Origin of the sequence: Sphingomonas adhaesiva, from assembly GCF_036946305.1 — a bacterium.
GTDB classification, from domain to species: domain Bacteria; phylum Pseudomonadota; class Alphaproteobacteria; order Sphingomonadales; family Sphingomonadaceae; genus Sphingomonas; species Sphingomonas adhaesiva_B.
In genome coordinates, this window is record NZ_JAQIJJ010000009.1 from 57429 (window position 1) to 165222 (window position 107794).

Annotated in this window: 116 protein-coding genes, 3 tRNA genes and 5 pseudogenes (2 of these 124 only partly in view); 74 read left to right on the forward strand and 50 right to left on the reverse strand. The window is 68.7% G+C overall.

All coding sequences use genetic code 11. The features are described 5' to 3' along the window. The 7 genes from PGN14_RS14660 to PGN14_RS14690 all read right to left on the reverse strand — a co-directional run. Positions 1–87: the start of an OmpA family protein gene (locus PGN14_RS14660; protein WP_335300332.1), read on the reverse strand. Its footprint begins 657 nt before the window's first position; the window shows 87 of its 744 coding nt (coding positions 1–87); the start codon lies at positions 85–87; its stop codon lies off the left edge, out of view. 73 nt (positions 88–160) lie between these two features. Continuing rightward, entirely contained in the window at positions 161–4285 is a 4125-nt protein-coding gene (locus PGN14_RS14665; RefSeq protein ID WP_335300333.1) for a beta strand repeat-containing protein, read from the reverse strand. Between the two features lie 110 nt (positions 4286–4395). Then, on the reverse strand, positions 4396–5187 hold the full coding sequence (locus tag PGN14_RS14670; RefSeq protein ID WP_335300334.1) for a transglutaminase-like cysteine peptidase: 792 nt from the start codon (positions 5185–5187) through the stop codon (positions 4396–4398). A 250-nt stretch (positions 5188–5437) separates the two neighbouring features. After that, on the reverse strand, positions 5438–6832 hold the full coding sequence (gene lpdA, locus PGN14_RS14675; RefSeq protein WP_335300335.1) for a dihydrolipoyl dehydrogenase: 1395 nt from the start codon (positions 6830–6832) through the stop codon (positions 5438–5440). Then, positions 6825–7211 carry a hypothetical protein gene (locus tag PGN14_RS14680; RefSeq protein ID WP_335300336.1) on the reverse strand — a complete coding sequence of 129 codons (387 nt, stop codon included), beginning with the start codon at positions 7209–7211 and terminating at the stop codon, positions 6825–6827. The genes lpdA and PGN14_RS14680 overlap by 8 nt, the downstream gene beginning before the upstream one ends. A gap of 102 nt (positions 7212–7313) precedes the next feature. Continuing rightward, the gene (locus tag PGN14_RS14685) at positions 7314–7547 is read right to left on the reverse strand and encodes a hypothetical protein (protein ID WP_335300337.1); all 234 of its coding nucleotides are present in this window, start codon (positions 7545–7547) and stop codon (positions 7314–7316) included. Positions 7548–7560: 13 nt separating this feature from the next. Beyond that, positions 7561–8904: a pyruvate dehydrogenase complex dihydrolipoamide acetyltransferase gene (locus PGN14_RS14690; protein ID WP_335300338.1), complete on the reverse strand. Its 1344-nt coding sequence runs from the start codon at positions 8902–8904 to the stop codon at positions 7561–7563. 108 nt (positions 8905–9012) lie between these two features. Between PGN14_RS14690 and PGN14_RS14695 the strand changes: the two genes are divergently transcribed. Both PGN14_RS14695 and PGN14_RS14700 read left to right on the forward strand, forming a co-directional pair. Next, entirely contained in the window at positions 9013–9465 is a 453-nt protein-coding gene (locus PGN14_RS14695) for a universal stress protein (protein WP_335300339.1), read from the forward strand. A gap of 76 nt (positions 9466–9541) precedes the next feature. Continuing rightward, positions 9542–10834 (forward strand): M20/M25/M40 family metallo-hydrolase, encoded by a 1293-nt coding sequence (locus tag PGN14_RS14700; RefSeq protein ID WP_335300450.1) that lies wholly within the window; start codon positions 9542–9544, stop codon positions 10832–10834. 581 nt (positions 10835–11415) lie between these two features. On the opposite strand, the pseudogene PGN14_RS14705 reads toward PGN14_RS14700, so the two are convergent. From PGN14_RS14705 to PGN14_RS14720, 4 genes and pseudogenes are all read right to left on the reverse strand, one after another. After that, positions 11416–12081: pseudogene (locus PGN14_RS14705) on the reverse strand (RcnB family protein); the annotation flags it as partial. 56 nt (positions 12082–12137) lie between these two features. Next, positions 12138–12617: a GAF domain-containing protein gene (locus tag PGN14_RS14710; RefSeq protein WP_335300340.1), complete on the reverse strand. Its 480-nt coding sequence runs from the start codon at positions 12615–12617 to the stop codon at positions 12138–12140. Positions 12618–12776: 159 nt separating this feature from the next. After that, positions 12777–13175: an alternative ribosome rescue aminoacyl-tRNA hydrolase ArfB gene (gene arfB / locus PGN14_RS14715; protein WP_335300341.1), complete on the reverse strand. Its 399-nt coding sequence runs from the start codon at positions 13173–13175 to the stop codon at positions 12777–12779. Beyond that, the gene (locus PGN14_RS14720; RefSeq protein WP_335300342.1) at positions 13168–13821 is read right to left on the reverse strand and encodes an RluA family pseudouridine synthase; all 654 of its coding nucleotides are present in this window, start codon (positions 13819–13821) and stop codon (positions 13168–13170) included. Before PGN14_RS14720 ends, arfB begins: the two co-directional genes overlap by 8 nt. 46 nt (positions 13822–13867) lie before the next feature. On the opposite strand from PGN14_RS14720, the gene PGN14_RS14725 reads away from it, so the two are divergent. Then, positions 13868–14647: a M15 family metallopeptidase gene (locus tag PGN14_RS14725; RefSeq protein ID WP_335300343.1), complete on the forward strand. Its 780-nt coding sequence runs from the start codon at positions 13868–13870 to the stop codon at positions 14645–14647. 182 nt (positions 14648–14829) lie between these two features. Here the strand turns inward: PGN14_RS14725 and wrbA are convergent, their stop codons facing one another. After that, positions 14830–15432: an NAD(P)H:quinone oxidoreductase gene (gene wrbA / locus PGN14_RS14730; protein ID WP_335300344.1), complete on the reverse strand. Its 603-nt coding sequence runs from the start codon at positions 15430–15432 to the stop codon at positions 14830–14832. Positions 15433–15454: 22 nt separating this feature from the next. Next, positions 15455–16195, reverse strand: a complete 741-nt coding sequence (locus tag PGN14_RS14735; protein WP_335300345.1) for a pirin family protein — start codon at positions 16193–16195, stop codon at positions 15455–15457. Between the two features lie 99 nt (positions 16196–16294). On the opposite strand from PGN14_RS14735, the gene PGN14_RS14740 reads away from it, so the two are divergent. Together PGN14_RS14740 and PGN14_RS14745 are read left to right on the forward strand one after the other, a co-directional pair. After that, entirely contained in the window at positions 16295–17182 is an 888-nt protein-coding gene (locus tag PGN14_RS14740; RefSeq protein WP_335300346.1) for a LysR family transcriptional regulator, read from the forward strand. A 44-nt stretch (positions 17183–17226) separates the two neighbouring features. Further along, complete coding sequence (locus tag PGN14_RS14745) at positions 17227–18480, forward strand: Xaa-Pro dipeptidase (protein WP_335300347.1); 1254 nt, start codon at positions 17227–17229, stop codon at positions 18478–18480. A gap of 154 nt (positions 18481–18634) precedes the next feature. Here PGN14_RS14745 and PGN14_RS14750 read toward each other — a convergent pair whose 3' ends face one another. Continuing rightward, positions 18635–20086, reverse strand: a complete 1452-nt coding sequence (locus PGN14_RS14750; protein ID WP_335300348.1) for a hypothetical protein — start codon at positions 20084–20086, stop codon at positions 18635–18637. Positions 20087–20181: 95 nt separating this feature from the next. Here PGN14_RS14750 and PGN14_RS14755 point away from each other — a divergent pair. The 28 genes and pseudogenes from PGN14_RS14755 (at position 20182) to PGN14_RS14890 (ending at position 37864) form a co-directional block, all read left to right on the forward strand. Then, a pseudogene (locus PGN14_RS14755) lies at positions 20182–20526 on the forward strand (DUF3140 domain-containing protein). 195 nt (positions 20527–20721) lie between these two features. Further along, positions 20722–21093, forward strand: coding sequence for a 30S ribosomal protein S12 (rpsL, locus tag PGN14_RS14760; RefSeq protein WP_022691828.1), 372 nt, complete (start codon positions 20722–20724; stop codon positions 21091–21093). Positions 21094–21216: 123 nt separating this feature from the next. After that, positions 21217–21687, forward strand: coding sequence for a 30S ribosomal protein S7 (gene rpsG / locus PGN14_RS14765; protein WP_294300574.1), 471 nt, complete (start codon positions 21217–21219; stop codon positions 21685–21687). 103 nt (positions 21688–21790) lie between these two features. Next, a complete protein-coding gene (gene fusA, locus PGN14_RS14770) occupies positions 21791–23884 on the forward strand; it encodes an elongation factor G (protein WP_335300349.1) in 2094 nt (697 codons plus the stop codon). 178 nt (positions 23885–24062) lie between these two features. After that, complete coding sequence (gene tuf / locus PGN14_RS14775; RefSeq protein ID WP_335300350.1) at positions 24063–25259, forward strand: elongation factor Tu; 1197 nt, start codon at positions 24063–24065, stop codon at positions 25257–25259. A 271-nt stretch (positions 25260–25530) separates the two neighbouring features. Beyond that, a complete protein-coding gene (gene rpsJ / locus PGN14_RS14780; RefSeq protein ID WP_007406109.1) occupies positions 25531–25839 on the forward strand; it encodes a 30S ribosomal protein S10 in 309 nt (102 codons plus the stop codon). 291 nt (positions 25840–26130) lie between these two features. After that, a complete protein-coding gene (rplC, locus tag PGN14_RS14785) occupies positions 26131–26883 on the forward strand; it encodes a 50S ribosomal protein L3 (protein ID WP_335300351.1) in 753 nt (250 codons plus the stop codon). A gap of 3 nt (positions 26884–26886) precedes the next feature. After that, entirely contained in the window at positions 26887–27501 is a 615-nt protein-coding gene (gene rplD, locus PGN14_RS14790; protein WP_335300352.1) for a 50S ribosomal protein L4, read from the forward strand. Continuing rightward, a complete protein-coding gene (locus PGN14_RS14795) occupies positions 27494–27808 on the forward strand; it encodes a 50S ribosomal protein L23 (RefSeq protein WP_335300353.1) in 315 nt (104 codons plus the stop codon). The genes rplD and PGN14_RS14795 overlap by 8 nt, the downstream gene beginning before the upstream one ends. 1 nt (position 27809) lies before the next feature. Further along, positions 27810–28643, forward strand: a complete 834-nt coding sequence (gene rplB / locus PGN14_RS14800) for a 50S ribosomal protein L2 (RefSeq protein ID WP_335300354.1) — start codon at positions 27810–27812, stop codon at positions 28641–28643. Continuing rightward, a complete protein-coding gene (gene rpsS / locus PGN14_RS14805; protein WP_056530739.1) occupies positions 28643–28918 on the forward strand; it encodes a 30S ribosomal protein S19 in 276 nt (91 codons plus the stop codon). Before rplB ends, rpsS begins: the two co-directional genes overlap by 1 nt. Continuing rightward, positions 28918–29295, forward strand: coding sequence for a 50S ribosomal protein L22 (rplV, locus tag PGN14_RS14810; protein ID WP_335300355.1), 378 nt, complete (start codon positions 28918–28920; stop codon positions 29293–29295). The genes rpsS and rplV overlap by 1 nt, the downstream gene beginning before the upstream one ends. Further along, entirely contained in the window at positions 29295–30002 is a 708-nt protein-coding gene (rpsC, locus tag PGN14_RS14815; protein ID WP_335300356.1) for a 30S ribosomal protein S3, read from the forward strand. The genes rplV and rpsC overlap by 1 nt, the downstream gene beginning before the upstream one ends. A 12-nt stretch (positions 30003–30014) precedes the next feature. Next, positions 30015–30449, forward strand: coding sequence for a 50S ribosomal protein L16 (gene rplP / locus PGN14_RS14820; RefSeq protein ID WP_335300357.1), 435 nt, complete (start codon positions 30015–30017; stop codon positions 30447–30449). Between the two features lies 1 nt (position 30450). Next, a complete protein-coding gene (gene rpmC, locus PGN14_RS14825) occupies positions 30451–30654 on the forward strand; it encodes a 50S ribosomal protein L29 (protein ID WP_335300358.1) in 204 nt (67 codons plus the stop codon). Positions 30655–30667: 13 nt separating this feature from the next. Beyond that, positions 30668–30940: a 30S ribosomal protein S17 gene (gene rpsQ / locus PGN14_RS14830; protein ID WP_335300359.1), complete on the forward strand. Its 273-nt coding sequence runs from the start codon at positions 30668–30670 to the stop codon at positions 30938–30940. A gap of 234 nt (positions 30941–31174) precedes the next feature. Further along, entirely contained in the window at positions 31175–31543 is a 369-nt protein-coding gene (rplN, locus tag PGN14_RS14835; protein ID WP_022687056.1) for a 50S ribosomal protein L14, read from the forward strand. Further along, positions 31543–31860, forward strand: coding sequence for a 50S ribosomal protein L24 (gene rplX / locus PGN14_RS14840; RefSeq protein WP_335300360.1), 318 nt, complete (start codon positions 31543–31545; stop codon positions 31858–31860). The genes rplN and rplX overlap by 1 nt, the downstream gene beginning before the upstream one ends. Continuing rightward, on the forward strand, positions 31853–32437 hold the full coding sequence (gene rplE / locus PGN14_RS14845; RefSeq protein WP_335300361.1) for a 50S ribosomal protein L5: 585 nt from the start codon (positions 31853–31855) through the stop codon (positions 32435–32437). The genes rplX and rplE overlap by 8 nt, the downstream gene beginning before the upstream one ends. A gap of 35 nt (positions 32438–32472) precedes the next feature. After that, on the forward strand, positions 32473–32778 hold the full coding sequence (gene rpsN / locus PGN14_RS14850) for a 30S ribosomal protein S14 (RefSeq protein WP_335300362.1): 306 nt from the start codon (positions 32473–32475) through the stop codon (positions 32776–32778). 10 nt (positions 32779–32788) lie between these two features. Beyond that, a complete protein-coding gene (gene rpsH / locus PGN14_RS14855; protein WP_335300363.1) occupies positions 32789–33199 on the forward strand; it encodes a 30S ribosomal protein S8 in 411 nt (136 codons plus the stop codon). Then, positions 33199–33732, forward strand: coding sequence for a 50S ribosomal protein L6 (gene rplF / locus PGN14_RS14860; protein ID WP_335300364.1), 534 nt, complete (start codon positions 33199–33201; stop codon positions 33730–33732). Before rpsH ends, rplF begins: the two co-directional genes overlap by 1 nt. Then, entirely contained in the window at positions 33729–34079 is a 351-nt protein-coding gene (rplR, locus tag PGN14_RS14865) for a 50S ribosomal protein L18 (protein WP_335300365.1), read from the forward strand. The genes rplF and rplR overlap by 4 nt, the downstream gene beginning before the upstream one ends. 3 nt (positions 34080–34082) lie before the next feature. Then, positions 34083–34841: a 30S ribosomal protein S5 gene (gene rpsE, locus PGN14_RS14870; protein ID WP_335300366.1), complete on the forward strand. Its 759-nt coding sequence runs from the start codon at positions 34083–34085 to the stop codon at positions 34839–34841. A gap of 6 nt (positions 34842–34847) precedes the next feature. Then, positions 34848–35027 carry a 50S ribosomal protein L30 gene (gene rpmD, locus PGN14_RS14875; protein ID WP_335300367.1) on the forward strand — a complete coding sequence of 60 codons (180 nt, stop codon included), beginning with the start codon at positions 34848–34850 and terminating at the stop codon, positions 35025–35027. Positions 35028–35127: 100 nt separating this feature from the next. Then, complete coding sequence (gene rplO / locus PGN14_RS14880; protein WP_335300368.1) at positions 35128–35667, forward strand: 50S ribosomal protein L15; 540 nt, start codon at positions 35128–35130, stop codon at positions 35665–35667. A 149-nt stretch (positions 35668–35816) separates the two neighbouring features. Beyond that, entirely contained in the window at positions 35817–37163 is a 1347-nt protein-coding gene (secY, locus tag PGN14_RS14885; RefSeq protein ID WP_335300369.1) for a preprotein translocase subunit SecY, read from the forward strand. 53 nt (positions 37164–37216) lie between these two features. Beyond that, complete coding sequence (locus PGN14_RS14890; RefSeq protein WP_335300370.1) at positions 37217–37864, forward strand: adenylate kinase; 648 nt, start codon at positions 37217–37219, stop codon at positions 37862–37864. On the opposite strand, the gene PGN14_RS14895 is transcribed toward PGN14_RS14890, so the two are convergent. Continuing rightward, a complete protein-coding gene (locus tag PGN14_RS14895; protein ID WP_335300371.1) occupies positions 37827–38042 on the reverse strand; it encodes a hypothetical protein in 216 nt (71 codons plus the stop codon). The two genes, PGN14_RS14890 and PGN14_RS14895, sit on opposite strands and share 38 nt — an antisense overlap. Positions 38043–38323: 281 nt before the next feature. Here PGN14_RS14895 and PGN14_RS14900 point away from each other — a divergent pair, with 281 nt between their 5' ends. From PGN14_RS14900 to guaA, 6 genes are all read left to right on the forward strand, one after another. Next, on the forward strand, positions 38324–38557 hold the full coding sequence (locus PGN14_RS14900; RefSeq protein WP_335300372.1) for a hypothetical protein: 234 nt from the start codon (positions 38324–38326) through the stop codon (positions 38555–38557). 188 nt (positions 38558–38745) lie between these two features. Next, the gene (gene rpsM, locus PGN14_RS14905) at positions 38746–39114 is read left to right on the forward strand and encodes a 30S ribosomal protein S13 (RefSeq protein ID WP_335300373.1); all 369 of its coding nucleotides are present in this window, start codon (positions 38746–38748) and stop codon (positions 39112–39114) included. Between the two features lie 112 nt (positions 39115–39226). Then, positions 39227–39616, forward strand: coding sequence for a 30S ribosomal protein S11 (gene rpsK, locus PGN14_RS14910; RefSeq protein ID WP_066486290.1), 390 nt, complete (start codon positions 39227–39229; stop codon positions 39614–39616). Positions 39617–39710: 94 nt separating this feature from the next. Beyond that, positions 39711–40772, forward strand: a complete 1062-nt coding sequence (locus PGN14_RS14915) for a DNA-directed RNA polymerase subunit alpha (RefSeq protein WP_335300374.1) — start codon at positions 39711–39713, stop codon at positions 40770–40772. A 177-nt stretch (positions 40773–40949) separates the two neighbouring features. Next, positions 40950–41375 carry a 50S ribosomal protein L17 gene (gene rplQ / locus PGN14_RS14920; protein WP_335300375.1) on the forward strand — a complete coding sequence of 142 codons (426 nt, stop codon included), beginning with the start codon at positions 40950–40952 and terminating at the stop codon, positions 41373–41375. Between the two features lie 263 nt (positions 41376–41638). Continuing rightward, complete coding sequence (guaA, locus tag PGN14_RS14925; RefSeq protein ID WP_335300376.1) at positions 41639–43192, forward strand: glutamine-hydrolyzing GMP synthase; 1554 nt, start codon at positions 41639–41641, stop codon at positions 43190–43192. A 27-nt stretch (positions 43193–43219) separates the two neighbouring features. Here the strand turns inward: guaA and PGN14_RS14930 are convergent, their stop codons facing one another. After that, a complete protein-coding gene (locus PGN14_RS14930; protein ID WP_335300377.1) occupies positions 43220–43351 on the reverse strand; it encodes a hypothetical protein in 132 nt (43 codons plus the stop codon). 239 nt (positions 43352–43590) lie between these two features. On the opposite strand from PGN14_RS14930, the gene PGN14_RS14935 reads away from it, so the two are divergent. Beyond that, positions 43591–44766: a winged helix-turn-helix domain-containing protein gene (locus PGN14_RS14935; protein ID WP_335300378.1), complete on the forward strand. Its 1176-nt coding sequence runs from the start codon at positions 43591–43593 to the stop codon at positions 44764–44766. Positions 44767–44827: 61 nt separating this feature from the next. On the opposite strand, the gene PGN14_RS14940 is transcribed toward PGN14_RS14935, so the two are convergent. The 4 genes and pseudogenes from PGN14_RS14940 to recJ form a co-directional block, all read right to left on the reverse strand. Continuing rightward, positions 44828–46027 carry an amino acid permease gene (locus tag PGN14_RS14940; RefSeq protein WP_335300379.1) on the reverse strand — a complete coding sequence of 400 codons (1200 nt, stop codon included), beginning with the start codon at positions 46025–46027 and terminating at the stop codon, positions 44828–44830. A 23-nt stretch (positions 46028–46050) separates the two neighbouring features. After that, on the reverse strand, positions 46051–47010 hold the full coding sequence (locus tag PGN14_RS14945; RefSeq protein WP_335300380.1) for an IS481 family transposase: 960 nt from the start codon (positions 47008–47010) through the stop codon (positions 46051–46053). A 263-nt stretch (positions 47011–47273) separates the two neighbouring features. Further along, positions 47274–47348, reverse strand: a tRNA-Glu gene (locus PGN14_RS14950). A 130-nt stretch (positions 47349–47478) separates the two neighbouring features. Beyond that, positions 47479–49228, reverse strand: a pseudogene (gene recJ, locus PGN14_RS14955) (single-stranded-DNA-specific exonuclease RecJ). Between the two features lie 98 nt (positions 49229–49326). On the opposite strand from recJ, the gene PGN14_RS14960 reads away from it, so the two are divergent. The 4 genes and pseudogenes from PGN14_RS14960 (at position 49327) to PGN14_RS14975 (ending at position 52722) form a co-directional block, all read left to right on the forward strand. Then, positions 49327–49713, forward strand: a complete 387-nt coding sequence (locus PGN14_RS14960; RefSeq protein WP_335300381.1) for a MerC domain-containing protein — start codon at positions 49327–49329, stop codon at positions 49711–49713. A gap of 60 nt (positions 49714–49773) precedes the next feature. Continuing rightward, a complete protein-coding gene (locus tag PGN14_RS14965; protein WP_335300382.1) occupies positions 49774–50247 on the forward strand; it encodes a Fur family transcriptional regulator in 474 nt (157 codons plus the stop codon). 116 nt (positions 50248–50363) lie between these two features. Continuing rightward, positions 50364–52284 (forward strand): annotated as a pseudogene (gene dxs, locus PGN14_RS14970) (1-deoxy-D-xylulose-5-phosphate synthase). A 9-nt stretch (positions 52285–52293) separates the two neighbouring features. After that, positions 52294–52722: a hypothetical protein gene (locus tag PGN14_RS14975; protein WP_335300383.1), complete on the forward strand. Its 429-nt coding sequence runs from the start codon at positions 52294–52296 to the stop codon at positions 52720–52722. Between the two features lie 151 nt (positions 52723–52873). On the opposite strand, the gene PGN14_RS14980 is transcribed toward PGN14_RS14975, so the two are convergent. Beyond that, positions 52874–53536, reverse strand: a complete 663-nt coding sequence (locus PGN14_RS14980; RefSeq protein ID WP_335300384.1) for an RBBP9/YdeN family alpha/beta hydrolase — start codon at positions 53534–53536, stop codon at positions 52874–52876. A 219-nt stretch (positions 53537–53755) separates the two neighbouring features. Between PGN14_RS14980 and PGN14_RS14985 the strand changes: the two genes are divergently transcribed. The 5 genes from PGN14_RS14985 (at position 53756) to PGN14_RS15005 (ending at position 56774) form a co-directional block, all read left to right on the forward strand. Next, positions 53756–54490 (forward strand): TlyA family RNA methyltransferase, encoded by a 735-nt coding sequence (locus tag PGN14_RS14985; protein ID WP_335300385.1) that lies wholly within the window; start codon positions 53756–53758, stop codon positions 54488–54490. A gap of 122 nt (positions 54491–54612) precedes the next feature. Beyond that, the gene (locus PGN14_RS14990) at positions 54613–55134 is read left to right on the forward strand and encodes a TspO/MBR family protein (RefSeq protein WP_335300386.1); all 522 of its coding nucleotides are present in this window, start codon (positions 54613–54615) and stop codon (positions 55132–55134) included. A gap of 28 nt (positions 55135–55162) precedes the next feature. Further along, the gene (locus PGN14_RS14995; protein WP_335300387.1) at positions 55163–55435 is read left to right on the forward strand and encodes an accessory factor UbiK family protein; all 273 of its coding nucleotides are present in this window, start codon (positions 55163–55165) and stop codon (positions 55433–55435) included. 33 nt (positions 55436–55468) lie between these two features. Further along, a complete protein-coding gene (locus PGN14_RS15000; protein ID WP_335300388.1) occupies positions 55469–55975 on the forward strand; it encodes a YbjN domain-containing protein in 507 nt (168 codons plus the stop codon). Between the two features lie 7 nt (positions 55976–55982). Further along, positions 55983–56774 carry a pyrroline-5-carboxylate reductase family protein gene (locus tag PGN14_RS15005; RefSeq protein ID WP_443019526.1) on the forward strand — a complete coding sequence of 264 codons (792 nt, stop codon included), beginning with the start codon at positions 55983–55985 and terminating at the stop codon, positions 56772–56774. Between the two features lie 137 nt (positions 56775–56911). Here the strand turns inward: PGN14_RS15005 and PGN14_RS15010 are convergent, their stop codons facing one another. Further along, positions 56912–57406: a MarR family transcriptional regulator gene (locus tag PGN14_RS15010; protein ID WP_335300389.1), complete on the reverse strand. Its 495-nt coding sequence runs from the start codon at positions 57404–57406 to the stop codon at positions 56912–56914. A gap of 87 nt (positions 57407–57493) precedes the next feature. On the opposite strand from PGN14_RS15010, the gene PGN14_RS15015 reads away from it, so the two are divergent. The 4 genes from PGN14_RS15015 (at position 57494) to PGN14_RS15030 (ending at position 62058) form a co-directional block, all read left to right on the forward strand. Then, positions 57494–58573: a branched-chain amino acid aminotransferase gene (locus tag PGN14_RS15015; protein WP_335300390.1), complete on the forward strand. Its 1080-nt coding sequence runs from the start codon at positions 57494–57496 to the stop codon at positions 58571–58573. Between the two features lie 36 nt (positions 58574–58609). Beyond that, positions 58610–58684, forward strand: a tRNA-Gln gene (locus PGN14_RS15020). A gap of 357 nt (positions 58685–59041) precedes the next feature. Next, entirely contained in the window at positions 59042–61348 is a 2307-nt protein-coding gene (locus tag PGN14_RS15025) for a TonB-dependent receptor (protein ID WP_335300391.1), read from the forward strand. A gap of 50 nt (positions 61349–61398) precedes the next feature. Further along, positions 61399–62058: a TetR family transcriptional regulator gene (locus PGN14_RS15030; RefSeq protein WP_335300392.1), complete on the forward strand. Its 660-nt coding sequence runs from the start codon at positions 61399–61401 to the stop codon at positions 62056–62058. A gap of 44 nt (positions 62059–62102) precedes the next feature. On the opposite strand, the gene PGN14_RS15035 is transcribed toward PGN14_RS15030, so the two are convergent. After that, positions 62103–62777: a TetR/AcrR family transcriptional regulator gene (locus PGN14_RS15035; protein WP_335300393.1), complete on the reverse strand. Its 675-nt coding sequence runs from the start codon at positions 62775–62777 to the stop codon at positions 62103–62105. A gap of 49 nt (positions 62778–62826) precedes the next feature. On the opposite strand from PGN14_RS15035, the gene PGN14_RS15040 reads away from it, so the two are divergent. Beyond that, positions 62827–63660, forward strand: coding sequence for an SDR family oxidoreductase (locus tag PGN14_RS15040; protein ID WP_335300394.1), 834 nt, complete (start codon positions 62827–62829; stop codon positions 63658–63660). 44 nt (positions 63661–63704) lie between these two features. Here PGN14_RS15040 and PGN14_RS15045 read toward each other — a convergent pair whose 3' ends face one another. The 3 genes from PGN14_RS15045 to PGN14_RS15055 are packed head-to-tail and all read right to left on the reverse strand — an operon-like array spanning position 63705 to position 65323. After that, positions 63705–64478 (reverse strand): sulfite exporter TauE/SafE family protein, encoded by a 774-nt coding sequence (locus tag PGN14_RS15045; protein WP_335300395.1) that lies wholly within the window; start codon positions 64476–64478, stop codon positions 63705–63707. Positions 64479–64485: 7 nt separating this feature from the next. Beyond that, complete coding sequence (locus tag PGN14_RS15050) at positions 64486–65004, reverse strand: rhodanese family protein (RefSeq protein ID WP_335300396.1); 519 nt, start codon at positions 65002–65004, stop codon at positions 64486–64488. Between the two features lie 4 nt (positions 65005–65008). Further along, positions 65009–65323, reverse strand: a complete 315-nt coding sequence (locus tag PGN14_RS15055; protein WP_335300397.1) for an ArsR/SmtB family transcription factor — start codon at positions 65321–65323, stop codon at positions 65009–65011. Between the two features lie 71 nt (positions 65324–65394). On the opposite strand from PGN14_RS15055, the gene PGN14_RS15060 reads away from it, so the two are divergent. Both PGN14_RS15060 and yghU read left to right on the forward strand, forming a co-directional pair. Beyond that, positions 65395–66273: an MBL fold metallo-hydrolase gene (locus PGN14_RS15060; protein ID WP_335300398.1), complete on the forward strand. Its 879-nt coding sequence runs from the start codon at positions 65395–65397 to the stop codon at positions 66271–66273. A 107-nt stretch (positions 66274–66380) separates the two neighbouring features. Next, on the forward strand, positions 66381–67238 hold the full coding sequence (gene yghU, locus PGN14_RS15065) for a glutathione-dependent disulfide-bond oxidoreductase (protein ID WP_335300399.1): 858 nt from the start codon (positions 66381–66383) through the stop codon (positions 67236–67238). 53 nt (positions 67239–67291) lie between these two features. Here the strand turns inward: yghU and PGN14_RS15070 are convergent, their stop codons facing one another. The 5 genes from PGN14_RS15070 to PGN14_RS15090 all read right to left on the reverse strand — a co-directional run bounded on the left by PGN14_RS15070 (position 67292) and on the right by PGN14_RS15090 (position 71598). Next, complete coding sequence (locus tag PGN14_RS15070; RefSeq protein WP_335300400.1) at positions 67292–67477, reverse strand: hypothetical protein; 186 nt, start codon at positions 67475–67477, stop codon at positions 67292–67294. Between the two features lie 68 nt (positions 67478–67545). Beyond that, positions 67546–68940 (reverse strand): Na+/H+ antiporter NhaA, encoded by a 1395-nt coding sequence (gene nhaA, locus PGN14_RS15075; RefSeq protein WP_335300401.1) that lies wholly within the window; start codon positions 68938–68940, stop codon positions 67546–67548. 125 nt (positions 68941–69065) lie between these two features. Continuing rightward, positions 69066–69449: a reverse transcriptase-like protein gene (locus tag PGN14_RS15080; protein ID WP_335300402.1), complete on the reverse strand. Its 384-nt coding sequence runs from the start codon at positions 69447–69449 to the stop codon at positions 69066–69068. Continuing rightward, positions 69446–69988: a pseudouridine synthase gene (locus tag PGN14_RS15085; RefSeq protein WP_335300403.1), complete on the reverse strand. Its 543-nt coding sequence runs from the start codon at positions 69986–69988 to the stop codon at positions 69446–69448. Before PGN14_RS15085 ends, PGN14_RS15080 begins: the two co-directional genes overlap by 4 nt. After that, positions 69985–71598: an NAD(P)/FAD-dependent oxidoreductase gene (locus PGN14_RS15090; RefSeq protein WP_335300404.1), complete on the reverse strand. Its 1614-nt coding sequence runs from the start codon at positions 71596–71598 to the stop codon at positions 69985–69987. Before PGN14_RS15090 ends, PGN14_RS15085 begins: the two co-directional genes overlap by 4 nt. A gap of 153 nt (positions 71599–71751) precedes the next feature. Between PGN14_RS15090 and PGN14_RS15095 the strand changes: the two genes are divergently transcribed. Beyond that, a complete protein-coding gene (locus PGN14_RS15095; RefSeq protein WP_335300405.1) occupies positions 71752–72561 on the forward strand; it encodes a DUF2272 domain-containing protein in 810 nt (269 codons plus the stop codon). 20 nt (positions 72562–72581) lie between these two features. On the opposite strand, the gene PGN14_RS15100 is transcribed toward PGN14_RS15095, so the two are convergent. Both PGN14_RS15100 and PGN14_RS15105 read right to left on the reverse strand, forming a co-directional pair. Continuing rightward, entirely contained in the window at positions 72582–73781 is a 1200-nt protein-coding gene (locus PGN14_RS15100; RefSeq protein WP_335300452.1) for a multidrug effflux MFS transporter, read from the reverse strand. Between the two features lie 376 nt (positions 73782–74157). Beyond that, positions 74158–74841, reverse strand: coding sequence for an arylesterase (locus PGN14_RS15105; RefSeq protein ID WP_335300406.1), 684 nt, complete (start codon positions 74839–74841; stop codon positions 74158–74160). A gap of 52 nt (positions 74842–74893) precedes the next feature. Between PGN14_RS15105 and PGN14_RS15110 the strand changes: the two genes are divergently transcribed. The 4 genes from PGN14_RS15110 (at position 74894) to PGN14_RS15125 (ending at position 79256) form a co-directional block, all read left to right on the forward strand. After that, positions 74894–75565 (forward strand): ABC transporter ATP-binding protein, encoded by a 672-nt coding sequence (locus PGN14_RS15110; protein ID WP_335300407.1) that lies wholly within the window; start codon positions 74894–74896, stop codon positions 75563–75565. Positions 75566–75671: 106 nt separating this feature from the next. Next, positions 75672–78182: an ABC transporter permease gene (locus PGN14_RS15115; RefSeq protein ID WP_335300408.1), complete on the forward strand. Its 2511-nt coding sequence runs from the start codon at positions 75672–75674 to the stop codon at positions 78180–78182. A gap of 76 nt (positions 78183–78258) precedes the next feature. Beyond that, complete coding sequence (locus PGN14_RS15120) at positions 78259–78585, forward strand: DUF6481 family protein (protein WP_335300409.1); 327 nt, start codon at positions 78259–78261, stop codon at positions 78583–78585. After that, the gene (locus PGN14_RS15125; protein ID WP_335300410.1) at positions 78585–79256 is read left to right on the forward strand and encodes a spermidine synthase; all 672 of its coding nucleotides are present in this window, start codon (positions 78585–78587) and stop codon (positions 79254–79256) included. The genes PGN14_RS15120 and PGN14_RS15125 overlap by 1 nt, the downstream gene beginning before the upstream one ends. 31 nt (positions 79257–79287) lie before the next feature. On the opposite strand, the gene PGN14_RS15130 is transcribed toward PGN14_RS15125, so the two are convergent. Together PGN14_RS15130 and PGN14_RS15135 are read right to left on the reverse strand one after the other, a co-directional pair. Then, the gene (locus tag PGN14_RS15130) at positions 79288–79872 is read right to left on the reverse strand and encodes an isochorismatase family cysteine hydrolase (RefSeq protein WP_335300411.1); all 585 of its coding nucleotides are present in this window, start codon (positions 79870–79872) and stop codon (positions 79288–79290) included. Between the two features lie 81 nt (positions 79873–79953). After that, a tRNA-Ala gene (locus tag PGN14_RS15135) sits at positions 79954–80029 on the reverse strand. 250 nt (positions 80030–80279) lie between these two features. Here PGN14_RS15135 and PGN14_RS15140 point away from each other — a divergent pair. After that, positions 80280–81506, forward strand: a complete 1227-nt coding sequence (locus PGN14_RS15140) for a DUF2171 domain-containing protein (protein WP_335300412.1) — start codon at positions 80280–80282, stop codon at positions 81504–81506. A 251-nt stretch (positions 81507–81757) separates the two neighbouring features. On the opposite strand, the gene ypfJ is transcribed toward PGN14_RS15140, so the two are convergent. Beyond that, positions 81758–82675, reverse strand: coding sequence for a KPN_02809 family neutral zinc metallopeptidase (gene ypfJ, locus PGN14_RS15145; RefSeq protein WP_335300413.1), 918 nt, complete (start codon positions 82673–82675; stop codon positions 81758–81760). A gap of 121 nt (positions 82676–82796) precedes the next feature. On the opposite strand from ypfJ, the gene PGN14_RS15150 reads away from it, so the two are divergent. Both PGN14_RS15150 and PGN14_RS15155 read left to right on the forward strand, forming a co-directional pair. Beyond that, complete coding sequence (locus PGN14_RS15150; RefSeq protein WP_335300414.1) at positions 82797–83582, forward strand: 3-hydroxybutyrate dehydrogenase; 786 nt, start codon at positions 82797–82799, stop codon at positions 83580–83582. Continuing rightward, positions 83579–84235, forward strand: coding sequence for a DUF4893 domain-containing protein (locus PGN14_RS15155; protein WP_335300415.1), 657 nt, complete (start codon positions 83579–83581; stop codon positions 84233–84235). Before PGN14_RS15150 ends, PGN14_RS15155 begins: the two co-directional genes overlap by 4 nt. A 203-nt stretch (positions 84236–84438) precedes the next feature. Here PGN14_RS15155 and PGN14_RS15160 read toward each other — a convergent pair whose 3' ends face one another. Further along, positions 84439–85113, reverse strand: a complete 675-nt coding sequence (locus tag PGN14_RS15160) for a hypothetical protein (RefSeq protein ID WP_335300416.1) — start codon at positions 85111–85113, stop codon at positions 84439–84441. 76 nt (positions 85114–85189) lie between these two features. Between PGN14_RS15160 and PGN14_RS15165 the strand changes: the two genes are divergently transcribed. Further along, positions 85190–85876, forward strand: coding sequence for a DUF2490 domain-containing protein (locus tag PGN14_RS15165; protein ID WP_335300417.1), 687 nt, complete (start codon positions 85190–85192; stop codon positions 85874–85876). 1 nt (position 85877) lies between these two features. Here PGN14_RS15165 and PGN14_RS15170 read toward each other — a convergent pair whose 3' ends face one another. From PGN14_RS15170 to PGN14_RS15180, 3 genes are read right to left on the reverse strand one after another with little or no spacing between them, the layout of a single operon-like run. Next, positions 85878–86828 (reverse strand): aldo/keto reductase, encoded by a 951-nt coding sequence (locus PGN14_RS15170; protein WP_335300418.1) that lies wholly within the window; start codon positions 86826–86828, stop codon positions 85878–85880. Continuing rightward, the gene (locus PGN14_RS15175) at positions 86825–87019 is read right to left on the reverse strand and encodes a hypothetical protein (protein WP_335300419.1); all 195 of its coding nucleotides are present in this window, start codon (positions 87017–87019) and stop codon (positions 86825–86827) included. The genes PGN14_RS15170 and PGN14_RS15175 overlap by 4 nt, the downstream gene beginning before the upstream one ends. Before the next feature lie 5 nt (positions 87020–87024). After that, positions 87025–87321, reverse strand: a complete 297-nt coding sequence (locus PGN14_RS15180; protein ID WP_335300420.1) for a hypothetical protein — start codon at positions 87319–87321, stop codon at positions 87025–87027. Positions 87322–87462: 141 nt separating this feature from the next. On the opposite strand from PGN14_RS15180, the gene PGN14_RS15185 reads away from it, so the two are divergent. The 4 genes from PGN14_RS15185 to metH all read left to right on the forward strand — a co-directional run bounded on the left by PGN14_RS15185 (position 87463) and on the right by metH (position 93192). Beyond that, complete coding sequence (locus PGN14_RS15185) at positions 87463–88413, forward strand: ArsR/SmtB family transcription factor (RefSeq protein WP_335300421.1); 951 nt, start codon at positions 87463–87465, stop codon at positions 88411–88413. Then, positions 88410–89351 (forward strand): methylenetetrahydrofolate reductase [NAD(P)H], encoded by a 942-nt coding sequence (metF, locus tag PGN14_RS15190; protein WP_335300422.1) that lies wholly within the window; start codon positions 88410–88412, stop codon positions 89349–89351. Before PGN14_RS15185 ends, metF begins: the two co-directional genes overlap by 4 nt. Beyond that, the gene (locus tag PGN14_RS15195; RefSeq protein ID WP_335300423.1) at positions 89348–90394 is read left to right on the forward strand and encodes a homocysteine S-methyltransferase family protein; all 1047 of its coding nucleotides are present in this window, start codon (positions 89348–89350) and stop codon (positions 90392–90394) included. The genes metF and PGN14_RS15195 overlap by 4 nt, the downstream gene beginning before the upstream one ends. 125 nt (positions 90395–90519) lie before the next feature. Further along, positions 90520–93192, forward strand: a complete 2673-nt coding sequence (gene metH, locus PGN14_RS15200; RefSeq protein WP_335300453.1) for a methionine synthase — start codon at positions 90520–90522, stop codon at positions 93190–93192. A 347-nt stretch (positions 93193–93539) separates the two neighbouring features. Here metH and trmB read toward each other — a convergent pair whose 3' ends face one another. Beyond that, positions 93540–94220 (reverse strand): tRNA (guanine(46)-N(7))-methyltransferase TrmB, encoded by a 681-nt coding sequence (trmB, locus tag PGN14_RS15205; RefSeq protein ID WP_335300424.1) that lies wholly within the window; start codon positions 94218–94220, stop codon positions 93540–93542. A 58-nt stretch (positions 94221–94278) separates the two neighbouring features. Here trmB and PGN14_RS15210 point away from each other — a divergent pair, with 58 nt between their 5' ends. From PGN14_RS15210 to PGN14_RS15220, 3 genes and pseudogenes are all read left to right on the forward strand, one after another. Further along, entirely contained in the window at positions 94279–95064 is a 786-nt protein-coding gene (locus PGN14_RS15210) for a hypothetical protein (protein ID WP_335300425.1), read from the forward strand. Between the two features lie 99 nt (positions 95065–95163). Continuing rightward, positions 95164–95751: a phosphatase PAP2 family protein gene (locus tag PGN14_RS15215; RefSeq protein ID WP_335300426.1), complete on the forward strand. Its 588-nt coding sequence runs from the start codon at positions 95164–95166 to the stop codon at positions 95749–95751. Next, a pseudogene (locus PGN14_RS15220) lies at positions 95751–96822 on the forward strand (NAD(P)H-dependent flavin oxidoreductase). The gene PGN14_RS15215 and the pseudogene PGN14_RS15220 overlap by 1 nt, the downstream one beginning before the upstream one ends. A gap of 113 nt (positions 96823–96935) precedes the next feature. Here PGN14_RS15220 and metK read toward each other — a convergent pair. Further along, entirely contained in the window at positions 96936–98138 is a 1203-nt protein-coding gene (gene metK / locus PGN14_RS15225; protein ID WP_335300427.1) for a methionine adenosyltransferase, read from the reverse strand. 45 nt (positions 98139–98183) lie between these two features. Continuing rightward, complete coding sequence (lnt, locus tag PGN14_RS15230; protein ID WP_335300428.1) at positions 98184–99710, reverse strand: apolipoprotein N-acyltransferase; 1527 nt, start codon at positions 99708–99710, stop codon at positions 98184–98186. Positions 99711–99894: 184 nt separating this feature from the next. Between lnt and PGN14_RS15235 the strand changes: the two genes are divergently transcribed. Both PGN14_RS15235 and PGN14_RS15240 read left to right on the forward strand, forming a co-directional pair. Then, positions 99895–100329, forward strand: a complete 435-nt coding sequence (locus tag PGN14_RS15235; RefSeq protein WP_335300429.1) for a VOC family protein — start codon at positions 99895–99897, stop codon at positions 100327–100329. Beyond that, positions 100326–100628, forward strand: a complete 303-nt coding sequence (locus PGN14_RS15240) for a polyhydroxyalkanoic acid system family protein (RefSeq protein WP_335300430.1) — start codon at positions 100326–100328, stop codon at positions 100626–100628. Before PGN14_RS15235 ends, PGN14_RS15240 begins: the two co-directional genes overlap by 4 nt. A gap of 57 nt (positions 100629–100685) precedes the next feature. Here the strand turns inward: PGN14_RS15240 and PGN14_RS15245 are convergent, their stop codons facing one another. From PGN14_RS15245 to PGN14_RS15275, 7 genes are all read right to left on the reverse strand, one after another. Beyond that, positions 100686–102011 carry a PQQ-dependent sugar dehydrogenase gene (locus PGN14_RS15245; RefSeq protein ID WP_335300431.1) on the reverse strand — a complete coding sequence of 442 codons (1326 nt, stop codon included), beginning with the start codon at positions 102009–102011 and terminating at the stop codon, positions 100686–100688. A gap of 501 nt (positions 102012–102512) precedes the next feature. Next, entirely contained in the window at positions 102513–104735 is a 2223-nt protein-coding gene (gene katG / locus PGN14_RS15250; protein ID WP_335300432.1) for a catalase/peroxidase HPI, read from the reverse strand. Positions 104736–104996: 261 nt separating this feature from the next. After that, a complete protein-coding gene (locus PGN14_RS15255; RefSeq protein ID WP_335300433.1) occupies positions 104997–105908 on the reverse strand; it encodes a hemolysin family protein in 912 nt (303 codons plus the stop codon). A gap of 10 nt (positions 105909–105918) precedes the next feature. Further along, positions 105919–106428, reverse strand: coding sequence for an rRNA maturation RNase YbeY (gene ybeY, locus PGN14_RS15260; protein WP_335300434.1), 510 nt, complete (start codon positions 106426–106428; stop codon positions 105919–105921). Beyond that, entirely contained in the window at positions 106425–106835 is a 411-nt protein-coding gene (locus PGN14_RS15265) for a type II toxin-antitoxin system VapC family toxin (protein ID WP_335300435.1), read from the reverse strand. Before PGN14_RS15265 ends, ybeY begins: the two co-directional genes overlap by 4 nt. Beyond that, entirely contained in the window at positions 106832–107101 is a 270-nt protein-coding gene (locus PGN14_RS15270) for a hypothetical protein (protein ID WP_335300436.1), read from the reverse strand. Before PGN14_RS15270 ends, PGN14_RS15265 begins: the two co-directional genes overlap by 4 nt. 22 nt (positions 107102–107123) lie before the next feature. Then, positions 107124–107794, reverse strand: the 3' portion of a protein-coding gene (locus PGN14_RS15275; protein WP_335300437.1) for a PhoH family protein. Its footprint extends 328 nt past the window's final position; the window shows 671 of its 999 coding nt (coding positions 329–999); its start codon lies beyond the right edge, outside the window; its stop codon occupies positions 107124–107126.

The following is a 107794-nucleotide window of genomic DNA, read 5'->3' on the forward strand; positions in this document are numbered from 1 at the left end:
ATCCGCGATCGACGCGCCCTGTGCCAAAGCGGGTTGCGCCGCCATCGCCAGCAGCGTCGCCGCGGCGGCGACCAGTCCATCTCTCATTCGACCTACTCCCTGTTGTGCCGATCCGGAGCCGCCCCCGTCCCGAATCGGTACGCCCCCCGACATGCACGCGTCAGGCCGAATGCGCCACCATTGTCACCCCGTCATGCGCGGCGACGGCCGCGGCCTGCGCATGTGCGGCGGCCATCGCGTTCCACGCCGCGGACATCGCCTCCGCCGCGCCGGTGTCGTTCGCCGCGACATAGGCGGGCGCGGGCGCAGCGTGATCGCCGCCGGCCGCGGTCGCATCGGGCGCGGGCAGCGCGGCGAGCAGCGCGTCGATCCCCGGCGCGTGCGCGGGTGCCCCGCCATGCAGGACGTCGGCCAGCACCTGTGCCGCCGTGGCGGGGGCGCCGGCGGGCGCCTCGGCCGCGGGGGCGAGGGCGGCGGGCAGCGCGATCCCCTCCGCCAGCGCGACCGCGGGTGGCGCCGCCGCGGATGGCGGGGGCGTTGCCGCCGCAGTATCGGCATGCGCGGGCGCTTCGTGCGTCGCCTCGACCGTGGCCGGGACGTAGCTGCCCGCGACCCCGGCATGCTCGCCGCCGGAGGTCACCGCTTCCGCCGTGGCGGCAGGGTGCGTCGTCGCGGTGGCGGTGGTCGCGGGCGCCGCGGCGGGCTCGATCGTGGCGACCTGATGCACCAGCTCGGTCGTCGCGGCAGGGTGCGTCGCTGCGGTTGCCGCGCTGGTGTCGGTCGTCGGATGCGTCGCGTCGCTGGTCGGCGGCAGCGAGCGGGCATAGGCCGGCTCGCTCGCGGCGACGGCGGCGGTCAGCAGCGCCGCGGTCAGCGTGGTGGTGCCGGTCGTCGTCTCGGTCGCGCGCGACAGGTGCAGCGCGGCGCTGTCCTCCACCGCGACCGCCGGGGCGGCGGAGGCGGAGAAGCGCGCCGCCGCGCTCGGCGGCTGGATCGTGATCGTCAGCTGGGTCGAGGCGCGGTCGCCATCGCCATCGGTCACCGTATAGGTGAAGCGGTCGACCAGCGTGTTCGATCCCGACAGCCGCTGCACCGCGGCCAGATCGTTGTTGAGGACGTAGGTGTACGACCCGTCCGCCGCCAGCGTCAGCGTGCCATAGGTGCCGGTCAGCGGGGTGCCGACCCCGCCGGTGCCGACCTGATAGCCCAGCCCCACCGCGGTCACCTGTCCGCCATCGGCACCCAGCCGGTCGGCGACGCCGTCGGTGGCGTTGGCGTCGGTGCCGCCGATGCCGGTCAGCACGTTGCCGTCCGCGAAGGAGCGCGAGGCGGGGGTGTCGGTCGTGGTCTGGAACTCGACCCCGCGCAGCACGAATTCCGAATAGGGCAGGTTGAGGTTCGCCGGGGTGCCGCCGCCCGCCGGCGGGGTCGGCGTGGCAAGATCGGGCGTCAGCGTGACCGAGCGGATCGCCTGACCGCCGAAGTCGGCGGAAGTGAGCGTGATCTCCGCCAGCCCCGGCTGCGTCGTCGCAGTAGCGGCGACGACGCGGGTCGCGGTCGATCCGTCCGCCAGCGTGACGGTGACGTCGACCTTTTCCGACTCCGGCGTCGGGTTGAACAATCGCTCCTGATACATCTGCCCCAGCGAGATGCGCACCGTCGACTGCGCCTGCGCGAAGGAGAGGACCAGCCCCTCCGGCTGGTCGTTGTAGGCGTCGACCTCGTTGGTCCAGCCCTGCCGCGGCTGTCCGTCGCTGGGCGAGAAGACGCTGGCGCCGAGATAATAGCCGAGCGCGCCATTGACCGACGACAGCGTGACGCCGCCGCCGCCGAACCCGGCTTGCGTGCTGCCCGCGGGCACGCCGTTCCACAGGCTGGCGTCGGTGAAGTCGACCGCCGTCGTCGCGACCTGCTGCCCCGAAGGGGTGCCGACCGTGACGCTGTCGACGTCGGCGGACAGGATCGGCGCATCGTCGACGATCGTCGCGACCAGCGACCCCTGCGTCGCGGAGCCGTTGCGATCGGTGGCGACGACGTTGAACGTCTCCGTCACGCGGTCGCCCGCGGTGCCGCTGGAATCGATCGGGCCATTGAGCGTGTATTGATAGCTGACGCGCCCCGTGGCGGCGTCGAACGCGGTGATCGCCAGCGTGTTGCCAAGCGGGGTGGTGATGGTGGTGGCGGTGAACAGGCCCCCGGTCATCACCGTCTGGCCCGCGATGCTGAGGCTGCCATAGCCGTCCGGCGCGACGATCGTGAAGTCGCCCGGCTGCGCCAGCGCGGCGACATCGGGCGCGGTGCCGTTGGCGAGGTTCGCCTCCGCCACGATCACGTCGCCGCCGGTGATCGCCGGGGTCAGCCCGGTCAGCGCGACGGGATCGTCGGTGCCGTCGATCGTGATCGTCAGCGTGGTGGTCGACGTGCTGCCGTCGCCGTCGATGATCGTATAGGTGAACGTGTCGGTGCGCGTCTCGCCCGGGATCAGCGCGCGCAGCTCCGCATTGGTGGAGGAGGGGACGTAGCGATAGCTGCCGTCCGCCGACAGCGTCAGCGTGCCGAACGCCCCCGCGACCGCGCTGCCCAGATTGCCCGCGGCGCTGGTGACGACGCCCGCGACCACGCCGGTGACGGTGGCGCCGTCCGCGCCCTGCACATCGGCGACGCCGTCGCTGGTGTTGGCATCGGTGCCGCCGACCCCCGTCAGGACGTTGCCGTCCGCGAACGGCGCGGTCGGCGGCGTGGCGTCGATGACGTCATAGCTGATGCCGCGCAGCACGAATTCGGAATAGGGCAGCGTGGCGTTGGCGCCGCCGTTGACGCCTGCCGGCACGGTCGGTGGCGTCAGGTCCGGGGTCAGCACGACCGAGGCGATCGCCACGCCGCCGAAATCGGACGCGTTGAGCGCGACGTTGACGATCCCGGGTTGCGAGGTGGCGGTGGCGGCGACGGTGCGGGTCTGCGTCGTCCCGTCCGCCAGCGTGACCAGCACGGTGACGCGCTCCGCCTCCGGCGTCTGGCCGAAGGTCCGCTCCTCGTACATCTGCCCCAGCGCCAGCCGCACGCTGGACTGCGCGGTGGCGAAGGTGATGCGCAGCCCCTCGGGCTGGTCGTTGTAGGCGTCGATCTCGTTGGTCCAGCCCTGGCCCGCGCGCCCGTCGTTCGGCGACAGGACGCTGGCGCCCAGATAGAAGCTCAGCGCGCCGTTGATCGACGACAGCGTCGCGCCGTTGAGCGCGACCGAGGTGCTGCCCGCGGGCACACCCGACCAGAAAGCGGCATCGGTGAAGTCGACCCCCACGGTCGCGGACGCCGCAGCGGGGCCGGTCGGCACCGCGACGCTGTCGACGTCGGCGCGCGCGGTCGGGACGTCGTCGATGATCGTCACCGTCAGCGTCCCCGTCGCGACATCGCCGTCGCGATCGGTGACGGTCACGTTCAGCACGTCGCGCACGTTGCTGCCGGAAGTATTGTCGCTGAGCGTGTAGCGATAGTCGAACCCGTCGGCGCGCACCGCGGTGATCGTCAGCACGCCGAAGGTGGTGGTGATCGTCTGCCCGACCGCGGTGATCGCGGTGCCGTCGACCGCGACGGTCGCGGGGCCGTCACCGGGATCGTACTGGACCGAGCCGGTCGTGATCTCCAGATCGGAGGCGGCGTTGGACCCCGCCGGCTCGCCGCCGCGCGCGGGCAGCCCGGCCTCCGACACGGTGGCGACCGCATCGACCGCGCCGCCCGGCGTTTCCGGCGTGGTGATGGTGATGTCGGGGAACAGATTGTCGATCGCCGCCGTGCGCGGACGCACGTCGATATCCTCGAACGTCGGCACGGTGAAGGCCAGCGCGGTGGGCGGCAGCAGGTCGCCGAGTGCGAAGGCGTCGCCCAGCGTGCCGACCGGCACCGCGAAATTCCCGCCCGAGCTGGACGGCGGACCGGCCGCGGTCTGCGGCTCGTGCCCGATCAGCAGCGCGACCAACGTGGTGGGCGGAACCTCCACGGTGCCGACCACCAGGTCGGGCACGAACACCGCGCCGTCGACGATGACCAGCTTCGTCCCGTCGGGCAGCGCCACCACCAGGTCGCGCCCGTCCGCCACGATCGTGCCCAGGTCGGTGCCGGCGGGCAATTGCACCACGCCGTCGACCGGCACCGCGATGCGCATCGTGCCGCCACCCTGGCCCGTGATGGTGCGCGTGGCTCCGTCCGTCGCGGCGGCGGGCAGGGGGCCGCGGCCCTGCTCGTCCTGCACCCGCGGGGCCGCTTCTGCGGCGACACGTACACTGACCATGGATGACGCTCCCGAACTCCGACGCGCATTGTAGCGCGCCGGAGTCGGGAAAGGTCAACGACGTTAACTGAGAATTTACCAGATTTGGGGCAGTAGCTCCTGATATGGCATCATAATGTCACACTCGGGCGGTCGCGATCGGCATCTGCGACGCGCATCGGCTGGGGATCGCTGGCATAGCCGTGGATCCACGCGCGATCGGCGGAGAAGGACAGGATCGGGCGATAGTCGGCGCGCCGAGTCGCGTCCTGAATCCGGTTGGTATTGCTGTCGAGCATCAGCATCCTGCCCTGCTGGCGCACCACCAGCACCGCATGGCCCTGCCGCCGGACGAGATCCTGCGCGACGACGAAATAGAGCGACGTCGCGGGATGGCCCAGTGCGCGCAGCAATTGCAGCTTGGCGATCGCGAAATCCTCGCAATCGCCGCGCCCGCTGCGCAGCGTCTGCGCGGCACTGGCCCAGTCGTCGTGCCCGTCGCGATCCGCCTGGAAGGTCACGCGCGCATTGACCCAGCCGTTGACCGCATCGACCTGCTCGCGCGGTGTCAGGTGACGGATCGAGGCGACGAAGCGCCGCGCCGGCTCGTTCAGCCCGCGCGCGGCGCCCAGCGACACGCGCTGCCACCGCGCGTCCAGCGGGGTGCGCCCGACCCGCAGCGAGGTGGAGCCGAACACGTCCGGTGCGTCGCGGTTAACGGTCGCGAAAGGAACCGATGCTAGACCGTAACGATCGGCAGTGGCGCTCGCGCGCGGCACCGCCGCCACCGACGCCGCAGCGACGGGGATGCCCCCCTGTCGCGCGACGATCGCGGCGAGCGCGGACGTCGGACGTCCGCCGCCGTCGACGGCGAGGTCATCGGCGCGCGCCTCGGCGCCAACGGTGAGCGCCGCCGCCGTCATCAGGGCGGCGACTCGCGAACGGGGAAGACGGAACGCGTACTTCATGTCCCCGAAGATGCCGGGAACAGCGGAAGAACTTACGAAGGGACGCGGTTAAGCCGCTGTCCACCATAAGGTATTTGGGGTGAGGTGAGCGAAAAGCCCCTCCCCTTCAGGGGAGGGGTTGGGGGTGGGGGAGGTCTCACCGAGACTGCCGCTCGTGACTGCCCCACCCCAACCCCTCCCCTGAAGGGGAGGGGCTTACATTGTACTAAAAATGCAGCGCCCGGCCGTAGGCGCCCAGCACACTCTCGTGCATCATCTCGCTCAGCGTCGGATGCGCGAAGACCGTCTCCATCAGCTCGGCTTCGGTCGTCTCCAGCTGGCGCGCGACGACATAGCCCTGGATCAGCTCGGTCACTTCCGCGCCGACCATGTGCGCGCCCAGCAGCTCCCCGGTCTTGGCGTCGAACACGGTCTTGATGAAGCCGTCCGCCTCGCCCAGCGCGATCGCCTTGCCGTTGCCGATGAAGGGGAACTTGCCGACCTTCACGTCGCGGCCCTGCTCCTTCGCCTTCGCCTCGGTCAGCCCGACCGACGCCACCTGCGGGCGGGAGTAGGTGCAGCCGGGGATGTTCCACGTCTCGAACGGATGCGGGTCTTCGCCCGCGATCTTCTCGACGCACACCACGCCCTCGTGGCTCGCCTTGTGCGCCAGCCACGGCGCGCCGGTGACGTCGCCGATCGCGTAGATGCCCTCGACATTGGTACGGCCGAAACCGTCGACCTTGATATGGCCGCGCTCGGTCGTGACGCCCAGCGTCTCCAGCCCGATCTCCTCGGTATTCGGCACGATGCCGATCGCGACGATGACGTGGCTGTAGTCCTCGGTGACGGACTTCCCGTCCTTCCCCTTGATGGTCGCCTTCACGCCCTTCGCATCGGTGTCGATCTTCTCGACGCCCGCGCCGGTGACGATCTTTATGCCATCCTTGGTCAGGCGCTTCTCCATGAAGGCGCTGACTTCCTCGTCCTCGACCGGCAGGATGCGCGGCAGCATCTCGACGATCGTCACCTCGGCACCCATGTCGTTGTAGAAGCTGGCGAACTCCACGCCGATCGCACCCGATCCGATGACCAGCAGCTTGGTCGGCATCTCCTGGGGCACCATCGCGTGGCGATAGGTCCAGATGCGCTTGCCGTCGGCCTTGGCGAAGGGCAGGTCGCGCGCCCGCGCGCCGGTGGCGATCAGGATGTGCTTCGCTTCCAGCTCGACGGTACCGTTGCCCTGCCTGACCGACAGCTTGCCCTTCCCGGTCAGCGCGCCGACGCCCTCGACCACGGTCACCTTGTTCTTCTTCATCAGCGACTTGACGCCGGCGTTGAGCTGCCCCGACACCTTGCGGCTGCGCTCGACGATCTTGGTGAGATCGAACCCGATCTTCTCCGCCTTCAGCCCGTAATCGGCGGCGTGGGTCATATAGTGATAGATTTCCGACGTGCGCAGCAGCGCCTTAGTCGGGATGCAGCCCCAGTTGAGGCAGATGCCGCCCAGCCGCTCGCGCTCGACGATCGCGACCTTCAGGCCCAGCTGCGACGCACGGATCGCCGCCACGTAACCGCCCGGGCCGGAGCCGAGCACGATGAGATCGTAGGTGTCAGCCATGATAACGTCCCCGAGAGTAGCCTTCGCGGCCGTGAAGTGCTCGATCATCGAGCGTCGTCCAAACCGCAGTGGCGAAGATTGTATAAAGTACCAGAAGCAATGTGCTCATAAAGCCTAAGGAAGCATCAAGCACTGCTGCAAGTCCAAATACCAAGGTGAGATTCGCTGCTGTAACAGCCGGCAAAATATAGCCCCAGCCGACATTCTGACTCGTCAGGATTGTCTTAAGCGGCATCTGAACCAGAAGTATACCCAGGAGCGCGGGCAGGAACATGGTTGCAGCAAAGGCAACTGAAAGCATTGGTGAGCCCGCCGCCGCGAGTATAGCGACTGCCGGCAACATCGGAAATGATGTAATCAGCGCGGCGAGCAGCGCCATGGCAAACCGCCGACGGCTCACGCGCCGGTCAACTCCTTACAACCGACCATAGCCACGGCACCGCCCACCGCATGGTAACCGAGCACGATGAGGTCGTAGGTGTCAGCCATGATGAATGTCCTTGGTCGTCGCGGGGGAGGCGGCGTGCACGCGCATCACCTCCCGCCCGCTCAGGATCGCGACCGCGGCCATGGTCAGGCCGCCGATCGCCCAGATCGTCTCATACCCTTGCGGATAGCTCCACGCCGCGCCCGCGAAGCACAGCGCGGTGATGCCGAGGCCGAGCAGCCCCCAGGCGAACTCGCGCCACACCTCGGGCAGCTGCATCTGCGCCATCGCCGCCCCTGCCTCAGGCGAGCATCGACAGCGGGTTCTCGACCAGCGTCTTGAACGCCTGCATCAGCTCCGCACCGTCCGCGCCGTCGATCGCGCGATGGTCGAAGCTGCCGGTCGCGCTCATGATGCTGGCGACGCCCAGCTGGCCGTCTTCCATCACCCAGGGGCGCTTCTCGCCCGCGCCGATCGCCAGGATCATGCCCTGCGGCGGGTTGATCACCGCCTCGAACTGCTTGATCCCGTACATGCCCATGTTGCTGATCGACGCGGTGCCGCCGGTGAACTCCTCCGGCTTCAGCTTCTTGTCGCGGGCGCGCGCGGCCAGATCCTTCATCCGGGTCGAGATGCTCGACAGCGACGCGCTATCCGCCTCGGTGATGACGGGGGTGATCAGCCCTTCCGGCGTCGACACGGCGACCGAGATGTCGGCGCGCGCGAAGCTGACGAGCTGGTCCGGGGTGAACATCACGTTGCACTTGGGCACCTGCACCAGCGCCACCGCCAACGCCTTGATCATCAGGTCGTTGACCGACAGCTTGACCCCGCGCGCCTCCAGCCCCGCGTTCAGCTCGGTACGCAGCTTCAGCAGCTTGTCGAGGCGCACGTCGACCGTGAGGTAGATGTGCGGCACCTGCTGCTTCGACTCGGTCAGGCGACGCGCGATCGTCTTGCGCATGTTGCTGAGCTTGGTCAGCTCGTGCGGGATATCGGGGATCGCGGCGGGCTTCGCAGGTGCCGGCGCGGCGGTCGCGGGTGCCTCGCTCGCCTTGGCGGCCGGCGCCGCGCCGGGCTGCGCGCCCTCGACATCGGCCTTCACGATGCGGCCGTTGGGGCCGGAGCCCTGCACCGCCGACAGGTCGACGCCCTTGTCCGCGGCGATGCGGCGCGCCAGCGGGCTGGCCTTGACGCGCCCATCTTCCTTGGCGCCATCCTGTCGCGCGGGGGCGGCGGGCTTCTCTTCCTTGGCGACCTGCGTGTCGGCGGGCTTGCCGTGGTCCTCGGCCGCTTCCTTCGCCGGCTTGGCCTCGCTTCCGGTCTTGTTGGGGTCGGCGGGGGAGGGCTTGGCCTCGCTTTCCTTCGCGGCAGGGGCGGGGGTGCTATCGCCGGCCTCCTCGCCGTCCGCCTGGAGCAGCGCGATCACCTCGCCCACCTTCACCCCGTCGGCGCCCTCGGCCACCACGATCTTGGCGATGACGCCTTCGTCGACCGCCTCGAATTCCATCGTCGCCTTGTCGGTCTCGATCTCGGCCATGATGTCGCCGGACTTCACCGTGTCGCCTTCCTTGACGAGCCATTTGGCGAGCGTGCCTTCCTCCATCGTCGGCGACAGGGCAGGCATCTTGATTTCGATGGGCATCGTGATCCTCGAAAGGCTCCTGGGGAAGTCGCGTCTGTCGCGGACGCACGCCGTAGGGTCAAGTGCGCGCGCCTTGGCGATTACGTATGCGGGGCGTAGAAGCGCGCGATGCGCATCTACCTGACCGTGATCGACGAGACGCCCGAGGCCCTGAGCGCGCTGCGCTTCGCGGCGCGCCGCGCGGTGAAGACCGGGGGCGGGGTGGAGATCCTCGCGCTGCTGCCGCCGCAGGAGTTCATTCCCTTCGGCGGCGTACAGGCGACGATCGAGCAGGAGCAGCGCCAGCATGCCGAGGGGCTGGTCGCGCGCGCGGCGGGCACCATCCTGGAGGAATCCGGGGTGCGCCCGGCGCTGACCGTGCGCGAGGGCGAGGGGCCGAAGGTGATCCGCGAGATGATCGCCGACAATCCCAGCATCGCCGCTCTGGTGCTGGGCGCGGCGGCGAGCGGCGCGCCGGGCGCGCTGGTCAGCCACTTCGCGGCGGAGGCCGGGACGCTGCCGGTGCCGCTGATGATCGTGCCGGGCGGGCTGGACGCGGACGCGATCGACCGGTTGAGCTAACGTCATCCCTGCGGAGATGGGAATGACAGTGGGGCAAGTGGTTGAGCATCGGCCGTTCTTCCGCCATCACCGCGCGATGATCTTCCGCACCCTGCTCGCCGCCTCGACCCTGCTCGCTACGCCCGCCATCGCGCGCGACATGCCCTCGCAACCCCGCCTGCGCGCGAACGTCGAGAAGCTGGTGTCGTTCGGCACGCGCCATTCGCTGTCGTCCGCCACCGATCCGAAACGCGGCATCGGTGCCGCGCGCGACTGGGTCGCGGGGGAATTTGCACGGCTGTCGCGTGGCTGCGGCGGGTGTATCGCGGTCGAGCGCCCGCAGCGCCGTTTCGTCAACGCCCGCGCGCCGGACGGCGTCATGATCGAGGATGTGCTGGGCGTGCAGAAGGGCTCCGACCCCGATCGCTACGTCATCGTCGGAGCGCATATCGACAGCCGCGTCACCGACGTGATGAACGCCACCGCCGACGCACCCGGCGCCAATGACGATGCGAGCGGCGTCTCGCTGGTGCTGGAGGCGGCGCGCCTGCTGAGCCGGGAGAAGTTCCGCGCCAATATCGTCTATGTCGCCTTCTCCGGCGAGGAGCAGGGGCTGCTGGGCGCAACCCTGCTGGCGGATACCGCGAAGGCGCGCGGGTGGCAGGTCGATGCGATGCTCAACAACGACATCGTCGGCAATTCGGTCGGGCAGGGCGGCGTGGTGAAGGACGCGCATGTCCGCGTCTTCTCCGAGGGGATCCGCGCCAGCGAATCGCTGGTGCAGGCGATCGACCGTCGTGCGATCGGCGGCGAGGATGATGGCCCCAGCCGCGCGCTGGCCAAGACGATCGACAAGGTCGCCACCACGCTGCCGGGCGGGTTCGACGTCTTCGTCGATCGCCGTCCCGACCGCTTCGGTCGCGGCGGCGATCACGAACCGTTCCTGGCGCTGGGCTTCCCCGCGGTGCGCTTCACCGTCGCGGCGGAGAATTGGGATCGCCAGCATCAGGACCTGCGCACCGAGGGCGGGCGCGTCTATGGCGACACGGTCGAGGGGATGGACTTCGCCTATCTGGCGAAGGTCACCGCGATCAACGTGGCGACGATCGCGCGGCTGGCGGCGGCGCCGCCTGCGCCCGCCAGCGCGGCGATCGGCGGCGCCTTGTCCTACGATACGAAGGTGACGTGGTCCGCGGTGCCGGGCGCGGCGGGGTATCGCGTCTATTGGCGGCGAGCGGACGCGCAGGACTGGCAACAGTCGCGCGACACGACCGCGACCGTGCTGGACGTTCCCGGCGTCGCGGTGGACGACCATTTCTTCGGTGTCGCCGCGCTGGGGAGCGACGGCGCCGAGAGCATCGTCACCTTCGCGGGCAAGGAGAAGAAATAGGCGTCCTCACCTGCGCCGGAGCACGATGTCCCTGTCAGCAGCGGCACCCGCCCTTGGTGAACCGGCGCCCCTTGTAGGCGATCGCATCCTCCTCGATCACCTCGGCGGCCGCGCTGCTGCCCGACTGGACGGTGACGGTGGTGATCGTGGTGCCGGGATAATACCACCCCGCCCGCGACATAGCCTGCGCTGCCTTGCGTGCTCGACGTCGTCACCACCGTGCCGTCGCCCGCCACCATCGTGGCCGGCGCGCCATAGCCATAGGGCGCCGGATAGCGCTGCGGCATCGGTGCCGGCCTCACATGCGGGGCCGGGGCGGGGCCGTAATAGGTCGTGCCCGAATAGGTCGTCCCGGCGTAATCGCCGCCATAGCTGCCCTGCTGATAGGCGACCACCGGCGCGCCGCCCGCGCGATACGGCGGCGGCGGGGCATAGCCGGCGCCATAGGCCGGGGGCGGCGCATAGCCCGCGCCATAGGCGGGCGGAGGGGCGACCGGCACGCGGCCGGCGCGATCGGACCGGTCGATCGCCATTCCGGCCAGCGCGCCCGCCCCGGCGCCGAGCAGCGTGCCGCCCAGCCGGTTGCCGCGCCCCGCGATCACATTGCCCGCGACCCCGCCGACGACCGCACCGATCGCCGCACCGCCCAGCCCGTTGTCGGCGTCGCGCGTCGGATAGGGCAGCTGGGGATAGGGCAGTTGCGGCGCGCCATATTCATCGCCCACGCCGTCATAGCCGCGATCGTCATCGGCATAGCCGCCCTCGCCACGATCCCAGGCGACCCCGCCGACGCTGTCGTACACGCTGCCGCGGCCGTCGATCAGCACCGCATCGTCGTAATAGCGCGACCAGGCATAGCCCTGCGGCGGCTGCGGCAGGCCATAGGCAGACCAGTCGTTGACGTACCAGGTCGGCGCGACCCAATAGCTGGGCAGCACCCAGCCGCGCACTGGGCGGCGGTACGCGCCCCAGCCGCCGGGTGCGCGCATCCCGCCCCACCAGCGGCCGCCGACCTGCCCGCCCCAGCGCCCGCGCGTGCCGTTCCACGCGGCACCGTGGTTCCAATGCCCGCCGTTCCAGCCACGGCCATGATGCGCGATCGGCGCCTGCGCCTCCGCGGTGATGGCGGCGAGCGGGGTGGCGAGGGCGGCGGTGGCGATCAGCAGCGTGCGCATGAGCACGGGAAACTCCCCTGTTCGTGGATTGCGCGTCGCAACGCGTCCATCCTGACCGGAGTTGCCTATCATCGGCACCGTAACGCAACCAGCGTGCGGCGTGTCCCGAATCGGGAAGCGCGGGACGGTTACAGCCGCGGGGCGAGCAACGCCATCAGCGCCTCGCACCCGCGCGCATCCTCCGCGTCGAAGCGCGCGGGCGCGGGGCTGTCGAGGTCGAGCACGCCGACCAGCCGCTCGCCGTCGAGGATCGGGACGACCAGCTCCGACCGGCTCGCCGCGTCGCAGGCGATGTGGCCGGGAAAGGCATGGACGTCCTCCACCAGCTGCGTCCGCCGCTCCGCCGCCGCGGTGCCGCACACGCCCTTGCCCAGCGGGATGCGGATGCACGCGGCCTTGCCCTGGAACGGGCCGAGCACCAACTCGCCGTCGATCATGCGGTAGAAGCCGGACCAGTTGAGGTCGGGCAGATACTGCGCGATCAACGCGGCGGCATTGGCCATGTTGGCGATCGCGTCGGGTTCGCCCGCGGTGAGCGCGTCGAGCGCGGCGTGGAGGTCGCGGTACAGCTCCTGCTTGGATCCGGCGGCGATGTCGAAGGTGTACATGGTGCGTCAGGTAGGGGCAGGGACGTCGTTCGTCACCTCCCCCCGTCACCCCGGGCTTGACCCGGGGTCCCGCTTCTTCTGCCACGTCGTCGTGAAAGCGGGACCCTGGATCAAGTCCGGGGTGACGTGTTCTGCAAGGCCACCGCAGTGGCTGAACCCTCAATCCAGCCGCACCTTGCCGCGACCCGCCTTCACCTGCGCGCGGCCCTTCTTCTCGTCCACCCGCCGCGCCTTCGCCGCGCGCGAGGGCTTGGTCTTCACCCGGCGCGCCTCGCGCTTCTCCGCCTCGACCAGCATCTCGGTCAGGCGGGCGCGGGCGTCCTGGCGGTTGGCCTCCTGCGTGCGATAGCGGCGCGCGGTCAGCACCAGCGTGCCCGATGCAGTCAGGCGGCTGCCCGCGATCACCTTCAGCCGGCGATAGGTTTCCGGCGACAGCCCCAGCCGGAACACGTCGACGCGCAACTGGCACGCGGTGGCGACCTTGTTGACGTTCTGTCCGCCCGGCCCGGTGGCGGCGAGGAAGCGTTCCTCCACCGCATCGTCGGGCACGTCAGCCATGGTCGAACCCGACCGCGGCGAATCGCTCCGGCCACGGCGCCTCGGCCGCGATGTCGGGCTTGCCCGCGCGCGGCACGGTCAGCGCGGCGGCGTGGAGCATCATCCCCGCGGGATGCGCCGCGCCATAGACCGCGTCGCCGGTGACCGCCGCCCCCAGCCCCTCCAGCGCGTGGACGCGGATCTGGTGGGTGCGCCCCGTTTCCGGGCGGAACTCGACCAAGGCGCGGCCGTCGCGTTCCGCCAGCAGCGTCCAGGCGGTGCGCGCGCTCTTGCCGCGCGGGTGGCCGGTCATCCGCCAGCCGCGCTCGACGCTGGAGATCTTGTTCAGCGGCAGGTCGATCAGCCCCGCCGAATCGCGCGGCACCGCATCCAGCACCGCGACGTAGCGCTTCGTCACCAGCCCCTGTTCGAACGCCTGCTGGAAGCGGGCATGCGCCTTGCGATTGCGCGACAGCAACAGGCAGCCGCTGGTGTCGCGGTCGAGGCGATGCACCGCCATCGGCCAGCGCTGAAATCCGAACTTGAGCGATTCGAGATGATTCTCCAGGCTGATCGCGCCATCACGCGGCCTGTCCACCGGCAGCCCCGCGGGCTTGTCGATCACCAACGCCTCGCCGTCGAGGAAGAGCACCCGGTCACCCAGCATGGGAACGGCCCTTGCCATCATGGCGCTCCGCTGGCCAGAGGGCGTCATGCTGCGCCGCCTGCTTGCCGCCGTCCTGATGCCGATCGTCGCCGTTCCGGCGCAGGCGCAATTGTGCGCCGACGGGCGCCAGCCGTCGGTGGCGGCGGACGGGCGCGTGCTGGGGCATCTGCCCTATGGCGACGTCGCGCCGGGCGAGCTGGTGGCGGTGCCGGGCGAGTGGAACGCGGGCGGCGCATGCCTCGTGCGGCGCGACATGCTGCCGGACCTGCTGCGGCTGCTCGCCGCCGCGGCGGGCGATCCCACGGTGGGCGGGCGTATCCTGACGCTGTCGTGCCATCGCTCGCTCGGCTACCAGCAATCGGTGTTCTGCCGCGAGGCGCAGGCGGCGGTCGATACCCGCGCGCAGTCGGTGGCGCCGCCGGGGCATAGCGAACATGCGACCGGCTTCGCGCTCGACTTCGCCTTCCGCCCACGGCTCAACGACTGCCCGGACGCGGAGGCGTGCATCGCCGCGACGCCGGCGTTCCGCTGGCTGGCGGCGAATGCGCCGCGCTTCGGGTTCGAGATGTCGTTTCCCGCCGGCAACCGCCAGCGGGTGAAGTGGGAGCCATGGCACTGGCGCTGGGTTGGCGCGAGCGGCAATGCGCCCGGCGCGGCCAGAGCGCGCGCGGTGTTCGCGCGGGCGCGGGCGCAGTTTCCGGCGACGCCGGCGGTGGCGCCCGATGCGGTCGTGATCCGCGAGGTTACGCCACCGCCGGTGTATATGGGCGCGATCCCGCCGCCGGAGTGCAAGCGAGGGAAGTGCAAGGTGCGGAAGCGGAGGTAGCCCTCTCAACCCCTCCCCTTCAGGAGTGTCAGGTCGGTCATGCCCCCGGCATGACCTAAACGATGCGGGGCATCGTTTACCTGACACTGGGCAGGGGTGGGGGAGGTCTCACCGAGAGCAGCACTTGTGGCTCCTGACCGCCCCACCCCAACCCCTCCCCTGAAGGGGAGGGGCTTAAAGCGTCACCCCGCCAGCTTCGCTGCGGTCTGCGCGATGCGGCGGCCCTGATACCGCGCGCCGTCCAGGTCGATCTGGCTCGGCTGGCGGCTGCCGTCGCCGTCCGCCAGCGTGCTGGCGCCATAGGGCGTGCCGCCATGCACCTCCTTCACCCCCATCTGCCCCTGATAGCCATAGTCCAGCCCGACGATGGTCATGCCGTGGTGGAGCAGGTTGGTGATGATCGAGAACAGCGTCGTCTCCTGCCCGCCGTGCTGGCTGGCGGTGGAGGTGAAGGCGCCGCCGACCTTGCCGACCAGCCCGCCGCGCATCCACAGCCCGCCGGTCGTGTCCCAGAAGGCGGCCATCTGGCTGGGCATCCGGCCATAGCGGGTCGGCGCGCCGACGACGATTGCGTCATAGCCGGCGAGCGCGTCCGGCCCCTCGATCTCCGGATGTGCGGTGTCGGTCTTGAACCCGGCCGCCTTGACGATCTCGGCCGGGGCGGTCTCGGCGACGCGGCGGATGTCCACCTCCGCGCCGCCCTCGCGTGCGCCCTCGGCGACGGCGTCCGCCATCTGCTCGATATGGCCGTAGGAGGAATAATAGAGGACGAGGACCTTGGTCATTGTACGACTCCCTTCGTGAACGTCATTCGGCGTCGACCAGGACGATCTCGGCGTCCTCGATCGCGGTGATGGTGGCGGTGCCGGCCGACATGGCGGCGCCGTCGCGCGCGGCGAAGCGCTGTCCGTCGATCTCGATCGCGCCGGTGGCGGGGACGAGATAGGCGTGGCGGCCGTCGCCGACGGTATGCGTCAGCGTCTCGCCCGCCCTCAGCGTCGCCGCCAGCACGCGCGCTTCGGCGCGGATCGGCAGCGCGGGCTGATCGCCGGACAGATCGGCGTCATAGCCGCTGGCGAGCGTCACGAACCGGCCCGAGCGATCGCCCCGGGGAAAGGGCTTCGCGCCCCAGCTGGGGCTGCCGCCATGGCGCGTCGGCTCGATCCAGATCTGGAACAAAGTGGTCGGCTGCGCCTCCAGATTGTATTCGGCGTGGCGCACGCCCGAGCCGGCGCTCATCACCTGCACGTCGCCCGCTTCGGTCCGGCCGACATTGCCCATCGAATCCTGGTGCGTGATCGCGCCGGAGCGGACATAGGTGACGATCTCCATGTCGCGATGCGGGTGCGGCGGAAAGCCGCTGTTGGGGGCGATCACGTCGTCGTTCCACACCCGGATCGCGCCCCAGCCCATGCGGGCGGGATCGTGATAATTGGCGAACGAGAAATGATGGCGCGCGTCGAGCCAGCCGTGATCGGCATGGCCCAGCGTGTCGAAGCCGCGGCGGTCGACGCGGGCGATGGTGTCGGTGGTCGTCCCAATGGTCATCACTGCAACCTCCTGATGATGGTCGGGAGATAGGACGCACCGGCGCTCACGAAAACGGAAACGATTGAAACGGATCGTTTCGATCGATACGCAGGAAGGATGCGGATACCGGACCTCGAAGCCTGGGCGATCTTCGCCGCCGTCGCGGAGCATCGCTCGTTCAGCGGCGCGGCGGATGCGATCGGACTCAGCAAGGCGACGGTCTCCAAGGGCGTGTCGCGGCTGGAAGCGCATCTGGGACTGTCGCTGTTCCACCGCACCTCGCGCCGGCTGGCGCTGACCGAGGCCGGGCGCCCGCTGGCCGACCATGCCGCGCGGATCGTGGCGGAGGCGCAGGCAGCCGAGGAGGCGGCGCGGCAGGGAGCCAGCGCGCCCGCGGGCCGTGTCCGGCTGGCCGCGCCGATGGCGTTCGGGATGCGCAACGTGGCGCCGCTGGTGGCGGAATTCCTGGTCGCGCATCCCGCGGTGGAGATCGAGCTGCATCTGTCCGACGCACGGGTCGATATCGTCGCGGAGGGCTATGACGTCGCGTTGCGGATCGCCGATCTGCCCGACAGCTCGCTGCGCGCGCGGCGGCTGTGCGGGGTGGCGACGCATCTGGTCGCCGCGCCGTCCTATCTGGCGCGTCACGGTACGCCCACGCATCCCGCGCAACTGGGCGAGCATCAATTGCTCTCCTACACCAACATCACCGGCCCGTGGCGCTTTCGCGGGCGCGACGGCAGCGAATTGTCGGTCAAGGCGCAAGGGCCGCTGGCGGCGAACAGCGGCGATGCGCTGGTGCCCGCGCTGGTCGCGGGGCTGGGGATCGCGCGACTGCCGGGGTTCATCCTGGGCGAGACGCTGACCAATGGACAGGTGGTGGAGATCCTGCCCGATTGGGCGCCGGCCCCGGTGGGGCTCCACCTGCTGACCCCGCCCAGCGCGCTGCGCCCGGCGCGGGTGGAACGGCTGATCGACTTCCTGAGCGAGCGGTTGCGCGACTGACGGCGCCGCGCCATGCTCCCGCGCAACGAAAAGGGGATCATGGCATGAAGGCAGCAGGCTGGGCGCTGATGGCGCTCGCGACGACGACGGTGCCCGCGGGGGCGGAGACGGTGGTCGTCACCGCGGCGCGGATGCTGGACGTCGACAGCGGGCGGATGGTCGAGCGCCCGATGATCGTCGTTACCGACGGCAGGATCGTCTCCACCAGCGGCGGCAATGCGCCCGCGGACGCGAAGCGCGTCGATCTGGGCGACGTCACGCTCGTGCCCGGGCTGATCGACATGCACGTTCACCTGACCAGCCTGGCCGAGATCGGCGGCTACCAGACGCTGAAATATACCGACAGCTTCTGGGGCGCGGTGGGGGTGGCGAATGCGGCGAAGACGCTGCGCGCGGGCTTCACCACGGTGCGCAACGTCGGCGCGGCGGACTTTCAGGACGTCGGGCTGAAGGAGGCGATCGATGGCGGCTGGGTGATCGGCCCGCGGATCGTGCCGGCGGGCTATGCGATCGGCGCCACCGGCGGGCATTGCGACGACAATGCGCTGCCGCCCTCCTATGACAAGACGCTGCCCAGCGTCGTCAACTCACCCGAAGAGGCGCGCGCCAAGGTGCGCTGGCTGCACAAATACGGCGCGGAGGTCATCAAGATCTGCGCCACCGGCGGTGTCTTCTCGCTGGGCGATTCGGTCGGCGGGCAGCAGTTGAGCGTCGAGGAGATGAAGGCGATCGCGGACGAGGCGCACATGCTCCACCTGAAGGTCGCCGCGCACGCGCACGGCGACGAGGGGATCAAGGCCGCGATCGTCGCGGGCATCGACACGATCGAGCATGTCAGCCTGGCGTCGGACGAGGCGATGAGGCTCGCGATCCAGCACAAGACCTGGTTCGACATGGACATCTACAACGACGACTACATCCTGGCGACCGGCACGAAGAACGGCACCGAGCAGGAGAGTCTCGACAAGGAGAAGGCGATCGGGCTGAAGCAGCGCCAGACGTTCCAGCGCGCGGTGCGGATGGGCGTGGCGATGACCTTCGGCACCGATGCCGGCGTCTATCCGCATGGCGACAATGCGAAGCAGTTCGCCAAGATGGTGCAATGGGGGATGACGCCGCTACAGGCGATCCGCGCCGCGACCTCGCAGGCGGCACTGGCGCTGGGGCGCGACGATGTCGGCGCGATCGCGGTGGGTCGCTGGGGCGACATGGTGGCGGTGACGGGCGATCCCACCGCCGACGTGACCGTGCTGGAGCATCCGGTCGCGGTGCTGAAGGGCGGCGTGCGGGTGGAGTGAGGCGCGTCTTTACCTCCTCCTCACATCCGTTCGTGCTGAGGAGGCATTGAGCCTGTCGAAATGCCGTCTCGAAGCATAAGCGTCGCACTTGCCCTTCGAGACGAGGCTTCGACAGGCTCAGCCTCTCCTCAGGGCGAACGGAAATCAGCGGTTCTTACCGCGCCACATCCCGCCGGGTATAGACGATCCGCCGCGTATCCCCGGTCCGTATCACGAAGGTCGCGCGATAGTCGCGGGCCAGCGCCGCCTCGACCAGCGCGCGGGTGCGCGGGTTGCCGCCCTCGAACGCGGGCAGCACGTCGACGATCTTCTCCGGGCGCGTCGCCAGGATGCGGCGCACCTCCGCGGCGGGATCGACGCCCAGCGCCTCGGCATTGTCCTCCCACCGGACGTTGAGCATCCCCGGAAAGGCGTAGCGCGTCGGCAGGCAGCTGTGCGTCAGATGGTACAGCACCGGATAGCCGTCATAGACGTAGAGGCAGCCGTGCCGCGGCGTCGCGGCGGCGGCGAAGGCATAGGCCTGCGCCCGCGTGCCCTTCACCCGGATGGTGAGCAGCAGCACCAGCTGCGACACCGCGAAGATGGTCAGCAGCAGCGCCAGCGTGCGCCCCGGGCGCCGGTCCAGCCCCGGCGCGGCGAGCAGCGCCAGCGGCAGCAGGATCGGCGGCAGCGCATTGGGGTTGGGGCCGTTGAGGAAGGGGTACAGCCCCACCAGCGCCGCGGCGAGCCAGCCCCAGGCGAAGCGCCGCGCCGGATCGGCGTTCGCGCCGCGCGGTGCAAGTAGCGCGGCGATCCATAGCGGCGACAGGATCGCGAGCGCGAGCAGCCAGCCCATCGCCTTGTCCGCCAGCGCGCCGCCGCCCTTGCCGAAGATCGAGACGAAATTGGCGAAGACGAAGGCGTCGAGCGCGCCGATCCGGGCGTAGGCGGCCAGCGCGATCAGCGTTGGCACCAGCGCGGTCGCGGCCAGCGCGACCGCATAGGCGGCGAGCGTCGCCGGGCGCATCCCGCGCCGCCACGCCGCCCACAGCAGCGCCAACCCGAAGAACACCCCCTCGAACAGCACCGAATATTTGATCTGCAACGCCGCGCCGCACAGCAGCATCGCCGCGAACGCCGCCGCGACCGGGCGCCGGGCGGCTCGTGCCGCCACCTGCCGCAGCACCAGCGCGGCGGCGAGGATCATCGGCAAATTGTAGAAGACCGCGGCCTGTCCGCCCTCGCCCTCGGTGAAGTCGAGCCACAGGAGATAGGCCGCCGCCGCCGCCAGCGCTCCCGCGGGGCCGGTGCCGCGCGCGGCGATGCGGTGGACGACCAGCGCGGTGGCCCAGGCGACCAGTGCGGCGACCAGATGATATTGGAGGACGCCGTCGCCGCCCAGCTGCCGGATCGCGGCGAAGATCAGGAACAGCCCGATCGGCTTGCGGTCCCAGATGTCGACATAGACCAGCGCGCCGTGCGCCAGCCGGTCGCCGACCAGCAGGTAATATTGTTCGTCGAACCCGGTCGCGGGATTGCCCCACATCGCGAAGCGCGCCGCGACGGCGACGAGCGCCAGCAGCAAGGCGGCGCGCGCGGGGCGATGCAGGTCGAGGGGGAGCGTCATCGCCGCGCCTGATAGGGGGCGCGACCTTCGCGCGGCAAGTGGTGGAAATTGAACCGCTCCGCCGTTCGCGCTTTGGACGGGCGAGGAGAGATGCCATGGCCGACGACCACGACCGGATCGCGAAGGATTTTGCCGAGGCGGTCAACATGGCGCCCGCCGAGCTGGAACAATGGCTCGACAGCGACGACAGCAAGCGCGTCGGCTGGAAGGGGGAGGGAGGCGACGGCGGGGGCGAGAGCGTCGGCCACAAGTCCGGTCGCCGCATCGTCGCGATCAAGCGGACGTAGAAGGCGGACCTGAGCGACGACGATTACGCGCATATGAAGAAAGTTGTCGGCTATGTGCACCGCCATCTGGCGCAGGGCGGGCCGAAGGAGGATGCGGCGCACTCCGACTGGCGCTATTCGCTGATGAACTGGGGCCATGATCCCGAAAAGTAGCACGGATTGACCGCGGGGGCCGGCGCCGGTATAGCGCCGCCCGTCCGACGGGAGCGATTCCCGGAACGACGCTTGAACATTGCTGGATGCATTAAGGGCCGAAGGCGCCGGTGACGGTGGCCGATGGTCCTTTTCGTATTCCGTATAGCTTGTGATGGCTCCAGCAAAGTAACCTCAAGAAAGGTGAAGGCTTCAATGCCGACGATCAACCAGCTGGTCCGCAAGGGCCGCGACCCGCAGAAGGCCAAGAGCAAGGTTCCTGCGATGGAGCAGAACCCGCAGAAGCGCGGCGTCTGCACCCGTGTCTATACCACGACCCCGAAGAAGCCGAACTCGGCGCTGCGCAAGGTGGCCAAGGTCCGCCTGACCAACCAGCGCGAGGTCATCAGCTACATCCCGGGCGAGGGCCACAACCTTCAGGAGCACTCGGTGGTGCTGATCCGCGGCGGCCGTGTGCGCGACCTTCCCGGCGTGCGCTACCACGTGCTGCGCGGCGTGCTCGACACGCAGGGCGTGAAGGATCGCAAGCAGAGCCGCTCGAAGTACGGCGCGAAGCGTCCGAAGTAAGCCACGCACGTCGCTCCAGCGAAGGCTGGAGCCTCCTGGCTTGTGTCCGAACAAGAGCCGCATGAGATGCCAGCCTGCGCTGGCATGACGTTCGTGGGGCTGGTGATCTAGAAGGAAATTCACATGGCGCGTCGTCGTCGTCCCGAAAAGCGGGAAATCCTGCCGGACCCCGTCTATGGTGATGAGGTCCTCTCCAAGTTCATGAATTCGGTGATGCTGGACGGCAAGAAGTCCGTCGCCGAAGGCATCGTCTATTCCGCGCTCAACACCGTCGAGACCCGCGCCAAGCGCGAGCCGATCGGCGTGTTCCATGACGCGCTGAACAACATCAAGCCGGGCATCGAGGTCCGTTCGCGCCGCGTCGGCGGTGCGACCTACCAGGTGCCGGTCGAGGTGCGTCCCGAGCGCGCGCAGGCGCTGGCGATCCGCTGGCTGATCTCGGCGGCGCGCGGCCGCAGCGAGAACACCATGTCGGCGCGCCTGTCGGGCGAGCTGATGGACGCCGCCAACAACCGCGGCAACGCGGTGAAGAAGCGCGAGGACACGCACCGCATGGCGGAAGCGAACCGCGCCTTCTCGCATTACCGCTGGTAACGGCGTGTCGACGCTGACCGTCTTGGAAGCGTCGCAAATCTGACCTATATCGTGGGGAGCCGGCGACACGCTGCGCTCCCCACATCGCTAAGGAAGCCCGATCATGGCCCGCAGCCATCCGCTCGAACTCTATCGCAATATCGGCATCATGGCGCACATCGACGCCGGCAAGACGACGACCACCGAGCGCATCCTCTATTACACCGGCAAGTCCTACAAGATCGGCGAAGTGCACGAAGGCACCGCGACGATGGACTGGATGGAGCAGGAGCAGGAGCGCGGGATCACGATCACGTCGGCCGCCACCACCTGCAAGTGGAAGGCCGAGGAGGGCAAGGGTCCCGAGCACCTCATCAACATCATCGACACCCCCGGGCACGTCGACTTCACCATCGAAGTCGAGCGCTCGTTGCGCGTGCTGGACGGCGCGGTCGCGTGCTTCGACGGCGTCGCCGGCGTGGAGCCGCAGTCGGAGACGGTGTGGCGCCAGGCCGACAAGTATGGCGTGCCGCGGATGTGCTTCGTCAACAAGCTCGACCGCACCGGCGCCGACTTCTATTTCTGCGTGCAGTCGATCATCGATCGCCTGGGTGCGAAGCCGGCGGTCCTGTATCTCCCGATCGGCATCGAGGGCGGCTTCAAGGGGCTGGTCGACCTGGTCGAGAATCGTGCGATCATCTGGCTCGAAGAGTCGCTGGGCGCGAAGTTCGAATATCAGCCGATCCCCGACGACATGGTCGAGAAGGCGGCGAAGTATCGCAACGACCTGATCGAGCTCGCCGTCGAGCAGGACGACGACGCGATGGAGGCGTATCTGGAGGGCAACGAGCCCGACACGAAGACGCTGAAGGCGCTGATCCGCAAGGGCACGCTCAACATGTCGTTCGTGCCGGTCGTCTGCGGCTCGGCGTTCAAGAACAAGGGCGTTCAGCCGCTGCTCGACGCGGTGGTCGACTTCCTGCCGTCGCCGCTCGACGTGCCGGCGATCAAGGGCGTGAAGCTCGACGGCGAGACGCCGGACGAGCGTCCGTCCTCGGACGAGGCGCCGTTCTCGGCGCTGGCGTTCAAGATCATGAACGACCCGTTCGTCGGCTCGCTGACCTTCGCGCGCATCTATTCGGGCGTCCTGACCAAGGGCGGCTACCTGAATTCGGTGAAGGACAAGAAGGAAAAGATCGGCCGTATGCTCCTCATGCACGCGAATTCGCGTGAGGACATCGACGAGGCGCGCGCGGGCGACATCGTCGCGATCGCGGGCCTGAAGGAGACGACGACGGGCGACACGCTGTGCGACCCGGCGCACCCGATCATCCTGGAGCGAATGGAATTCCCCGAGCCGGTGATCGAGCTGTCGGTGGAGCCGAAGACCAAGGCCGACCAGGAGAAGATGGGCGTCGCGCTCAATCGCCTGGCCGCCGAGGATCCCTCGTTCCGCGTGTCGACCGACCACGAATCGGGCCAGACCATCATCAAGGGGATGGGCGAGCTCCACCTCGAGATCCTGGTCGACCGCATGAAGCGCGAGTTCAAGGTCGAGGCGAACGTCGGTGCGCCGCAGGTGGCGTATCGCGAGTATCTCAAGAAGCCGGTCGACATCGACTACACGCACAAGAAGCAGTCGGGCGGCACCGGCCAGTTCGGCCGCGTCAAGGTGAAGCTGACCCCGGGCGAGCGTGGCGCGGGCATCATCTTCAAGGACGAGATCAAGGGCGGTAACATTCCGAAGGAATATATCCCCGCGATCGAGAAGGGCTTCCGCGAGACGGCAGCGACCGGCTCGCTGGTCGGCTTCCCGATCATCGACTTCGAGATCGTGCTGTACGACGGCGCGTATCACGATGTCGACTCGTCGGCGCTGGCGTTCGAGATCACCGCGCGCGGTGCGATGCGCGAGGCGGCGCAGAAGTCGGGCATCACGCTGCTGGAGCCGGTCATGAAGGTCGAGGTCGTCACCCCGGAGGATTATCTGGGCGACGTCATCGGCGACATGAACTCGCGTCGCGGGCAGATCCAGGGCACCGACACGCGCGGCAACGCGCAGGCGGTGACCGCGATGGTGCCGCTCGCCAACATGTTCGGCTACGTCAATTCGCTGCGTTCGTTCACCCAGGGGCGTGCCAGCTATTCGATGCAGTTCTCGCACTATGACGAAGTGCCGCAGAACGTCGCCGACGAGGTAAAGGCCAAGTTGGCCTGATAAGATGATCGTCACCCCGGCCTTGAGCCGGGGTCCCGCTGCCTCCTTGCGGGGAGAAGGAGCGGGATGCCGGCGCAAGGCCGGCATGACGGGGTAGCAATATCGAAAACGGTTCGCTATGGGGCCGCGTTCTGGCGCGGCTCCGTTCGCGAAGACGAATCCAAGAAGGTAGGGAAAAATGGCCAAGGCTAAATTCGAGCGGACCAAGCCGCACCTGAACATCGGCACCATCGGTCACGTCGACCATGGCAAGACCTCGCTGACGGCGGCAATCACCAAGGTGCTGGCGGAGAACGTCGCGGGCAACGCCGCGGTCGACTTCGCGAACATCGACAAGGCGCCGGAAGAGCGCGAGCGCGGCATCACCATCTCGACCGCGCACGTCGAGTATGAGACGGCGAACCGCCACTATGCGCACGTCGACTGCCCCGGCCACGCCGACTATGTGAAGAACATGATCACCGGCGCGGCGCAGATGGACGGCGCGATTCTGGTCGTGTCGGCCACCGACGGCCCGATGCCGCAGACCCGCGAGCACATCCTGCTCGCGCGCCAGGTCGGCGTGCCGGCGATGGTCGTGTTCATGAACAAGGTCGATCTGGTCGACGACGAGGAAATCCTCGAACTGGTCGAGCTGGAAGTCCGCGAACTGCTGAGCTCGTATGAGTTCCCGGGCGACGACATTCCGATCATCAAGGGTTCGGCGACCTGCGCGCTGTCGGGTTCGAACCAGAAGCTCGGCCCCGATGCGGTGCTGGAGCTGATGAAGGCGGTCGACGAGTACATCCCGCAGCCGGAGCGTCCGCTGGACAAGCCGTTCATGATGCCGATCGAGGACGTGTTCTCGATCTCGGGTCGCGGCACCGTGGTGACCGGCCGCGTCGAGACCGGCATCATCAAGGTCGGCGAGGAAGTCGAGATCGTCGGTATCCACCCGACCGTCCGCAAGACGACCGTCACCGGCGTCGAGATGTTCCGCAAGCTGCTCGATCAGGGCCAGGCCGGCGACAACGTCGGTGCGCTGATCCGCGGCGTGGCGCGTGACGAGGTCGAGCGTGGCCAGGTGCTCTGCAAGCCGGGCTCGATCAAGCCGCACACCGACTTCTCGTCGGAAGTGTACGTGCTGTCGAAGGACGAGGGTGGCCGTCACACACCGTTCTTCGCCAACTATCGTCCGCAGTTCTACTTCCGCACGACCGACGTGACCGGCACCGTCGAGCTGCCCGAGGGCACCGAGATGGTGATGCCGGGCGACAACGTCGCGCTGGGCATCAAGCTGATCGCCCCGATCGCGATGGACGTCGGCCAGCGCTTCACCATCCGCGAGGGTGGCCGCACCGTGGGTGCGGGCGTGGTCAGCGCGATCTCGAAGTAAGCTGATCCCCAAGTAGGTCGGCGCCGCCGCGTTCGCGCGGCGTGCCGCAAAAAGGTTCCGCCCGCCGCACGTTTTTCGTGCGGCGGGCGTTGCCTTTTTATGAGGGGGCCGTTATGCGCGCCCCTTCGAAATTCGAGTTGCGGCTCTTTCTCCGTTTCCCCGCCGTGATGGTGGGGATCTCATCCCGCCGGTGCTTCCACCTGCGGCGCGAGTCTCCGGCCATCGGTCGGGGTAACGGCCGGGGTCGTGACCGCAGTCATCGGTAGGGAATATGGACAGCAACATCCGCATCCGCCTGAAGGCGTTCGACCATCGCGTGCTCGACCAGGCGACCGGCGACATCGCCGACACCGCGCGCCGTACCGGCGCGCTCATCCGCGGCCCGATCCCGCTGCCGACCCGCATCGAGAAGTTCACCGTCAACCGCGGCCCGCACATCGACAAGAAGTCGCGCGAGCAGTTCGAGGTGCGCACCTACAAGCGCATGCTCGATATCGTGCAGCCGACTCCGCAGACCGTCGACGCGCTGATGAAGCTCGACCTGGCGGCCGGTGTTGACGTCGAGATCAAGCTCGCGTAAGCGCGCGGCTTCTCGCGAGGGGTGAGTCATATCCTCCTCGCGTCATCCCGGCGAAGGCCGGGATCTTTGTGGGGAGGGCGTGACGTCCACCACCAAGAGATGCCAGCCTCCGCTGGCATGACGACAAGATGAGATACCGCCGGTCGCCCTCGGGCTGCCGGGACAGCGTCTCCCGTCGTTCCGGCTCATGTCGGAACATCCGGCCCGGACGGGGGCACGCTTCGCATTTCGGGTTCGGACACGCACCTGTGGGGATGGGCCTCCAGGTGCCTCTGTAAGGAGCACGAGGTCATGCGTACTGGCGTGATCGCGAAGAAGATGGGGATGACCCGCCTGTTCCAGGACGACGGCCGCCACGTGCCGGTCACCGTCCTGCAGATCGAGGCGCTTCAGGTCGTCGCCCGCCGCGAGATGGATCGTGACGGCTATACCGCCGTCCAGCTTGGCGCCGGTGTCGCCAAGGCAAAGAATGTCGCCAAGCCGCAGCGCGGCCACTTCGGCAAGGCCGAGGTGGAGCCCAAGGCGATCGTCCACGAATTCCGCGTGAGCGAGGACAATCTCCTCGACGTCGGCGCGGAGCTGTCGGCCGATCACTATGTCGCCGGCCAGTATGTCGACATCCAGGGTCGCACGCAGGGCAAGGGCTTCGCCGGCGCCATGAAGCGCTGGAACTTCGGCGGTCTGCGCGCGACGCACGGCGTCTCGGTCAGCCACCGTTCGCACGGTTCGACCGGTAACCGCCAGGATCCGGGTCGCGTCTTCAAGAACAAGAAGATGGCCGGCCACATGGGCGACAAGAACCGCACGCAGCAGAACCTCGAGATCGTCGGCACCGACGTCGAGCGTGGTCTGATCTTCGTGAAGGGTTCGGTCCCCGGTTCGAAGGGCGGCTGGCTGTTCGTGAAGGACGCGGTCAAGCTCGATCGCCACGCGGACGCTCCGTACCCGGCCAGCCTGAAGCAGGCGGCCAACAGCAACACCGCAGCGGATACGCCCGCCGAGACTTCGGCTGACGCGACCGCGACCGACGGCCAGGAGGGCTAAGAAGTGAAGGTCAAGGTTTCCTCCTTTGCCGGCACCGACGCAGCGGACATCGAGCTCAACGACGAGGTCTTCGGCCTCGATCCGCGCGCCGACATCCTGCACCGCGTCGTGACCTGGCAGCTCGAGAAGCGCCGCGCTACCGCGCGTGGCACCCGCGAGCGTTCGGACGTCGCGCGGTCGGGCAAGAAGCTCGGTCGTCAGAAGGGCGGCGGCGTGGCACGTCACGGCGATCGCCGCGCTCCGGTGTTCATCGGCGGCGGCAAGGCGCATGGCGCCCGCGTCCGCGACTTCAATCCGGGCCTGAACAAGAAGATCCGCGCGCTGGGCCTCAAGATGGCGCTCAGCAGCCATGCCAAGGCGGGCTCGCTGATCGTGCTCGACGGGTTCGAGGTGCAGAAGACGAAGGATCTGAAGGGTCACTTCGCCACGCTGAACACGGGCAAGCGCACGCTGGTCATCGACAGCGAGGCGGGCGAGAGCTTCCGTGCGGGTCGCAACCTGCCGGGCGTCGACCTGCTGCCCGCGATCGGTGCGAACGTCTATGACATCATCAAGGCAGACACGCTGGTGCTGACGCGCGCGGCGGTCGAGAAGCTGGAGGCGCGCTTCAATGGCTAAGCCGGCAAAGGCGATCGACAACCGTCATTACGACGTGATTGTCGCGCCGCACATCACCGAGAAGGCGACCCTGCTCTCCGAGCAGAATGCGGTGGTCTTCAAGGTCGCCAATGCGGCGACCAAGCCCCAGATCAAGGCGGCGGTGGAAGCGCTGTTCGACGTGCGCGTCGTCGGCGTGAACACCATCGTCCAGAAGGGCAAGACCAAGCGCTGGAAGGGTGCGCCCTACCGTCGCTCCGATGTCAAGAAGGCGATCGTGACGCTCGGCGAAGGCCAGTCGATCGACGTTACCGAGGGGGCCAAGTAAGATGGCACTCAAGCATTACAATCCGACCTCGCCGGCGCAGCGCGGCCTCATCCTGGTCGACAAGTCGTCGCTGTGGAAGGGCAAGCCCGTCAAGGCGCTGACCGAAGGCAAGCGCAAGACCGGCGGCCGCAACAACAAGGGCCATGTGACCAGCCGCGGCATCGCGGGCGGCCACAAGCAGAAGTACCGCTACGTCGACTTCAAGCGTCGCAAGTGGGACGTCGAGGGCACCGTCGAGCGGCTGGAATATGATCCCAACCGCACCGCGTTCATCGCTTTGGTGTCGTATCCGGACGGCGAGCAGGCCTATATCATCGCACCGCAGCGGCTGGCGCCGGGCGACAAGGTGATCGCGTCGAAGAAGGCCGATACGAAGCCGGGCAATGCGATGGAGATCGGCCAGGTCCCCGTCGGCACCATCGTCCACAATGTGGAGATGAAGCCGGGCAAGGGCGGTCAGATCGCGCGGTCGGCGGGCACCTATGTGCAGGTCGTGGGTCGCGACAAGGGCATGGTGATGGTGCGCCTGAACTCGGGCGAGCAGCGCTACATCCACGCCGACTGCATGGCGACCGTCGGTGCGGTGTCCAATCCGGACAACCAGAACCAGAACCTCGGCAAGGCGGGTCGTTCGCGCTGGATGGGCAAGCGCCCGCTGACGCGCGGTGTCGCGAAGAACCCGGTCGACCACCCGCACGGCGGTGGTGAGGGCCGGACCTCGGGCGGCCGTCACCCGGTCACGCCGTGGGGCAAGCCGACCAAGGGTGCGCGCACGCGCCACAACAAGGCGACGGACAAGATGATCATCCGTAGCCGTCACGCGAGGAAGAAGTAATGGCGCGCTCCGTCTGGAAGGGCCCGTTCGTCGAACTGAGCCTGCTCAAGAAGGCCGAAGCCGCGCAGGACGCCGGTGGCCGCGCGCCGATCAAGACCTGGTCGCGCCGCTCCACCATCCTGCCGTCGTTCGTGGGTCTCACGTTCAACGTCTATAATGGCCGCAAGTTCGTGCCCGTCTCGGTCAACGAGGACATGGTCGGCATGAAGCTCGGCGAATTCGCGCCGACCCGGTATTTCCCGGGTCACGCGGCTGACAAGAAGGGCAAGCGCTGATGAGCAAGCCTCAGTCCCCCCGCAAGGTCGGCGACAAGGAAGCCTTGTCGGTCGGTACGCAGATCCGTGGCTCGGCGCAGAAGCTGGGCCTGGTCGCCGCGCTGATCCGCGGCCGCAAGGTCGACGACGCGATGAACATCCTGGCCTTCTCGAAGAAGTCCATGGCGGTCGACGCGCGCAAGGTGCTGGCGTCGGCCATCGCCAATGCCGAGAACAACCACAACCTCGACGTCGACGCGCTCGTCGTCGCCGAGGCGTCGGTCGGCAAGTCGATCGTGATGAAGCGGTTCGCCACGCGCGGCCGCGGCAAGTCCACCCGCATCCTGAAGCCGTTCTCGCGGCTGCGGATCGTCGTGCGCGAGCAGGAAGAAGCCTAATGGGTCACAAGAGCAACCCGATCGGTCTGCGCCTGCAGATCAACCGCACCTGGGACAGCCGCTGGTACGCCGAGGGCGCGGACTATAAGAAGCTGCTGCTGGAGGATCTGAAGATCCGCCAGTACATCCTGAAGACGCTGCCGCAGGCGGCGATCTCCAAGGTGGTGATCGATCGTCCGGCCAAGCTGTGCCGCATCTCGATCTATGCGGCGCGTCCCGGCGTCATCATCGGCAAGAAGGGTTCGGACATCGAGAAGCTGAGGAAGATCCTCGGCGCGATGACCAGCTCGGACGTGTCGCTGAACATCGTCGAGATCCGCAAGCCGGAAGTCGATGCCAAGCTGATCGCGCAGGGCATCGCCGACCAGCTGGAGCGTCGTATCGCGTTCCGCCGCGCCATGAAGCGCGCGGTGCAGTCCGCGATGCGGCTCGGCGCCGACGGCATCAAGGTGTATTGCGGTGGTCGTCTGGGCGGTGCGGAAATCGCGCGCTCGGAGAGCTATCGCGAGGGCCGCGTGCCGCTGCACACGCTGCGCGCCAACATCGATTACGCGCATGCCGAGGCGCACACCGCTTATGGTGTCTGCGGCGTGAAGGTGTGGGTGTTCAAGGGCGAGATCCTGGGTCACGACCCGTTCGCGACCGATCGCCTGATGATGGAGGCCCAGACCTCCGGCGTGCGCCCTGCGCGCGACGACCGTCGCTAAGGAATAACGGACATGTTGCAACCGAAGCGCACCAAGTTCCGCAAGGCGTTCAAGGGCCGTATCCACGGTGACGCCAAGGGCGGCACGTCGCTGAACTTCGGCTCCTACGGCCTCAAGGCGCTGGAGCCGGAGCGTATCACCGCCCGCCAGATCGAGGCGGCCCGTCGTGCGATCACGCGCCACATCAAGCGCCAGGGGCGTTTGTGGATCCGCGTGTTCCCGGACGTGCCGGTGTCGTCGAAGCCGGCCGAAGTCCGCATGGGCTCGGGCAAGGGTTCGCCGGAATTCTGGGCCGCGCGCGTCAAGCCGGGCCGGATCCTGTTCGAGCTGGACGGCGTCGAGGGGCAGCTGGCCGCGGAGGCGTTCAGCCGCGCTGCGATGAAGCTGCCGATCAAGACCAAGGTCGTGGCGCGTCTGGGCGACACGTCGCACCTCGGGGGTGAGTAAGATGGCGAAGAAGACTGATTTCACCGGCCAGAGCGACGACCAGCTGGGCGAATCGCTGGGCAACCTGAAGCGCGAGCAGTTCAACCTGCGCTTCCAGGCGGCGACCAGCCAGCTGGAGAAGCCGAGCCGCGTGCGCGAGGTCCGCAAGGACATCGCGCGCATCAAGACCGTCCAGGCGCAGCGCAACGCTGCGTCCGGCAAGTAAGGGAACCGAGCACATGCCGAAGCGCGTGCTGACCGGGCTGGTCGTGTCCGACAAGGGCGAGAAGACCGTGGTGGTGAACGTCGAGCGCAAGGTGAAGCACCCGCTCTACGGCAAGATCATCCGCCGCTCGAAGAAGTACCACGCCCATGACGAGGCGAACGAGTACAAGGCCGGCGAGACCGTGCGCATCGAAGAGACGGCGCCGATCTCCAAGCTGAAGACCTGGAAGGTGATCGCGCGCGTCAACACGCACGTCTCGCCCGAGCGGGTCGAGATCGACGGGTAAGAAGCGTCATCCCAGCGCAGGCTGGGATCTTTGGCCGCGAGGACGTCTTCGCGGCGCGAGACCCCAGCCTTCGCTGGGGTGACGTAACCGACGAGAGGGCAGGGGGCGTTGCCTTTCCTGTCCGGAGCGGCTAAGGGGCCGCTCCCCCTGGCGCGGACCTGTCCGCTGCCGGGGGTCATTTTTTAGGCGGGGCTGGGTCGGTATCCACCCCATGAGCGAGAAGGAAGCGGATCGATGATCCAGATGCAATCCAATCTCGACGTCGCTGACAACAGCGGCGCGAAGCGGGTGCAGTGCATCAAGGTGCTGGGCGGCTCGAAGCGTCGCACGGCCGGCGTCGGCGACATCATCGTCGTCAGCGTCAAGGAAGCGCAGCCGCGCGGCCGCGTGAAGAAGGGCGACGTGCATCGCGCCGTCATCGTGCGCACCGCCAAGGACATCCGTCGCGCCGACGGGTCGGTGATCCGGTTTGACGGCAACGCCGCGGTGCTGGTCAACAAGAACGAGGAGCCGATCGGCACCCGTATCTTCGGCCCGGTCGTGCGCGAGCTGCGCGGCAAGAAGCACATGAAGATCATCAGCCTCGCTCCGGAGGTGCTGTAATGGCCGCCGCCAAGATCAAGAAGGGCGATCGCGTGATCGTCCTGTCCGGCAAGGACAAGGGCAAGACCGGCACCGTCACGACGGCGCTGCCGCGCGACGGCAAGGTCGTGGTCGAGGGCGTGAACGTCGCGACCCGCCACCGCAAGCCGAGCCAGGCCAACCCGCAGGGCGGGCTGGAGCGCGTCGAGGCGCCGCTGCACATCTCGAAGGTCGCGCACGTGACCGCCGAGGGCAAGCCGACCCGCGTGCGTTTCGAGACCCAGGACGGCAAGAAGGTCCGCGTCGCCGTCAAGACCGGGGAGAAGATCGATGGCTGATGCCTACAAGCCCCGCATGAAGGCGATCTATGACGATCGCATCATCAAGGCGATGACCGACAAGTTCGGCTACAAGAACGCGCTCGAGATTCCGCGGATCGAGAAGATCGTGCTGAACATGGGCGTGGGCGAAGCGACCCAGGACAAGAAGCGCGTCGACCAGGCCGCGTCCGAGATGGAGCTGATCGCGGGCCAGAAGCCGGTCATCACCAAGGCGAAGAAGTCGATCGCGCAGTTCAAGCTGCGCGAGGGCATGCCGATCGGCGTCAAGGTGACGCTGCGTCGCGAGCGCATGTACGAGTTCCTCGACCGCTTCATCACGATCGCGCTGCCGCGCGTGCGCGACTTCCGCGGGCTGAACCCGAAGTCCTTCGACGGCCGTGGCAATTACGCCTGCGGCATCAAGGAGCAGATCGTGTTCCCCGAGATCAGCTATGACCGCGTCGACAAGGTGCGCGGCATGGACGTGATCGTGACCACCACCGCGAAGACGGACGACGAGGCGCGCGAGCTGCTCCGCCTGTTCGGCTTCCCGTTCCCGATCGAAGAGACGGGCGAAGAGAAGAAGGCGGCATGACCGCCTTCGCGATTTGACAAAGAGAGCTTAAGTCCATGGCGAAACTGAGTTCCGTGAACAAGAACGAGCGTCGCAAGAAGCTCGTGGCGCAATACGCGCCCAAGTATGCGAAGCTGAAGGCGCAGGCGAATGACGAGTCGCTCGACGAGACCGAGCGTCTCATCGCGCGCCTCAAGATGGCCGAGCTGCCGCGCAACGCGAATCCCACGCGTATCCGCAACCGCTGCGCGCTGACCGGGCGTCCGCGCGCGTATTACCGCAAGTTCGGGCTCGCCCGTGTCATGCTGCGCGATCTGGCCAACAAGGGCCTGATCCCGGGCCTCACGAAGTCGAGCTGGTAAGGATACGATCATGGCAGTGACCGATCCCCTGGGTGACCTGCTCACCCGCATCCGCAACGGCCAGCGCGCCAAGAAGGACAGCGTGATGTCGCCGTCCTCGAAGCTGCGCGTCCGCGTGCTCGACGTGTTGCAGCGCGAGGGCTATATCCGTGGCTATTCCGAGGAAGAGCTGGCGCTGGGCAAGGGCGCGTCCACGAAGGGCGTGCGCATCGAGCTGAAGTATTTCGAGGGGCAGCCCGCGATCAAGCATGTCGCGCGCGTCTCCAAGCCTGGCCGCCGCATCTATTCCGGCGCGACCGAGCTGCCGCGCGTGATGAACGGCTTGGGCATCACCATCGTCTCGACGCCGCGCGGCGTGCTTTCCGATGCGGAAGCGCGCGAGCAGAACGTCGGCGGCGAAGTGCTGGCGGAGGTGTTCTGATGAGCCGCATCGGTAAGAAGGCGGTCGCCATCCCTTCGGGCGTGACCGCGACCCGCAACGGCAACGAACTGTCGGTGAAGGGGCCGAAGGGCACCCTGTCGATGCCGCTGTCGGACCTGATCTCCTACGACGTGCAGTCGGATTCGATCGGCGTCCAGCCGGCGAACGACACGAAGCGCGCGCGGGCCTTCTGGGGCATGCAGCGCACGCTGGTGCAGAACCTGGTGACCGGCGTGACCGAGGGCTTCACCAAGAAGCTGCTCATCACCGGTGTCGGCTATCGTGCCGCCGCACAGGGCCGCAACCTGAAGCTGCAGCTCGGCTACAGCCATGACGTCAACATCGACGTGCCCGAGGGCATCGAGGTGAAGACGCCGGACGCGACCACGGTCGAGATCAGCGGTGCCGACAAACAGCGCGTGGGCCAGCTGGCCGCCGAAATCCGCCGCTGGCGTAAGCCCGAGCCGTACAAGGGCAAGGGCATCAAGTACGACGGCGAGTATATCTTCCGCAAGGAAGGGAAGAAGAAGTGACCAAGGGTCTTTCGCTTTTCGAGAAGCGGCGCCGCCGCAACCGTACCGCGCTGCGCGCCCGTGCGGGCGATCGTCCGCGCCTGTCGGTGCATCGTTCGGGCCAGCACATCTATGCGCAGGTGATCGACGATACGCAGGGTCGCACCGTGGCCTCCGCCTCGACGCTGTCGGGGCACGAGGGCAAGTCGGCCAACATCGAGGCGGCAGCCGCGGTGGGCAAGCGCGTCGCGGAGGCGGCGAAGGCCGCGGGCGTCACGCAGGTCGTCTTCGACCGTGGCGGCTTCCTCTTTCACGGCCGGGTGAAGGCGCTGGCCGAGGCCGCGCGCGAAGCCGGACTGGAGTTCTAAGACATGGCTGACGAGAACAACCAGCAGCCGCAGGGCGACGTCGCGGCGCAGGCGCCGCAGCAGGGCCAGCAGCAGGACGGCGGCAACTTCGGGCAGGGCGGTCCGCGCGGTGCGCGCGGCGGCCGTGGCCGTGGCGGTCCGGGTGGCGGCGGTGGCCGTGGTGGGCGTGACGGCGGCCGTGGCGGTCGTCGCGACGACCGTCGCAACAACCAGGACGATGGTGGCGAGGAGCTGATCGAGAAGCTCGTCCACATCAACCGCGTCTCCAAGACGGTGAAGGGCGGCAAGCGGTTCGGCTTCGCGGCGCTGGTCGTCGTGGGCGACGGCAAGGGCCGGGTCGGCTTCGGTCACGGCAAGGCGCGCGAGGTGCCGGAGGCGATCTCGAAGGCGACCGCCGCTGCCAAGAAGAAGATGGTCCGCGTGCCGCTGAAGGAAGGCCGCACGCTGCACCACGACGGCAACGGCCACTTCGGTGCCGGCCGCGTGACCGTCCGCTCGGCGCCGCAGGGCACCGGGATCATCGCGGGCGGCCCGATGCGCGCCGTCTTCGAGAGCCTGGGCGTCCATGACGTGGTGACCAAGTCGGTGGGCACGTCCAACCCGTACAACATGATCCGTGCGACGTTCGAGGCGCTGGGCAACCAGACCTCGCCGAAGGCGGTGGCACAGCGTCGCGGCAAGAAGATCGCCGACCTGCTGGGCCGCGCGCACGGGGCCGATGCGCAGTCCGCCGAGGCGGATGCCGCGGCCGTGGTGGAGTAAGTCGACATGGCGACCATCAAGGTGAAGCAGACCGGATCGCCGATCCGTCGCACCAAGGACCAGCGCGCGACCCTCGTCGGGCTGGGCCTGAACAAGATGCACCGCGTCGCGGAGCTGCAGGACACCCCCGAGGTGCGTGGCATGATCCGCAAGGTGCAGCACATGGTCGAGGTTCAGGAGGGCTGAGCCTTTCCGTTCGACTAGTGACAAGCAAAAGGGAGGGGGCTAAGCGGCCCCCTTCCTCATTTTTCCATCAGCGCGACAAAAGCGAAAGCGAGTGCATATCATGAAGCTCAACGAACTCCGCGACAACGAAGGCGCCCGTCACCGCAAGATCCGCGTCGGTCGCGGCATCGGCTCGGGCAAGGGCAAGACCGCGGGTCGCGGCCAGAAGGGCCAGAAGAGCCGCGAGGGCGTGTCCATCGCAGGCTTCGAGGGCGGTCAGATGCCGCTCCACATGCGGCTGCCGAAGCGCGGCTTCAACAACATCTTCGCCAAGGATTATGCCGAGGTGAACCTGGGCGCGATCCAGAAGGCGGTCGACGCGGGCAAGCTGACCGACGGCACGATCGACCATGCCGCGCTGAAGGCGGCCGGTCTCGCGCGCGGCGGCAAGGACGGCGTGCGCGTGCTGGGCAAGGGCGCGTTCTCGGCCAAGCTGTCGTTCACCGTCGCCGGCGTGTCGGCCGGTGCGCGCGAGGCGATCGAGAAGGCGGGCGGTTCGGTCAACGTGATCGAGGTCGTGCCTGCCGCCGAGAAGGCCGCCGCCAAGAAGGGCGTCGCCTACAAGGCGCGTCAGGAGAAGAAGGCCTCGTTCAAGGCGTAAGGCCCGACATGTGGCCGGTGCGACACGCGTCGCATCGGCCCTGTCGCATTCGAACCGCCAAGGTTAGACAAGGCGCGCACAGCGCCTATATGAGCGGCGGGGGCGGTTGAACGCTTCCCGCCGTTTTTGTTTCCAGGACATCGACACGCATGGCATCCGCAGCCGACCAGATGGCGCAGAGCATCAGCCTCGCGAAATTCTCGCAGGCGACCGACCTCAAGAAACGGCTGTGGTTCACGATCGGCGCGCTGATCGTGTTCCGCCTGCTGAGCTACGTGCCGCTGCCGGGGATCGACCCCACGCAGCTGAACCTGCTCGCGGAGCGGATGAAGGGCGGCGTGCTGGACTTCTTCAACACCTTCTCCGGCGGGTCGCTGTCGCGCGCGTCGCTGATCGCGCTGGGGGTGATGCCGTACATCACTGCCTCGATCGTGGTGCAGCTCGCGACCTCGCTCAGCCCGCAGCTCGCCGCCATCAAGAAGGAAGGCGAATCGGGCCGCAAGAAGCTGAACCAGTACACCCGCTACGGCACCGTCGCGCTGACGGCGGTGCAGGGCTATTTCATCGCGCGCGGGCTGGAGGCCGGCGGCGCGGTGATCGAGCCGGGGATGCTGTTCCGCGTCGGTGCGGTCATCTCGCTGATCGGCGGCACGATGTTCCTGATGTGGCTGGGTGAGCAGATCACCAGCCGCGGCATCGGCAACGGCATCAGCCTCATCATCATGGCGGGCATCGTCGCGCATCTGCCGACGACGCTGCTCAACCTGCTGGAGGGCGGTCGCTCGGGATCGATGAGCCCGGTGACGCTGATCGCGATCATCGTTGTGGTCGTCGGGCTGATCCTGCTGATCTGTTTCATGGAGCGCGCGCAGCGCCGCATCCTGATCCAATATCCCAAGCGCCAGACGCAGCGGGGCATGCAGGCGGATCGCAGCCACCTGCCGCTGAAGATCAACACCGCGGGCGTGATCCCTCCGATCTTCGCCTCGTCGCTGCTGCTGCTGCCGCTGACGATCACGCAGTTCGCGGGCAATCGCGTGTCGGGCGAGAGCCGCTTCGGCGACGTGCTGATCACGCTGAACCAGTATCTCCAGCACGGCTCGCCGATCTACATGGCGCTCTATGCCGCGGGCATCATCTTCTTCTCGTTCTTCTACACCGCGGTCGTGTTCAACCCGGAGGAGACGGCGGAGAATCTGAAGCGCTACGGCGGGTTCATCCCCGGCATCCGCCCGGGCAAGAACACCGAGACGTATTTCGATTACGTCCTGACGCGCATCACCGTGATCGGTGCTGCGTACCTGACCTTCATCTGCGTGGTGCCGGAATATCTGGTCTCCGCGCTGTCGATCCCCTTCTATCTGGGCGGAACCAGCTTGCTCATCGTCGTGAACGTGACCATGGACACGGTGACGCAGATCCAGTCGCACTTGCTGGCGCACCAATATGGTGACCTCATCAAGAAGTCGAAGCTGAAGGGCGCGCGCCGCCGTTGAGGCGCCGGCTGGACGAGCGCAACGGGACGAGTGACGAGAGGGAGCGGGGCTTCGTGAACATCATCCTCCTGGGGCCGCCGGGCGCGGGCAAGGGCACGCAGGCGCAGCGGCTGGTCGAGGATCGCGGCATGGTGCAGCTGTCGACCGGCGACATGCTGCGCGCCGCGGTGAAGGCGGGGACGCCGGTCGGCGTCGAGGCCAAGGCGATCATGGACGCCGGCGGGCTGGTGTCCGACGCGATCGTCTCCGCGCTGATCGGCGAGCGGCTGGATGCCGGCACCGGCAGCGGTGCGATCTTCGACGGCTATCCGCGCACTGCGGCGCAGGCCGAATCGCTCGACGGGTTGCTCGATGAGCGCGGGCAGCAGCTGGATCATGTGATCGAGCTGGAAGTGGACGAGGATGCGCTGGTCGAGCGGATCGTCGGACGCTTCACCTGCGCGCATTGCGGTGCCGGCTATCACGACACGTTCAAGCAGCCCAAGGTCGAGGGCGTGTGCGACGTGTGCGGCGCGACCGAGTTCAAGCGCCGGCCCGACGACAATGAAGACACCGTGCGGACGCGCATGGCCGAATATCGCGCGAAGACCGCGCCGATCATCCCGATCTACGAATCGCGCGGGTTGCTGCGCCGCGTCGACGGCATGGCGGACATCGCGGTCGTCACCGACGCGATCGAGGCGATCCTCGGCGCGCGCTGAGGCGCGGTACGCCGGGACGGGGCTGGCGCGCCGCGACGACGATCGCGGCGCTGCCGGCCAGGATCATCGACACCATCGTTCCGATCGCGAGCAGCCCGGCGGGCGTGACGCTGACGCCGGCACGCGCGGTGATGTGCGGGGTCGATAGCTCCACATAGGCGCGCTGCGGCTGGTCCATGCCCCCCGAACGCACCGCCTGCGTGTCGGATGCGCGCGCGACATGACGGAAAGTTCATCCGCACGCCACGCGCCCGAGAGGCGCGCGCCGCCATGAAGGGCGTGTCCGAGACGACACGGATCCCGTCGCGCGGCACCTCTCTCCCGGTGTTGTCGCGCGACGAGGCCCCCGCCGGCGGAGGGTGGCTCCCCTCCGCCGGCTCCCCTTTCTCAGCGCCTCCCCAGAAGGGGAAGGGCTTTAGAGGGTTGATCCCTCTCGCCCCTCACGGGCATGACCGCGCGATGGACGCGCTCACCGCCTTCGGCCTCTTCGCCGTCACCTTCATGCTGATCTGCTACGTGCTGGAGGATCGCGCGCCGTTCTGGACCTTCCTGTTCGCGCTCGGCTGCCTGATGGGGTCGGCCTATGGTTTCCTTCAGGGCGCGTGGCCGTTCGGCGCGGTGGAGCTGATCTGGTTCGTCGTGGCGCTCCGTCGCTGGGTCGGCCTGCGCAGCCGGGCGGAACCGCGCGCTTGACAGTGCGTTGGCGCGCGCTTATCCGGCCTTCCTTCCAACCCATCGATCTTCGGCGGCGCACAAGTGCGTCCGCCGCGTTCCTGCGTTCCGCAGGTGCGATTCGGGAGCGGCGGGCGGGAGCGCAATGCGACGAGATGGGGTGCGTGGCAGCCATGCCGCATCCCGTGGAGCACAGGAGGACGTAGTTCATGGCACGTATCGCGGGGGTCAACATCCCCACCAACAAGCGCGTGATCATCGCGCTGACCTATATCCACGGGATCGGTCCGGCCAAGGCCAAGGAGATCACCGACAAGCTGGAGATCGCCGCCGATCGCCGCGTCCAGGACCTCTCCGATCAGGAAATCCTGCAGATCCGCGAGACGATCGACGCGAGCTACAGCGTCGAGGGCGACCTGCGCCGCCAGACCGCGATGAACATCAAGCGCCTGATGGACCTGGCCTGCTATCGCGGCCTGCGCCACCGCAAGGGCCTGCCGGTCCGCGGCCAGCGCACGCACACCAACGCGCGCACCCGCAAGGGCAAGGCGAAGCCGATCGCTGGCAAGAAGAAGTAAGCCGATCAGAAAACCGTCCGGGGGACGGTTTTCCGGCTTACTCCACCGGAGGTAGGTAGATGGCAGTCTGCCTCCCGACCTCCGTATTGAAGATACAGGTCAGGAATACCACATGGCTCAGGCACCGCAGCGCCTTCGTCGGCGCGAACGCAAGAACATCACCGCGGGCGTCGCGCACGTGAACGCCAGCTTCAACAACACCATGATCACCATCACCGATGCGCAGGGCAATGCGATCAGCTGGTCGTCGGCCGGCATGATGGGCTTCAAGGGCTCGCGCAAGTCGACCCCTTATGCCGCACAGGTCGCCGCCGAGGACGCCGGCAAGAAGGCCGCCGAGCACGGCGTCCGCACGCTGGAGGTCGAGGTGAAGGGTCCGGGTTCGGGCCGCGAATCGGCGCTGCGCGCGCTGCAGGCGGTCGGCTTCCAGATCACGTCGATCCGCGACGTGACCTCGATCCCGCACAATGGCGTGCGTCCGTCGAAGCGGCGTCGCGTCTGATCGTTCTTCTTCGCGTGGCCGCTGACGAGCGGTCGCGTCAACTACTCCGGTTCCCCCGCGCTTGCGGGGGTGCCCAACCCCAGGGGACGAGAGCTTGTCTGTCAACGCAAAGAACTGGCAAGAACTGAAGAAGCCCAACCAGCTCGAAAAGAAGAGCGGTGACGGCAAGCGCAAGGCGACCTTCATCGCCGAACCGCTGGAGCGGGGCTTCGGCCTGACGCTCGGCAACGCGCTGCGTCGCGTGCTGCTGTCGTCGCTCCAGGGCGCGGCGGTCACCTCGATCAAGATCGAGAACGTGCTGCACGAGTTCAGCAGCCTGGCCGGCGTGCGCGAGGACGTGACCGACATCGTCCTCAACGTGAAGCAGATCGCGCTGAAGATGCAGGGCGAGGGGCCGAAGCGGCTCCAGCTGTCGGCGACCGGTCCGGCCGCCGTCAAGGCGGGCGACATCGCGGTGTCGGGCGATATCGAGGTGATGAACCCCGAGCTGGTCATCTGCCACCTCGACGAAGGCGCGACGCTCAACATGGAGCTGACCGCGGACGTCGGTAAGGGCTATGTCGCGGCGGTCGCCAACCGTCCGGCGGATGCGCCGATCGGGCTGATCCCCGTCGACGCGCTCTACTCGCCGGTGCGCCAGGTGTCGTACAAGGTCGATCCGACCCGCGTCGGTCAGGACCTGGATTACGACAAGCTGACGCTGACGATCGAGACCGACGGCACCGTCACGCCCGAGGACGCGGTGGGCTATGCCGGCCGCATCCTGCAGGATCAGCTGGCGCTGTTCGTCCACTTCGACGACTCGGCGGTCACGCGTTCGGCACCGGTCGGCGTCGCGGCGCCGGCGGCTGCGGGCGAGGCGACCAGCGACACCGCGCAGATCAATCGCTACCTGCTCAAGAAGGTGGACGAGCTGGAGCTGTCGGTGCGTTCGGCCAACTGCCTGAAGAACGACAACATCATCTATATCGGCGATCTGGTCGGCAAGACCGAGGCCGAGATGCTGCGCACCCCGAACTTCGGGCGCAAGTCGTTGAACGAGATCAAGGAAGTGCTGTCGTCGATGGGGCTGCGTCTGGGGATGGAAATCCCCGGCTGGCCGCCCGAGAACATCGAGGAAGTCGCCAAGAAGCTCGAGCAAGAGATCATGGGTTGAGCCTTCGGCTCAACCCACCTGGTCACCCCGGCCTTGAGCCGGGGTCCCGCTTGATCGGCGGGAAGAGGTAGCGGGACCCCGGGTCAAGCCCGGGGTGACGGTTTTCCGGGTGGCCCCCGTCCCACCTGTCCCGGGGTTCCGTGAGACGGCCCCCTGACGAACGAGAAGGAAGTACCCATGCGTCATCGTGTTGGCGGTCGTAAGCTGCAGCGTACCTCGGCCCATCGTATCGCGCTGTTCCGCAACATGTCGGCCGCGCTCATCAAGCATGAGCAGATCACCACCACCGTCGCCAAAGCGAAGGAGCTGCGTCCCTACGTCGAGAAGCTCATCACGCTGGCGAAGAAGGGCGGGCTGTCGAACCGTCGTCTGGCGCACGCCCGCCTGCTCGACGATGCGCAGCTGGTGAAGCTGTTCGACGTGCTGGCGTCGCGCTATGCCTCGCGCAACGGCGGCTATACCCGCATCATCAAGGCCGGCATCCGCGCCTCGGACGCCTCGCCGATGGCGATCATCGAGTTCGTCGACCGCGACGTCTCGGCCAAGGGCCAGGACTCGGGTCCGGTCATCAACGACGACGAGGATTTCGACGCCGCCGCCTGATCGGCGCGATCGATCGATCCACTAGGGGCCGCGCCAGCGATGGCGCGGCCCTTTTCGTTGTCGGGCGAGCGGGCTGTCCTACAACCATGCACCGATGATAGACGCAGGCCATGTCGCGCCGCGTCCTTCCCGTCGGTCTGTCTGGGGGCGGTGGTGTAGGGGGCGCTCCGCTCCCGACGTGGCGTCAACTTTGTCTACTTCCGGCAGTGGTGGCGGGGGCAGCGCCCCTTCCACCATCGCGCGCCACCCGCTACAGGCCCGCCATGGAACACCCCGACAGCATCCTCATCATCGATTTCGGCAGCCAGGTGACCCAGCTGATCGCGCGCCGCGTGCGCGAGGCGGGGGTCTATAGCGAGATCGCGCCGTTCCAGTCCGCGACGGAGGCGTTCGAGCGGATGAAGCCGAAAGGCGTTATCCTGTCCGGCGGTCCCGCATCGGTGGTGGACGAGGGGAGCCCGCGCGCGCCGCAGGCGGTGTTCGACAGCGGCGTGCCGGTGATGGGCATCTGCTACGGCCAGCAGGTGATGACCGCGCAACTCGGCGGTCGCGTCGACAAGGGCAATTCGGGCGAGTTCGGCGAGGCCTATGTCACCGTCGAGGACAATTGCGCGCTGTTCGACGGCCTGTGGCAAAGCGGCGAGCGGCATCAGGTGTGGATGAGCCATGGCGACCATGTCGCCGCGCTCGCCCCCGGCTTCGCGCCCGTCGCGACCTCGCCCGGCGCGCCGTTCGCGATCGTCGCGGACGAGGCGCGGCGCTATTATGGTATGCAGTTCCACCCCGAGGTGGTCCACACCCCGGACGGCGGCAAGCTGATCGCCAATTTCGCGCGGCATGTCTGCGGGCTGGCGGGCGACTGGACGATGGCGGAATTCCGCGCCACCAAGATCGCCGAGATCCGCGAGCAGGTCGGCACGGGCCGCGTCATCTGCGGCCTGTCGGGCGGGGTCGATTCGGCGGTCGCGGCGGTGCTGATCCACGAGGCGATCGGCGACCAGCTGACCTGCGTGTTCGTCGACCACGGGCTGCTCAGGGCAGGGGAGGCGGACCAGGTCGTCGGCCTGTTCCGTGGCGCGTACAACATCCCGCTGGTGCATGTGAACGTCGAGACGCTGTTCCTGAACGGCCTCGCCGGCGTCACCGATCCGGAGGCGAAGCGCAAGTTCATCGGCAAGACCTTCATCGAGGTGTTCGAGGCGGAGGCCAAAAAGATCGGCGGTGCCGACTTCCTCGCGCAGGGCACGCTCTACCCGGACGTGATCGAGAGCGTCAGTTTCACCGGCGGGCCGTCGGTGACGATCAAGAGCCACCACAATGTCGGCGGCCTGCCCGAGCGGATGAACATGAAGCTGGTGGAGCCGCTGCGCGAGCTGTTCAAGGACGAGGTGCGCGCGCTGGGGCGCGAACTGGGGCTGCCGGAGGTGTTCGTCGGGCGCCATCCGTTCCCCGGGCCGGGGCTGGCGATCCGCCTGCCGGGCGAGGTGACCAAGGAGCGCTGCGACATCCTGCGCAAGGCGGATGCGATCTATCTGGAGGAGATCCGCAACGCCGGCCTGTACGATACGATCTGGCAGGCGTTCGCGGTGCTGCTGCCGGTGCGGTCTGTCGGCGTGATGGGCGACGGGCGGACCTATGACAGCGTGCTGGCGCTGCGCGCGGTGACCTCGACCGATGGCATGACCGCGCAGGCGTTCCAGTTCCCGGGCGATTTCCTGCCGCGCGTCGCGACGCGGATCGTCAACGAGGTGAAGGGGGTCAATCGCGTGACCTACGATTATACCTCGAAGCCGCCCGGCACGATCGAATGGGAGTAAGCCGCGCCGCGGTTTACCCTCGTCGGCTCAGCGCCGCGGCTGATCGTCGCGAACCGACAGCAGCGCCTCGACCCGGTCGAGCACATCGCGCAGCGGATCGCCGTCGCCGGGCTGGATCCGCGCCATCGTGCGCCGGGCACGCTGCAGTTCCTCTCGCATCTTTTCTGTTACTACCATGACGGCTCTCCAGTCCCCCTGAAGTCCATCCCGGAATATGACCGGAAAAGGTAAACAATTCGTTAAGTCCGGGGAACAAGCGCGTATATTCAATCGGATGCGGTATCGGGCGGTGATAGATCACCGTCGTGGCGGCCATGGGTATCGGCGCGGACATGGCGACACCGCCATCCGGGTTGACGCCGGTTGCCGTCGCCGCCGATCGCGGTCATCATCCTGGCATGAGCATCTCGCTGGCCGATGCGCGGCGCAGCGCCCTGATGGCGCAGGGCTTCGGCCGGTCGCCGCCCCCGCGCGCCACCGCGGCACATATCCACAAGGTGGCCGGTCGTACTGGCCTGTTCCAGATCGACAGCGTCAACGTCCTCGCCCGTGCGCAATACCTGCCGGCCTTCTCGCGCATCGGCGGCTATGACAGGTCGCTGCTCGAACGCGCCGCCTGGGGGCCGAAGGGACAACGCCGCTTCTTCGAATATTGGGCGCATGAGGCATCGTTGCTGCCGCTCGACCTTCATCCGCTGCTGCGATGGCGGATGGCACGCGCCGAGCGGGGCGAGATCGGTTATCGCGCCCTGCGCCGCTTCGCGACCGACCGTCGCGGCGAGGCGGACGCGGTGCTCGCCCGCATCGCGGCCGAGGGGCCGCTGACCGCCGCCGACTTCGAGAATGGGGCGAGCCGCAGCGGCTGGTGGGAATGGAGCGACGTCAAGCACGCGCTGGAATGGCTGTTCTGGTCGGGCCGCATCACCACCGCGACGCGGCGCGGCAGCTTCGCGCGGGTGTACGACCTGCCCGATCGCGTCCTGCCGCCCGCCGTCCTCGCGCTGCCGACGCCGCCGGTCGCCGAGGCGCAGCGCGCGCTGGTCGAGCGTAGCGCCCGCGCGCTCGGCATCGCGACCGCGGCCGATCTGCGCGATTACTACCGGCTGCGGCCCGAGGAGGCGGATCATGCCATCGCCGATCTGGCGGACGAGGGGGTGCTGGTCCCCATGCGTGTCGAGGGCTGGAGCCAGAAGGCGTGGCGGCATCGCGATGCGCCGCCGCCGCGACGCGTGCGCGGCGCGGCGTTGCTGGCGCCGTTCGACCCGCTGATCTGGGAGCGCGGCCGCACCGAGCGGCTGTTCGGCTTCCGCTACCGGATCGAAATCTACGTACCGCGGGAGCGGCGAACCCATGGCTATTACGTGCTGCCCTTCCTGCTGGACGAGGCACTGGTCGCGCGGGTCGATTTGAAGGCGGACCGTCACGCCGGCGTGCTGCTGGCACATCGCATCACGCTCGAACTGGGAGCGCCCGACGACACGCTGCCGCGGCTCCACGCCGAATTGGCGCGGATGGCGAACTGGCTCGGCCTGTCGGACGTGCGCGTCGGCGCGATCATCCGCGCGCTGGCCTGAGCCGCCGCCAAGTCGCTCTCGACATTCCGTGCCACCCTGCGATCTATCGACCCCACGACCCTCAGCTGATCCGGCGTTCGCGCACCCACCACAGCAGCAGTGCCGCCACTCCGGCAAAGAGCGCGAGCAGCAGCATCGCGCGCTCCTGCGATGCCAGCGCCGCGGCGACGATCGCCATACCGGCCAGCCCAAGCGCGCCGTCCCACCTGGCGCCCAGTCGCACCAGCGCGGCGCCGGCCAGCGCATAGACGCACAGCATCACCACCACCGCCGCATTGATCGCGATCGTGAACTGCCGCCCGATCGACGGGTCGGCGATCGCGACGATGACGAGCGTCAGCATCACGCCGCCCGCGACCAGATGGCGCGCCATCGATCCGGACGGCCGCGCCTCGCGGGCGAGCGCCAGCCGGCCCGATTCGGTGGTGAGCAGCACCCAGCCACCCAGCGTTCCGCTCGCCTTCAGCGCGGCGCACCATGCCACGATCGCACCCAGCACCGGCGTGCCCATGCGGGCCGCGGCATCGGCGAAGGGCGCGGACGATCCCGCCAGCGCCACCGCCGGCAGGATGCCGGTCAGCGCGGTACAGGCCGACAGATAGATGGCGGCGGCGAGCAGCACCCCGCCCAGCGTCGCGATCGGCAGCGTCCGCGCCGGATCGCGCACCACGCCCGCGGCGAGGCAGGCGCTTTCCAGCCCCAGGAACGCCCACAGGATCAGCACCGTCGTCGGCACCAGCGTCGCATGCCCGTCCTGCCCGCTGACGTTCCACGATGCCGCGAAGATCGCGGGATCGAACCAGAACCAGCCGACCGTGGCGATCGCCAGAACCGGGACCAGTCCCAGCACCAGCGTCCATCCCTCCAGCCGCGCCACCAGTCGCGGTCCGGCGAGGTTGAGCGCGGTGAACGTCCAGATCACCGCCACGGTGCACGCCGTCGCCGCCGCGCCGTGGCGCAGCACCGGCACCACCGCCTGCAGATAGCCCGTTACCGCCAGCGCCAGCGCGACATTGCCCAGCATTCCCTGCAGCCAGTAGAGCGCCGCCGCGACGAACCCGGTGCGCGTGCCGAACGCATCGGTGATACTGGCGATGAAGCCGCGCTTGCCGCCGGGCAGTGCGACCAGCCGGACGAAGACGCCGGCGAACACGAACGCCGCGACGATCGCCGCCCCCCAGGCGAGGATCGCGATCGATCCCACCTGTCCCAGGCTGGCCGGCAGCAGATAGACGCCGGAGCCGATCATGCTGCCCGCCACCAGCATCGTCGCGGGTAACGGCCCTAGGTGTTCAGTCCCGGCATCTGGTGGATCGGATTGACGATGAACCGGTCTGGCTCTGACGTCCAGATCTTGGCGATGTATTCGTAGGGTGTGAGGCCGCTGAGCGTCTTGAGCCGGCGAGCAAAGTTGTAGGCAGCCATGAAGTCGGCGAGGTGCGTCCGGAGCTGGTCGTGGCTCTCGTAGTGGAAGCGTTTGACGGTCGCCTCCTTGATGGTGCGGTTCATCCGCTCGACCTGTCCATTGGTCCAAGGATGGTTCGGTTTGGTGAGCCGGTGCTCGATGTCGTTTGCCTCGCAGATCATGTCGAAGCGCATCTGGCGCGACCAGGCGGTGTTGCGGTTGCGCGGCTGCTCGGCGAACTGAATGCCATTATCGGTCAGGATCGTGTGTATTCGGTACGGCACGGCCTTCAGCAGATGTTCGAGGAACTCCCATGCTGTGCGCCTATCGGCCTTATCGACCAGCTGGGTGACGGCGAACTTGCTGGTGCGGTCTATGCCAACGAACAGATAGAGCTTGCCTTCGGCAGTCTGCACCTCGGCGATATCGATGTGGAAGAAACCAATCGGATAACGCTTGAAGCGCTGACGCTTGGGCTTGTCGCCCTCGACATCCGGTAGCCGTGAGATGCCGTGCCGCTGAAGGCAACGGTGCAGCGCTGACCGGGTCAGGTGCGGTAGCGACGGCTGCAGGGCGTAGAGGCAGTCATCCAGGGGCAGCAATGTGTGGCGCCGGAACGCCACAACCATCGCCTCCTCCGCCTCGGTGAGGGTCGTTGAATGAGGGGCCTTCGGCCCCGTCTTCAGGTCCTCGACCGTCGCCCTCTTGCGCCACTTCGCGACCGTCTTCGGGTTGATCCCCAACTCACGGCTCAGCGTCGCGAGCGAAGCTTGCGATCGCTGTATTGCTGCTCGGACGGCGTGCGTGGTCGTGGCGCACCCATGACGTACCTGTCCCATGCGGCTTCCTTCCATTCCAACGAAAGGATCGCACCATCAAACCGTGGGATCAAACAGCTAGCGCCAACAGGGGTCAGTCGAAAGTGACCACCGCTTGGTAGTCGCGGATCGTAGCGCGAAGGTGATGCCCGCGTCCTCTCGATTGAGGGGAGGGGAGGGCGGAATCATCAACATAATCGCTGGCAGACAGCCAAGCCGACTGTGAGATTCCGGTGTGAGACAAAGGTGCCATTTGCACCACTAAGCTATTGAAAAGCCTAGAATGGTGACCCCTACGGGAATCGAACCCGTGTTTCAGCCGTGAAAGGGCCGCGTCCTAACCGCTAGACGAAGGGGCCGTCGGGCGTGGTGCGCGCCTTGGCGGAAAGGGCGGGCGGGGTCAAGCCTGTCCGTGTCCATTCACCCCCTGTATCCCCGTTCTCGACCATCCGCCGGCGCTCCCCGCCGCCGGCGCACCCACCCCGACCGTCAGTTCGCCCAGGCGGCGTCGTCGAGGTGCAGTTCCGCGGCGGGGCGGCTGCCCCAGTCGTCGAGCTTCGCGCGGCCGGCGAGCCACAGGCGGCGCGTCGGGCCGGCGGCGAGCAGTGCCTGGCCGAGCGGGGGTGTCGGCGGCGCGAAAGGCCATCGCCTTCAGGCTGCGGCCATCGTCGCCGGCCACGATCGCGCGGACATGGCCGTTGCCGACCACATCGACCTTGATCGCGCGCACGGGGCCGATCGCGATCCGCGGCGAGGGCCAGCCGGTGCCATAGGGGCCGCCCGCCTCCAGCGCGGCCACCAGGTCGGGGGTGACCCCGCCGGGCGCGAGCACCGAATCGACCAGCAGCGCGCGGCCCGCCATCGCCGTCTCCACCGCCGCGGCGAGCCGCTGGTCGAGGAAGTCGGCCAAGGCGGCGACGCGGTCGGCCGCGATGGTCAGCCCCGCCGCCATCGCATGACCGCCGCCCGCGACGAGCAGCCCATGCTCCTTCGCCGCCAGCACCGCGGCGCCGAGATCGACCCCGGTGATCGAGCGGCCCGAACCCTTGCCGATGCCGTTGTCGTCCAGCGCGATCACGATGGCGGGGCGGCCGAGTTTCTCCTTCAGCCGCCCGGCGACGATCCCGATCACGCCGGGGTGCCAGCCCTGTCCCGCGACGACGCAGACCGCACGACGCTCGCACAGCATCGTCTCCGCGCCTTCCTGCACCATCGCCTCGATCGCGCGGCGTTCCTCGTTCAGCCGGTCGAGCTCGGTGGCGAGCGCGCGCGCCTCGGCCGGGTCGGTGGTGGTGAGCAGGCGCACGCCCAGGTCGGCGCGCCCGACGCGGCCGCCGGCGTTGATCCGCGGGCCGAGTGCGAAGCCCAGGTCGCTGGCGGTCGGCGCGCGCGTCAGCCGCGCGGCCTCCGCCAGCGCGGCGAGCCCGATGTTGCCGCGCCGCGCCATCACCTTCAGCCCCTGCGCCACGAAGGCGCGGTTGAGCCCGCGCAACTGCGCCACGTCCGCCACCGTGCCGAGCGCGACGAGGTCGAGCAGGTCGAGCAGCTTCGGCTCCGCGCGGTCTGCGAACCAGCCGCGCCGTCGCAGCTCGCGCACCAGCGCGGTGCCGAGCAGGAAGGCGACGCCGACCGCGGCGAGATGGCCGTGCGCGGCGGCATCGGCCGCTTCGTCGAGGCGATTGGGGTTCACCACCGCATGCGCGCGCGGCAGCTGCGTCGCGCATTGGTGGTGATCGACGACGATGACGTCGGCACGCGCCTCCGCCAGTGCGTCGAACGCCTGCGCGCCGCAGTCGACGGTGACGATCAGCGTCGCCCCCTCCGCCGCCAGCCGTTCCAGCGCGAGGGCATTGGGGCCATAGCCCTCGGTCATGCGATCGGGGATATAGACGCGCGCGTCGCGCCCCAGCGCGCGCAGCAGCAGGACGAGGACCGCGGACGAGGTCGCACCGTCGACATCATAGTCGCCGAAGATCGCGACCTGCTCGCCCCGTATCACCGCATCGGCCAGTCGCGCGGCGGCGGCGTCCATGTCGCGGAAGATCGAGGGATCGGGCATGAAGCCGCGGATCGACGGCGCGCGATGCGCCTCCAGCGCGTCGCGCGGGCAGCCGCGCGCCAGCAGCAGCTGCGTCACCAGATCGTCGGGGGTGAAGCCGTCGCGCTGGTCGTCGGCCAGCGCACGCCACCGCCACGGCTGGCCCAGGATCGAGCGGTCGATGTCGAGGACGTGGCGCATCGCGACGTCATAATCGGCCGCGCAGCGCACGTCACGCCTGCGAATATTTTTGCTCATGTGATGTTGTAACATGCGTGTGGCGCGACTAATTGAGCGCCATGCCGCGCCCCGCCGCCTCGTCCGACACGCCGAGTCGCCTCGATCGCTGGGCGATGTGGGTGTCGGCGGCGTGCGTCGTACATTGTCTGGCGACGACGATGGCGGTGGCGGCGCTGTCCGCGGCCGGCGGCATCCTGGGCAGCCCGCTGATCCACGAGGCGGGGCTGGTGATCGCGATCCTTCTGGGCGCGATCGCGTTCGGCCGCGGGATCGCGACGCACGGCCGCGCGCTGCCGATGGCGCTGGGGACGATCGGGCTGGCGCTGATGGCATCGGCGCTGCTGGTATCGCACGAGGCGCATCATCTGGCGGAGACGGGGCTGACCATCCTGGGTGTGTCGGTGCTGGCGCTGGGCCATGCGGTCAACCGGCGCGCGCATTGCTGATCGCGGGGCGTCGTTCCGGGGCGGGTTGCCGCGCGGGGTGAGGCACATTAAATTTCGTCCATGGGGCATCACGGGCATCACGAACCGCAAGGCGAGGCGCTGTTGACCGCGGCGCAGGCGGCGCTGGAGCGATCGGGCGAGCAATGGACCGCGATGCGGCGCGACGTGTTCGCGGCGCTGACCGCGTTCGAGAAGCCCGCCTCCGCCTATGACATTGCGGAGGCGATGTCCGCGGCGCAGGGGCGGCGGATCGCGGCCAACAGCATCTATCGCATCCTCGACCTGTTCGTCGCCGCCAATCTGGCGCAGCGGGTGGAGAGCGCCAACGCCTATGTCGTCAACGCGCATCCCGGCTGCCGCCACGACTGCATCTTCCTGGTGTGCGACGGCTGCGGGCGAACGACGCATGTCGACGACGATCGGGTGACCGATGCGCTGCGCCATACCGCCAGCGCCGCCGGCTTCGCGCCCGAGCGCCCGGTGATTGAGGTGCGCGGGCGTTGCGCGGAGTGTCGCGCGGCCGCGGCGGCGTGACCACGCGGGGGCGCACCTCGCGCGGCGCCTGAACCCTGCTCCGGCGTGGCATCAGTCGTGACATTTCCGCGCGCGTAACATTCGACATGCTGATCTTGCTCAGCTATCCCGGCACGATGGCCAATGCCCCCGATACGCCGCTGCTCGACACCGTCGCGACCCCCGCCGACCTGCGCCGCCTGAAGCCGGAGGAGCTGCGCCAGCTCGCCGACGAGCTGCGGCAGGAGACGATTTCCGCGGTCGGCACCACCGGCGGGCACCTGGGATCGGGGCTGGGCGTGGTCGAGCTGACCACCGCGATCCACTATGTCTTCGACACGCCGCGCGACCGGCTGATCTGGGACGTCGGGCATCAATGCTATCCGCACAAGATCCTGACCGGGCGGCGCGATCGCATCCGCACGCTGCGGCAGGGCGGGGGGCTGAGCGGCTTCACCAAGCGCAGCGAGAGCGAATACGATCCGTTCGGCGCGGCGCACAGCTCGACTTCGATCTCCGCCGCGCTGGGGGTTCGCCACCGCCAACAAGCTGTCGGGCGCGCCGGGCAAGGCGATCGCGGTGATCGGCGACGGTGCGATGTCCGCGGGCATGGCCTATGAGGCGATGAACAATGCGGAGGCCGCGGGCAACCGGCTGGTCGTGATCCTGAACGACAACGACATGTCGATCGCGCCGCCGGTGGGCGGGCTGTCGGCCTATCTGTCGCGGATCGTGTCGAGCCGCGAATTCCTGGGCGTGCGCGAGCTGATGAAGAAGTTCGCGCGCCGTCTGCCGCGCCCGTTCCACGCCGCCGCGCGCAAGACTGACGAGTTCGCGCGCGGGATGACGATGGGCGGCACGTTGTTCGAGGAGCTGGGCTTCTATTACGTCGGACCGATCGACGGGCATAACCTCGACCATCTGATCCCGGTGCTGGAGAATGTACGCGACGCGGAGGAAGGCCCGATCCTGGTCCATGTCGTGACCAAGAAGGGCAAGGGCTATGCCCCCGCGGAGGCGTCCGCGGACAAATATCACGGCGTGCAGAAGTTCGACGTCATCACCGGCGCGCAGGCGAAGGCGCCGCCGGGGCCGCCCGCCTATCAGAACGTGTTCGGTGAGGCGCTGGCCAAAGCGGCGGACGCGGACCCGCGCATCTGCGCGATCACCGCGGCGATGCCGTCGGGCACCGGACTGGACAAGTTCGCCGCGGCGCATCCCGACCGCTTTTTCGACGTGGGCATCGCGGAGCAGCATGCGGTCACCTTCGCCGCCGGGCTGGCGGCGCAGGGGATGCGGCCGTTCTGCGCGATCTATTCGACGTTCCTTCAGCGTGCCTATGACCAAGTGGTGCATGACGTCGCGATCCAGAACCTGCCGGTGCGGTTCGCGATCGATCGCGCCGGGCTGGTGGGCGCGGATGGCGCGACGCATGCGGGCAGTTTCGATGTCACCTATCTGGCGACGCTCCCCAATTTCGTCGTGATGGCGCCCTCGGACGAGGCCGAGCTGGTGCATATGGTGCACACCTGCGTCGAGCATGACAGCGGGCCGATCGCGGTACGCTATCCGCGCGGCGGCGGCACCGGCGTGGCGCTGCCGACGACGCCGGAACGGCTGGAGATCGGCAAGGGCCGCGTCGTGCGCGAGGGCAAGTCGGTCGCGATCCTGTCGCTCGGCACCCGGCTGGAGGAGGCGATGAAGGCCGCCGACGCGCTGGACGCCAAGGGGCTGTCGACCACGGTCGCCGATTTGCGCTTTGCCAAGCCGCTGGACGAGGCGCTGATCCGCCGTTTGCTGACCACGCACGAGGTGGCGGTGACGATCGAGGAGAATGCCGTCGGTGGTCTGGGCGCGCATGTGCTGACGATGGCGTCGGACGCGGGGCTGACCGATGCGGGGCTGAAGATCCGCACGATGCGGCTGCCCGACCTGTTCCAGGATCAGGACAAGCCCGAGATCCAATATGCGCAGGCGCGGCTGGATGCCGACGCGATCGTCGACACGGTGCTGACCGCGCTACGCTACAACGAAGCGGGCGCCGTCGCGCGCGCGTGACCGGCCCAGATGACGGGATGGGAGAAGGTGGGCGCGCTCACCGCTTTGTACGCGGTGGGGATGCTGTACGCCAATTACGCGATGCTGCGCCGGGTGAAGGGCGCGGTGGCGGCGCGGGCGGCGTGGACCGCGGCCGATTTCGACGCGGTGTTCGCGGCATGTGATCCGCGGGTGGCGCCGGCGGTGCGCGATGTGCTGGCGCCATGGTATGGCGAGGGCGTGGTGCCGCGGCCGGAGGATACGCTCAAGCGCTTCCTGAAGATGGATCGCGGCGACGTGGACGATACGGTCGCGGCGACGCGCGCGCGGCTGGGGCTGGCGGCGGCGGTGGAGCCGACGCCCGACCTGCCGGATGTCGCGGCACTGGTGCGGTATGTGGCTTCGATCACCCCGGACGTGACCCGGCAGCCCGCTCTTTCCGCGGCGGTGGGGCAGTAAGCGGGACCCCGGCTCAAGGCCGGGGTGACGGTTCCCCCGTCATGCCGGGCTCGCCCCGGCATCCATGGTGCCGCGCACGCTGACGCCGCCTCGTTCGCGGAACCCTGGACCCCGGGTCAAGCCCGGGGTGACGGAGTGGGTGGGGCACGGCTTATATCCGCAACTCGCCCCGCGGTTGTCCCGGCGTGGCCAGGATCGCACGCGCGTCACCGGGCGACCGTGCCTCGCCATGCGGACCGCCGGCCGCGGCGATGACGCGGTCGAGCAGTTCCAGCCCCTCGGGCCAGCGGCCCAGTCCGCTCGCGGCGTTCACATGCCCGTGCGGGCCGTGGTCGACGAAATGGCTGCCCCAGTCGACCGCCAGGCTGTGCGCACGCTCGGTCGTGATCCAGGGATCGTCGCTCGACGCCACCACGATCGAGGGGAAGGGCAGGGGCTGTTTGGGCACGCCCGCGAACGGCGCCAGTTCCGCCGCGACGCCATCGCGATCCACATCGGCGGGCGCGACCAGCAGCGCGCCCGCGACCGGCCAGCCATAGGGTTGCGGGCTGAACGACGCCCACCATGCGACCGCGATGCAGCCGAGGCTGTGCGCCACCAGGATCACCGGCGCGCGCGCCGCGGCCACCGCCTGGTCGATCTTCGTCACCCAGGTGTTGCGATGCGGACGGTCCCACATCCCCAGCTCGATGCGCGCCGTGTCGGGACGGCTCGCCTCCCACAATGTCTGCCAATGCGCGGGTCCCGAGCCGCCAAGCCCGGGAACGGTCAGGACGGTCGGTTGAACCGACAGGTCGAACGCGGCATGTCCCATGACGTACCTCCTGTTCGTGGTTCCCCGGCCCGGGAACGGGCAGGGGGCGAGGCCGCGGCTCACAGTCTAGGGGTCGGTCACGCCGCGGCCTCTGATGCCGGATGTATATCCCACCTATCGAGTGGACAATCGTGCAGCGCAGCAATTGACGTGAGATGTGCCCGGCAAAAGACGAACCGAAATCTTGCGATTTGGCACGCTTGTGGCGATAGCGCTGTCATGGCGAAGCAGCGTGTCGATCAGATGCTGGTGGATCGTGGCCTCGCCGAATCGCGCACCCGCGCGCAGGCGCTGGTGATGGCCGGGCTGGTCTTCGCGGGCGAGCGCAAGATCGACAAGCCGGGGCAGGCGATCGCCGACGACGTGGCGCTGGAGGTGCGCGGGCGCGACCATCCCTGGGTCTCGCGCGGTGGCATCAAGCTGGCGCACGGTCTCGACCATTTCGCGTGGGATGTGGCGGGTGCGGTCGCGATCGACGTCGGCTCCTCCACCGGGGGCTTCACCGACGTGCTGCTGACCCGCGGCGCGGCACGCGTCTATGCGGTCGACAGCGGCACCAACCAGCTCGCGTGGAAGCTGCGGCAGGACGCGCGCGTCGTCGTCCACGAACAGACCAGCGCCCGCATCCTGACGCCCGCGCATATCCCCGAGCCGATCGACCTGGTGGTGTGCGACGCCAGCTTCATCGGGCTGGCCAAGGTGCTGGAGGTGCCCTTGTCGTTCGTGCGCGCGGGCGGCCGCGCGATGGCGCTGATCAAGCCGCAGTTCGAGGCGGGGCGTGCCGAGGTGGGGAAGGGCGGCGTCGTCCGCGACGACGCGATCCGTGCCCGCGTCTGTGCCGAGGTCGCGACCTGGTTCGCCGCGGGCGGCTGGCGCGTGGAGGGGGTCGTCGAAAGCCCGATCACTGGGCCTGAGGGAAATGTCGAATATCTGATCGCCGCGCATCGTGATTGAAACATGCGCGGGGCAGGACGCGTGCGACGTTTGCGTGCGTCGCGACGTTGCGCCATGACGGTAACATAGATCGAGGGGGGTTCGGGACATTGGGCACGGTGGCGTCGAAGGGTCAGTTGCGGATGTCGTTCCTCCGGTGGGCCGCGGTGGCGGTGCCGCTGGTGCTGTTGCTGGGGTTCCTGTCGGGCCGCACGGTGCCGTCGGGCAGCGAGAACGGCTGGTATGTCGCGCTGGCCAAGCCCGCGCTGACGCCGCCGGGGATCGTCTTCCCGATCGCCTGGTCGCTGCTGTACATCATGCTGGGCCTCGCGCTGGCGCTGGTGCTGTCGGCGCGCGGCGCACGGCTGCGCTGGCTGGCGGTGGCGCTGTTCGCCGCGCAACTGGCGTGCAACCTTGCCTGGACGCCGCTGTTCTTCGGAGCGCACAAGGTTCAGGCCGCGCTGCTGCTGATCGTCGCGATCCTGGGGTTGACGATCCTCACCACCTTCGTCTTCGCGCAGATCCGGCGCGTGGCGGCGTGGCTGATGGTGCCCTATATGATCTGGCTCGGCTTCGCGGGCGTGCTGACGTGGCGGATCGGCCAGCTCAACCCCGATGCGGAACGGCTTGTGCGCCCGGCCGCGGCGTCCCAGATGATCGGCTGACGCGCATTCATTGACGAAGGACACGACCATGCAATCCGAGAACCATCTGTTCGGCGACGTCGCCAAGCTGCTGAACGGGGCCGCGGGGACGCTGGCGGGCGTCGGGCGCGAGGCGGAGGCGAGTGCGCGGGCGCGCGCGCGCGAGTGGATCGGCGGGCTGGACTTCGTCGCGCGCGACGAGTTCGAGGTGGTCAAGGCGATCGCGATCGCGGCGCGCGACGAGGCCGATGCGCTGCGTGCGCGGGTGGACGCGCTGGAGGCGGCGCTGGCCGCGCGCGCCGCGGATGCGAACGCGGGCTGACGCACGCCTGCTTTTCGTGCGATAGAGACGATCATGCTCGACCATGCCGATACCGATGCGGAGCCCGACGCACCGCTGGACATGCTGGAATCCTATTTCATGGCGCACGGCTGGCCGTGCGAACGCCATGACGAGGAGATCACCGCATCGGTGAAGGGCAGCTGGACCGAATATGAGCTGCGCGCGCTGTGGCGCGAGGAGGACGGTGTCCTCCAGTTCCTCGCCTTTCCCGACGTGAAGGTGGCGGACAACCGCCGCGGGCGCATCCACGAGACGCTGGCACTGGTCAACGAGCAGCTGTGGATGGGCCATTTCGAACTATGGTCGTCCAGCGGCATCCTGCTGTACCGCAATGCGACCGTGATCGACCAGCGCGACGGCGAGGCGACGATGTCGCTGGCGACCGCGGAGCTGCTGGTCGAATCCGCGCTCGACGAATGCGAGCGCTTCTATCCCGTGTTCCAGTTCGTGCTGTGGGGCGGCAAGTCGCCCGCGGAGGCGATCGCCGCGGCGATGGTCGAGACGCAGGGCGAGGCCTGACTCGACGATGCGGTTATGGATGATCGGCTGCGGCAACATGGGATCGGCCATGTTGCGGCGCTGGGTGGAAAGCGGCGTGGTGCGCGCGCAGGACGTCGACGTGGTCAACCGCGGCGATCGCGCGCTGCCCGATGGCGTGCGGCAGGCGCGCGACCTGCCCGACGGCGCGCTGCCCGATGTCGTCGTGCTGGGGATCAAGCCGCAGCAGCTGGGCGAGGTCGCGGCGCGCTACGCCGATCGCATCGCGGGCGCGCCGCTGCTGGTGTCGATGCTGGCGGGCGCCGATCCCGCCGCGCTGTCGGCGGCGTTTCCGGGACCGGTGGCGATCCAGACCATGCCGAACCTGCCGGTCGAGCTGGGGCGGGGCGTGGTCGCGATCCATGCGCCGGATGCGCCTGCCGATGCGCGCGCCGCGGTCGACCGGCTGATGGCGCCGTTGGGGCTGGTCGAGTGGTTCGACCATCCGGCGCGCTTCGCCGCGGCCGGTGCGCTGTCGGGGACGGGGCCGGCGTTCCTCTTCCGTATGATCGATGCGCTCGCGGCGGGGGGCGTGGCGCTGGGCCTGTCGCCGGCGGAGGCGGATGCGGTGGCGCTCGCGACGGTCGAGGGCGCCGCCGCGATGGCTGCGACGAGCGACCGCTCGCCGGGCGCGCTCGCCGACGCGGTGGCGAGCCCCGGCGGGATGACGCGCGCGGGCCTCAACGTGCTTGATGAGGGTCGCGCGTTGGCGACGCTGTTCGAGCGCACGCTGCAGGCCGTCGCGCACCGCGGCGCGGAAATGGCGGCGGCGAACAAATAGAAGTCGCCTCGGCAAGTCCGGTGCTCCTGCGAAGGCAGGAACCCAGGGTTGTCGGCTCCATCAGGGGTTGCTTTGCTTGACCCCGTGCTCCTGCCTTCGCAGGAGCACGGCGTGGGGGGGGGCGCGTGTCGGTCAGTTCACCCGCCGTTGCGCAGCGCCTCCACCCGCGGCATCTCCTCCGCCGGGATCAGCCCCTCCAGCACCGCCCAGAACCCGCTCACCGCGCCCTGGCCCGCGCGCGAATAGGCCGCCGACAGCCGCTCGCGCAGCGCGTCGTACAGCCCCGTCTCCAGCTCCACCCCCGCCGGCGTCAGCCGCAGCAGCCGCTGCCGCCGGTCGCGCTCGCCCGGGCGCGTCTCCACCAGCCCGCGGTCGATCAGCTCGTTGAGCACCCGCCCCAGCGACTGTTTCGTGATCGCCAGCAGCGCCAGCAGGTCGCTGACCGGCATGTCCGGCTTGCGTGCGATGAAATACAGCGCACGGTGGTGCGCGCGCCCCAGCCCCTGCCGCGCCAGCCCGCGATCGATCGACCGGGTGATGTGGCTGTTGCCGAAATAGAGCAGCTCGATGCCCCGGCGAATCTCGGATTCGCGCAGGAAGAGCGGCGAGGCGGAGGGGGTTGTGGCAGCCATGTTGACCGGCTTTGCCATCGGCCCTAGTCCACCGCAACCCGGCAAAGGGCGCCCCGCCCGATCCGCCGCCGATCCATTGGAGGTCCCGTGACTTTCGCGTTCGAACCGCATCCGTCCCCCGTCCCCGCCAGCGAGCGGGAAGCGCGGCTGGTCGATCCGGGCTTCGGCCGCGTGTTCACCGATCACATGGCGGTGCTCCATTGGTCGGAGGCGCAAGGCTGGCACGACGCGCGCATCACGCAGCGTGTACCGCTGACGATGGATCCCGCCTCCTCGGTGCTGCACTATGCGCAGGAGATCTTCGAGGGGCTGAAGGCCTATCGGCTGGAGGATGGCGGGCTGGCGCTGTTCCGCCCGGAGGCGAATGCGCGCCGGTTGCAGGATTCGGCGCGCCGTCTCGCCATGCCGGAACTGCCCGAGGAACTGTTCCTCGCATCGGTCGAGCAACTGGTGCTGACCGAGCGCGACTGGATGCCGACGCTGGAGGGCGGATCGCTGTACCTGCGCCCGTTCATGATCGCGTCGGAAGCGTTCCTGGGCGTGAAGCCGTCGGCGGAATATCTCTATATGGTGCTCGCCTCGTCGGTCGGCGCCTATTGGAAGGGCGGCGCGCGCGCGGTGTCGCTGTGGGTCAGCCACGATTACACCCGCGCTGCGCCCGGCGGCACGGGGGCTGCCAAGTGCGGCGGCAATTACGCCACCAGCCTGGTCGCGCAGCAGGAGGCGATCCGCCGCGGCTGCGACCAGGTCGTGTTCCTCGACGCGGCCGAGCGCCGCTGGATCGAGGAACTGGGCGGCATGAACATCTTCTTCGTGTTCGACGACGGCTCGATCCAGACCCCGCCGCTGACCGGCACGATCCTGCCCGGGATCACGCGCGATTCGATCCTGCGGCTGGCGCGCGACGAAGGGCTGGTGGTGCGCGAGGAACCCTATGCGATCGACCAGTGGCGCGCCGACGCCGCGAGTGGGCGGCTGGTGGAGAGCTTCGCCTGCGGCACCGCCGCGGTGGTGACCCCGATCGGCCGCGCCGCCGGCCCGGACTATGAGTTCACGATCGGCAGCGGCGCGACCGGCCAGCTGACCGCGCGCTTCCTCGACCGCCTGAGCGCGATCCAGCGCGGCCGCGCGCCGGATCCCTATGGCTGGCTGCGTCGTATCGGTTGAACCTTTCCCCGCGCGCCGCTAAGCGCGCAGGCCTGCTGGGGCGTCGCCAAGCGGTAAGGCAACGGTTTTTGGTACCGTCATACGCAGGTTCGAATCCTGCCGCCCCAGCCAGTAAGCCAGCCCTTCCGGCATTGTCGCTCTGTCATACAGAATGATGAGTACTGCTGCGCCGGCGTTTGCCCGCGCCACGCCGTCCCTTCTGAATAGAAGCGCTTACCGCTGCTCACCATCACGCGTGGTCTGTCCGACCCTGTCGGCAGACGAGAGCGCTCGGCAGCCCCAACGCCACCACGTCTCCGCGCCCGCACATCCTCGCCGCGCGTCGTTTGGTGACGCTGTGTTGCTCCGCCGACAACCTGCCTTTCCAGATGCTAATTGATCGGTTAGTGAATTTGCAAAATAGTGAGTGAGGAGAGGGTTATGCGGGGATGTTCCATGCTCCGGGTGGGGCTTTGGGTGGGCACGGCGATGATCGCGGCGATCGTGGCCTTGCCGGCGGGAGCGCAGGTTTCGGCACCGCCGGAAACTGAAGCGCCCGCGGGGGCCGTTGCGGTCGGGGCGGCCGTTGAAAGCCATGAGGGCGACATCCTGGTCACGGCGCAGCGCCGGTCGGAGCGGTTGCAGGACGTGCCGATCGCGATCACGGTGGTGAACGCCGCCGCGCTGGAGGAGGCGCGGGTCGAGAATATCCAGAACATCCAGGCGATCTCGCCCAGCATCCAGTTCCGCGCCTCGAACATCTCGTCGTCGAGCGCGAACGTCATCATCCGCGGGCTCGGCACCACCGGCACCAGCCGCAGCTTCGAGGGCGCGGTCGGTATCTTCATCGACGGCGTCTATCGCACGCGCGCGGCGGCGGCGCTGACCAACTTCCTCGATTTCGACAATCTGCAGGTGCTGCGCGGGCCGCAGGGCACGCTGTTCGGCAAGAACACCAGCGCCGGCGCAGTGCTGCTCACCTCGGCTGCCCCCAGCACCGACCGGGTCAAGGGCACGTATCAGATCGGTTACGGCAATTACGAGAATGCCGATCTGAAGGGCGCGATCAACGTGCCGCTGGCCGACAATCTCGCGCTGCGCGTCGCCGGGCTCTACATGCACGACGAGGGACAGATCCGCGACGTCAAAACCGGGCGCGACATCAACGGGCTCGATTCGCACGCGATCAAGGCGTCGTTGCTGTTCGAACCGTCGAGCGACCTGTCGATCCGGCTGATCGGCGATTACGCCAAGTCGGTCGGCAATTGCTGCTACGGCACGGTCGATTACATCAACGGGCCGACGCAACCGCTGATCGACTCGCTGATCCGCGCCGCCGGGCGCCGCGTGCCGTCGAAGGATTCCGCGGCGCGCGAAGCCTCGCTCAGCAATCCCACGCGCCAGCTGACCCGGGACTATGGCGCCACCGTCATCACCGACATCGGCCTCGGCGAGGGATCGATCCGCTCGGTGACGGGGCTGCGCTGGTTCGAGGTCGGGCAGGAGAATGCCGATTCCGACTTCACCGGGGTCGACATCTTGAACTTCGACGAGGCGTTCACCAGCAAGTTCTTCTCGCAGGAGCTGACCTATACCGGCAGGATCGACGCCATCGACACCAGCGTGGTCGTCGGCGGTTTCTACTCGCATGAGAAGCTGACCGCCGGGCGCACCTTCCGCCACGGGACGCAGGCGCAGGCGTTCTGGAACGCGCTGCTCGCCGGGCGCGGGTTGCCCGCGGGCACCGCCAGCGCGCCGGTGGGCCTGTTCAGCCGCGAGCAGATGCGCGGCACCGGCGACAGCTATGCCGCCTTCGCGCATCTGGAGAAGAACCTGACGAGCGAGTGGAGCGCGATCCTCGGCGCGCGCTATTCGATCGAGAAGAAGACGGGCGCGTTCCGTCGCCCGTTCTTCACCACGCGCCCGAACGATCCGTTCCGCATCATCGGTCAGTCGCCGAGCCCCGATTATGCCAGCGAGCTGACCAACCGCGCACTCAGCGGCACCGTCGGGGTCCAGTACAAGCCGTCGCGCGACGCGATGCTGTATCTCAGCTACAATCGCGGCTTCAAGGCGGGCGGCGTCAACATCGACGCCAATGCCGCGGGCGCGCGCGCCAACAATCCGAACGAGTTTCCGGGTGCCACGCTGCTCGATCCGCGGTTCCAGCCCGAAACCGTCGACGCCGTCGAGCTGGGCGGCAAGTTCCAGTATCTCGACGGCCGGGCGCGCAGCAACTTCGCGCTGTTCTACAACGACATCTCCAACCTGCAGGTGGCGCAGTTCCTGGGGCTGCAATTCACCGTCCTCAACGCGCGCTCGGCGACCGTCTATGGCGCGGAGATCGAGAACCAGTTCCAGGTCGCCGACGGCGTCAATCTCTCGCTCGACGCCACCTGGCTGCCGCATGCGCAATATGGCGACGATCCGCGACTGTCGGCGAACCTGCGCGACCAGCGCTTCCGCTATGCCTCGAAGCTGACCGGCAATATCGGCATCAACGCCGATCGCCCGATCACCTCGGACCTCAACATCACCTCGCGCTGGCAATATCAGTATATCGGCAGCCAGTTCATCAACACCGCGTCGGACGCGCGCCGCGGCGACGTCCATCTCGTCAACGGCAATTTCGGCGTCCGTTCGGTCGGCGGCTGGCAGCTGGAAACGTGGGTGCTGAACCTGTTCGACCGCACCTATCCCACCACCGCGTTCAACACCTCGCTCCAGACCGGCGACCAGAATGCCTATCTGGCGCCGCCGCGCACCTACGGTATTACGTTGCGTAGTTCGTTCTGATCCACAAGGTTCGGGGCGAGCGCGCCCTCGCCCCGGACTTGAGGAACACCGTGCCGATCTCCGCCACGCGCAAGAAGAAGAACGTCATGGCGCGCCCCGCCGGGGCCGCGGGGCGCGACCATCTGCTGGAGGCGGCGAGCTCGCTGCTGAGCGAACAGGCGTCCGACATCAGCCTCAGCGACATCGCCGAGCGGTCGGGGATGAACTCGGCCATGGTTTCCTATTATTTCGGCAGCAAGCAGGGGCTGCTCGCCGCGCTGCTCGAACGCGACCTCGTCACCGCGCTGTCGCAACTCGACCGATTGCTCGCGTCCCCCGGCACGCCGACCCAGAAGATGGAGCGCAACATCGACGGGCTGGTGCGGCTCTTCTTCCGCTACCCCTATCTTGCGCGGCTGATGACCGACCTGGCGCATCATGGCGAGGAACAGACGCGGCAGTATCTCGCCGACACCTATCTGCGCCGCATCTTCGACGCTTATGAGGTGCTCATCACCGAGGGCGTGAAGGCGGGCGAGTTCGTCGAAACCGACCCGAAGCTGTTCTACTTCGGCGTCGTCGGTGCCTGCGACCTCATCTTCTCGACCAGCTTCGTGATGAAATACGTCCATGGCATCGATCGCATCGACGAGGATATGCGCGCGCTATATGCGCGGCAGGTACAGTCGCTGCTCCTCAACGGCCTGCGGCGTCGGCCGGACGCGACCTGACGCCACGTTGCGCGACGCGCGCGAGGAGCGGACCACCGGGTGCGTCAGGGCAAGGACTGCCCCTCCGGCCATTGCGCCAGCAGAAGATCGGGCAGCAGGCGATCCGTGAAGTCGCGCCGGGGATCGGGGCCGTGGACCAGCGCGGCGAACTTGTCCTCCAGTGCCAGATGCGCGATCCCGTGCGCGGTCGACCAGACCGCCAGCACGGGACCGAACGCCTGCCGTGCGAACATCGCCTCCCGCGTCGTCCCCGCATGGGCCGCGGCCGCATCGGCGAAGCAGGTCAGCGCGGTATGGCTGGCCTCGCGATAGCGGGGGTCGTCGCGATGGATCAGGTCCTTGCGGAACATCAACCGGAACCGTCCGGGATGATCGAGCGCGAAGAGCACATATTCCCGCGCCAGCGAGCGTAGCCGCGCGGCGGGTGACCCGTTCGGGTCCGCTCGTTGCAGATACGACCGCAGGTCCGCATATCCGAGCAGCGCCACCTCGGTCAGCAGGCCCGACGCCTTGCCGAAATGATGGGCCGGCGCCGCGGGCGACACCCCGGCACGACGCGCCGCCTCACGCAGCGAAAAGCCCTCGATGCCGCGCTCGCGCAGGATCGCATCGGTCGCGGCGATCAGTGCGGCCCTCAACTCGCCATGATGATAGGTGCGCTCCGCATTGTGCGCCGATCCGTCGGTCGACATCTTGACGGTGTTTAATTTATTTCCCATTTCATCATCTAATCACTGTCAAGTCCGCCTGCAACGAAGGGATCGCACCATGTCTCGAAACTGGTTCATCACGGGCACCTCGTCGGGGATCGGCCGCCAATTGACCGAGCAGCTTCTGGCGCGCGGTGACCGCGTGGCCGCCACGCTGCGCCGCCCAGGCGCGCTCGACGACCTCCGGGCGACATATGGCGACGCGCTGTGGATCGGTCAGGTCGATGTCACCGACACCGTCGGGCTGCGCAGCGTCGTCGATGCGGCCTTTGCCGCGCTGGGCCGGATCGATGCGGTGGTCAGCAACGCCGGCTATGGCGCGATCGGCGCGCTGGAGGAGTTCGCCGATGCGCAGATCGACCGGCAGATCGCGACCAATTTCACCGGATCGGTGCAGCTGGCCCGCGCGGTCATCCCGCATCTGCGCGCGCAGGGCGGCGGCCAATTCCTCCAGATCGCCAGCGCGCTGGGCCAGACGGCGTCGCCGATGACGGCGCTCTATGCAGCGACCAAATGGGCGGTCGAGGGCATGTGCGAGGGGCTTGCGATGGAGGTCGGCGCGTTCGGCATCAAGGTGACCATCGTCGAACCCGGCGCGATCCGGACGGACTTCGGGTCGCGCAGCGCCGATGCCGCCGCGCCGATGGCGGTGTATGACGGCACGCCGGTCGATCGGGTGCGGAAGATGTCGGCCGATTATCCGGTCAGGGGCGACCCCGTGAAGATGGCGGCGGCCATCATCCGCTGCGTCGAGGGGGGCGAGGCGCCGCTGCGCCTGCTGCTCGGCAGCGACGCCTGGCCGCGCGTCACCGGCGTCGTGCAGGCACGGCTCGACGCCTGGCACGCGCAGAAGGACGTGGCGTTTTCCACGGACCTCGCGCCGGCAAGCTGACGCCGTCGGGCGTCCGGCCGTGCCGGCGGCCGGCGCCCTTTGCCTCAGAAGGACGATACGGCGACATAGCCGCCGATCGCCACCACGATCATCGCGAACAGCCGCTCCAGCAGGCCCTTGCGCGTGGCAAGGGCGCGCCCGGCGAGGATCCCGGCGGCCGTGCCGGCGATCCCGCCCGCGATCAGCAGCGCGGTGACGTGCCAGTCGACGAGCCCGCCGACGGCGTAGGAGGTGGCGGTGGTGAGGCCCAGTGCGGTCACCACCACGAGCGACGTGCCGATCGCATAGGGCAGCGGCATCGCGGTGGCGAGGACGAGGCCCGGTACGATCAGGAATCCGCCGCCGATCCCGAAGAAGCCGGCCGCGAGCCCGACGCCCAGCCCGATCGGCACCAGCCGGGGCAGCAACGTGGCGGCGCTGTCGCGCGTCAGGCGGACGTCGGGCACCTCCGCGCCGCGGCGCGGGCGCAGCATCGACACGCCGACCCCGATCATGAGCAGCCCGAAGAGCGCGAGCAGCCGCTTGCCGTCGACCGCCTGACCCAGCGCCGCACCCGCCGCCGCGCCGATCATCCCCGCGGTCGCGAACACGGCGGCGCAGCGCCACTTGACACGGCCCGCGCGGGCATGGCCGACGAGGCTGGCGAGGGCGTTGACGGTGACCGCGACCGCGGCGGTGCCGATCGCGGCATGTGGCGAGCCGATGCCGACGACATAGACGAGCAGCGGCACGGCGAGGATCGACCCGCCCCCGCCGACGAGGCCGAGGACGAGTCCGATCAGCCCGCCGGAGGCGAGCGTGGCGAGGACCATGGCCATGCGATCCTCAGGCCGCGGCGCCGCGGTTCCACGGCATCGCGCGGAGCAGTTGCGCCATGCCGCACCAGCCGGTGGCGCCGGCGAACACCAGCCCCGCGCCGACGAATGCCGACAGCGCGAGGAAGGCGGGCGTCACGAACAGCCCCAGCACCACGCCCGTCACGACCAGCGCGCCCGCGGCGATCTGCACCTGCCGCATGATCTCCAGCGGTTGCGACCGGTCCGCGATCGTCGCCAGCCCCGCACCGCGCCACGCATCGATCCCGCCGTCGAGCAGGAAGGCGGGGGCATCGCTCGCCGCAGCCTCCAGCCGGGCGGCATTGGCGGTGGTGCGCATCCCGGAGCGGCAATGGAACACCACGATCCGCCCGTCGCGGGGCAGTCCATCGATCCGGTCGAGCGGCAGGTTGAGCGCGCCCGGGATACGCTCGCGCGCATGTTCGTCGGCACCGCGGATATCGACCAGCCGCGCTCCGGCATCGATCATGCGGCGGGCATCGGCGGGGGAGAGCGTCGTCAAGGGCATCGCATCAATCCTTGCAATAGAGCTGGTAGAGGGTGGCCAGCAGCGTCTCGACGCGAGGATCCGCGATCCGGTACCACAATGTCTGGCTCTCGCGCCGGAAGGCGACGAGGCCTTCGTCGCGCATCTTCGCGAGGTGCTGCGAGCAGGCCGATTGCGACAGGCCGGCTTCGCGTGTGAGGTCGCTCACCGTCATCTCGCCATGCTCGACCAGCTTGCACAGCAGCATCAGCCGCCGCGCATTGCCGATCGCCTTCAGCGTGTCGGCGACCGCGCCGGCCTTCGTCTCGAACGTCGCCATGTCCATCGGTGGTTTGAGCATCGCCGCTGCTCCATCAGCTGTTGCTTATGTAGTCTCATCTAATATATAAGCAAGGGCTAATGGAGGACATCATGACCCAGCCTTTCATCGAGGCCTTCTTCGACGAGCCGACGCACACGATCAGCTATCTGGTCGGCGATCCGGGCACGCGCGTCGCCGCGGTGATCGATCCGGTGCTCGACTTCGATCCGGCGAGCGGGGAGGCGGACACGCGATCGGCCCAACGTATCCTCGCCTTCGCGCGGGCGCAGGACTGGCACGTCGAGATGGTGCTGGAGACGCACGCGCATGCCGATCACCTGTCGGCGGCGCCGTTCGTCAAGGCGCATACCGGCGCCCGGATCGGGATCGGCGCGCACATCCGCGACGTGCAGAAGATCTTCCGCCCGGTCTTCGCGATGGACGACCTGAAGACCGACGGATCGGATTTCGATCGGCTGTTCGCGGACGGCGACCGCTTCGCGCTCGGCGATCTGTCAGTCGAGGTGCTTCATGTGCCGGGGCATACACCCGCCGACGTCGCCTATCGGATCGGCGATGCGGCGTTCGTCGGCGACACGTTGTTCATGCCCGATTATGGCACCGCGCGCGCCGACTTCCCCGGGGGCGACGCGCGCACGCTGTACCGCTCGATCCGCCGCCTGCTGACGCTGCCCGACGCGACGCGATTGTTCCTGTGCCACGATTACAAGGCGCCGGGGCGCGACACCTATCGCTGGGAAACGACGGTGGGGGAGCAGCGGCGCCACAGCGTCCACGTCCATGACGGCGTGGAGGAGGAGGCGTTCGTCGCGATGCGCGAGGCGCGCGACGCCGGGCTGCCCGTGCCGAAGCTGCTGCTGCCGTCGATCCAGGTCAACATCCGCGCCGGGCGGTTCGAGGAAGCGCAGGCGAACGGCGTCACCTATCTGCGCATTCCGGTGACGTGGCGCAGCGACGCCGCCGCCTAGCGCGCGAAAGATCGTGCGAAGGTACTGGCGCGCCTGATCAAATCGGTCGACACCGGGTTGCGTCGAGCCGCGCATCCGCGCCGGCTCCAACGCGATCGGAGAGCGTGATGACCGACACCTATGTGCCGCCCGAGGTCTGGACCTGGAACAGGGAGAACGGCGGCCCCTTCGCCGCGATCAACCGCCCGGTATCGGGCGCGACGCATGAGAAGGAGCTGCCGGTCGGCAAGCATCCGTTGCAGCTCTATTCGCTCGGCACGCCCAACGGCGTGAAGGTCACGATCATGCTGGAGGAGCTGCTGGCGGCGGGACACGCCGGGGCGGAATATGACGCCTGGCTGATCAGGATCGGCGAGGGCGATCAGTTCGGCAGCGGGTTCGTCGCGGCCAATCCCAATTCGAAGATCCCCGCTCTCGTCGATCGCAGCGGCCCCGAGCCGGTGCGCGTGTTCGAATCGGGCGCGATCCTGGTCCATCTCGCGGAGAAGTTCGGCGCCTTCCTGCCCGCCGCCGGCGCCGCGCGTGCCGAGACGCTGTCGTGGCTGTTCTGGCAGATGGGGGCAGGGCCGCTGCTGGGCGGCGGCTTCGGCCATTTCTACGCCTATGCGCCGGTGAAGCTGGAATATGCCATCGACCGCTATGCGATGGAGGTGAAGCGCCAGCTCGACGTCCTCGACAAGCAACTGGCGAACAATGAATTCGTCGCGGGAAGCGCGTATTCGATCGCCGACATGGCGATCTGGCCCTGGTACGGCGCGCTGGTGAAGGGCCTCGTCTATGATGCGGGCACCTTCCTTCAGGTCGACGACTATCGCCATGTCCAGCGCTGGACCGATGCGCTGGCGCAGCGACCCGCGGTGCGGCGCGGCCGGATGGTCAACCGGGTGCAGGGCGAGCCGTCGAGCCAGCTGCACGAGCGGCACGATGCCAGCGACTTCGACACGCGGACGCAGGACAAGCTGTAACGCGCGCTTGGGGTAGAGGCCGGCTCCGCGACGGAGCCGGCCCCCGGGTCGCGTCAGCCGCGACCGCGCACCGTGTTGAGCACCGCCAGTGCGGCGACGCCGGCCAGCGCGGCGCTGGTCCAGGGACGGGCCTTGGCGAAGCCGGCGGCCTTCTCGGTCAGCGGCGCATCGCCGGAGAAATGGTCGCGGAACGCGTCGGTCAGCTTGGTCTTGCCATTGGTCTGGGTGGCGGTGGTCATGCGGCGTCTCCTGATGGAATAGAACGCCGCGCCAACGCGCCGCGCGCGCGCTGGTGCCCGACCGCGCCTCATTCTGCCCAATCGGCGCGCCGGGATGCCGCACCCCATAGCATCAGATAGCCGAACAGCCCGGAGATCAGCGACGCGACCAGCACCGACAGCGCCGCCATCTCCACCTGCGTCGCCTCGCTGAAGGCCAGTTCGGCGATGAAGAGCGAGATGGTGAAGCCGATCCCCGCGACGCCGCCGATCCCCAGCACCATCCGCCACGTCACCCCGTCGGGCAGCCGCGCCGCGCCCAGCCGCGTCGCGAGCCACGTCGCGCCCAGAAAGCCGATCGGCTTGCCCAGCGCCAGCCCGGTGACGATCCCGCCCGCCAGCGGCGAGTGCAGCGCGTCCGACACCGCCTCCGCCGACAGATGGATGCGCACGTTCGACAGCGCGAACAGCGGCAGCACGACATAGGAGACCCAGGGCGTCAGGATGCGCACCAGCCGCTCGTCCGGCTCGTCGGTCGCGGCGGCCATCTCGTGGATATAGCCCAGCCGCTTCTGCGCGCGATGGTGATGCTCCTCCGCCTTCGCGGCATCCGGTGCGGCCTCGGCGGCATCCTGTGCGGCGCGCAATTCCTCCAGCGGCCCTCCGACGCGTTCGGCGAAGCGTCGCTCGGACAGCCGCGCGCGGGTCGGCAGCAGCAGCCCGATCGCGACCCCCGCAATCGTCGGGTGGACGCCCGATCCCAGTACGCCGGCCCAGACCAGCAGCCCCAGCAGCACATAGGGCACCGGCGCCACCCAGCGCAGCCGCAGCAGCGCGAGGATCCCGCCATAGCCCAGCGCGGCGAGCAGCAGGTAATTGGCTTCCAGCGCGGCGGTATAGGCGACCGCGATCACCAGCAGCCCGAACACGTCGTCGATCGCCGCGAAGGCGAGCAGCACCGCGCGCACCGCATCGGGCAGGCGGGTGGTGAACATCGCGACGATCGCCAGGCTGAACGCGGTGTCCATCGCCGCCACCACGCCCCAGCCATGCGCGGTGTCGGTGCCCGCGTTGAACGCGACGAAGAAGGCGATCGGCACCACCAGCCCGCCGATCGCGCCGGCCACCGGGAAGATCGCGGTGCGCAGCGACGACAGCGATCCCTTGGCGAATTCGCGCTTCACCTCGGTGCCGATGATCAGGAAGAACAGCGGCATCAGCGCGTCGTTGACCCATTCCGCGGCGGTGCGGGAAATGGCGTGACCGGTGTAGCTCAGCCGGATCGTGCCGTCCCAGGCGGCGGTCCAGCCGTCGCCCCAGGGCGAGTTGACGATCGCCAGCGCAATGATCGTCGCGATCAGCAGCGGGCCGCCCGACACCTCGCCGATCGCGAAGAACGGCTCCACCCGGCGCAGCAGCGCGGCGGCGGGGGAATGATGCGCCCGCGCGGCGACCTGTCCGGACAGGCGGGGGTTGTTCGCCATCGCGTCGTTCCTGTTCGTCGCCCTCACCCTTCGCCGCCTGCGGCGGCTCTTCCCTCTCCCGCCGGGAGAGGGAGGGAGGCGCGCAGCGCCGGAAGGGTGAGGGCGAACATCACCCGGGGAGGGAATCAGACGATCCGAGCCGCCACCTGTTCCCGCATCGCCTCCAGCGCGATGCCGGCGAGGTTCTGGTTTCTCCTGATATACCGCAGCTTTAGCCGACCAATCCGCGGCAGCGTCTGAAACGTGGCGAGGTGATCCCGGTACGCCGGCGGACAGCGTGCCTCGCCTTTTGCCTGCGCGATCACCGCCGCGGCATCGCCGAGCAGCACGGCGTCCGCCAGCCCCATGTCGTGCGCCAGCGTCACCGCATGGAGCAGCGCCCGCCATTCCGCCTCCATGCTGGTGCCGAGGCCGAGATCGCGGCGCACATGGGAGCGTCCGCCCACCACCACCGCGGTCGCCATGCCGTGCGGCGCCGGGCGGCTGCTGCCATCGAAGAACAGCTTCACGCCATACGCCATTGACCGGGCGCGATATCCGCCAGCGTCCAGTCGCCGATGGACCAGCGCACCAGCCGCAGCGTCGGATGGCCCACCGCCGCAGTCATGCGGCGCACCTGCCGGTTGCGGCCTTCGCGGATGGTGAGGCGCAGCCAGCGGTCGGGGATGTGGCGGCGCACGCGGATCGGCGGGTCGCGCGGCCAGATCGCGGGCGGGTCGATCGCCTCCACCTCGGCGGGGCGGGTGGGGCCGTCGTTGAGCGTCACGCCACGGCGCAGCTGGTCGAGCGCGGCGGCATCCGGCTCGCCCTCCACCTGCACCCAATAGGTCTTGGGCAGCTTGAACTTCGGGTCGGCGATCCGCGCCTGCAACCGCCCGTCGTCGGTCAGCAGCAGCAACCCCTCGCTGTCGCGATCCAGTCGCCCGGCGGGGTACACGCCCGGCAGGTCGATATGATCGGACAGCGTCGCGCGCGCGCCCTGCGTGCCGCGGTCGGTGAACTGGCTCAGCACGTTATACGGCTTGTTGAACAGGACCAGTCGCGTCATGCGGCGGCGATGCTGGCGGCAACCGCCTCGGCCACCTTGATCCCGTCGACCGCGGCGGACAGGATGCCCCCGGCATAGCCCGCGCCCTCGCCCGCGGGGAACAGCCCGCGCGTGTTGAGGCTCTGGAAGTCGTCGCCGCGGGTGAACCGCACCGGCGAGGAGGTGCGCGTCTCCACCCCGGTCATCACCACGTCGGCATGGTCGTATCCCGCGATCTGCCGCCCGAACACCGGGATCGCCTCGCGCATCGCCGCCACCACGAAATCGGGCAGCACCTCGGCCAGGTCGGTCGGCGTCACCCCGGGGCGATAGGACGGGACGATCCCGCCCAGCGTCGTCGACGGCCGCCCGGCGAGGAAGTCGCCCACGCGCTGCGCGGGCGCACGATAGTTGGAGCCGCCGGCGACGAAGGCGCGCTCCTCCAGCCGGCGTTGCAGCGCGATGCCCGCCAGCGGATCGCCGGGATAGTCGCGTGCCGGGTCGATCGCGACGACGAAGCCGGAATTGGCGTTGCGCTCGTTGCGCGAATATTGGCTCATCCCGTTGGTCGCGACGCGCCCTTCCTCGCTGGTCGCGGCGACGACGGTGCCGCCCGGGCACATGCAGAAGCTGTACACCGTGCGGCCGTTCGAACAGTGATGCGAGATGTGATATTCCGCCGCGCCCAGGATCGGGTGGCCCGCATCCGCGCCGAACCGCGCGCGGTCGATCCAGGATTGCGGATGCTCGATCCGGACCCCGATCGAAAAGGGCTTGGCGTCGACATGGACTCCGGCCGCGTGCAGCATCGCGAACGTGTCGCGTGCGCTATGCCCGATCGCCATCACGACATGGCTGGCGGGGAGATATTCGCCGCCGTTCAGGTGCAGCCCGACGATGCGGCGCGTGCCGTCGCGCTCCTCGACATGGATGCCGTCGACGCGGGTGGAGAAGCGATATTCGCCGCCCAGCCGCTCGATCGTCTCGCGCAGGCTTTCCACCATCTTCACCAGCCGGAAGGTGCCGATATGCGGGTGCGCCTCGGTTAGTATCTCTTCCGGCGCGCCGGCCTTGACGAACTCGGTCAGCACCTTGCGGTCGAGATGGCGGGGATCCTTGATCCGGCTGTAGAGCTTGCCGTCGGAGAAGGTGCCGGCACCGCCCTCGCCGAACTGGACGTTGGATTCGGGGTTCAGGACGCTGCGCCGCCACAGTCCCCAGGTGTCCTTGGTCCGCTCGCGCACCACCTTGCCGCGATCAAGGATGATCGGGCGATGGCCCGACTGGGCGAGGATCAGCGCGGCGAACAGCCCGCACGGCCCGGCGCCGATCACCACCGGACGTTGCGCATCCGCGCGCGGCGGGGCGGGCAGGGGGTAGCGCGTGTCGGGGGTCGGCTGGACATGCCTGTCGCGGCGCATCTTCGCCAGCACGGTGGCTTCGTTGCGGACGTTGACGTCGATCGCATAGACCAGCGCGATGCGCGTCTTGTCGCGCGCATCGAAGGCGCGGCGCGCCACCTGATGGCGGATCAGCTCGCGCGGGGTGATGCGCAGCCGCTTGCAGATCGCGGCGGGCAGCGCCTCGTCCGCATGGTGCAGCGGCAGCCGGAGATCGTTGATACGGATCATCGCGGGCCTTTAGCGCGGAACCGGTGCCACGCCCAACCCCCGCGTCGATGACGCCGAAATGGATGCGACGGCAGGCATCTACGCGGATTGGACGATAGCGGGAGCACGGATGGCGGCGGTATCGTCGACGCCAGGAAACAAGGGAGGACGACCGTGCCCGATCCGACGAACGAGCGACTGGTGACGACCGATGGCGTGCGGCTGCGCGCCGAGCCGGAGGGACAGATCCTGCGCGACCTGACGATCGCCGAGCGCGCGGTCGATCTGGGCGCGGCGGCCGTGGCGGGCTGGCGCCGCGTCCGCACCGCGGATGGCGAGGGGGTGGTGTTCGGCAAATACCTTCGCGCGCCCGGGCGGCCCGAGGTGGAGGCGCTGCTGCGTGCCGCGATCGACGAGTGGATCCGCTTCGGCAAGGGAAAGGGCAACGAGGACGATCAGCCCTATCGCGGCTATGTCGGCGAGATGTGGAAGGCGCTGAAGATGAACTACGACGGCGCCAGCAAATATCCCAATGGCGAGGATGTGCCCTGGTCGGCCGCGTTCATCTCGTGGGTGGTGCGCCAGGCGAGCAAGACCTACCCCGCCTACAACAAATTCGCCTTCGCCTCCGGCCATTCGGTGTTCGTCAACGATGCCATCCAGGCGCGCGTCACCGGGCGCTTCGCGGCGCCCTTCTGGGGCTATCGCATCGACGAGAAGCGGCCCGAGATCGGCGACATCATCCAGCGCAATCGAGGCAAGGGGCAGTTCACCTATTCCTATGCGGAGAATCACGCGGACTATAAGAGCCATTCCGACATCGTGGTGGAGGTGACGCCCGATGCGGTGCGCGTGATCGGCGGCAACGTCGGCGACACCGTATCCGCGATCGCGGAGCCGCAGGAATATGCGCTCGGCCCCGACGGCTTCATCGCGCCGGGGCAGCGCGTCATCGCGCTCCTGAAGAACCGCGCCGGGCTGTAGCGAAGGGAAGGGCGGGTGGCTCAGGCGGCCTTGTGCCGCGCGTGGAACAGCCGCCCGCCCTCGACGAACCACACCACCGCCAGCGCGCCCAGCCCGATGCACAGGTATCCGATCGCCAGCGGCAGCGTGGTGCCCGAATAGGCCTGCCCGATCGCGGAGCCGACGATCACCGCGCCGACGCTGGTGATGAACCCCTGCACCGACGAGGCGGTGCCCGCGATATGCCCGACCGGCTCCATCGCCATCGCACCGAAGTTGGAGCCGCACAGCCCGATGCACGTCATGCTGAGCGCCTGGAAGAGGATGTAGCTGGGCAGCGTCTCCATCCCCGCCGCGATCACGGCGATATGCGCGACCGACAGCGCGATCAGCCCCAGCACCGCACTTTGCGAGATCAGCCGCGTGCCCAGCCGCTCGACCAGCCGCGCATTGGCGAAGGACGCGCATCCCATCGCGAAGGCGCATACCGCGAACAGCAATACGAAGCGGTCGCCCGCGCCGAATTCGTCGACGAAGATCTGCTGCGCGGACGACACGAAGGCGATGATCCCGCCGAACGTCATCGCCGCCGCCACCGCATAGCCCGCGGAAAATCGGTTGGTGAGCGTCAGGCGATAGCTCTCGCGCAGCCGCGCGAGCGAGATCGGGATGCGCCGCTCCACCGGCAGCGTCTCGGGCAGGCGCACCGCGGCCCACGCCAGCACGAACGCGGCGAACGCGCCCAGCGCGTAGAAGATGAACCGCCACGGTCCGAACGCCAGCAGCGCCTGTCCCAGCGTCGGTGCCAGAATCGGAACCAGGAAGAAGATCATCTGCGCGATCGACAGCGTGCGCGCCATCTGCCGCCCCGACGATCCGTCGCGCACGATCGCCACCGCCAGCACGCGGGTGGAGGCGGACATCAGCCCCTGCAGCATCCGCGCCCCCAGCAGCGCGACGAAGGTGGCCGAGCTCGCCGCGAAGATGCTGGCCGCGACGAAGCCGGCGAGCGTGGCGACCAGCACCGGCTTGCGCCCGTAGCGGTCGGCGAGCGGGCCATAGGCGAGCTGCCCCGCGCCGAAGCCCAGCATATAGGCGGTGACGACCCACTGCCGGTGGTTGGCCGCGATGACCGCCAGATCGCGCCCGATATCGGCCAGCGCGGGCAGCATCAGGTCCACCCCCAGCGCGTTCACCGCCATGACCGCGGCGATGAACACCACGAACTCGCGCCGGTTCATCGATGGGGGAGTGATGTTGTCCTTCATGCGCCGGGCCTTAGGCGGGGATGCTTCTCTCGTCACCCCGGACGTCGGTGCTTATCCCGTTCAGGCAGGTACGCCACCCCGGCGAAGGCCGGGGTCCAGTCGGGAAGGTCGCGGTGACGACGCACAGCGCTCGCCAACTCCTGTCCCCCGACTGGACCCCGGCCTTCGCCGGGGTGGCAGGAAAAATCCTTGTCCAAAGGGCATATGCACCGACTTGTTCCGGGGTCCACTGCTCCGCGAACTCAATAGCTTGTGAGCGTGCGGCACGGTGGATGCCGGAACAAGTCCGGCATGACGTGGAGGAATTCGCCGGGGCCTTAATCACATCGCGGCTGCGCCTTCTTTACCGCTACGTCGCCGGCACTTCCTTCAGCCGCCCCGCCACCAGCGGCGCGACGCGGTCCGCGATCGTCTGCACCCCCGCGGCATTGGGATGCACCCCGTCGGGCAGCATCAACTGTCGCCGCCCCAGCACGCCGTCGAGGATGAAGGGATACAGAATCGCGTGATGCTTCTTCGCCAGTTCGGGCCATATCCCATTGACCCTGGCCGCATAGTCCGGCCCCAGATTGGGCGGCGCCATCATCCCCGTCAGCAGCACCGGGATGCCGCGCCGGTCGAGTTCCGCCAGCATCGCCTCCATATTGGCGCGCGTTTCCGCCGGCGGGATCTGGCGCAGCACGTCGTTGCCGCCCAGCCCCAGCATCACCAGATCCGGTTTCCGCTCCAGCCGGTCGAGCGTATAGGCCAGCCGCCGCCGCCCGTCCGCGGTCGTATCGCCCGACACGCCGGCATTTGTCACCGTCGCATCGATCGCCGCGGCGCGCAGCCGCTCGCGCACCGCATCGGGCAGGCTCTGGCCGGGGCGCAGGCCATATCCCGCGTACAGGCTGTCGCCGAAGGCGAGCACCACGCGCTTCGGCCCCGACACCGCGTGCGTGGCGGCGGGGGCGGGGGGCGAGGCGGTGGCGAGCGGGATGGGCGCGTCGTCGCGCTGGCTGCACGCGGTCGCGCCTTGGAGAATCAGCGCCATGACCACATATGTCCCGAACCTCTTGCCCATTCCTGCTCCCGGACCATCCCTCATGACCGCCCCCGATATGGTCATCGCCGCGCGCGATGTAAGACTGACGCTCGGCCGCGACACCCCGGTGGAGATCCTGCGCGGCGTCGATCTCGACGTCGCCGCGGGCGAGAGCGTCGCGCTGCTGGGCGCGTCGGGGTCGGGCAAGTCGTCGCTGATGGCGGTGCTGTCGGGGCTGGAGCGCGCGACCTCGGGCAGCGTGCGCGTCGCGGGGCTGGATTTCGGCGCACTGGGCGAGGATGCGCTGGCGGTGGCGCGACGCGGGCGGATCGGCATCGTGCTGCAAGCCTTCCATTTGCTGCCGACGATGACCGCGCGTGAGAATGTCGCGGTGCCGATGGAGCTGGCCGGCGTCTCCGATGCCTTCGCGCGCGCCGATGCGGAGCTGGAGGCGGTCGGGCTGGGGCACCGCCTGCATCATTATCCGGCGCAATTGTCGGGTGGCGAGCAACAGCGCGTCGCGATCGCGCGGGCGCTGGCGGGGCGCCCGGCGCTGGTCTTCGCGGACGAGCCGACCGGCAACCTCGACGGTGCCACCGGCGCACGGATCGTCGACCTGCTGTTCGACCGGCGCGCCGCGACCGACGCCAGCCTGGTCATCATCACCCACGATCCCGCGCTGGCGGAGCGCTGCGACCGCATCGTCCATCTGGTCGACGGGCGGATCGCGTGACGGGTGGCGACGCCCCTCGCCGTGCTCCTGCGCACGCAGGAGCCCAGGGTTACTGGTCCCATCAGGCGTGGTTCTGCTTGTCCTGCGTGCGCAGGAGCACGCGGTGATGACGGCATCGACCCAGGGCTGGGCAATCGCCTGGCGGCTGGCGCGGCGCGAGCTGTCGGCGCGGTTCCGCGGGCTTCGGCTGCTGCTGGTGTGTCTGTTCCTGGGGGTGGGCGCGTTGGCGGCGATCGGCACGCTGACCGATGCGATCTCCACCGAACTGGCGGCGCGCGGGCGCGTGCTGCTGGGCGGCGACGTCGAATTCGCGGTGTCGCAGCGCGCCGCCGATCCCGACGAGCTGGCGGCGATGCGCGCGCTGGGCCATGTGTCCGATACCGTGCGGATGCAGTCGATGGCGGTCACGCCCGCGGGCGCGACCGCGCCGGTGCAGCTGAAGGCAGTCGATGCCGCCTACCCGCTCTACGGCCGGCTGACGCTGACCGATGGGCGCAGCGTCGGCGCGCCGCCCGCGAGCACCGTGTGGATCGCGCCCGCACTGGCGCAGCGGCTGGACGTGCGTCCCGGCCAGCATCTGCGCTTCGGCACCGCGACGTTTGAGATCGGCGGGATCATCCGCGACGAACCCGACCGGCTGGGGGAGGGCTTCACGCTCGGCCCCGTTGCGCTGGTGTCGCGCGCGGGGCTGGCGCGGACCGGGCTGATCCAGCCGGGCAGCCTGTACGACACCCGCTATCGCGTGGCGACCGCGCGCGATCCGGCACAGGCGGTGGCGCAATTCCAGCGTGCCTTTGCCGCTGCGGGATGGGAGACGAAGACGCGCGACCGCGCCTCGCCCGGCGCCAGCCGCTTCGTGACGCGGATGGGCGAGTTCCTGACGCTGGTGGGCCTCACCGCGCTGGTGATCGCAGGCATCGGCGTGGGCAATGGCGTCTCCTCCTATCTCGACGCGCGGCGCTCCAGCATCGCGATGCTCAAGGTGCTGGGCGCGACGTCCGCGCTGGTGACGCGCGTATATCTGTTACAGGTCGTCGCGGTGGCCGCGGTCGGCGTCGCTTTGGGGCTGGCCGCGGGCGTCGCCGCGGTGCCGCTGCTGGGCGCGGCGGCGAGCAAGGTCTTGCCGGTCGCGCCCGGCTGGACCTTCGCGCCGGTGCCGCTGGCGCTCGCCGCCGCCTATGGCCTGCTGATCGCGCTCGCCTTCTGCGCGCCGCAGCTGGTGGCGGTGGGGCGCGTGCCCGCGGTGGCGCTGCTGCGCGGCGCGCTCGATCCGCGGCGCGGGGCAGGGCGGTGGCGCGCGGCGGCGTGGATGGCGCTCGCGGGCGCGTTGGTCGTCGCGCTGACCATGGCGGCGAGCGAGCGGCCGTGGTTCGCGCTGGGCTTCCTCGGCGCGGCGGCGGGGACGCTGCTGCTGCTGGTCGGCCTGGGGCAGGCGATCCGCGTGGGCGTCGCGCGGCTGCCGCATCCGCGCCGGCCGTTGCCGCGCCTTGCGGTGGCGGCGCTTCACCGCCCGCAGTCGCGCACCGTCGCGCTGGTGGTGGCACTGGGGCTGGGCCTCACGCTCTTCGTGCTGCTGGCGAGTATCCGTACCAGCCTGGACGGCAATATCCGCCGCAGCGTACCGGAGCGCGCGCCCGCCTTGTTCGCGCTCGACGTGCCGCCGGAGAAGGAGGCGCTGTTCCGCGCCACCGTTGCGAAGGCATCGCCCGGCGCGACGATCGCCACCGTGCCGCTGATGCGCGGCACGATCACCGGCTATGGCCGCACCCGCGTCGCCGATTTGCCGTCGATCCCGGAGGGGGCCTGGGCGCTGCGCGGCGAGCGCGGGCTGACCTTCGCCGCCACGCTGCCGCCCGGCAGCACGATCACGCAGGGGCGCTGGTGGACCGCAGGCGAGGCGCGCCAGCCGCTGGTGTCGGTCGACGAGCGGCTGGCGCAGGCGCTGGACCTGAAGATCGGCGACCCGCTCACCATCTCGATCCTGGGGCTGGAGCGGCAGGCGCGGATCGCGTCGTTCCGCCGCATCGCCTGGGATACGCTGGGGTTCAACTTCGTGCTGGTGTTCTCGCCCGGCGCGCTGGGCGACGTGCCGCACAATCTGGCCGCGACGATCGACATGCCCGCCGCGCGCGTGCCCGCGGTGACGCGTGCGCTGCTGCCGCTGTTCCCCTCCACCTCGGTGGTGGAGGTCGGCGGCGTGCTGTCGCAGGTGCAGGACGTGGTGACGCAGATGGCGAATGCGATCGCGGTCGCCGCGGGGATCGCGGTGCTGGCCGGGATCGCGGTGCTGATCGGCGCGATCGCGGCGGCGCGCGCGGCGCGGACCTATGACACCGTCATCCTCAAGGTGTTGGGCGCGACGCGCGCGCAGGTGCTGTGGGCGCAGGCGCTGGAATATGCGCTGCTGGCCGCGATCGTCGGCGCGGTGGCGCTGGTGCTGGGGGTGGCCGGCGGCTGGTATGTCGTGGTGCAGATGTTCGGGTTCGACTGGCTGCCCGACTGGCCGACGATCCTGCTGACGCTGGTCGCGGGCGCGGGAATCACGATTGCGGTCGGGCTGGCGGGCAGCCTGCCGACGCTGCGCGCGCGCCCAGCAGCCGCGTTGAGAGAACTATAGGGGCGCGAAGCGACGTTGTTTCGTGCTAGGGGCGCCGCGGGCGGCCGCGTCGGCTGCCTTATCCAACGGGAATAGCATGGCTCGCTTCAAGACCCCTGACTTCAACGAACGCTCCGCCGCCGCCCGCGCGGCCAAGGAAAGCGCGCTGGAAAAGCTGCGCAACAAGCCGGTCGCCGACCCGGCCGTGATCGCCGAGCGCGAGGCGACCCGCGCCGCGCGCGATGCTGCCGCCGCCGAACGTCGCGCCGAGCGCCAGCGCCTGATCGACGAGGAGAAGGCCGCGAAGGCGGCGGCCAAGGCAGCGGAAGAAGCCGCGAAGGCGCCCAAGCCGAAGAAGTCGGCCGAGGAGCTGAAGGCGCTGCGCGACCTGAAATACGCCGCGCGCAAGGCCCGCAAGAAGTAATGCTCCCGCGCGAGGTCGTCGGCGTGGCGGAGGTGCCCGGCGGTCCGCCGCTGCGGCTGGTCCGGCACGGCGGCGACTTCATCATCATGCTCGACCGCAACGAGTTGATGAGCAGCCGGATGAGTGGGTCGGAGGTGGCGCTCGCCACCATGGCGCTGGCGCGGCTGCGCACGGCGGCGGCCGCGCACGTTCTGGTCGGCGGCTATGGCATGGGCTTCACGCTGCGCGCGCTGCTGGCGGAACTGGGGCCGGACGGTCGCGCCACCGTCGCGGAACTGGTGCCCGGCATCATCGACTGGGCGCGGGGTCCGATGCGCGATCTGGCGGCGGGATGTCTCGACGATCCGCGCGTGGCGGTGGAGATCGACGACGTCGGCGCGGTGATCGCGCGCGGGGCAGGGCGCTACGACGCGATCCTGCTCGACGTCGACAATGGCCCCGACGGGCTGACCCGCCCCGCCAATGACGGCCTCTACACCGCGCGCGGGCTGGCGAGCGCGCGCGCCGCGCTGCGCCCCGGCGGCGTGCTCGCGGTCTGGTCCGCTGGCGCCGACCCCGCCTTCACGCGCCGGCTGAAGCAGGGCGGCTTCGACGTGGACGAGGTGCGCGTGCGTGCGCGGGAGAACGGCAAGGGGCCGACCCACACGATCTGGTTCGCGACGCCGGCATAGCCGGAAGCAATGACGACGTGCGAGCTTACGCTCACCCCAGCCAGTCGCGCAGCCTCAGCTCGCCCGTGGCGCGCGTCTCGGCGCACATGCTGTGCCGCATCGTCTCCAGTGCCCATCCTGTGCGCGCGTCATCCTCGCTGGCGACGGTATCGGCGGGCACCCACAGATCATATTCGCGCATATGCGCATCCGCGGCGGTGAACAGCACGCAGATATCCGCCGCCACCCCGGTCAGGATCAGCCGCGTGACCCCCAGTTGCGGCAGCAGCACCGGCAGGTTGGTGGCATAGAAGCCCGAAAACTGCGGCTTGATGACGAAATAATCGTCGTCGCGCGGGCGCAGCCGGTCGATCAGCGCGCGCCCCGCGCTGTCCGACCGTGCGCAATGATCGACGATCCGCGAGCGTTCGGAATGCCAATGCCCGAAATTGTCGTTGACGTAGATCGTCGCCACCCCCGCCGCATCGGCGTCGTCGCGCAACGCCGCGATCCGCGCCGCCGCCGCTTCCGCCTTGGGCCGCAATCGCTCGCCGCCCGCGAAATCGAGGTCGTTGATCATGTCCACGATCAGCAGCGCTGCATCGTGTTCGCTGCGTTGGTCAGGGGGTTGCGCCATGGCGACGATGTCGCACGGTCACCGCGCGCCTGCGCTGATCCAGCGCAGTCCACGATCGTTTTCTTCAGGGAAAGGGACGGGTGGTGGAGCTGAGGGGAATCGAACCCCTGACCTCTGCAGTGCGATTGCAGCGCTCTCCCATCTGAGCTACAGCCCCGCCCGTCGATCCCGCGGCATTGCCGGGGAGCGACGCCCTTAGCGGCCGCCGATCCGCGATGCAACAGCCGTTTCGCCCCTCATGAAAATTGCCGCGTCCCCACGCCCGGGCCGATGCGAGCGCGCGGTGCGGCGAACGCCCGTTGCATCACCGCAACGATAGGAACGAATGCGGCGGCGAAGGCTTGTCCGCCATGTCCGGTGACGCGGGCGCAAGCAACGCGCACGCGCCGGTGAAGTAGGAGGACGCAATGGGCTACGAACGTTACCCGCGTGGGAGCAATCCGCAGGGCGACTATTACGGACGCAGCGAATCCCGGGATTACGGTCGCGACTATGGTTCGGGGCGCAACTACAGCTATTCCAGCGCGCGCGATTATCGTGCCGCCGGCGCGTTCGACCGTGACCGCGACGACGATCGCCGCCCCTATGGCCGCGGCGACGACGGGCGGCAGGGCTATCCGCGCGACTGGCGCGACGAGCAGCGCGGCGAATATGGCGCGGATCGCTATCGCGGGCGCGACGATTACCGCCGCGGCGGCAGCTATGGTGGCCAGTATGACGGCGGCGAGGGCTATGGCCAGTCGCGCTATGCGCGCGGCGACGAATATCACGGCAGCTATGCCTCGGACGGACGGCGCTTCGAGGATGTGGGCCGCTATCGCCATCAGGACGACGACGATTACCGCAGCGCGTCGCGCGATCGCTATCGCACCCAGGGCTATGGCCGTCAGGATCAGGGGCGGTCGTCGCAGGGCTACGACTATGACGACCGCGGCTTCCTGGCGCGCGCCGGGGACGAGGTCCGTTCCTGGTTCGGCGACGAGGAGGCGGAGCGCCGCCGCGAGATGGATAGCCGCTACGACGAGCGTTATTACAACCAGCACGGCGGCCACCGCCACGACGACGATTATCGTTCGTGGCGTTCCGGCCAGATCGCCGGGCTGGACCGCGACTATGACGAATATCGCCAGGAGAACCGCTCGCGGTTCGAGAACGAATTCTCGACCTGGCGGACGCAGCGCCAGACGCAGCGCGATTCGCTCAACCAGGTGAAGGAACATGCCGAGGTCGTCGGCTCCGACGGCAGCCACGTCGGCACCGTCGACAAGGTGCGCGGCGATCGCATCGTGCTGACCAAGAACGATGCCGATGCCGGCGGCCAGCATCACTCGATCCCGTCGCGCTGGATCGACAAGGTCGAGGACAACAAGGTGACGCTGTCCAAGACCGCGGACGAGGCCAAGCAGCACTGGCGCAACGAGGAGAATAACCAGGCGATGTTCGGCGACCGCGCCGGGCACAACGACCGCGGTTATTCGCAATCGTCGGCCGGCACTGGATATGGCCAGTCGCCGACTCAGGCGAGCGCCTATGGCCAGTCGGGCAAGGCTTCGACCGGCACGACCGGGTCGGGCGACACCGGCGGTGGCACCGGTGGCACGAACCTGAACCGGAGCTTCTCCGGCACCTACTAAGCCGGATGGCGGGTATGGGACGGGGCGCGGGCCGAAAGGTCCGCGCCCCTTTTTGTTGCTCACGGCGTCGCTCACGCGCTGCCGTGCTCCTGCGCAGGCAGGAGCCCAGGGTATCAGAGCGCAGACCTGCGTCATTCTGTCGTGGTGCTCCGATCCACCCGAAGCGGGTTGAGAAGCAAACGATCCGCGCCGAACCCTGCGCTCCTGCCTGCGCAGGAGCACGGTCGTACTTCAAACGGGCGTCCTTGCCCTCACACTGCGCCGGAGAAGGTATCGCATGCCGCAGGATCGCCGCTCTGCATCCCGCGCCGCAGCCATTCCTGACGCTGCGCCGAGGTGCCGTGGGTGAAGCTGTCGGGCACCACGCGGCCTTGCGATTCGCGTTGCAATGTGTCGTCGCCGATCGCCTGCGCCGCGCGCATCCCTTCCTCGACATCGCCCGGCTCCAGCCGGTTGCGGTTCGCCGCCGCCCAGACGCCGGCATAGCAATCGGCCTGCAACTCCAGCCGGACCGACAGCGCATTGCCCGCCGTCTTGCCGACGCGCTGCTGCTCGCGCTGCACCTGCTCCGACGTGCCGGTCAGCTGCTGGATATGATGGCCGAATTCGTGCGCGATCACATAGTATTGCGCGAAATCGCCGGGCGCCTTGAAGCGGTTGGTCAGTTCGTCGAAGAAGCCGGTGTCGAGGTAGATGCCCTGGTCGCTGGGGCAATAGAACGGCCCCATCGCCGACATCGCCGCACCGCATCCCGACTGCCCGCCCTGCTGCCCGAAGAAGACGAGCTTGGGCGCGACGAACCGCTGGCCGGAGCGCGCGAACAGCGCCTCCCACGTATTCTGCGCGGAGGAGAAAGCGTTGCATGCAGCACGCGCCGCCTGCGTATCGCATTTCTGCGCCAGCGTCTCGCCATTGCCGGCGGGGCGCGACACCTGCGTCGCGGGCACGCCGCTGCCTCCGCCGCCGAGCAGCCCGCCCAGATTGCCCAGCCCGCCGAACGCCGCGAGCAGCAGCAGCACGACGACGATACCGCCGCAGCCGAAGCGGCTGCCGATCATCGGCAGCAACCCCAGCAGCAACCCGCCGCCGCCACCCCCGCCGAACCCGCCGCCCGCGGCGCCGCGCTGATCCTCGACATTGATGTCCTGGTCGTAATCGTCGAGGCGCATGGCCCGTATCCCCTGATCGATCGTTGTCGTTGCGGTATGAATGCCCGTGACGGTGCCCGGGTTGCAACACACGGGCGGGCGGCCGATGACATGGGTCGGACGGGCGAACAGAGGATGGCAGATGTTCCTGAAGGGCAAGAGCGCGGTGGTGACGGGATCGACCTCGGGCATCGGTCTGGCGATCGCGCGGGCGCTGGCCGCGGAGGGCGCGAACGTGATGCTCAACGGCTTCGGCGAGGCGGACGCGATCGAACGCACGCGGGCCGAGGTGGCCGCGGCGAGCGGGGGCGAGGCGCTGTACGACGCCGCCGACATGACGATGCCGGATCAGATCGCGGCGATGATCGCGCGCGCGCATGATGCCTGGGGCGGTCCCGACATCGTGGTCAACAATGCCGGCATCCAGTTCGTCTGTGGCATCGCCGATTTCCCGCCGGAGAAGTGGGATGCGATCGTCGCGATCAACCTGACCAGCGCGTTCCATGTCATGCGTGCCGCGGTGCCGCATATGCGCGCGAACGGCTGGGGGCGGATCATCTCGACCGCGTCGGCGCACAGCCTGGTCGCCAGCCCCAACAAATCGGCCTATGTCGCGGCCAAGCACGGGCTGGTCGGGCTGTCGAAGGCGGTGGCGCTGGAAACCGCCACCGACGGCATCACGGTCAACTGTATTTCGCCCGGCTATGTCTGGACCCCGCTGGTCGAACGCCAGATCCCCGATACGATGGCGGCGCGCGGGATGACGCGCGAGCAGGTGATGAACGACGTGCTGCTGGCGGCACAGCCGACCAAGGCGTTCGTCACGCCCGAGCAGGTCGCGGCCTTCGCGCTGTTCCTGTGCCGCGACGAGGCGAAGGCGATCACCGGCGCGAACCTGTCGGCGGACGGCGGCTGGACCGCGGCGTGACCGCGAGGCGGGCGGCGCTGGCGGGCGCGACGCTGTCGCTGCTTGTCGGCGGATGCGGCGGCGGCGCGAACCGGATGGCGACGATGCCCCCGCCGCCACCGCCGGAGGCAAGTGCCGCCAGCGCGTGGCGACAGGTGGCGACCGCGGCGGACCGGTTGCGGCTGCGCGGGTGGCGCGACACCTGGCTGACCGCGCTGGCGCGTGCGCGCGCCGCGGCCCCGGCGGAAGTGGTGGCGGCGGGCGCGGTGCTCCAGCCCGACGTCGCGCTCGACCGGCCGGTGCCGCCGCCCGGCCGCTATCGCTGTCGCGTGTTCAAGCTGGGGGCGAAGAGCGCGGGGATGCCGGATTATCTCGCCTATCCATGGTTCGACTGCCGCATCGGCGCATCGGCGGAGGGCGAGGCGCAACTGGTCAAGCTCACCGGGTCGCAGCGGCATGTCGGCGTCTTCTATCGCGACGATCTGCGCCGCGCGGTGTTCCTGGGCACGCTGATGCTGGCGGACGAGACGCGCGCGATCCCCTATGGCCGCGATGCGGACCGCGATCTGGCGGGCTGGACCACGCGCACCGGCCCCGCGCAGTGGCGGATCGCGATGCCGCAGCCCGCGTTCGAGTCGTTGCTGACGATCATCGAACTGGTGCCCGCGGGGTGACGCCATTCTGTGTCATGCCGGATTCAGCCCGACACCTCTGCGAACGCTTAAATCTCCTGTTCCCCGGCGAAGGCCGGGGTCCAGTAACGACCGGTTCCAGCATCTTACGAGCCGGTCGCAACTGGATCCCGGCCTTCGCCGGGGAACAGGAAGAGTTTCGCGGAGGTCGGTCACGCCCGGGGTGACGCTGGCCGATCCACCGATCACTCGTCCACCGGCGCCTTTTCCTTCTTCCCCGGCATCGTCCCCGGGGTCGATACCGGCGCGTCGATCGGCGCGATGCTTGCGATCGGCGGGTTGGCGGCGAACCACTGCTTGCCGGTCTGCTCCACCGACACCAGCTGCCCGGGATTGGCCGCATAGACCGCGCGCAGATAGCTGCTGGGCTTCTTCATCAGCTTCGGAAAGTCGACCTGCGTCACGCCGATGCGCCGCGCCGCCTCGCGCACGAAGGTGACGCAGTTGCGCTTGCCCAGATTATAGGTCGCGTCACCCGTCTTCTCGTCCCAGCCGCGGATCAGGTCGAGCACCGCGGCATATTGCGCATCGGTGATGGTGCGCGAGAAGCGCGCACGGCTGCCCTCCATATAGCCGTGCTTGGGGCGCTCGACGCGGCCCGCGACATTGCCGAACAGAAGTGCTGGCGACACCGATTTGGCGGTGAAGCCATAGCTGGCGTCGACCGCGGCGCCCCCCGCATCGGGCGTTCCGCGCAGCGTGAAGAAGGCGTGCGGGAAATAATTGCCGCCGAAATCGCGGCTCCAGAAGGTGATCGTGACCGCTGCCTGCGCCGGCCATGCCGATACGGCCAGCAACAAGGCCGCGACCAGCGCCGCGAAACGGGGATGCCAGACGGAGCGGGAACGCGATTCGACCATCCCCGATCTGTCCGACAAGCGCGTTTCGGGTGCAACGGGGCATGACAAGGGCGCGCGGACACGGCATGGGCGCCGCATGTCATCGATCCGTCACATAACCGTCATCGCCACGTTGCTCGCCGCCACCCCCGCAGCGGCCGAGACCGAGCACGATCTGGGCGGCTGGCTCAACGTGACCGTGCAGGGCCATTGGGGCAAGAACGGCGCGGGCGCGTGGTTCGCGGAGGTGCAGCCGCGCCTTCAGGACGATCTGGGACGGGTCGACCAGGTCATCCTGCGCGGCGCGGTCGGCTATAAGGTGGCGCGCGGACTGACGCTGTATCAGGGCTATGCGCATGTCGTCATGCCGGTGTCCGGCGGCACCGACATCGGCGAGGATCGCACCTTCCAGCAGGTCAGCTGGGTCATCCCCGGCCTTGCGCGCGGCGAGCTGTCGTCGCGGACCCGGTTCGAGCAGCGCTGGCGGTCGGACGGACACGACATGCAGCTGCGCGCACGCGAGATGGTGCGATTCGAATATCCGCTCGGCCGCGACGACGGCGTCCGCGCGCTGACCTCGGTCGAGGGGTTCTGGGCGTTCAACAGCGTCGACTGGCGGCCGCGGTCGGGGTTCGATCAGGTGCGCACCTTCGTCGGGGCGGAGATCCCGATCGGCGGCACGTCGACGGTCGAGGCGGGCTATCTCAACCAGATCATCGATCGCCCCGGCAACAATGCGCGGATGAACCACAACATCTCGCTGTCGGTGTTCTGGCGGTTGTAGCCTATGCGCCGGCGTGGGTCAGGCGCGCGAGCTGATCCTCCGACAGCGCCAGCGTCATCGCCGGCAGTAGTTCCTCCAACTGCCGGGCCGAGGTGGCGCTGGCGATCGGCGCGGTGACACCGGGCTGCGCGATCAGCCAGGCCAGCGCCACCTGCGCCGGCGTCGCGCCCGTCTCGTCCGCGACCGCGTCCAGCGCGGCGAGGACGGCCGCGCCCTTGCCCTCCAGCACCTCGCGCATCCGGCCGCCGCGCACGCTCTTCCCCAGATCGTCCGCCGACCGGTACTTGCCGGTCAGGAAACCGGAGGCGAGCCCGTAATAGGGGACGACGCCGATATTGGCGGTGACGCAATAATCCTGCAACTCGCCCTCGAACTTGTGGCGGCTGACCAGATTATATTCGGGCTGGAGCACCTGATAATGCGGCAGGCCGGCGGCGCGGGCGGTGTCGACCGCGGATTTCAGTCGCGCCGCGTGGAAGTTGGACGCGCCCAGTACGCGCACCTTGCCCGCCTGCACGAGGTTGGCGAACGCCTCGGCCACCGCCTCCTGCGATGGCGCCTCGTCGTCCTGATGCGCGAAATAGAGGTCGATGCGGTCGGTGCCCAAGCGCTGGAGCGAGGCGTCGCACGCCGCGACGATCCGCGCCGGGGCCAGCTTCTCGCCGCCCTCGCCGGGCAGCATCCCGACCTTGGTCGCGATCAGCACGCGGTCGCGTCGGCCGCCGGCGCGCAGCCATTCGCCGATCATGCGTTCGGATTCGCCGCCGGCATGGCCCGGCACCCAGGCGGAATATACGTCGGCGGTGTCGATCATCGTGCCGCCGCCATCGACGAAGGCGTCGAGCACCGCGAAGCTGGCGTCGCGATCCGCGGTCCAGCCGAACACATTGCCGCCCAGCATCAGCGGCGCGATCTTCAGGTCGGAGGCGCCGAGCCGTCGCAGATCGGTCATGACGCATTCTCCGTCGCAGGGCCGCTGACCTGCTCCAGCGCCACGCTGTTGGCGTCGAGCATCTCCGCGGCCTCGTTGAGCTGCCGGTCCTGATCCGCCGTCAGCCCGGGCGTGGCATCCTCGCCGCCCGAACAGGCGGCGAGGAGCAGGAACAGCGGCGCCGCCGCGACGGATCGGGGCAGGCGCCGCATCACGATCAGTTCTTGTCGCGCAGGTCGTTGCCGGCGCGCACCATCGCATTGCCGGTCGCATCGGCGGCGGCGTCGCCTGCGTTCTCCAGCTTCGCGCCGGTGCGGTCCAGCGTCGTCTCGGCGGAGTTGAGCGCCTGGTCGGTGGCGGCGTCGACATCGTTCACCGCGTTGCGGGTGGTGGCGCTGGTGTCCGCGGCGACGGCATTGGCGGCCTCCGCCGACTCGTTCTGCGCCTTCTCGCTGCAGGCGGCCAGCGAGATGGCGGCGGCGGCGGTCAGGACGGTGATGGTCAGGCGCTTCATGATGGCTCTCCCCAAAATCGATTGGCGTGATCGTTACGCCGGCAAAACTGCCGGAGCCGCGCTGCGAACGCCAGACCCCGGCGAAAGGGTCCGTGACGATCGCATTTGACCCCATATAAAGATATCTTTATATCTCGTCGCATGAAGCTCGCGCTCGACATCTTTCGCGCCTTGGCGGACGAAACCCGCCTGCGCATCGTCGCGCTGCTCGCGTCGATGGAGCTGTCGGTCGGCGAACTGGCGCAGGTGCTGGGGCAAAGCCAGCCGCGCGTGTCGCGCCATATCAAGATCCTGTGCGACGCCGGCCTCGCGGAGCGGCGCAAGGAAGGCAGCTGGGTGTTCGTCGCGCTGGGCACGGAGGCGCTGGTGGCGCCGGTCATCGCCGCGCTGTCCGCCTGGGGCGCGGATGTGGAGGCGCAGGCGGACATCGCGCGGCTGGAGGCGGTGCGTGCCGATCGCGCCGCGGCGGCGGCGGCCTGGTTCCAGACGCATGCAGGGGAGTGGGACGCGATCCGCTCGCTCCATGTCGCGGAGGAACAGGTCGAGGCGGCGATGTTCGACGTGCTGGGGGCGGCGCCGCTGGGGCGGCTGATCGATATCGGTACGGGCACCGGGCGCATGATCGAATTGTTCGCGCCGCGTGCCAGCCACGCGCTGGGGATCGACAAGAGCAGCGAGATGCTGCGGCTGGCGCGCGCGCGGGTGGGCGAGCGCGGGCTGGGCAATGCGGAGCTGCGCCAGGCGGACCTGTACGCGCTGCCGCTGTCCGATGCCGCGGCCGATGTCGCGATCCTGCACCACGTCCTGCATTTCGCGCAGCAGCCGGGCGCCGCGATCGCCGAGGCGGCGCGGGTATTGGCCGGCGGCGGGCGGTTGCTGATCGCGGATTTCGCGGCGCATGACCGCGAGGAGCTGCGCGCGCGCGACGCGCATACGCGGCTGGGCTTTTCCGATGCGCAGATCGAGGGCTGGTTCGCGGCGGCGGGGCTGGTCCCCGCGCGGATCGAGACGCTGGAGGGCGGGGAACTGACGGTGAAATTGTGGCTCGGGCGGAAAGCCGGCGAGCTGGTGCGGGAGGTGAAGGCGGCATGACGTTCTCGGTCAACCAGCTGGAGGAGGCACGCCGCGCACTGGAGGCGCCGCTCTATGCCGACGTCGGCGGCGATGTCGCGGTCAGCTTCGAATTCTCGCCGCCCAAGACCGACAAGGCCGAGGTCAATCTGTGGCAGTCGATCGAGGCCCTGTGCCCGCTCCAGCCGCGCTTCCTGTCGGTCACCTATGGCGCCGGCGGGTCGACGCGCGACCGCACCCACGCCACCGTGGCGCGGATCGCGCGCGAGACGGCGGTGCCGGCCGCCGCGCATCTGACCTGTGTCGAGGCGACGCGCGAGGAGATCGACGACATCGCGCGCGCCTATTGGGCGGCGGGGGTGCGTCATATCGTCGCACTGCGCGGCGATCCGCCCGCGGGCGCGTCGCATTACGAACCGCATCCGGGCGGCTATGAGAATGCCGCCGCGCTGGTCGCGGGGCTGAAGCGGCTGCATCCGTTCGAGATTTCGGTCGCGGGCTATCCCGAGGCGCATCCGTCGTCGGTCGATCAGGCCGCCGACCTCGACAATCTGAAGCGCAAGCTGGATGCCGGCGCGCATCGCGCGATCACGCAATTCTTCTTCGAACCCGACACCTTCTTCCGCTACCGCGATGCCGCCGCCGCGGCGGGAATCGATGCGGAGATCGTGCCGGGCATCATGCCGATCGGCAGCTTCGCCGGCGTGCAGAAGATGTCGGCGATGTGCGGCACCGACGTCCCCGGATGGCTGGTGCGGCTGTTCGAGGGGCTGGACGACCAGCCCGCCGCGCGCCAGCTGGTCGCCGCCACCGTCGCCGCCGAATTGTGCCGCAAGCTGTATGCGGGCGGGGTGAAGCAGCTCCACTTCTACACCATGAACAAGGCGGAGCTGAGCTTCGCCATCTGCCACCTGCTGGGCGTGCGTGCGCAGCCGGCGAAGGAAAGGGCCGCGGCATGAACGTGCGCGAGAGTTTTAATGCCGAGGCCGCGAAGCGCGTCCTCATCACCGACGGCGCGTTCGGGACCGAGATCCAGAACTGGAAGCTGTCGGAGGCCGATTACGCCGGGACGTTGGGGCTGTCCCACGACCAGAAGGGCAACAACGACATCCTCGCGCTGACCAAGCCCGAGGTGCCGGAATCGATCCACCGCGCCTATTTCGAGGCGGGGGCGGATATCGCGGAGACCAACACCTTCTCCGCCAACCGCATCAGCCAGGCGGATTACGGCGCGGAACATCTGGTGCGCGAGATCAACGTCGAAAGCGCGCGGCTCGCACGGCGCATCGCGGACGAGTTCGCCGCGAGGGACGGGCGTCCGCGCTTCGTCGCCGGCGCGATCGGGCCGACCAACAAGACGCTGTCGCTCAGCCCGGACGTCAACGATCCCGGCTATCGCGAGATCGACTTCGATCATCTGAAGCAGGTGTATCGCGAGCAGATCGATGCGCTGGTCGAGGGCGGTATCGATTTCGTCCTGATCGAGACGGTGTTCGACACGCTCAACGCGAAGGCCGGGATCATGGCCGCGATCGAGGCGGGGCAGGCGTTGGGCCGCGACCTGCCGATCATGCTGTCGATGACGCTGACCGATCTGTCCGGGCGCAACCTGTCGGGGCATACGGTCGAGGCGTTCTGGCATGCGGTGCGCCATGCCAAGCCGCTGACGATCGGGCTGAATTGCTCGTTCGGGGCGGAACAGCTGCGCCCGCACGTCAAGACGCTGAGCGAGATCTGCGACACGCTCATCATGGTCTATCCCAATGCCGGGCTGCCCAACGAACTGGGTGCCTATGACGAGGCGCCCGCGACCACCGCGGGGCTGGTGATGGAATGGGCGCGCGCCGGGCAGGTCAACGTGCTGGGCGGCTGCTGCGGCTCGACGCCCGCGCATATCAAGGCGATTGCGGACGCGGTGAAGGGCGTCGCCCCGCGCGCGGTGCCGGTGCCGGCGGTGCGCACCCGGCTCGCCGGGCTGGAGCCGTTCACGATGGCGGCGTGACCGTGTGTTAGCCCTCCCCCCGTCGGGGGGAGGGTTGGGTGGGGGGCGCCCCACACGATACCGCCCGCGGCGGCCCCTCACCCAACCCTCTCCCCGCAGGGGAGAGGGCTAAGATGAAGAAGACAATGACCACCTCCTCCACCAATTTCGTCAATGTCGGCGAGCGCACGAACGTCACCGGCTCCGCGGCGTTCAAGAAGATGATCATGGCGGGCGACTATGCCCGCGCGGTCGAGGTCGCGCGCCAGCAGGTGGAGAATGGCGCGCAGGTCATCGACATCAACATGGACGAGGGTCTGCTCGACGCGCACCACGCCATGACCACCTTCCTGAAGCTGATCGCGGCCGAGCCGGACATCGCGCGCGTGCCGTTCATGATCGACAGCTCCAAATGGGACGTGATCGAGGCCGGGCTGAAGTGCGTGTCCGGCAAGCCGATCGTCAATTCGATCAGCATGAAGGAAGGCGAGGAGCCATTCCTCCACCATGCGCGCATTTGCATGAACTATGGCGCCGCGGTCGTCGTGATGGCGTTCGACGAGGTCGGGCAGGCGGATACGAAGGATCGCAAGGTCGAGATCTGCGAACGCGCCTACACGCTGCTGACCGGGATAGGCTTCCCGCCCGAGGACATCATCTTCGACCCCAATGTGTTCGCGGTGGCGACGGGGATCGAGGAGCACAACAATTACGGCGTCGACTTCATCGAGGCGTGCCGCGAGATCAAGGCGCGCTGCCCGCACGTCCATATCTCGGGCGGGCTGTCGAACCTGTCGTTCAGCTTCCGCGGCAACGAGCCGGTGCGCCGCGCGATGCACTCCGTCTTCCTCTACCACGCCATCCCCGCGGGGATGGACATGGCGATCGTCAACGCCGGCCAGCTCGACGTCTATGACGCGATCGACGCCAGGCTGCGCGACGCGTGCGAGGATGTGATCCTCAACCGCGACCCCGACGCGGGCGAGCGGCTGGTCGCGCTGGCGGAGACGTTCCGCGGCACCGATGCGGTGGCGGAGAAAGCGGCGCAGGAATGGCGCGGCTGGGACGTGACCAAGCGGCTGGAACATGCGCTGGTGAAGGGGATCGACGCGCATGTCGTCGAGGATACCGAGGAATGCCGCCAGATGTATGCCCGCCCGATCGAGGTCATCGAGGGGCCGCTGATGGACGGGATGAACGTCGTCGGCGATCTGTTCGGCAGCGGCAAGATGTTCCTGCCGCAGGTGGTGAAATCGGCGCGTGTCATGAAGAAGGCGGTCGCGCACCTGATGCCCTTCATCGAGGCGGCGAAGGAGCCGGGCGCGAAGGGTAAGGGCCGCGTCGTGATGGCGACCGTGAAGGGCGACGTCCACGATATCGGCAAGAACATCGTCGGCGTGGTGCTCCAGTGCAACGGGTTCGAGGTGGTCGACCTGGGCGTGATGGTGCCCTGGTCGAAGATCCTGGAGGCGGCGAACGAGAATGACGCCGACATGATCGGCCTCAGCGGCCTCATCACCCCGTCGCTGGACGAGATGGTGACGGTGGCGGAGGAGATGCAGCGCGCCGACATGCGCATGCCGCTGCTGATCGGCGGCGCGACGACGTCGAAGGTGCATACCGCGCTGCGCATCGCGCCGGCCTATAAGGGGCCGGTGGTGCATGTGCTGGACGCCAGCCGCGCGGTGGGCGTCGCGACGACTTTGGTGTCGGACACGCAGGCGGCGGATTATGTCGCGACGGTCGCGGCCGAATATCAGGCGGTCCGCGATGCGCGCGAGGGCAAGGGGCAGAATGCGCTGCTGCCGCTCGACGAGGCGCGCAAGCGCGGCTTCGTCGCCGACATGGCGCTGAAGGCGCCCGCGGTGGCGCAGCCCGGCATCCACGTTTTCGAGGATTGGGATCTGGCGCAGCTGCGCGAGTTCATCGACTGGACGCCGTTCTTCCGCGCGTGGGAACTCGCGGGCAATTACCCCGCGATCCTGACCGACGAGGTGGTCGGCGAGAGCGCGTCGTCGCTCTATGCCGATGCGCAGGCGATGCTCGACCGCATCGTCGCGGAGAAGTGGCTGACCGCGCGGGGCGTCGCGGGTCTGTGGCCGTGCCACCGCCACGACGACGACATCTGGGTCTATGACCGGCACAGCATCGACACGCGCACGCCCGACGGCGGCAGCGTGCCGGAGGGATTGCACCTGCCCGACCTCGACCGTCGCAACGAACATTCCACCCGCCTGCCGTTCCTGCGTCAGCAGATCGCGAAGCGGGAAGGGCGCGCGAACATGTGCCTCGCCGACTTCATCGATCCGGCGGGCGACTGGATCGGCGGCTTCGCGGTCGGCATCCACGGCATCGACGCGCATCTGGCGCGCTACAAGGCGGACAACGACGATTACAACGACATCCTGCTGAAGGCGCTGGCGGACCGTCTGGCGGAGGCGTTCGCGGAGGCGCTCCACGCGCATGTCCGCACGACGTTATGGGGCTATGCCCCCGACGAGCAGCTGACCAACGAGGCGCTGATCCGCGAGCAATATCGCGGCATCCGCCCCGCGCCGGGCTATCCCGCCTGCCCGGAACACAGCCTGAAGCGCACATTGTTCGACCTGCTGACGGCGGAGGAGAATGCCGGCCTGTCGCTGACCGAAAGCTATGCGATGCTGCCGACCGCGGCGGTCAGCGGCTTCTATTTCGGGCATGCGCAGGCGGAATATTTCGGGGTGGCGCGGATCGGCGAGGACCAGGTCGCCGATTACGCCGCGCGCCGCGGTGTCGATTGCGAGCGCGCGACCCGGCTGCTGCGACCGAACCTCGACTGAGGGCGTGTTCACGGCCTGACAAGGACGCGTCATCCCAGCGAAAGCTGGGATCTCCTTATGGTAGGCGCACCCCCGCCACACCAAGGCCCCAGCCTTCGCCGGGGCGACGATCTTTGCCGCGAGGCCGTCAGCCCAGCATCAGCCAGGCCGCATCGCCCATCGCGGCCATCGCGCCCCATGCGCTGACGCCCAATATCGTCCAGATGCCGATCCGCCGACGCAGCGAATAGATGTTCGTCATGGCGACCCTCCCTTATTTTGTGAGGAAAGGTATCGCATGAAAACGATTGCGGCAATAACGATCATTGTCCGTCAGCGTGATCGCCTGCGTCGATGATCGTGGCCGTTCAGGCCCGCCGATAGCGGAAATACCACACCTCATGCCCCTGCCGCCGCGCCTTGCGTTCGTAGCGGGTTTCCGGCCAATCGGCGGGGCGGGTGAGGAAATCCTGCGGTCCCTCCGCCAGCCAGGTGAAGTCGCGGCGCGCGTCCATCACCATCATCGACCAGCGGCAATAGGTGGGATCGTCGGTGCCCAGCCGGAATTCCGCCCCCGGCTTCAGCTTGCGTGCGATCAGGTCGAGCGGGCCGTGGTTCATCATCCGGCGCTTGGCATGGCGCGCCTTGGGCCAGGGATCGGGGTGCAGCAGATAGACGCGCTCCAGCGAGGCATCGGGCAGCCGCTCCACCACCTCCAGCGCATCGCCCATGTGCAGCCGGACATTCTCCAGCGCGCCGTCGCGGACATGGCCCAATGCGCCGACGACGCCGTTGAGGAACGGCTCGCATCCGATGAAGCCGGTGCCCGGCGCCGCCGCGGCCTGCGCGGCGAGATGCTCGCCCGCGCCGAAGCCGATCTCGACCTGCATCGGGCGGTCGTCGCCGAACAGGCGCGCGGCGGTCAGCGCGCCCTCGTCGGGCACGGCAAGGCGTGGCAGCAGTTCCTCGACCAGCGCGGCCTGCCCGGCGCGCAACGCATGGCCCTGGCGCCGGCCGTAGAGGCGGCGGATCGTTGTGGGATCGTTCATGCAGCGCCGCCTACCGACTTTGCCCGGGAAACGAAACGGCAGGACGTGAGGGAAGGTCATGCGAAGGTGGACGATCGGCGCGGCAGCGTCGGTGATGGTGGTGGGGGCGGCGATACTGGCGGGGGCGGCAGGCGCGCAGGCGCCCGCGCCGCAGTCGATCTCGCTGCAAAACACGGGGCAGGGCTGGCAGCCGGTGGTGTTCGTCTGCGATTCGACGAACCGCGACCGCGTGCTGACGCTGTCGGCGCCCGCGCGCGATCGCACCGCGACGCTGACCGCCTTTGCCAAGCCGGGGCTGGCGACGCGGACGATGGAGGTGCGCGTCGGCGCCAGCGAGGCGGGGATGAGCCAGATCTGGTATCCGTTGACCGATGCGAACGGGCGCACGCTGGGCAATGTCCATGCGGTGAACCCCGGCGTGGTCGAACCCGGCGCCACCACGCCCACGGTGACCTCGATCGCGCTGGGCGACGATACCAGCAGCTGCCGCTTCGCGCCGCAGACGCGTGTCCTGGGCGTGACGCCCAAGCGCTCGATCCAGATCACGCGGACCGAGAATCGCGGCTATCGCTATCGCAGCTATAATTACGATTCGAACCTGCCCGAGGTGTCGCAGCCCTGGGGCGGGCGCGACACCCGCGCGTCGCTGACGATCGATAACGGGCGGCTGTTCGCGCAGCGCGGCGGGACGCGCGTGTACCAGTTCGAGAACGGCGGCTATGTCTATCGCGTGCTTGCCTCGACCGACGCGACACAGGCGGGCGGCGGCGTGCAGGTGTGGCACGCGGGCAAGCTGGTGCTGGCGGAGCGGTTCGGCGCCTATACCGCGGCGGTGCAGCCTTGAGCGGCCCGCACGCGTTGGGGGCGCGATCATGAGGGAGACGCGGCGGCGATGGGCAGGAAGAAGGAAAAGGCACGCAGGGCCGCGGAGAAGGAACATCGCGTGACGAAGGCGTTGACGCCGGCGGCCGATGGCATCGTCGCGGCGTTGCTGACCCCCGTTGCCAAGGCGACCGACGAGCCGCCGCTGCTGGCGCTGGCGGTGGGAACGCTGGCGCTGGGCACGATGCTGCGCAAGCCGGCGATGACGCGCACCGGCGCGCGGATGCTGGCGAGCCATCTGCTCGCAACCGGCATGAAGACGGTGCTGAAGGCCAGCGTCGATCGCACGCGCCCCAATGCGGAGGATCGCGGCGCGCATCTCGCCAAGGGCAGCGGCACCGACGACACCGACCGCAACGCCTTTCCTTCCGGACATACCGCAGGAGCGATGGCGGTGGCGCGATCGGTCGCGCATGACGTCCCCGCCGCCGCGGTTCCGGTGCAGCTCGCCGCGGGCGCGGCCGGCGCGGCGCAGGTGCCGCGCGGCGCGCATCATGCGACCGATGTCGCCGCCGGTGCGGCGATCGGCTGGCTGTCGGAGCGGCTGGCGAGCTGGGCGATCGGTACGGTCGACCGCTATGTCGAGAAGCGCGCGGAGGTGCGTGCCGAGGCCGAGGCAGAAGTTGAGGCAGGGGCGCACCCCAGCTGATGCTGCTGGAGCGGCTGGGGTGTGCGCTGCCGATCGTGCAGGCGCCAATGGCCGGGGTGTCGACCCCGGCGATGGCGGCGGCGGTCTCGCAGGCGGGCGGGCTGGGGTCGATCGGCATCGGCGCCAGCGATGTCGCGACCGCGCGCGGCATGATTGCCGCGGTGCGGGCGATCACCGCGCACGCGTTCAACGTCAACGTGTTCGTCCATCGCGCGCCGCGGAGCGATCCGGCAAGCGAGGCGGCGTGGATCGCGGCGTTGCGGCCGTCGTTCGAAGCGTTCGGCGCGGCACCGCCGCCCGCGCTGCGGACGATCTACACCGGGTTCGGCGACGATCCGGCCATGCTGGCGATGCTGGTGGAGGCGGCGCCACCGGTGGTGAGCTTCCACTTCGGTCTCCCCCTCCGCGGCCGCGATCGCGGCGTTGCGCGCGCGCGGCGTGACGATGCTGGCGACCGCGACCGACCGGGCCGAGGCGCGCGCGATCGCCGCCGCCGGGCTCGACGGGATCGTCGCACAGGGGATCGAGGCGGGCGGCCATCGTGGCATGTTCGACCCTGATGCGCCGGATGCCGCGCTGGGCACGATGACGCTGGTGCGATTGCTGGTGCGCGAGACGCCGCTGCCGATGATCGCGGCGGGCGGGATCATGGACGGTGCCGGGATCGCAGCGGCGCTCGACCTGGGCGCGGTGGCGGCGCAACTTGGCACCGCGTTCATCGCCTGCCCGGAATCGTCGGCGGATGCCGGCTATCGCGCCGCGCTGTTCAGGGAGGGGGCGCATCGCACGGTGATGACGCGCGCGATCTCCGGCCGCCCGGCGCGGGCGCTGGCGAACCGGTTCACCGCGCTGGGCGCGCGGCTGGCGGTACCGGTGCCCGACTATCCGCGCGCCTATGACGTGGGGAAGGCGCTCCACGCGGCGGCGCTGGCGCACGGCGAGAGCGGATATGGTGCGCAATGGGCGGGGCAGGGCGCCCCGCTGGCGCGGGCGATGCCGGCGCGGGCGCTGGTGGAGACGCTGGCGGCGGAGATGCGCGCGGTGCGCGCGAGAGCGTCACCCCGGGCATGACCCGGGGTCCCGCTATTTTTCGTCGGTAGCAAGGAAGGGGGACCCCGGGTCAAGCCGGGGGTGACGAAATGGTGATCGGGAGGGGCGACTCGCGCCGCCCCGTCCCGCCGTCCTCAGGCCACCGCCGCCTTCAGCGCGTCGACCAGGTCGGTCTTCTCCCAGGTGAACAGCGCGCCCTCCGCGTCGCGGCCGAAATGGCCGTAGGCGGCGGTCTTCGAATAGATCGGCGCGTTCAGCTTCAGATGCTCGCGGATGCCCTTCGGCGTCAGGCGGACCAGCTTGGGCAGCGCGGCCTCCAGCTTTGCTTCCTCGACATTGCCGGTGCCGTGCAGGTCGACATAGACCGACAGCGGCTCGGCGATGCCGATCGCATAGGACAGCTGGATCGTGCAGCGCTTGGCCAGACCCGCGGCGACGACGTTCTTCGCCAGATAGCGCGCGACATAGGCGGCGGAGCGATCGACCTTGGTCGGATCCTTGCCGCTGAACGCGCCGCCGCCGTGCGGCGCCGCACCGCCATAGGTGTCGACGATGATCTTGCGGCCCGTCACGCCCGCGTCGCCGTCCGGCCCGCCGATCTCGAACAGACCCGTCGGATTGACGTAGATCTTGCTCTCTTCGGGCAGCCAGCCCTGCGGCAGCACGTCGGCGAACACGCCCTTGACGTAATCGCGCAGCTTCGCCTGACCTGCCTCGTTCGACAGATCGGCGCTGTGCTGGGTGGAGACGACCAGCGCGGTCGCCTTGACCGGCACGCCGCCCTCGTATTGCAGCGTCACCTGGCTCTTGGCGTCCGGCTCCAGGAACGGCGCTGCGCCGGAATGGCGGTCGGCCGCCATGCGCTCCAGGATCTTGTGGCTGTAATACAGCGTGGCAGGCATCAGGCCGGGCGTCTCGTCGGTCGCGTAACCGAACATGATGCCCTGGTCGCCGGCGCCCTCATCCTTGTTGCCGCTCTCGTCCACGCCCATCGCGATATGCGCCGATTGCGGGTGCAGGTTGTTCTCGAAGCGGAAGGTTTCCCAGTGGAAGCCCGACTGCGCATAGCCGATGCGCTTGACGGTATCGCGGACGGTCTTCTCGATCTCGGCCTCGACGCCCTCGGCCCAGTTGCCGGCGGTGTCCATGATGCCCTTGCCACGGATCTCGCCCGCCAGCACCACCAGCTGCGTCGTCGTCAGCGTCTCGCACGCGACGCGCGCCTCCGGGTCCTTCGACAGGAACAGGTCGACGATCGCGTCCGAAATCTGGTCCGCGACCTTGTCGGGATGGCCTTCGGACACCGACTCGGAGGTGAAGATGAACGACTGACGCATGGGCGCTCCGATGAAGAGATAACGATATAAAGATGCCTTTATGTCTTATCCCCGGCGGCGACGCATTGCAATCGCGGCCGCGCACAGCAGCGCCGCGACGATCGCCGCCATCGCATTGCCCATCCGCGCGAACGGCGTCGGCGGGCGGGCGGGCGGCAGCGGCAGGTCGATCGCGCCGGCGCGATGGTGCGGGACATTGCCCAGCACCTCGCCATCCGCGGAGATGACCGAGGTGTTGCTGTTGGGGGTGGCGCGCACGATCGGCAGCCCTTCCTCGATCGCGCGCATCTGCGCCTGACGCAGGAATTGCGGCGGACCCCAGGTGCCGAACCATGCCTCGTTCGAGGGGTTGAAGATCATTCGCGGGCGCCGAGCGCGATCGGTGACATGGCCGGAGAAGATGATCTCGTAGCACACCTGCACCCCGACCGGGCCGACGCCGGGCAGGTCCAGCGTGCGCGGCCCCGGGCCGGGCAGGAAGTCCATCTCGCCCGGCACCAGCCGCGACAGCCCCAGCGGGCGCAGCAGCCACGGCATCGGCAGATACTCGCCATAGGGGACGAGGTGCGCCTTGTCGTAGCGCTGGCGGATGCGCGCACGATCGTCGAGCAGGAAGACGGAGTTGGTCGCGGTGGCGACGTCGCCGTCCGGCTCGAATTGCAGCGCCGTGCCGCCCGTCATCAACAGGTCGCGCGGGCCGAGGACCGAGGCCATGCGCGCGCGCGTCGCCCAGGGGCTGGTATTGCCATAGACCCAGAGCGGATAATCGTCCTCGATGAAGTCGCGGATGACGCCTTCGGGCCACAGCACCAGCCGCGGCGCGGCGCTCGCGCGTCCGGACAGGCGGACGAGGCGCGCCAGCATCATCGCCTGATCGCTGTCGCCGCGCTGATCCTGCGCGACATTGGGCTGGACGGTGACGACGCGCGGCGCCTGCGGACCGGCGGGGGGTGTGTCGGCACCGCCGCGCAACAGCTGCACCGCCAGCAGCGCGCCGATCGCGACCGGCAGCGGCCAGCGACCGCGCACCGCCAGCAGCAGCGCGCCGGCGGTCAGCACGAACAGCCCCGACAGCGCATAGGTGCCGATATCGCGCCCGAGCCGCGCGATGTGACCGAACGGCAGCCCCAGCCACGCGACCCCCAGCGGATCCCAGGCATAGCCGGTGAAGACCCAGCTGCGCAGCCATTCGGACAGGATCCAGGCCGCGGCGGCGAACAGCACCCAGGCGGCGTCCAGCTGCGGACGGCGCACCCGCCACGCCAGCCCCGCGGCGATCGCGGGATAGACCGCGAGGTACAGCGCCAGCGCGAGCGGGGCGGCATAGCCCAGCACCGGCGGCATCTGGTCCTGGAAGGTGAAGGCGTGCTGGATCCAATTGTCGTTGATCGTGAAATGCCCGACCCCGAAGGCCCAGCCGCGCCACAGCGCCTGGCGGATCGTCGGTGCGGCATGGACCAGCGCCAGCCACAGCGCGAGCGCGGGCAGCGCCGCCCACCACGCGTCCAGCGGTGCGAAGGCGCAGGCGACGATCGCGCCAAGGAGCAGGGCGACGAGAGCGGGGAATCGCATGGCCCGCGTCCTAGACGATCGCCGGGGGCGGGGGGACTCACTTCGTCACCCCGGGCCTGACCCGGGGTCCCGCTTCTTCTGCGACGTAGGAAAGTAAGCGGGACCCCGGGTCAAGGCCGGGGTGACGGTGGTTAGGGCACCCGTGCACTTCCCTCATCGGTCGTGGATCGCGTATCACCCCCGCATGACACTACGCCCCTTCCACCTCGCCTTTCCCGTCCACGATCTCGCCGCGGCGCGCGCCTTCTATGGCGGGGTGCTCGGCTGTACCGAGGGGCGGTCGAGTGCGCAGTGGATCGACTTCGACTTCGGCGGGCATCAGATCGTCGCCCACCTCGATCCGGCGGCGAAGCCGGTCGCGACCACCAATGCGGTCCACGGGCATGACGTGCCGGTGCCGCATTTCGGCATCGTGCTCACCATGCCCGACTGGCAGGCGCTGGCGGCACGGGTGGAGGCGGCGGGCGTCGCCTTCGGGATCGCGCCGCATATCCGCTTCAAGGGGCAGGCGGGCGAGCAGGCGACGATGTTCTTCCGCGATCCCAGCGGCAACGCGCTGGAGTTCAAGGCGTTCGCCGACGACGCGCATTTGTTCGCCACCGGAAAGGACGCCGCATGACGCAACCGATCGAGGTCGACCTGCCGCACCAACTGGGCGTCGCGGGCGCGAGGCAGCGGATCGAGGGCGGGTTCGGCAAGCTGGCCGGCTATATCCCCGGCGGGCACGTCAGCGAGCATCGCTGGGACGGCGACACGCTCCATTTCACCGTGGAGGGGATGGGGCAGCGCATCGCGGTCGAACTCGCGGTGGCCGAGCGCAACGTCCACGCCACGTTCGTGCTGCCCGGGTTCCTGGGCATGTTTGCGGAGCAGATCCGCGCGAAACTGCAGAAGGACGGGCCGAAGCTGCTGGAATGAGCCCGTCATGCCGGGCTTGTCCCGGACCCCGGCACAAGGCCGGGGTGACGTGGCTCCTTATTTCGCGCTCACCCGCCAGACCGCATTCCCGACATCGTCCGCCACCAGCAGCCCGCCGGTGCGATCCGTGATGACCCCCACCGGGCGCCCGCGCGCGCGTCCGTCCTCGTCGACGAAGCCGGTCAGCACGTCGACCGGCTTGGCGCCCGCGACCGGCCAGCCCTGCGCGGTGAAGGGGACATAGACCACCTTGTAGCCCGACAGCGGCTTGCGGTTCCACGATCCGTGCTCGCCGATGAACGCGCCGCGCGCGAAGCGGTCGCCCAGCTTCGCCTGATCCGCGAAGGTCAGCCCCAGCGCGGCGACATGCGGCCCCAGCGCATAGTCGGGGCGCTTCGAATATTGCTGGAGCTGCGGGTTCTTCGGCTCGACGCGCGGGTCGATATAACCGCCCCAGTAATACCACGGCCAGCCGAAATGGTCGCCCATCTCGACCGCGGTCAGGTAATCGGGAACGAGGTCGGAGCCGAGCATGTCGCGCTCGTTCGACACCGTCCACAGCCGGTTGCTGCCCGGCACCAGCGCCATGCCGTTGGCGTTGCGGATGCCGGCGGCGAAGACGCGGAACGTCTTCTCCTTGGGATAGACCTGAAGGATGGCGGCGCGGAAACGCTCCTTGTCCAGCCCGTTCTCGGCGATGTTCGACGACGAACCGACCGAGACGTAGAGCGTGCGCCCGTCCTCCGCCGGGATGACGTTGCGCGCCCAGTGGTTGCCCCCGCCCGACAGCTTCACCACCAGTTCGGGCTTCGCGGTGATGCGGGTCTGCCCCTCGCTATAGGGGACGCGGACCAGCGCGTCGGTGTTGGCGATATAGAGCTGCCCGTCGAACAGCGCCATGCCGTAGGGCGAGTTGAGCCCGGTCATGAACGGGGTCTTCACCTCCGCCACGCCGTCGCCGTCCGCGTCGCGCAGCAGCGTGATGCGATTGGCGGACGGTACGCCCGCGCCGACGCGCCCCATCAGCAGCTTCATCACCCAGCCGGTAATCCCGCCGCCCTCGCGCGGCGGCGAGTTCGTCTCTGCCACCAGAACGTCGCCGTTGGGCAGCCGGTAGAGCCAGCGCGGATGGTCGAGCCCGGTGGCGAAGGCGGCGACGCGCAACCCGGCGGCGGGCGTCGGCGTCTGCCCCGCGGCCCAGCCGATCGGCTTGGCGGTCTTGACCGTGGGCAGCACCTGCTCGCGCGGGGCGCTGATGTCGGGGCGCCCGCCCGCAACGTCGGCGACGCTCAGCCGCGCGCTGTCGGGCCAGGCGAGATACGCGACCACCGCGACCGCGACGAGGACGATGAGGCCGAGGACGGCGAGGATATGTCTGCGCATCGGAATGATCTAGGGCGCAGGGAAGGGGGGGGCAATGGGGGGCGTTCTACGCTGCGGTCTCGGTCGGGGAGGCGCGATGCGGAGCGGGAGGCAGACTGGTCTCGCGTTTCGCCACGTTACATCTGACCCACGCCCGTTCGCCCTGAGGAGAGGCTGAGCTTGTCGAAGCCTCGTCTCGAAGGGCATGTGCTTCGAGACGGCATTTCGACAAGCCAATGCCTCCTCAGCACGAACGGATCAGGTTGACGTTACGAGACCTTGTGCCACGCTGCATGAGTGAGCGCATCATCAACGCAAGACGCGCCGCCCCCGGCTGGCGGGAACGGCGCGTCGCGGTAACGAAAGGCCGCCGGTGTGGGGGGCACACCGACGACCCCCAGCCAGGCAGCACTCGGGCGACCCGAAGGGCATACATGGCCGGTAACGGAGGAAGGGACCGTATGGTCGGCAGCGCCGCCACACGGTCCCTTCCGATTCTTCAATCGCTTAGTAACGCATGATTCAGTGGCGGACCAGATCAAATCGGTCAGCATCCATAACCTTGTTCCATGCCGTGACGAAGTCGGCGACGAACTTCTCCTTCGCGTCGTCGCAGGCATAGACCTCCGCCAGCGCGCGCAGCTGCGAGTTGGAGCCGAACACCAGGTCGGTGCGCGAGGCGGTCCACTTCTGCGCGTGGGTCGACCGGTCGGTGCCGACGAACTCCTCGTCGCTCTCGTCGCTCACCTGCTTCCACGCGGTGTTCATGTCGAGCAGGTTGACGAAGAAGTCGTTGGTCAGCTGACCCACGCGCTTGGTGAACACGCCATGCTCGCTGCCCTGCGCATTGGCGCCCAGCACGCGCAGCCCGCCGACCAGCACCGCCATTTCCGGCGCGGTCAGCCCCAGCAGCTGCGCACGATCGACCAGCAGCTCCTCGGTCGGCACGTTATACTTGACCTGCAAATAGTTGCGGAAGCCGTCCGCCTTGGGCTCCAGCACGTCGAAGCTCTCCGCGTCGGTCTGCTCCTCCAGCGCATCGGTACGGCCCGGGGTGAAGGGCACGGTGACGTCATGCCCGGCATCCTTCGCCGCCTTCTCCACCGCGGCGGCACCGCCCAGCACGATCAGGTCGGCGATCGACACCTTCTTGCCGCCGCCAGCCGCGCCGTCGAAATCGGCCTTCACCTGCTCCAGCACGCCAAGCACGCGGGTCAGGTTCTCCGGTTCGTTCACCTCCCAGTCGCGCTGGGGGGCGAAGCGGATGCGCGCACCATTGGCGCCGCCGCGCTTGTCCGAGCCGCGGAAGGTCGAGGCAGAGGCCCAGGCGGTCTTGACCAGATCCTGCACCGACAGCCCGCTCGACAGCAGCTTCGCCTTCAGCGCGGTCACGTCCGCATCGTCGATCGTCGCATGATCGGCCGCGGGGATCGGATCCTGCCAGATCAGGTCCTCCGACGGCACCTCCGAGCCGAGATAGCGCGCCTTCGGCCCCATGTCGCGATGGGTCAGCTTGAACCACGCACGCGCCCAGGCGTCGGCGAAATACGCCGGATCGGCGCGGAACTTCTCCATCACCGCGCGATATTTCGGGTCGACCTTCAGCGCCATGTCGGCCGACGACATCATCGTCGGCACCTTCTTGCCCGGCGTATGCGCGGCCGGCGCCAGCGTGTCCTCCGGGTTGCCGACCGGCTGGAACTGGTGCGCGCCGGCCGGACTCTTCACGATCTCATATTCGTGGTCGAGCAGCATGTCGAAATAGGTCATGTCCCAGGTGATCGGGGTCGGCGTCCACGCGCCTTCCAGCCCGGAGGTGATCGTGTGATCGCCCATGCCGCTCTCATGCGTCGAGGCCCAGCCGAGCCCCTGCGAGGCGATGTCCGCCCCCTCCGGTTCGCGCCCGACCAGCTTCGGATCGCCCGCGCCATGCGCCTTGCCGAAGGTGTGGCCGCCCGCGGTCAGCGCGGCGGTCTCCTCGTCGTTCATGCCCATGCGCGCGAACGTCTCGCGCATGTCGCGCGCCGACCCCATCGGGTTGGGGCAGCCGCCGGGACCTTCCGGGTTCACGTAGATCAGCCCGTGCTGGATCGCGGCGAGCGGGCTTTCGAGCGCCAGGCCCGCTTCCTCGTCGATGCGGGTCTGGCCGAGCCATTCCTCTTCGGTGCCCCAATAGACGTCCTTCTCCGGCTCGAACACGTCCTCGCGCCCGCCGCCGAAGCCGAAGGTCGGCCCGCCCATCGATTCGATCGCGACATTGCCGGCCAGGATGAACAGATCGGCCCAGCTCAGCGCGCGGCCGTACTTCTGCTTGACCGGCCACAGCAGGCGGCGTGCCTTGTCGAGATTGCCATTGTCCGGCCACGAGTTGAGCGGGGCGAAGCGCTGCTGCCCCGCCGACGACCCGCCGCGCCCGTCGCCGGTGCGATAGGTGCCGGCCGAATGCCACGCCATGCGGATGAAGAACGGGCCGTAATGCCCGTAATCGGCCGGCCACCACGGCTGGCTGTCGGTCATCAGCGCGGTCAGGTCCGCCTTCACCGCCTTCAGGTCCAGCTTCAGGAACTCGGCCGCATAGTCGAAGTCGTCGCCGAACGGATTGCCCGACTTGCCCTGCTGGTGGAGGATGTCGATCGACAGCGATTCCGGCCACCAGTCCTTGGCGGTGCGGCCCAGCAGCGTGCGCATCGCGGCGGGCTGCTTCTTCGGATCGTTGATCGGGCTACCTTCGGTGATGGCGTCCATCGTCTCTTCTCCTAATGCCGCCGCAGCGTTGGCGGCGGCGCACGAACCTTTGATGACGCATCGTAGCGGGGTCGGTTCGATCGGAAAAATGCGAAATCGCGCAGGGTGTGATTGAGGGAGGCGATCAGAGGCGCCCGATCCAGCGTAATCGTCACCCCGGCCTTGAGCCGGGGTCCCGCTTCTTTTGCGGCGGTGGTGAAGAAGCGGGACCCCGGGTCAAGCCCGGGGTGACGGTGTGGGTGGGGGGGGATGGGGCGGACCTCAGTCCTCCACATTCTCCGGCTCCGGCACCGGCGGATGCAGCCGCAAGCGGTTGATCCGGCGCTCGTCGGCATCCACCACCTCGATCCGCCATCCGCTGGGATGGTCCAGGCAATCGCCCGGCTGCGGCACATGCCCCGCCAGCACCGCGGTCAGCCCGCCGATCGTGTCGACGTCGCTTTCCGCGGCGGCGAGGCGGGGGTCGACGGTCTTGCCGACATCCTCCAGCTCCATCCGCGCATCGACCTCCCACGCGCCGCCGTCGAGCGGGACCAGCAGCGCCTCGGGCGCCTCGTCATGCTCGTCCTCGATCTCGCCGACGATCTCCTCGATCAGGTCCTCGATCGTGACCAGCCCCTCGGTGCCCGAATATTCGTCCAGCACCACCGCCAGATGGATGCGCGACTGGCGCATGTCGGCGAGCAGGTCGAGCGCGCCGCGGCTCATCGGCACGTACAGCGGCTGGCGGATCAGCGCCGCGATCGACCCCGGGCGCTCGCCGCCCGCGGCCAGGATCGCGAACACGTCCTTGATATGGACCATGCCGATGATGTGATCCAGGCTGCCGCGATAGACCGGCAGGCGGCTGACCCCGGCTTCCGCGAACACCTGCACCAGATGGTCGAAGGTGGTGGCTTCCTCCACCGCGATCACGTCCGCGCGCGGCACGCCCACGTCGCCTGCGTCGCGCTCGCCGAAATGGAGCAGGTTGCGCAGCATCTGCCGCTCCAGCGGGGTCAGGTCGCCCTTGGCGTCCGGCGCGGGATCGTCCTCGTGCCGGTCGATCGCCTCTTCCAGCTGGTCGCGCAGCGTCTCCTCGTGCTGTTCGCCGAAGATCAGGTTGCGCAATCCGGCGAAGATGCCGCTGTCGTGATGGTCGCCGTTGCCGGCGCTACTTCGGTCCTCGGCCATCGCCGCCCGTTCAGCCCTCTCGTATCAGATAGGGGTCCGCGATGCCGAGATGGCCCAGCGCCGTGCGCTCGATCTCCTCCATCGCATCCCCCTCGTCGTCGGTCAGATGGTCATAGCCTAGCAGATGCAGCACGCCGTGCACCACAAGATGCGTCAGGTGATCGTCGGTTCCGATCCCGCGCTCCGCGGCTTCCGCGACGCACACGCCGTGCGCGAGCACGATGTCGCCCAGCAGCACCTCGCCATCGTCCGAATTCTGGCTGACGGTATCGATCAGGTCGCGCTGCACCATCGGAAAGGACAGGACGTTGGTCGCCTTGTCCTTGCCGCGATACTGGTGGTTGAGTTGGCGCACCTCCTCGTCCGAGGTCAGCCGCACGCTCACCTCGACATGCGCGCGCGTGGTCAGCAGCCCGCCGAACGGCGTATGCCCGATCGCAGCGCGCGCGGCGGCGGTGGCGAGGTCGTCCCAGCGGCCCTCGGGCCATGGCTCTTTGCGGGCGAGTTCGATGTGGATCATGCGAGCGTGGCGTCCTTGAGGTCGGTCCGAGCGAAATCCTCGCCCTTGAACAGGATCGTGTCGGCGTGGCGGCGCGTGCTGGCATAGGCGAAGCAATCGCCCATGTTCAGCCCGGCAGGATGGACGCCCTTACCGAAGCGCGCATGAGCGTCGATGGCGGCGTTGGCGTCGGTATCGTTGATGTCGACCCATTCGACATTGGCGTCGCGCAGGAAGTCTTCCACCAGTGTCTTCGCTTCATCCATGTCGACGCGGCGGACGCGTGCGATCGCCCGAACGGCCTCCCACCACGCGATCGGCGAGGTGATGCACTGCGAACTGTGGCTGATGACGCGGCCGAACGCCGTAGCCTCGGGCTCGCGCCCGATCATGGCCACGATCGCGGAGGCATCGACGAAGACCTTCACTCTTCGTCGTTGAGCGAATCGTAGAAGCGCTTGTCCGCCTTGAGACCGGACGGCAACGGCAGAGGATGCTCGCGCCAATAACGCTGCAACCATTCGGGTGCCGGCGTGGCAAGCGAGTGGCGATAGGCGTAATCCTGAACCGCCAGTGCGACGATATCCTTCATCGCCGTGCCGCGCTCGTCCGCCAACCGAGCGATGGCGCGCACGACCTCCTCATCCTCGATGAGGAACGGTGCTGACAGCGCCTCCCGTTCGGCACGGGTCATGGGGGGATGTGGTGCGTTCATCTTAACCGTCCGCCCCCTCATACGCCTCCACGATCCGCCCGACAATCGGGTGGCGGACCACGTCGGCGGCGGTGAAGCGGCACAAGGAGATGCCCTCCACTCCCTCCAGCCGGATCGTCGCATCCGCCAGCCCGCTCGCCGCGACTCCGCCGGGCAGGTCGGTCTGGTTGGGATCGCCGCAGATCACCATCCGGCTGTTCTGGCCGAAGCGGGTGAGGAACATCTTCATCTGCGCCGGCGTGGTGTTCTGCGCTTCGTCCAGGATCACGAACGCGTCGGCCAGCGTCCGCCCGCGCATGAACGCGATCGGCGCGATCTCGATCTCGCCGCTCGCGATGCGCCGCTCCACCTGCTCGGCGGGCAGGCAGTCGTAGAGCGCGTCGTAGAGCGGGCGCAGGTACGGATCGACCTTCTCCTTCATGTCGCCGGGCAGGAAGCCGAGCCGCTCGCCCGCCTCCACCGCCGGGCGCGACAGGATCAGCCGCTGGACGCTGCCGGTGATCAGCTGCGCCACCGCTTGCGCCACCGCGATATAGGTCTTGCCGGTGCCCGCCGGTCCCAGCGCGAAGATCATGTCGTGCGTGGTCAGTTCGCGCATATAATGCGCCTGCGCCGGGGTGCGCGGCACGATCGTCTTCTTGCGCGTGCGGATCATGACCGAGGGCGCGGGCG

What these genes read in the sequence shown, in the direction of transcription:
- PGN14_RS14665 (WP_335300333.1), bottom strand. Translation starts at nt 4,285, where the DNA reads ATGGTCAGTGTACGTGTCGCCGCAGAAGCGGCCCCGCGGGTGCAGGAC.
- PGN14_RS14670 (WP_335300334.1), bottom strand. Translation starts at nt 5,187, where the DNA reads ATGACGGCGGCGGCGCTCACCGTTGGCGCCGAGGCGCGCGCCGATGAC.
- lpdA (WP_335300335.1), bottom strand. Translation starts at nt 6,832, where the DNA reads ATGGCTGACACCTACGATCTCATCGTGCTCGGCTCCGGCCCGGGCGGT.
- PGN14_RS14680 (WP_335300336.1), bottom strand. Translation starts at nt 7,211, where the DNA reads ATGGCGCTGCTCGCCGCGCTGATTACATCATTTCCGATGTTGCCGGCA.
- PGN14_RS14685 (WP_335300337.1), bottom strand. Translation starts at nt 7,547, where the DNA reads ATGGCGCAGATGCAGCTGCCCGAGGTGTGGCGCGAGTTCGCCTGGGGG.
- PGN14_RS14690 (WP_335300338.1), bottom strand. Translation starts at nt 8,904, where the DNA reads ATGCCCATCGAAATCAAGATGCCTGCCCTGTCGCCGACGATGGAGGAA.
- PGN14_RS14695 (WP_335300339.1), top strand. Translation starts at nt 9,013, where the DNA reads ATGCGCATCTACCTGACCGTGATCGACGAGACGCCCGAGGCCCTGAGC.
- PGN14_RS14700 (WP_335300450.1), top strand. Translation starts at nt 9,542, where the DNA reads ATGATCTTCCGCACCCTGCTCGCCGCCTCGACCCTGCTCGCTACGCCC.
- PGN14_RS14710 (WP_335300340.1), bottom strand. Translation starts at nt 12,617, where the DNA reads ATGTACACCTTCGACATCGCCGCCGGATCCAAGCAGGAGCTGTACCGC.
- arfB (WP_335300341.1), bottom strand. Translation starts at nt 13,175, where the DNA reads ATGGCTGACGTGCCCGACGATGCGGTGGAGGAACGCTTCCTCGCCGCC.
- PGN14_RS14720 (WP_335300342.1), bottom strand. Translation starts at nt 13,821, where the DNA reads ATGCTGGGTGACCGGGTGCTCTTCCTCGACGGCGAGGCGTTGGTGATC.
- PGN14_RS14725 (WP_335300343.1), top strand. Translation starts at nt 13,868, where the DNA reads ATGCTGCGCCGCCTGCTTGCCGCCGTCCTGATGCCGATCGTCGCCGTT.
- wrbA (WP_335300344.1), bottom strand. Translation starts at nt 15,432, where the DNA reads ATGACCAAGGTCCTCGTCCTCTATTATTCCTCCTACGGCCATATCGAG.
- PGN14_RS14735 (WP_335300345.1), bottom strand. Translation starts at nt 16,195, where the DNA reads ATGACCATTGGGACGACCACCGACACCATCGCCCGCGTCGACCGCCGC.
- PGN14_RS14740 (WP_335300346.1), top strand. Translation starts at nt 16,295, where the DNA reads ATGCGGATACCGGACCTCGAAGCCTGGGCGATCTTCGCCGCCGTCGCG.
- PGN14_RS14745 (WP_335300347.1), top strand. Translation starts at nt 17,227, where the DNA reads ATGAAGGCAGCAGGCTGGGCGCTGATGGCGCTCGCGACGACGACGGTG.
- PGN14_RS14750 (WP_335300348.1), bottom strand. Translation starts at nt 20,086, where the DNA reads ATGACGCTCCCCCTCGACCTGCATCGCCCCGCGCGCGCCGCCTTGCTG.
- rpsL (WP_022691828.1), top strand. Translation starts at nt 20,722, where the DNA reads ATGCCGACGATCAACCAGCTGGTCCGCAAGGGCCGCGACCCGCAGAAG.
- rpsG (WP_294300574.1), top strand. Translation starts at nt 21,217, where the DNA reads ATGGCGCGTCGTCGTCGTCCCGAAAAGCGGGAAATCCTGCCGGACCCC.
- fusA (WP_335300349.1), top strand. Translation starts at nt 21,791, where the DNA reads ATGGCCCGCAGCCATCCGCTCGAACTCTATCGCAATATCGGCATCATG.
- tuf (WP_335300350.1), top strand. Translation starts at nt 24,063, where the DNA reads ATGGCCAAGGCTAAATTCGAGCGGACCAAGCCGCACCTGAACATCGGC.
- rpsJ (WP_007406109.1), top strand. Translation starts at nt 25,531, where the DNA reads ATGGACAGCAACATCCGCATCCGCCTGAAGGCGTTCGACCATCGCGTG.
- rplC (WP_335300351.1), top strand. Translation starts at nt 26,131, where the DNA reads ATGCGTACTGGCGTGATCGCGAAGAAGATGGGGATGACCCGCCTGTTC.
- PGN14_RS14795 (WP_335300353.1), top strand. Translation starts at nt 27,494, where the DNA reads ATGGCTAAGCCGGCAAAGGCGATCGACAACCGTCATTACGACGTGATT.
- rplB (WP_335300354.1), top strand. Translation starts at nt 27,810, where the DNA reads ATGGCACTCAAGCATTACAATCCGACCTCGCCGGCGCAGCGCGGCCTC.
- rpsS (WP_056530739.1), top strand. Translation starts at nt 28,643, where the DNA reads ATGGCGCGCTCCGTCTGGAAGGGCCCGTTCGTCGAACTGAGCCTGCTC.
- rplV (WP_335300355.1), top strand. Translation starts at nt 28,918, where the DNA reads ATGAGCAAGCCTCAGTCCCCCCGCAAGGTCGGCGACAAGGAAGCCTTG.
- rpsC (WP_335300356.1), top strand. Translation starts at nt 29,295, where the DNA reads ATGGGTCACAAGAGCAACCCGATCGGTCTGCGCCTGCAGATCAACCGC.
- rplP (WP_335300357.1), top strand. Translation starts at nt 30,015, where the DNA reads ATGTTGCAACCGAAGCGCACCAAGTTCCGCAAGGCGTTCAAGGGCCGT.
- rpmC (WP_335300358.1), top strand. Translation starts at nt 30,451, where the DNA reads ATGGCGAAGAAGACTGATTTCACCGGCCAGAGCGACGACCAGCTGGGC.
- rpsQ (WP_335300359.1), top strand. Translation starts at nt 30,668, where the DNA reads ATGCCGAAGCGCGTGCTGACCGGGCTGGTCGTGTCCGACAAGGGCGAG.
- rplN (WP_022687056.1), top strand. Translation starts at nt 31,175, where the DNA reads ATGATCCAGATGCAATCCAATCTCGACGTCGCTGACAACAGCGGCGCG.
- rplX (WP_335300360.1), top strand. Translation starts at nt 31,543, where the DNA reads ATGGCCGCCGCCAAGATCAAGAAGGGCGATCGCGTGATCGTCCTGTCC.
- rplE (WP_335300361.1), top strand. Translation starts at nt 31,853, where the DNA reads ATGGCTGATGCCTACAAGCCCCGCATGAAGGCGATCTATGACGATCGC.
- rpsN (WP_335300362.1), top strand. Translation starts at nt 32,473, where the DNA reads ATGGCGAAACTGAGTTCCGTGAACAAGAACGAGCGTCGCAAGAAGCTC.
- rpsH (WP_335300363.1), top strand. Translation starts at nt 32,789, where the DNA reads ATGGCAGTGACCGATCCCCTGGGTGACCTGCTCACCCGCATCCGCAAC.
- rplF (WP_335300364.1), top strand. Translation starts at nt 33,199, where the DNA reads ATGAGCCGCATCGGTAAGAAGGCGGTCGCCATCCCTTCGGGCGTGACC.
- rpsE (WP_335300366.1), top strand. Translation starts at nt 34,083, where the DNA reads ATGGCTGACGAGAACAACCAGCAGCCGCAGGGCGACGTCGCGGCGCAG.
- rpmD (WP_335300367.1), top strand. Translation starts at nt 34,848, where the DNA reads ATGGCGACCATCAAGGTGAAGCAGACCGGATCGCCGATCCGTCGCACC.
- rplO (WP_335300368.1), top strand. Translation starts at nt 35,128, where the DNA reads ATGAAGCTCAACGAACTCCGCGACAACGAAGGCGCCCGTCACCGCAAG.
- secY (WP_335300369.1), top strand. Translation starts at nt 35,817, where the DNA reads ATGGCATCCGCAGCCGACCAGATGGCGCAGAGCATCAGCCTCGCGAAA.
- PGN14_RS14895 (WP_335300371.1), bottom strand. Translation starts at nt 38,042, where the DNA reads ATGGACCAGCCGCAGCGCGCCTATGTGGAGCTATCGACCCCGCACATC.
- PGN14_RS14900 (WP_335300372.1), top strand. Translation starts at nt 38,324, where the DNA reads ATGGACGCGCTCACCGCCTTCGGCCTCTTCGCCGTCACCTTCATGCTG.
- rpsM (WP_335300373.1), top strand. Translation starts at nt 38,746, where the DNA reads ATGGCACGTATCGCGGGGGTCAACATCCCCACCAACAAGCGCGTGATC.
- rpsK (WP_066486290.1), top strand. Translation starts at nt 39,227, where the DNA reads ATGGCTCAGGCACCGCAGCGCCTTCGTCGGCGCGAACGCAAGAACATC.
- rplQ (WP_335300375.1), top strand. Translation starts at nt 40,950, where the DNA reads ATGCGTCATCGTGTTGGCGGTCGTAAGCTGCAGCGTACCTCGGCCCAT.
- guaA (WP_335300376.1), top strand. Translation starts at nt 41,639, where the DNA reads ATGGAACACCCCGACAGCATCCTCATCATCGATTTCGGCAGCCAGGTG.
- PGN14_RS14930 (WP_335300377.1), bottom strand. Translation starts at nt 43,351, where the DNA reads ATGCGAGAGGAACTGCAGCGTGCCCGGCGCACGATGGCGCGGATCCAG.
- PGN14_RS14935 (WP_335300378.1), top strand. Translation starts at nt 43,591, where the DNA reads ATGAGCATCTCGCTGGCCGATGCGCGGCGCAGCGCCCTGATGGCGCAG.
- PGN14_RS14945 (WP_335300380.1), bottom strand. Translation starts at nt 47,010, where the DNA reads ATGGGACAGGTACGTCATGGGTGCGCCACGACCACGCACGCCGTCCGA.
- PGN14_RS14960 (WP_335300381.1), top strand. Translation starts at nt 49,327, where the DNA reads ATGCCGCGCCCCGCCGCCTCGTCCGACACGCCGAGTCGCCTCGATCGC.
- PGN14_RS14965 (WP_335300382.1), top strand. Translation starts at nt 49,774, where the DNA reads ATGGGGCATCACGGGCATCACGAACCGCAAGGCGAGGCGCTGTTGACC.
- PGN14_RS14975 (WP_335300383.1), top strand. Translation starts at nt 52,294, where the DNA reads ATGACGGGATGGGAGAAGGTGGGCGCGCTCACCGCTTTGTACGCGGTG.
- PGN14_RS14980 (WP_335300384.1), bottom strand. Translation starts at nt 53,536, where the DNA reads ATGGGACATGCCGCGTTCGACCTGTCGGTTCAACCGACCGTCCTGACC.
- PGN14_RS14985 (WP_335300385.1), top strand. Translation starts at nt 53,756, where the DNA reads ATGGCGAAGCAGCGTGTCGATCAGATGCTGGTGGATCGTGGCCTCGCC.
- PGN14_RS14990 (WP_335300386.1), top strand. Translation starts at nt 54,613, where the DNA reads ATGTCGTTCCTCCGGTGGGCCGCGGTGGCGGTGCCGCTGGTGCTGTTG.
- PGN14_RS14995 (WP_335300387.1), top strand. Translation starts at nt 55,163, where the DNA reads ATGCAATCCGAGAACCATCTGTTCGGCGACGTCGCCAAGCTGCTGAAC.
- PGN14_RS15000 (WP_335300388.1), top strand. Translation starts at nt 55,469, where the DNA reads ATGCTCGACCATGCCGATACCGATGCGGAGCCCGACGCACCGCTGGAC.
- PGN14_RS15005 (WP_443019526.1), top strand. Translation starts at nt 55,983, where the DNA reads ATGCGGTTATGGATGATCGGCTGCGGCAACATGGGATCGGCCATGTTG.
- PGN14_RS15010 (WP_335300389.1), bottom strand. Translation starts at nt 57,406, where the DNA reads ATGGCTGCCACAACCCCCTCCGCCTCGCCGCTCTTCCTGCGCGAATCC.
- PGN14_RS15025 (WP_335300391.1), top strand. Translation starts at nt 59,042, where the DNA reads ATGATCGCGGCGATCGTGGCCTTGCCGGCGGGAGCGCAGGTTTCGGCA.
- PGN14_RS15035 (WP_335300393.1), bottom strand. Translation starts at nt 62,777, where the DNA reads ATGGGAAATAAATTAAACACCGTCAAGATGTCGACCGACGGATCGGCG.
- PGN14_RS15040 (WP_335300394.1), top strand. Translation starts at nt 62,827, where the DNA reads ATGTCTCGAAACTGGTTCATCACGGGCACCTCGTCGGGGATCGGCCGC.
- PGN14_RS15045 (WP_335300395.1), bottom strand. Translation starts at nt 64,478, where the DNA reads ATGGCCATGGTCCTCGCCACGCTCGCCTCCGGCGGGCTGATCGGACTC.
- PGN14_RS15050 (WP_335300396.1), bottom strand. Translation starts at nt 65,004, where the DNA reads ATGCCCTTGACGACGCTCTCCCCCGCCGATGCCCGCCGCATGATCGAT.
- PGN14_RS15055 (WP_335300397.1), bottom strand. Translation starts at nt 65,323, where the DNA reads ATGCTCAAACCACCGATGGACATGGCGACGTTCGAGACGAAGGCCGGC.
- PGN14_RS15060 (WP_335300398.1), top strand. Translation starts at nt 65,395, where the DNA reads ATGACCCAGCCTTTCATCGAGGCCTTCTTCGACGAGCCGACGCACACG.
- yghU (WP_335300399.1), top strand. Translation starts at nt 66,381, where the DNA reads ATGACCGACACCTATGTGCCGCCCGAGGTCTGGACCTGGAACAGGGAG.
- PGN14_RS15070 (WP_335300400.1), bottom strand. Translation starts at nt 67,477, where the DNA reads ATGACCACCGCCACCCAGACCAATGGCAAGACCAAGCTGACCGACGCG.
- nhaA (WP_335300401.1), bottom strand. Translation starts at nt 68,940, where the DNA reads ATGGCGAACAACCCCCGCCTGTCCGGACAGGTCGCCGCGCGGGCGCAT.
- PGN14_RS15085 (WP_335300403.1), bottom strand. Translation starts at nt 69,988, where the DNA reads ATGACGCGACTGGTCCTGTTCAACAAGCCGTATAACGTGCTGAGCCAG.
- PGN14_RS15090 (WP_335300404.1), bottom strand. Translation starts at nt 71,598, where the DNA reads ATGATCCGTATCAACGATCTCCGGCTGCCGCTGCACCATGCGGACGAG.
- PGN14_RS15100 (WP_335300452.1), bottom strand. Translation starts at nt 73,781, where the DNA reads ATGAACCGGCGCGAGTTCGTGGTGTTCATCGCCGCGGTCATGGCGGTG.
- PGN14_RS15105 (WP_335300406.1), bottom strand. Translation starts at nt 74,841, where the DNA reads ATGGCGCTGATTCTCCAAGGCGCGACCGCGTGCAGCCAGCGCGACGAC.
- PGN14_RS15110 (WP_335300407.1), top strand. Translation starts at nt 74,894, where the DNA reads ATGACCGCCCCCGATATGGTCATCGCCGCGCGCGATGTAAGACTGACG.
- PGN14_RS15115 (WP_335300408.1), top strand. Translation starts at nt 75,672, where the DNA reads ATGACGGCATCGACCCAGGGCTGGGCAATCGCCTGGCGGCTGGCGCGG.
- PGN14_RS15120 (WP_335300409.1), top strand. Translation starts at nt 78,259, where the DNA reads ATGGCTCGCTTCAAGACCCCTGACTTCAACGAACGCTCCGCCGCCGCC.
- PGN14_RS15125 (WP_335300410.1), top strand. Translation starts at nt 78,585, where the DNA reads ATGCTCCCGCGCGAGGTCGTCGGCGTGGCGGAGGTGCCCGGCGGTCCG.
- PGN14_RS15130 (WP_335300411.1), bottom strand. Translation starts at nt 79,872, where the DNA reads ATGGCGCAACCCCCTGACCAACGCAGCGAACACGATGCAGCGCTGCTG.
- PGN14_RS15140 (WP_335300412.1), top strand. Translation starts at nt 80,280, where the DNA reads ATGGGCTACGAACGTTACCCGCGTGGGAGCAATCCGCAGGGCGACTAT.
- ypfJ (WP_335300413.1), bottom strand. Translation starts at nt 82,675, where the DNA reads ATGCGCCTCGACGATTACGACCAGGACATCAATGTCGAGGATCAGCGC.
- PGN14_RS15150 (WP_335300414.1), top strand. Translation starts at nt 82,797, where the DNA reads ATGTTCCTGAAGGGCAAGAGCGCGGTGGTGACGGGATCGACCTCGGGC.
- PGN14_RS15160 (WP_335300416.1), bottom strand. Translation starts at nt 85,113, where the DNA reads ATGGTCGAATCGCGTTCCCGCTCCGTCTGGCATCCCCGTTTCGCGGCG.
- PGN14_RS15165 (WP_335300417.1), top strand. Translation starts at nt 85,190, where the DNA reads ATGTCATCGATCCGTCACATAACCGTCATCGCCACGTTGCTCGCCGCC.
- PGN14_RS15170 (WP_335300418.1), bottom strand. Translation starts at nt 86,828, where the DNA reads ATGACCGATCTGCGACGGCTCGGCGCCTCCGACCTGAAGATCGCGCCG.
- PGN14_RS15175 (WP_335300419.1), bottom strand. Translation starts at nt 87,019, where the DNA reads ATGCGGCGCCTGCCCCGATCCGTCGCGGCGGCGCCGCTGTTCCTGCTC.
- PGN14_RS15180 (WP_335300420.1), bottom strand. Translation starts at nt 87,321, where the DNA reads ATGAAGCGCCTGACCATCACCGTCCTGACCGCCGCCGCCGCCATCTCG.
- PGN14_RS15185 (WP_335300421.1), top strand. Translation starts at nt 87,463, where the DNA reads ATGAAGCTCGCGCTCGACATCTTTCGCGCCTTGGCGGACGAAACCCGC.
- metF (WP_335300422.1), top strand. Translation starts at nt 88,410, where the DNA reads ATGACGTTCTCGGTCAACCAGCTGGAGGAGGCACGCCGCGCACTGGAG.
- PGN14_RS15195 (WP_335300423.1), top strand. Translation starts at nt 89,348, where the DNA reads ATGAACGTGCGCGAGAGTTTTAATGCCGAGGCCGCGAAGCGCGTCCTC.
- metH (WP_335300453.1), top strand. Translation starts at nt 90,520, where the DNA reads ATGACCACCTCCTCCACCAATTTCGTCAATGTCGGCGAGCGCACGAAC.
- trmB (WP_335300424.1), bottom strand. Translation starts at nt 94,220, where the DNA reads ATGAACGATCCCACAACGATCCGCCGCCTCTACGGCCGGCGCCAGGGC.
- PGN14_RS15210 (WP_335300425.1), top strand. Translation starts at nt 94,279, where the DNA reads ATGCGAAGGTGGACGATCGGCGCGGCAGCGTCGGTGATGGTGGTGGGG.
- metK (WP_335300427.1), bottom strand. Translation starts at nt 98,138, where the DNA reads ATGCGTCAGTCGTTCATCTTCACCTCCGAGTCGGTGTCCGAAGGCCAT.
- lnt (WP_335300428.1), bottom strand. Translation starts at nt 99,710, where the DNA reads ATGCGATTCCCCGCTCTCGTCGCCCTGCTCCTTGGCGCGATCGTCGCC.
- PGN14_RS15235 (WP_335300429.1), top strand. Translation starts at nt 99,895, where the DNA reads ATGACACTACGCCCCTTCCACCTCGCCTTTCCCGTCCACGATCTCGCC.
- PGN14_RS15240 (WP_335300430.1), top strand. Translation starts at nt 100,326, where the DNA reads ATGACGCAACCGATCGAGGTCGACCTGCCGCACCAACTGGGCGTCGCG.
- PGN14_RS15245 (WP_335300431.1), bottom strand. Translation starts at nt 102,011, where the DNA reads ATGCGCAGACATATCCTCGCCGTCCTCGGCCTCATCGTCCTCGTCGCG.
- katG (WP_335300432.1), bottom strand. Translation starts at nt 104,735, where the DNA reads ATGGACGCCATCACCGAAGGTAGCCCGATCAACGATCCGAAGAAGCAG.
- PGN14_RS15255 (WP_335300433.1), bottom strand. Translation starts at nt 105,908, where the DNA reads ATGGCCGAGGACCGAAGTAGCGCCGGCAACGGCGACCATCACGACAGC.
- ybeY (WP_335300434.1), bottom strand. Translation starts at nt 106,428, where the DNA reads ATGATCCACATCGAACTCGCCCGCAAAGAGCCATGGCCCGAGGGCCGC.
- PGN14_RS15270 (WP_335300436.1), bottom strand. Translation starts at nt 107,101, where the DNA reads ATGACCCGTGCCGAACGGGAGGCGCTGTCAGCACCGTTCCTCATCGAG.